Origin of the sequence: Polaromonas aquatica (genome assembly GCF_042659145.1) — a bacterium.
In the GTDB taxonomy this organism is placed as follows: Bacteria; Pseudomonadota; Gammaproteobacteria; order Burkholderiales; family Burkholderiaceae_C; genus Polaromonas; species Polaromonas aquatica.
Map to the genome: position 1 here is coordinate 169,102 of NZ_JBHSRS010000084.1, position 114,721 is coordinate 283,822.

Genomic DNA, 114,721 nt, shown 5'->3' on the forward strand with positions numbered 1-114,721 from the left:
GGCGCTCCAGGCTGAGCATGGCGCCGCTGGGGTTGCCGAAGGTGGGGATCAGGTAAACAAATTTTGGCTTGTGCTCGGCGATGAGTTTTTCAAGCTCGTCGGTCTTGACGCCGTTGCCGTCCACCGGGGCGCTGATGAGTTCTGCGCCGTAGAGGCGAAAGCACTGGATGGTGGCCAGAAAAGTCGGGCCTTCCACAATCACCTTGTCACCGGGCGAGATCAAACATTTGCCGAGCAGATCAAGCGCCTGCTGGCTGCCGGTGGTGACGATCAGGTTGTCGGGCGCAACGTCTTTGGCGCCCTTGGTCGCCATAAAGGCACTGAGCTGCTCGCGCAGCGGCTGGTAGCCCTCGGTGGCGCCGTACTGCAGCGCGCCGCCCGGCTCTTCTGCCAGGGCCTGGGCGCAGGCCTGCTTGATGCCCTCGACATCAAACATGGCCGGGTCGGGAAAGCCGCCGGCAAAGCTGATGATGCCGGGCTTGCCCAGCAGCTTGAAGAGTTCACGAATGGCGGAGGTTTCGACGTTGTTCAGGCGGTCGGCAAATTGCAATGGCATGGCTGGGGTTCTCTATTGCGTTTTAAGGGGTGACCCGTATTGTCGCCAATTGCAAGTGGCGGCGTCGGGTGTGGCACAGGTGTGTACCGGGCAATCATGGCTCTGCCATACAGATTTAATCACCTTTAAACGATTAATTGATTTTATTGCATATTTACGATAATATGAAAATATCACTTAAAGGTGGTAATACCCAATGAGCACATTCACGACCTATCCCGTTCAGTCGCCGGCACAACTTTCAGTGCACATCAAGTCGCTACGCAAAGCACGCGGGCTCACGCAGGCAGCCCTGGGTGAGCGCATCGGCGTAAAGCAGGTACGTATGGCCGATATTGAGAACAACCCGGCAGCTGTCAGCCTGGACCAGCTACTGCAGGTTTTGCATGCGCTGGACGCGCGCTTGCTGCTGGCCGACACCAGGCTCTACGCCAGCCACGCACCGGTGCCGCCGCCGTCAGCACAAAGCCCTTCGACCGACTGGTAACAGGCAGGCAATCGCATGGCATTCAAAGACCTTGACGTATGGATGAACGGCCAGCACGTGGGCCAGTGGTTCTGGACGCGCACGGGCACCCCGGGCCTGCATTACGAAACAAGCTGGGTGCGGTCGTCCAACGCACGGCCATTGTCGGTGTCGCTGCCCATCCCGGCCGGCGGTGGCGACGTGATGGGTACCGCTGTTGAAAATTATTTCGACAACCTCTTGCCCGACAGCAAGCGCATACGTGATCGGCTACGAAGGCGCTTCACGCTTCCTTCAACAAGGGCGGCAGACTTGCTGGCCGCAATTGGCCGCGATTGCGTTGGCGCCGTTCAGTTGATGCCGGTCGGCATGCAACCACCCAGGCACGACCAGATCGACAGCACACCGCTGACCGATATACAGGTCGAGAGCCTGATTGCAGATGTCGACAACGACTCACCGGACGAGCATTCGATAGCGCATGATTTTCGTATTTCCATCGCCGGGGCGCAGGAGAAAACAGCACTGCTGCGAATTGGTGATCGCTGGCACCTGCCCGAAGGCGCGACGCCTACAACACACATTTTCAAATTGCCGCTGGGCCTGATAGGCAACATGCGCGCGGACATGATGGACTCGGTTGAGAACGAGTGGCTATGCGCAAAGCTGCTGGGTGAACTTGGATTTGACGTGGCGCCTACAGAGATGGCCCTGTTCGGCCAGCAAAAAGTTCTGGTCGTCGAGCGTTTTGACCGGCAGTGGATGGACAACAAGCGCTGGATTGCGCGCCTGCCGCAGGAAGATTTTTGCCAGGCGAACGGCTGGCCGGGCGATCTGAAGTATGAAAGCGATGGCGGACCAGGCATGCGGGCCGGTTTTACGCTGTTATCAGGCAGCAGCAACGCCAGGGCAGACAGCCTGCAGTTTGCATTGGTGCAACTCGCCTTCTGGATCATGGCCGCCACAGACGGCCACGCCAAAAATTTCTCTATCTTTCTCGAACGCGGCGGCGGCTATCGCATGACGCCGCTGTATGACGTGCTGTCTGCATGGCCCATCATCGGCAACGGGCCCAACCAGGTCAGCCCGCAGCGCGCCAAACTGGCGATGGCCCTGCGCAGCAAAAACGCGCACTACCACCTGCAGGAAATCCACACACGTCACTGGCAAACACTGGCACAGCAAAGCGGCGTGCCCAACGCCTTCGACAGCATGGTGGCGCTGGTGCTGCAGGTGCCGGATGCGCTTGTGCGGGCAGAGGCCTTGTTGCCCAAGGGTTTTCCTGCCAAAGTATTCAAAGCCATACGCACGGGCATGCTTGCACAGGCCCGGCGTTTTACAGACGAATTGCCCTGAAAGGAGCACCCATGTCACCCGAAATAAAAACCTTCCCACCGGTGCGCCTGGCCTATATGCGCTACACAGGCCCCTACGGCCACCCGGACATTGCGATGCACTGGCAGCGCTTCGGGCAGTGGTGCGAGGCCCAAGGCCTGATGAAGCCGCGCCGCAAGATGTACGGCATCAGCCTGGACAACCCCATGGTGACACCGCCCAATGAATGCCGTTATGACCTGGGCGTTGAGGTGGATGCAAGCTTCAAGGTAACCGATGCGGCCACGTCTGGCGTGGCGATACAGCAGTTTGAGGGCGGACCTTATGCCTGCCAGCCCTTCAATGGCACTGCAGCACAGATCGGCATGGCGTGGATGGCGATGTTTGGCCAGGCCCTGCCCATGAGCGGGCTGCAGCGCGAAGACAAGCCTTCAATGGAGGTGTACCTGGAAGACTTCGAGATGGACCCGAACACCTTTGCCTTCGGTTGCCTGCTCTGCGTGCCGGTGAAGGCGCTGTAGTACCCCGGCGCAAAATAGAAGTTTCGTTCCATCAAAACTCCAGCCAATCTCCCGATGCAAAAGTTTCTTTTACCCCTGAAAAAGTTCCTTCTCGTCGGGCTGCTCCTGGCAGCGCCCCATGCCAGCCTGTGGGCGCAGCGCGGCAATCCCGACGTCGCCTATGCCGGGCAATCCATAGACCAGATGATTGCCGCGTTCATGGCCGAGGAAAAGATTTCCGGCATGGCCGTCGCCATCGTTCAGGCGCCCTACATCACGCGCGTGACCGGTTACGGCCTGGGCGATGTTGCGACCCGCCGCCTGTCGGCCTCGCATACGATGTTCGACATCGGCCAGATGGCGAATGCCTACCTTGCCGTCGCGATACTGCAACTGGTTGAGGGCAACAAGCTTCGCCTCGAAGATGCCGTCGCGAAATTTGTGCCGGCAGCCCCCACGGACCTCACCGTCGGGCAAGCCATTCGCCGCGGTGACGAAACCTCCCGGTGGCTGGCACCCCTGATAGAAAAAGCCGGCGGCCAGTCCGCCGAAGACCATATCCGCGCCAACCAGATCGAACGACTCGGACTCAGGCACACCACATTCGGCAGTGCCCTGCCGTCCCTGCTTTGGGAAAAGACCGCGAGCCCGCACTCCGGCTTCCTCAAAATTCCGGCGCTGATCAACCCGGCCGAGCCCGCCACCGGTTATGCCGGCGCAAGTCCTGTCGCCGTGCCTTCCGGCCTGCGCATCTACGCCTCCGCCGAGGATATTTCACTCTGGGATATCAGCCTCGCCGGCGAGATTCTCATCGCCTCCCCAGCCCTGCGCAAATGGCTTTATTCCGCGCCTGAAGGCGCGGTTTCCTCCGGGCCCTGGTACTTCCCCGGCCACAAAGGCCTGATGGTCACGACAGGGAGCAGCGCCGGGTTTACCTCGCTGCTCAGCCGTTTCACAGATGCCTCCGAGCTGCTTTGCGTGACGCTGCTCGCAAACAGGGAAGACGTGGACCTCACGCAACTGGCGCGCCGTATTGCCGGCGCTTACGACGCCCGCCTCGGCCCACCGCTGGCGACCTCCAGGCTACGCGCCCAGCAAAGCCCTTTCCCCGTGAAGGAAACCATGGGCCGGCTCGAAAAAATCCTGCGTGACCGCGGCACCAAAATCATCGCGCGCATCGACCACGCCCAGGCCGCGCAGGAAGCAAAACTCCAGCTCGCACCCACCGAAGAACTCATCTTCGGCAACCCCGCCGCCGGCACCCTGCTCATGCAGGCCAATCCCGCTGTCGTGATTGATCTCCCCCTGCGCGCGGCCGCCTGGGAAAAAGACGACGCCGTCTGGCTCACCGCGACGGACCCCATGGCCATCACCGCTGACCACGGCATCAAGGGCCGGGATGCATTGACCCTCAAAATGCGGGCCGCCATAGACTCGGCACTGCGCGAAGCCGTCGCGGCGCCCTGAAAATACCGTGATGGCACCGGCCGGGAGGCAGGCCATGCAACTGCCAGGTCAATGACAAGCCCTACACTTCAGGGCATGAAAACCGCCGACATTGCACCGTTTTTTGCCACGCTCAAAGCCGCCAACCCGATGCCGGTGACCGAGCTTGAATACACCAGCGTGTTTGAATTGCTGACGGCCGTGCTGCTGTCGGCCCAGGCCACCGACGTGGGCGTGAACAAGGCCACGCGCAAGCTGTTCCCGGTGGCAAATACACCGCAGGCCATCCTCGACCTGGGCCTGGACGGCCTCGAGGGTTACATCAAGACCATAGGCCTGTACCACAGCAAGGCCAAACACCTGATGCAGACCTGCCGCATGCTGGTGGACCTGCATGGCGGCCAGGTGCCGCGCAGCCGCGAGGCGCTGGAAGCACTGCCCGGCGTGGGCCGCAAGACGGCCAATGTGGTGCTGAATTCGGCTTTCGGCGAAGCCACCATGGCGGTGGACACGCACATCTTTCGCATGGGCAACCGTACAGGACTGGCACCGGGCAAGACGCCGCTGGAGGTGGAACTGAAACTGCTCAAGCGCATTCCCGCCGAATACCTGGTGGACGCACACCACTGGCTGATATTGCACGGGCGTTATGTCTGCGTGGCCCGCACACCGCGCTGCTGGGAATGCGCGGTGAGCGCGTATTGCGACTACACACCCAAGACGCCGCTACCGGCCTGAAGCGCCGGACCTGTTCAGGCCCCTTTCCAGGCCGGGCTTCTTTTGGCTACAAAGGCGTCCACCCCCTCGCGGAAATCAGCGCTGCCGTAGCAGCGGCGTACCAGGTCCTCGTCAGCCGGCAATCCCTGGGCCGTGATGCGGCGCAGGCCCTCGCGGGTCACGCTTTGGGTCACCGGCGCCAGGGCACCCAGCCGCTCGCACAGCCTCGCCAAATCGGCATCAACCTCGCCAGCCTCGCTGAGCTGCAGCAAAAAGCCGCAGGCCAGTGCCTCGTCCGCTGAAATAATCTCGGCCAGCAGCAGCATGCGTTTGACGCGCGGCATACCCCACACCGCGCTGAGCCGCGCCAGGTTTGCGACCGACAGGCAGTTGCCCAATGTTTTTGCAATCGGCACGCCAAAGCGCGACGCGGGTGTAGCGATGCGAAAGTCGCAGGCGGTGGCAATGGCCAGGCCGCCGCCTATGGCCCAGCCCTCAACCACGGCCACGCTGGGCATGGGCAACGATTCGAGTTTCTGGATGCACTGGTCAATCTGCCGCTCATAAGCCACGCCGTCTTCACCGCTGTCACGGCTGCTGCCAAAGGCCTTGAACTGCTCGATGTCCGTGCCCGCCACAAAGGCCTCGCCCCCGGCGCCGCGAAACGTCACCACGCGCACCGAGGCATCCGCCTGCAGCGTGTCGCATATCTGGCCGAGCTGGCCGTACATAGCCCAGGTCATGGCGTTGCGCGCTTGTGGGCGGTCGAACACCACGGAAGCGAGGCCACCCTGAACAAACAGACTCACCGTACCTTCACTCATATTGAAAATGCTCCCTGGGCCTGCAACCCGGCACGGCCGGCCGCGTCTATGCCCAGTTCAGCCAGCACCTCGTCGGTGTGCTCACCCAGCAAGGGCGGATGCCGGCGCACCTGCTGCGGTGTGCCGGACAGCTTGACCGCAAAACCGATGTTGGGCGCCTTGCCCTCAATCGGGTGGTCGATCTCCATGCGCATCTCGCGTGCCTTGGCATGCTCGCTGCCGAAGGCCTCGGGATAGGTCAGGATGGGACCGGCAGGAATGCCGGCTTCGAGGAAAAGGGACACCCAGTAATCCTTGGGCTTGAGACGGAATGATTTCTCCAGCTCCAGCTCCAGCGCGTGCCGGTTCGCCAGGCGCAGCGAGATGGTGGAGAAACGTTCGTCGGCCAGCAGCTCTTCGCGGCCCATCAGCTTGCACAGTTGCAGCCACAGCTTCTGGTTGTTGGCGCCCATGACAAAGTAACCATCGGAGCAGGCCATGGCCTGGTAAGGTGCGGTCATTTTGTTCGAGGTGCCCAGAGGCTCCGGCTCCTTGCCCGTGCCCCAGTAGTCGCAAATGTCCCAGACCGAGAAAGCCAGCGCCGAATCGAACAGGGATGCGTCCACATGCTGGCCCTGCCCGCTGGATTTGGCGCCTATGTAGGCGGACAAGGTGGCGTAAACGGCGAACAGGGCGCAGCCTATGTCGGCCACCGGCACACCGGCCTTCACCGGCGGGCCGTCGGGGTAGCCGGTCACGCTCATCACGCCCGACATGGCCTGCGCCATGAGGTCAAAACCCGGTCGGTCGGCCCAGGGACCGGTCTGGCCGAAGCCCGAGATGCTGGTGTAGACGAGACGCGGGTTGATTTCCTTCACGGCCTCATAACCCAGGCCCAGGCGCTTCATGGCGCCGGGGCGGTAGTTTTCAAGCAGGATATCGGCGTCCTTCACCAAACGCAGCAGCACCTCGCGCCCGGCCTTCGACTTCAGGTTGAGCGTGACGCTGCGCTTGTTGCGGTTCATGTTCAGGAAGCCCAGGCTGTCGGGGCCCTTCATCTTGAAACCCATGGCGCCGCGCGTCTGGTCACCGCCGCCGGGCGGCTCGATCTTGATCACGTCGGCGCCCAGGTCGGCCAGCAGCATGCAGGCGTAAGGCCCGGCCATGACCTGGCTGATGTCCAGCACGCGCACGCCTTCGAGAGGAAGTTTTTTCATGTGAGATTCCGTTCAAGTGTCACCGCGGAACCGGCTTCGCCGGGCCGCAGGTGGCGCCCCCTTGAGGGGGGAGCGCCGGAGGCGCTTCGGGGGTGGTTCATGCTTCTCCCTTGACGCCTCCGTCCTTGATGATCTTCGCCCACTTGATCTGCTCGGCGCGCATGAAGTCGCCGAACTTCTCGGTCGACCCCCCGCCATCCTGGGCGCCCGAGGCGGCCAGCTTTTCCATCACGTCGGGCATCAGCATGACCTTGTTGATGTCCTCGTTCATGCGTTTGGCCATGGCCAGAGGCATCTTCGCGGGACCGGCCAGCCCGTACCAGGTCGTCGCCTCAAAACCGGGGAAGCCCGATTCGGCCATGGTCGGCACGTTGGCATAGGCAGGCACGCGCTGCAGGCGCGTCTGCGCCAGGGCAAGGGCCTTGCCGCTCTTCACGTGGGGCGTGGCCGCCGTCATGGTGTCAAAGCTGTACTGGATGTTCCCGCCTATCAGGTCGGTGAGCATGGGGCCAGAGCCCTTGTACGGCACGTGGATGGCCTTGACCTTGGCGGCCAGCATGAACATCTCCAGCGCCAGATGCTGCGCGCTGCCGGTGCCGGCAGAGCCGAAGCTCACCGCACCGGGGTTGGCGCGGCACAGCTCGACCAGGTCCTTCACGGTCCTGGCCGGCTGGTTTTCGTTGCAGATCAGCAGGTTGGGCGTGACGCCGACCAGCACGACCGGCTGGAAGTCCTTTGCCGCGTCGTAGTTCACTTTTTGCAGGGCCGGTGTGATCGCCTGGCTGTTGATGTGCGCCATCAGCAGGGTGTTGCCGTCACCAGGCTGCTTGGCCACGTAGTCCGCGGCGATGGTGCCCGAGGCGCCCGCCTTGTTCTCGACGATGACCTGCGTCTTCCACATGTCGCCCAGCTTCTGGCCGATCACCCGCGCCAGGATATCGGTGCCGCCACCGGGCGCGAAGCCGACGATGATGCGCACCGGCCCGGCCGGCAAGCCCTGCGCGAGGATCAGTGACGGAAAGGCCAGTGCCGCGGCACCGGCGGTGACAAGGGTTCTGCGTTGCATGTTTGTCTCCAGTAGGTTGTTTTTGAAGTCATCAGAAAAGAAACGCGGGGAAAAAGCAAAGCGGGAAAGCGGGAAAGTGAAAACGGTTGTCAGGCGGCCTTGCGCTGCGGCACCACGGCGGCGTGGCTTGAAAAATGGTCCATCGCTGCCTGCACGCCCGAGCCGGCGAGCTTGACGCCGGAAAGCTTGAGGCCCATCTCGCAGCCACTCAAGGCCGCCATCAGGGTCAGGTCGTTGCAGTCGCCGAGGTGGCCTATGCGGAACATCCGGCCCTTGACCTTGCCCAGGCCGGTGCCCAGCGAGCAGTCAAAACGTTCGTAAATGATCTTGCGCACCGCGTCCGCATCCACGCCCTCGGGCATCATCACGCCGGTCAGCACGGGTGAGTACACGGCCGGATCGGCGCACTGGATCTGCAGGCCCCAGGCCTTGACGGCGGCGCGCACACCGACAGCCCAGCGCTGGTGGCGCGCAAACACTGTCTCAAGCCCGTGCTCCAACAGCATGTCGCAGGCCTCGCTCAAGGCGTAGAGCAGGTTGGTGTTGGGCGTGGACGGCCAGTAACCGGTCTTGTTCATTTCAATGATCTCGTCCCAGGCCCAGAAGGCCTTGGGCAAGGTGGCTTTTTTGCTGGCCTCGATGGCCTTGGCCGAGACCGCATTGAAGCTGATGCCGGGCGGCAGCATCAGGCCCTTTTGCGAGCCGCTGATGCTGACATCCACACCCCACTCGTCATGCCGGTAGTCGGCCGAGGCCAGGCCGGAGATGGTGTCCACCAGCAGCAGCGCCGGGTGTTTTGCGGCATCGATGGCCTTGCGCACGGCGGCGATGTTGCTGGTCACGCCGGTGGAAGTTTCGTTGTGCACCACGCAGACAGCCTTGATGGCATGTTGTGTGTCGGCTTTCAGGCGTTCCTCGATAAGGCTGGCCTGGACACCGTGACGCCACACGTCGGCGCCGGCATGGGAAAGGACTTCGGTTTTAAGGCCGAGCCGCGTTGCCAGCTTTTGCCACAGGGCGGCAAAGTGGCCGGTCTCGTACATCAGCACATGGTCACCCGCGCTCAGGGTGTTGGCCAGCGCAGCCTCCCAGGCGCCCGTGCCCGATGCCGGGTAAATCATCACCGGCTGTTTTGTCTGGAAGATTTTTTTGATGTCTGCCAGCACCTTGAGGCCCAGCGCCGCAAACTCGGGGCCGCGGTGGTCAATGGTGGGCAGGCTCATGGCCCGCAGGACGCGGTCCGGCACAGGCGATGGACCCGGGATCTGTAAAAAATGTCGCCCCGTGGGGTGAAAGTCGAGCGTCAGCATGACGAAGTTCTCCTTGAAATATTTTTCATTTTTTGCATACAAAATTCATTTGTCAACAACATCAAGGGTATTCACCTGTATTTGACACGCCTTGTTTTTGCATACAAAATTTGAAAATGACAGCAGAAATCATTTCCATACCGCGCGCCGCACTGCATGAACAGGTGGCGCAGCGGCTGCGCCAGATGCTGGTTGAAAACCGCATCCCGCCGGGCGCAAAACTCAATGAACGCGAACTCAGCGAGGTGCTCAATGTCTCGCGCACCCCGTTGCGTGAGGCCATCAAGATGCTGGCCGCCGAAGGCCTGGTGGAGCTGCTGCCCAACCGCGGTGCGATTGCCGTGGAACTGAGCGAAGCCGATGTGCTGAACACCTTTGAGGTCATGGCCGGGCTGGAAGCCCAGTCGGGCGAACTCGCGGCACAGCGCATTACCGACGCGGAGCTGGCCGAAATCAAGGCCATGCATTACGAGATGCTGGCCGCCTACACCCGGCGCGACCTGCCCGGCTATTACCGGCTCAACGCCGCCATACATCGCGCCATCAATGCGGCAGCCAAAAACCCCGTGCTGCTGGCCACCTACAACCAGGTCAACGCACGGCTGCAGGCCCTGCGCTTTCGCTCCAACCAGGACGAAGACAAGTGGCGCAGTGCCGTGAAGGAACACGAACAGATGGTGGCCGCGCTGACGGCCCGCGACCCGGTAGCCATGCGCGCCGTGATGGCAAGCCACCTGGCCAACAAGCTGAGCACGGTGATCCAGCAGTTGCGTGCGGCCGGCGCAGGCGGCAGCTCCCAATCGAAGGACTGGAAAGCCTGACATGAACGCCCCACTCCCGTTAAAGATCACCCGGGCAACGGCCGCCCATGCCTATGAAGATGTGGCGCGCCTCGGCAACGAGGTCGCAGGGCAACTGGCCGCACGGCTGGCGGCAGAGACCGAAGGCGAGGTGCTGTTCTCAAGTGCCGACAAGGGCCGTTATGCCACCGACGCTTCCATATACCAGATGATGCCGGCCGGCGTGTTTGTGCCGCGCAGCATGCCTGATGTGCAGACCGCGCTGGACATTTGCCGCGACATGAATGTACCCATCGTTGCGCGCGGCGGCGGCACCAGCCAGTGCGGCCAGACGGTGGGCGCAGGGCTGGTGATGGACCACTCCAAACACCTGCGCAACATCATTGACCTCAACGCGGAAAACCGCACAGTGGAAGTGGAGCCCGGCATCGTGCTGGACCACCTGAACGCCGCACTCAAAAAACACGGCCTGTGGTACCCGGTGGATGTGTCCACCAGCGCGCAGGCCACGCTGGGCGGCATGGCCGGCAACAACTCCTGCGGCAGCCGCAGCATTGCCTACGGCAACATGGTGCACAACGTGTTGGGCGTGCAGGCCTGGACCTCCGACAGCACGCTGCTGCAACTCGGCCCCTATGCCGGCAGCAGCGGCAAGGCCCGCGAACTGGGCGATTATGTGCGCGGACTCGCACAGCAGTTGCAGCCCGAGATTGCACAGCACTGGCCCAAAGTGATGCGGCGTGTGGGCGGCTACAACCTGGATATTTTTGATCCGCGCAGCGAGCGGCCCTACACCACGGACGGCTCCGTCAACCTCGCGCACCTGCTCATAGGCAGCGAAGGCACGCTGGCACTGACAAAGTCGCTCACGCTGCAACTGAGTGAGCTGCCGCAGGCCAAGGTGCTGGGCGTGGTGAACTTCCCGACCTTTTACCGCGCCATGGATGCAGCGCAACACATCGTCAAACTCGGAGGCGGCACGCTGACAGCGGTTGAACTGGTGGACCGCACCATGATTGACCTGTCGCTGCAAAACCCGGTGTTTGCGCCCGTGATCCGCAGCGCACTGATCGGCAACCCGGCGGCTGTCTTGCTGGTTGAATTTTCCGGCAACAGCAAAACCGAACTGCTGCCAAAACTCAGGCGCCTGAGCGAGTTGATGGGCGATTTGCTGCTGCCGGATTCGGTGGTCGAGCTGGTGGACGATGCCCCGCAAAAAGCCCTGTGGGAAGTGCGCAAGGCCGGCCTCAACATCATGATGAGCCTGAAGGGCGACGGCAAGCCTGTGAGTTTTATAGAAGACTGCGCCGTGCCGCTGGAGCACCTGGCCGAGTACACAGATGCGCTCACCGAAGTGTTCAAAAAATACGGCAGCAAGGGCACCTGGTATGCCCATGCCTCCGTCGGCACGCTGCATGTGCGGCCCATCCTGGACATGCGGCGCGAAGGCGCACCCAAGATGCGCGCGATTGCCGAAGAAGCCTCAGCGCTGGTGCGCAAGTTCAAGGGTGCCTACAGCGGCGAGCACGGTGACGGCCTGTGCCGCGGCGAGTGGATTTCATGGCAGTTCGGGCCCAGGATCACCGAGGCATTTGCCGGCATCAAGCAGATGATGGACCCCCTGAACCTGCTTTGCCCCAGCCGCATCGTCAACCCGCCAAAGATGGACGACACACGGCTGATGCGCTTTGCACCCAGCTACACGGTCATACCCATACGCACTGCCCTCGACTGGCGCGCCTGGGACGTGCAGAACGACCCGGCCACCGAATTGACCAGCGCACCGGGCAGCGGCGGCGACCCGGCCAATGGTTTTGCCAAGGCCGTGGAGATGTGCAACAACAACGGCCACTGCCGCAAGTTCGACGCCGGCACCATGTGCCCCAGCTACCGCGTCACACGTGATGAAAAACATTTGACACGCGGCCGCGCCAACACGCTGCGCCTGGCGCTGTCGGGGCAACTGGAAGGATTAAAAGCCGAAGACGCCTTCACCAGCGAAGCCGTATATGATGCGCTGGACCTGTGCGTGGGCTGCAAGGGCTGCAAACGCGACTGCCCTACAGGCGTGGACATGGCCAAAATGAAGGTGGAGTTTTTGCACCACTACAAGGCCAGGCATGGCTATACGCTGAAAGACAGGCTGGTTGCAAAACTCCCCGACTACGCACCCTGGGCCAGCCGCCTTGCACCGCTGCTGAACCTGCGCGACAGGATTCCCGGCCTGGCCGCCCTGAGCGAAAAGCTGACGGGTTTTTCTGCAAAACGCACATTACCGCAATGGAAGAGCAAAACCTTTTTCAGCGCCCCGCCCCGCACGGCCACACGCGAAGAGGTGCTGGCAGCCGACAAGCCCGTGGTGCTGTTTGTGGACACGTTTAACGGTTATTTCGAGTCTGAAAACGCATTTTCAGCATTAAAAGTGCTCGCGGCCGCCGGCTACAGCGCGCATGTAGCTACAAAAAAAATAGCAGACGGAAAGAGCCTGTGCTGCGGCCGCACTTACCTGGCAAGCGGCATGGTCAGCGAGGCCAAAGCCAAGGCGCGCGAACTGGTCGATGCCCTGCTGCCCTTTGCAGAAAAAGGCATTGCCATCGTCGGGCTGGAACCCTCATGCCTGCTGACCCTGCGCGACGAAATGCTGGTGATGGGTTTGGGCGAGGCCGCACAAACCATCAGTGACCACGCCCTGCTGCTGGAGGAATTCCTGGCGCGCGAGGCAACAGCCGGCAGGCTGGAGATGCTCAAGGCGGCCCTGCAGCCTGTCAGCCAACCCATACTGCTGCACAGCCATTGCCACCAGAAAGCCTTTGGCGCGGTAAGCCCCATCATGGAGGTGCTCAAGTTGATCCCCGGCGCAAAACCCGAACTGATCGAGTCAAGCTGCTGCGGCATGGCCGGCAGTTTTGGCTACGAGGCCAGCCACTACGAGGTGTCCATGCAGATGGCTGAACTCAGCCTGCTGCCGGCAGTGCGCAAGCAGCCCGATGCGATTGTGGTGGCCGACGGCACCAGTTGCCGCCACCAGATCAGGGACGGCGCGCAGCGCGAGGCGATTCATGTGGCGCAATTGCTGGCGCAGCAGTTGCCAGCCTGAGGTCATCTGCCTGGCTGCTATTTTTTTGATAGCTGGCTGCGCGCAATCCACGGCGGCCACAGCCATTTTTTATTTAAAATTTGGCCTCACCGGTCACACTGGGGACTGGAATCCTTCCAGTTCTCAGTCGACACCACGCTCACAGCGCCGGCGGCATTGCGCCGCAAATAAAGCGTCTTGCCTTCTATGTCCTGCGGACCCGGTGAGGTCTTTTCGGCATTGATTACCAGGCACATCAGCCATGCCTGCTCGATGTTGCCGGCAAAGGTATTGCCGGTGGCCAGCGTGGGGCCTGAAAGTATCCGGAAGGGTTTTCGCCGGTTGAGGGCTCGGCCCTTGCCCTGGAAGTATCTGGTGATGGCGGCATTCACCATGGCATCCGTCGGCACCGGGCCTGCCGAACGGAGCATCTTTTCGGCAGGTGCTGCCTGCGCCGTGGCCACCGCCAGCAGGCAGGCTGCCACAAGAGAAAAAGCGTTCAGGTGCGCTTTGATGCCCATGCCCACAGCCATGCCCCGCCAACAATCATCGGCACGCACAGCCACTGGCCCATGCTCATGCCCAGTGCAAGAATGCCCAGGAACTCGTCAGGCTCGCGGAAAAACTCGGCGATAAAACGGAACACGCCGTAGCCGAACAGGAATGCACCCGAGACCTGGCCCATCTTGCGCGGCTTGCGGGCATACAGCCAGAGCAGCACGAATAGCAACAGGCCTTCCATGAGGAACTGGTAAACCTGCGACGGGTGGCGCGGCAGCATGGAACCGCTGTCCTTGAACACCATGCCCCATGGCAGGTCCGGCGAAGAGAAACGGCCCCACAGCTCGCCGTTGATAAAGTTGCCGACACGCCCTGCCGCCAGCCCGGTGGGCACGCAGGGGGCAATAAAGTCCATCACCTGCAGCCACGGCCGGTTGCGGCTGCGGGCAAACCAGAGCTGCGAGGCCAGCACACCCAGCATGCCGCCATGAAAACTCATGCCGCCCTGCCACACCGCAAAAATCTCCAGCGGGTGCGAAAGGTAATAACCCGGTTTGTAGAAAAGGCAGTAACCGATACGCCCGCCAATCACCACGCCCATGACACCGAGGAAGAGGATGTCCTCGATGTCCCTGCGCGACCAGGCGCCGGGCCCGGTGATCGATGCATAGGGTTCATGGCGCAGCCGCAGCGTGGCCAGGAAAAAGAACAGGCCAAAGGCGGCCAGGTAGGTCAGGCCATACCAATGGATGGCCAGCGGGCCGATTTGCAGGGCGATGGGGTCGATTTGGGGGTGGATCAGCATGGACCTATTTTGCACGCAAGTAATGAAGGAGCCGCATTAACGCTCATGGCCGGTGTCCCCGGTGATAAAGCCCACAAAACGCTCCAGCACCGGATTCGTGTTGTTGCGCGTCCAGGCCAGGCTGGTTTCGCACCCAGGCACTTTGGCGGACGGTTTTCCAGCGGGCACTGTTCTGTAGACCACGCCCGGCCGCTGGAACTGGCGCACGCTCTCGGGCACCCAGGCCAAGCCCAGGCCGGCCGACACCAGGTTCACAATGGTCTGCATCTGTATGGCCTCCTGCGCCACCTCGGGCGAGCGGCCGGCCGCGTGGTACATCGCAAGAATGGCGTCATAAAGCGAAGGCACGATGCGCCGCGGAAAAATCACCAGCGGCTCCGCAAGCACCTTGGCAAGCGGCGGTGCCTGCAGCGACGCCAGCGGGTGGTATTCAGGCAGCGCCAGCAACAGCGGCTCGCTGGCGATCCGCACACGCTCCAGCCCGGGCGGCACAAAACTGGGGGCATGTAGCATGAAACCCGCGTCGATCTCGCCGCGCTCCAGCAATTGCAACTGCACGTCGCCGGTGGCTTCTATCAGCTCCAGTGCCAGCCGGGGGTAACGTTCGCGGAACGCACGCACCCACTGCGGCAGCAGGGCAAAACCCACCGTGGACACAAAAGCCAGCCGCAGGTGGCCGACCTCGCCGCCGGCGGCCGCACGGGCATGTGCGGGCAAGGCCTGCGCGCGGGTCAGCAGGTCCTGGACTTCGGGAACCAAAGCCGCACCAGCCGCGGTCAGCTTCACGCTGCGTTTGGTACGGTCAAACAGCTTGAGCCCGAGCACGACCTCCAGGTGGGCGATGGCTTGTGTCAGGGGCGGCTGGGTCATGTTCAGACGCTGGGCCGCCCGGCCGAAATGGAGCTCGTCCGCAAGCGTCACAAACTGGCGCCACAAACGCAGCTCGACCAGCGGTGATTTATCGGACGATCCAGGCAAGTCACTCATATGCCATGCATATTAATACACAACATAAAATGGATTGGAAAGTATCAATCAAAGCACGCATACTCGACATCACAACAAACCCCCACGAGGTATTTCATGGAAACCAAAACCATCACGCTCAACCCGCGCAGCAAAAACATCACCGAGGGCAAGTCGCGCGCGCCGAATCGCTCCATGTACTACGCCATGGGTTACGAAGAAGCCGACTTCAAAAAACCCATGATTGGTGTGGCCAACGGCCATAGCACCATCACGCCCTGCAACAGCGGCCTGCAAAAGCTGGCGGATGCGGCGATTGCTGCGATTGAAGAAGCCGGCGGCAATGCGCAGGTTTTCGGCACACCGACGATTTCCGACGGCATGGCCATGGGCACCGAAGGCATGAAATATTCGCTGGTCAGCCGCGAAGTGATTTCCGACTGCATCGAGACCTGCGTACAGGGCCAGTGGATGGACGGCGTGCTGGTGGTCGGTGGTTGCGACAAAAACATGCCGGGCGGACTGATGGGCATGTTGCGCGCCAACGTGCCCGCCATCTATGTCTACGGCGGCACCATCCTGCCGGGCAGCTACAAGGGCAAGGACCTCAACATCGTCAGCGTGTTTGAAGCCGTGGGCGAAAACGCCGCCGGCCGCATGAGCGATGAAGACCTGCTGCAAATCGAACGCCGCGCCATTCCCGGCACCGGCAGCTGCGGTGGCATGTACACGGCCAACACCATGTCCAGCGCGTTTGAGGCTTTGGGTATTTCGCTGCCCTATTCCAGCACCATGGCCAATCCGCATGACGAGAAAATGAACTCGGCCAAAGAGTCAGCAAAGGTTTTGGTCGAGGCCATCAAGAAGGACATCAAGCCGCGCGACATCGTCACCAAGAAGGCTATTGAAAACGCCGTGGCCGTGATCATGGCGACAGGTGGTTCCACCAATGCCGTGCTGCACTTTTTGGCGATTGCACATGCCGCCGGTGTGGACTGGACGATTGATGACTTCGAGCGTGTGCGCGTCAAGACGCCTGTGCTCTGCGACCTCAAGCCTTCGGGCCAGTACCTGGCCGTGGACCTGCACCGCGCGGGCGGCATTCCACAGGTCATGAAGACGTTGCTGGCCGCCGGCCTGCTGCATGGCGATTGCCTGACGATTTCCGGCCAGACGATTGCCGAAGTGCTGAAGGACGTGCCCGATGTGCCGCGCGCCGACCAGGACGTGATCCGCCCCATCAACAAGCCGATGTACGAGCAGGGCCACCTGGCCATCCTCAAGGGCAACCTGTCGCCTGAAGGCTGCGTCGCCAAGATTACCGGCCTGAAAAACCCGGTCATGACCGGTCCGGCCCGCGTGTTTGACGATGAGCAGTCAGGCCTCGCCGCCATCCTGGCAGGCAAGATCAAGCCCGGCGATGTGATGGTGCTGCGTTACCTCGGTCCCAAGGGCGGGCCCGGCATGCCGGAAATGCTGGCTCCCACAGGCGCGCTGATTGGCGCCGGCCTGGGCGAAAGTGTGGGCCTGATCACCGACGGCCGTTTCTCGGGCGGCACCTGGGGCATGGTGGTGGGCCACGTCGCACCGGAAGCGGCGGCCGGCGGCAACATCGCCTTCATCAACGAGGGCGATTCGATCACCATCGACGCCAAACAACTGCTGCTGCAACTCAACATCAGCGACGCTGAACTGGCCAAACGCAAGCAAGGCTGGAAAGCCCCGGCACCGCGTTACACACGCGGCGTGCAGGCCAAGTTTGCCTTCAATGCATCGAGCGCCAGCAAGGGTGCGGTGCTGGACGACTATTGATTCCAGCTGACATGTAAGACAAAAAGCCCGTGGGTCACAGACTTCACGGGCTTTTTAATTTTGATGCGGGAGCGACTTCAGCCCGTTTGAATTTGCGCTTATTTACGTTTTTTGGCAGACAACATGCCCATCGCGTCACGCTGCCTGTCTATGCGGTGCTGCTTGCGCTTTGCCATCTTGTCGATTTCCCTGCGCTTGGTGTAGCCGGACTTGTCGGCCCAGGCCCACCAGGCCACGGCAAGCGCGAACGGGGACAGGACTATCCACCAGCTCAAGGTGGCGACCGGGCCGATCTCCATGTACTTCAGGAGCAGCGCGGCAACACCGATAAGTAAAAAATACATCTGTAACTCCTGCTTTCTACGGCATATGAAGGGACGGTAAAGTGCTGCGGTTTTGCTGCGGCCGCCAGCCAGATAACGGAATAACCCTTGAAACCGAGGTCAACCCACATCACTACAATAACGTTGGAAGACTGTAACCGAACTAACTATTCCCTCACGAGGACAATCCATGAACCGCATTCTTGCCGCAATCGCCATCCTTGCCTCCTGTGTCTCCGTATCCGCGCATGCCCAAGCTGAACTGCAACTGGCTACCGCCAAGAACTGCATGGCCTGCCACGCCGTTGACAAAAAACTGGTGGGCCCTTCGTACAAGGACGTTGCAGCCAAGTACGCCGGCCAGAAAGATGCCGCCGACAAATTGGCAGCCAAGATCATCAAGGGTGGCTCCGGCGTCTGGGGCCCCGTACCCATGCCGGCCAACGCACAGGTCAATGCTGACGAGGCCAAAAAACTGGCGACCTGGATTCTGACCCAGAAGTAATTTTCAGAAGCGCGGTCTGCCCCCGGACCGCTCGTCCACAAAAAAGCCCGTCCATTGACGGGCTTTTTTCATGCGCAGCTGGTTTTACAGATTTTCAGACAGCTGGTCGAGGATGGCGGGGTTTTCCAGCGTTGAAGTGTCCTGCGTAATCGCCTCGCCCTTGGCAATGCCGCGCAGCAGGCGGCGCATGATCTTGCCGCTGCGTGTCTTGGGCAGGTTGTCGCCAAAACGGATGTCTTTCGGCTTGGCAATCGGGCCGATCTGTTTGCCCACCCAGTCGCGCAGTTCCTTGGCAATTGCCTTGGCTTCATCGCCGGTGGGGCGTGAGCGCTTGAGCACCACAAAAGCCACGATGGCCTCGCCGGTCAGGTCATCAGGCCGGCCAACCACAGCGGCCTCAGCCACCAGCGCGGAATGTGCCACCAGCGCCGATTCGATTTCCATCGTGCCCATGCGGTGGCCCGACACGTTCAGTACATCGTCAATGCGGCCCGTGATGCGGAAATAACCGTTGTCGGCATTGCGCACCGCGCCGTCACCGGCCAGGTAAATATTGCCGCCCATTTCCTCCGGGAAGTAGCTCTTTTTGAAACGCTCGGGGTCGTTCCAGATGGTGCGTATCATTGCCGGCCAGGGGCGCTTGACCACCAGCATGCCGCCTGCGCCGTTGGGCAAATCCTTGCCGGTCTCGTCAACAATCGCGGCCATGATGCCGGGCAGGGGCAAGGTACAGCTGCCGGGCACCAGCGGCGTGGCACCGGGCAGGGGCGTGATCATGTGGCCGCCGGTTTCGGTTTGCCAGAAAGTGTCAACGATGGGGCAGCGCTCGCCGCCCACGTTTTTGTAGTACCACATCCAGGCTTCGGGGTTGATGGGCTCACCCACCGAGCCAAGGATGCGCAGGCTGCTCAGGTCCGAACGCGCCGGGTGCACTTTCTCGTCGCCCTCCGCGGCCTTGATCAGCGAGCGGATGGCCGTAGGCGCCGTGTAGAAAATCGTGACCTTGTGTTTTTCAATCATCTGCCAGAAGCGGCCCGCATTCGGGTAGGTCGGGACACCCTCGAAGATGACCTGTGTTGCGCCCGCAGCCAGCGGGCCATAGGCGACATAGGTGTGGCCGGTCACCCAGCCGATGTCGGCGGTACACCAGAACACATCGGATTTCTGCAGGTCAAAAGTCCAGTCCATGGTGAGCTTGGCCCACAGCAGATAACCGCCGGTGCTGTGCTGCACGCCCTTGGGCTTGCCGGTGGAGCCGGAGGTGTAGAGGATGAACAGCGGGTGCTCCGCGCCCACAAACTCCGGCTCGCACGTGGCCGCGGCCTTGGCGGTGACCTCGTGCATCAGGCTGTCGCGCCCGGCCACCATGTTGCAGGCCGTGGCCGTGCGCTGGTAGACGATGACGTTCCTGATGGACTCGCAGCCGCCCAGGGCAATGCCTTCATCCACAACGGCCTTGAGCGGCAGTTCCTTGCCGCCGCGCAACTGGTAGTTGGCGGTGATGACGGCGACGGCACCGGCGTCCTGGATGCGCTCCTGCAGGCTTTTGGCCGAGAAACCGCCAAACACCACCGAGTGCGTGGCGCCTATGCGCGCGCAGGCCTGCATGGCGACAACCCCTTCGACCGTCATGGGCATGTAGATGATGACGCGGTCGCCTTTCTTGATACCCATGGCCTTGAGTGCGCTGGCGAACTGGCTGACCTTCGCATGCAGTTGCTTGTAAGTGACATTGGTCACCTGGCCATCGTCGGCCTCGAAAATAATGGCTTTCTTGTTTTCGGTCGGCGTGCCCAGGTGGCGGTCCAGGCAGTTGTACGAGGCATTGAGTTCACCGTCCGCAAACCACTTGTAGAACGGGGCGTTCGACTCGTCCAGCACCTCGGTGAAGGGCTTTTTCCAGCTCAGGTTGTCATGCGCCAGTTGGGCCCAGAAACCTTCAAAGTCCTTTTCCGCCGCTGCGCACATCGCGTTGTAGGTGCCCATGCCGGAGATGCGGGCCGCCTTGACGGTAGCTGCCGTGGGCGGGAACACGCGGTTCTCGATCAGCATGGATTCGATGTTGGACTGGGGCGTGGCGGTGCTCATTGAGGAGGTCTCCTGTTTGTCATGAAGGGCGGTGTGCTGGCGTGGTACTGTCATGCGTGGCACTTACAAGCCACTGACTGGCACGAACCTTACAATTCTCCTACTTTCTCACCCACCGTTCCCCCTATGTCCGACAACTCCGTCAAACCACCTCCCCCGCCACTCCGTCCGCTGCCCAACCTGATTTTTGCCAGCCGCTGGCTGCAACTGCCCTTGTACCTGGGACTGATTGCGGCGCAGGCCGTGTACGTGGTTCACTTTGTGGTGGAGCTCCTGCATTTGATCGAGGCGGCATTTGGCAGCCAGACGGCCTTGCAGTCATTGATCACCAGCATCGGCTACAAAACGGCGATACCCGTCGTGACCCTGAATGAAACCGTCATCATGCTGGTGGTGCTGGCGCTGATTGACGTGGTCATGATCTCCAACCTGCTGATCATGGTGATTGTGGGCGGCTATGAAACCTTTGTAAGCCGCATGGACCTGGAAGGCCACCGTGACCAGCCCGAGTGGTTAAGCCATGTGAATGCGTCGGTGCTCAAGGTCAAGCTTGCAACGGCCATCATCGGCATCAGCTCGATCCACCTGCTCAAGACTTTCATCAATGCCGACAACTACACCGACAAGGTGCTGATTGCGCAAACGGTGATCCACATCACCTTCCTGCTGTCTGCCATTGCGATTGCCTACACAGACAAGATCATGTCCGGCATCGCCGCTGCGGAAAAGCACTGAGCCCGGCCCGTCAGGACGCCCGGCGTACGGGCTTGACTTTTCATGCCAAAAAGTTATAATTAGCTTCATCAGACGATCAACTAGTCATGTTGATCGCTCTGCACTACTCGCGGACCTCAAGCTGTCCCGTCGCGGTGCAGATATTCTGCGTCGGGCTATAGCCCGGCAACCGGCCGGTTTTCCGGCCCCCCGATGCCGCGTCGCGTTCATCCGGACCAGCCCCCTAGACCAGGCCTGCTGATTCGCACACCGAACGCCGACAGGCTCTGGTTGCGTCACTTCGTCGTCTTCAGTGCCTGTCAGGCGGCCTTGCGCTTGCGACGGATACCCATGTGTCCGCGCCGGGCGCCAGGCTGTGGTCGTGGCTGCGGTTCGCAGCAGTCGTCATTTTTGGGCGGCGCTTTGTCCACTCTTCTCAACAAGGAGCCCCAAGCGCATGGCAAAAGAAATTCTCATCGACCACGTGTTCAAGGTCTTCGGCGACGCGCCGGAACAAGCCCTGGAACTGGTCCAGCAAGGCCTGAGCAAACAGGAAATCCTCGCCCGCACAGGCCATTCCATTGGCGTCTTTGACGCCACCTTCGACATCCAGGCCGGCGAAATTTTCGTCATCATGGGCCTTTCGGGGTCCGGCAAGTCCACCCTGGTGCGGCTGCTGAACCGGCTCATCGAACCCACCGCCGGCCGCATCGTGATCGACGGCCACGACATCAACGAACACTCGGATGCCAGGCTGCGTGCCCTGCGCCGCAAAGACATCAGCATGGTGTTTCAGTCCTTTGCGCTGATGCCGCACATGACGGTACGCGACAACACCGCCTTCGGCCTGGAACTGGCCGGCACCGGCAAAAAAGACCGCCTCGCACAAGCCGACAAGGCCCTGGCCCAGGTGGGCCTGGACGGCTGGGGCGACAGCTACCCCGACGAACTTTCAGGCGGCATGCAGCAGCGCGTTGGCCTGGCACGCGCGCTGGCCAGCGACCCTTCCATCCTCCTGATGGACGAGGCCTTTTCGGCGCTCGACCCCATCATCCGCACCGAAATGCAAAGCGAGTTGCTGAGGCTGCAGGAGGTTCAGCGCCGCACCATTGTTTTTATCTCGCACGACCTTGACGAAGCCATGCGTATCGGCGACCGGATTGCCATCATGAAGGACGGACAGGTCGTGCAGGTCGGCACGCCCGAGGACATTCTGCGCAACCCGGCCAACGACTATGTTCGCAGCTTTGTGCGCGGCGTCGATGCGGCGGCCGTGTTCAAGGCCGGCGACATTGCACGCAAAAGCCAGGTCGTTGTGGCCGAGCAGGCCCATCGCGGCTCGCGTGCCGCGCTGAAGATGCTGGAAGACCAGGACCGGGACTACGCCTACGTGGTCAGTCCCGACCAAAAGTACCTGGGCCTGGTGTCGGCCGACTCCCTGCGCGCTGCCCTCAAAGGCTGCATCGGGCCTCTGGGCCTCTCGCACGCCTTCCTGCCCGACGTCAAAACCATTGCCGCCAACCACCCGGTCAGCGAACTTTTCGGCGAGGTCGCCCATGCGCCCTATCCGGTTCCAGTGGTCGATGAACACGGCCGTTATGCCGGCGCCATCAGCAAGAACACCTTGCTGAAATTCCTGGACCGCGGCACCGACTGAGCGGCACCGCCGCCAGCCCTGCCACCACCGCCGAAAGGCCTGGAAGGTCTCTCACTTTCCGGGCTGCTTTTTCCGACTTCACGCCAAAGGACTCCTGCCGCATGAGCGAAGCTACCAACACGACGATTCAAACTATCCCGCCCCTGGACGCCTGGGGCCAGACCACCGACATCCCCAGCCCCTGGAGCAACGCCGACGCCCCCGCCGCACCGGCACCCGAGTTGCCCGCCGCTGACCCCAGCTCGGCCTGGGCCGATGTCAGCGATGCGTCCAACAGCGACTGGCTGGGCACGCCCGCTGACCTGACGAATGTGGACCCGCTGGCCGCGGCCGATGCGGGCGGCCTGCATCTCAACCAGCTCTGGGACGGCTCCCTGCCCATTGAAAACTGGATCAACCAGGGCCTGAACTGGGTGGTGCTGCATTTCCGCCCCTTCTTCCAGACCGTTCGTGCGCCCATAGATACGACACTCGCCAGCGTTGAAGGCCTGCTGCAAAGCGTGCCCTCGCTCGCCATGATCGCCCTGCTCGGCCTGCTGGCCTGGCAATTCGCCGGGCGTGCGCTGGCCATAGGCACTGTGGTCTCGCTGCTGCTGGTGGCCATGCTGGGCATCTGGCCCGAAGCCATGGTGACGCTCTCGCTGGTATTGACCTCGCTGGTGTTCTGCCTGGTGCTCGGCCTGCCGCTGGGCATCTTGCTGGCCAACAGCGATCGAGCCCAGCGCGTGATGCGTCCGGTGCTCGACGCCATGCAGACCACACCGGCCTTTGTCTACCTGGTGCCGGTGGTGATGTTGTTCGGCATCGGCAATGTGCCGGGTGTCATCGTCACCATCATCTTCGCCCTGCCGCCGCTGGTGCGCCTGACCAACCTGGGCATACGCCAGGTGCGGCCCGACCTGATCGAAGCAGCACGCGCTTACGGCGCCTCGCCCTGGCAGTTGCTGATGAAAGTGCAGTTGCCGCTGGCCATGCCGTCCATCATGGCGGGCATCAACCAGGCCTTGATGTTGTCGCTGTCCATGGTGGTCATCGCCTCCATGATTGCGGTAGGCGGCCTGGGCCAGATGGTGCTGCGCGGCATTGGCCGCCTGGACATGGGACTGGCCACGGTAGGCGGTCTGGGCATCGTGCTGCTGGCCGTCACGCTGGACCGCATCACCCAGTCCATGGGCCGCCCGCGCCGTGGTGTTCGCCACTGGTACCAGACCGGCCCGGCCGGCGTGCTGTGGCGTGCACTGCAGCGCCAGCCGGCAGCGGACCATGACAACACGGCGACAGATCATGCCGGGGCCGCGCTGTCGGCACGTATTCACTGATCACCGCCTGTTCACCCCTGAAAGGAAACCACATGACACGTCCACAACCCACGACCCTCTGGCGCGCACTGCTGGGCGCCGGCCTGCTCGCACTTGGCCTGGCCGGCGCTGCCCGTGCCAATGATCTGCCCGGCCAGGGTGTCACCGTGCAACCGCTCAAAAGTTCGCTGGCCGAAGAGGCCTTCCAGACCCTGCTGGTGTCCAAAGCCCTGGAAAAACTCGGCTACAAAGTCCTGCCCATGAAAGACCTGGAGCCGGCCACCGAACACCTGGCCATTGCCAACGGCGACGCCACCTTCATGGCCAACCACTGGAACCTGTTGCATGCCGATTTCTACAAGAACAGCGGCGGCGATGCAAAGCTGTATCGCCAGGGCACGTACGCGGGCAACGCGGCACAGGGCTACCTGATCGACAAGAAAACAGCCGATGAATACCATATCACCCACATCGACCAGTTGAAGGACCCGAAAATCGCCAGGCTGTTCGATACAGACGGAGACGGCAAGGCCGACCTGACCGGCTGCAACCCGGGCTGGGGCTGCGAGCTGGCCATTGAACACCACCTGAAAGCCTACAAGCTGGGCGACACCGTGACCCACAAACAAGGCAGCTACGCCGCCCTGATTGCCGACACACTTGCCCGCTTCAAGCAAGGCCAGCCCATCCTCTACTACACCTGGACCCCGTACTGGGTCAGCGCCGCGCTGCGCCCGGGCAGGGACGTGGTGTGGCTGCAAGTTCCGTTCTCATCGTCACAAGGCGAAGGCCAGGCCAGGGTCGACACCCAGTTGCCCAACGGCAAGAACTACGGCTTCCAGGTCAACCACCAGCAAATCGTGGCCAACAGGGCTTTTGTCGAGAAAAATCCGGCAGCCGGAAAACTCTTCGCCATCATGCAATTGCCGGTGACCGATATCAATGCCCAGAACCTGCGCATGAGCCAGGGCGAGAACAAGGCCAGCGACATCGAGCGCCACACCGAGGGCTGGATCAGGGCACACCAGCCCGTGTTTGACGGCTGGATCGCACAAGCCCGTGCGGCCGCCAAAAATCAGGAAAAACAGGCTGTAGCCCTTTAGTCCTGTGCGCAACCAGCTATCGTATTGATAGCTGCCTGCACTGATTTCAAGGCGGCACGACTCAATGCCTGAGCATCAACGCCCGGTCATCTGCGCGGGCACCACCCACTGGTCGAACTGCTCGGCCGTGACATGGCCGGAGGCGATGGCGGCATCACGCAGGCTGCTGCCTTCCTTGTGCGCCTTTTTGGCGATGTAGGCGGCCTTGTCGTAGCCGATGTGGGTGTTGAGCGCCGTCACCAGCATGAGCGAGCGGTCCACCAGTTCGGCGATGCGTTCCCGGTTCGGTTCTATGCCCACCGCGCAGTGGTCGTTAAAACTCACCATGCCGTCGGCCAGCAGGCGCACGCTCTGCAAGAAGTTGTAGGCAATCATGGGCCGGAACACATTGAGTTCAAAGTTGCCCGATGCGCCACCGAAGTTGATGGCCACGTCGTTGCCAAACACCTGCGCCGCGAGCATGGTGACCGCTTCGCTTTGCGTGGGGTTAACCTTGCCGGGCATGATGGACGAGCCCGGTTCGTTTTCGGGAATAGACAACTCACCGATGCCGCTGCGCGGGCCGCTGGCCAGCCAGCGCACGTCATTGGCGATTTTCATCATGCTGGCCGCCAGCGTTTTCAGCGCGCCATGCGCATGCACCAGCCCGTCGGCAGAGGCCAGCGCCTCAAACTTGTTGGGGGCGGTGACAAAAGGCAAGCCGGTCAGGCTGGCCAGCTCTGCCGCGACCTGTTCGGCATAACCCTTGGGCGCGTTCAGGCCCGTACCCACCGCCGTGCCGCCAAGGGCCAGTTCATACAGGTGCGGCAGGGCATCACGCACGTGTTTTTCGCCGTGTTCCAGCTGGGCCACGTAACCGGAAAACTCCTGGCCCAGCGTCAGCGGTGTCGCGTCCTGCAAGTGCGTGCGGCCTATCTTGACGATGCCGTCAAAGTCCTTTGATTTTTGCGCCAGCATGGCGCGCAACCTGGAAATCGCCGGCAGCAGCTTGTGCCGGATGGCGTCCACCGCCGCCACATGCATGGCCGTGGGGAACACGTCGTTGCTCGACTGGCTGCGGTTCACGTCGTCATTCGGGTGCACCAGCCGGCCTTCACCACGCTCGCCGCCCATGATTTCGCTGGCGCGGTTGGCCAGCACTTCATTGACATTCATATTGGTCTGTGTACCCGAGCCGGTTTGCCAGACCACCAGGGGGAACTCATCCGCATGCCGGCCGGCAATCACCTCATCGGCAGCTGCGACTATGGCCGCCGTTTTGGCCTCGTCCTGCAAACCCAGCGCCTGGTTGACGCGGGCGGACGAGCGTTTGATCTGCGCCAGCGCCCGGATGATTTCACGCGGCTGCTGCTCGCCGGAGATATCGAAGTTCTGCAGGGAGCGCTGGGTTTGCGCGCCCCACAGGCGGTTGGCGGGTACTTCGATGGGGCCAAAGGTATCGCGTTCCGTGCGCGTGGCGTGGCTGGCGAGGGGTGTGCTCATGGTGTAGGACCTGACTTTTCAAAACAGCGGGTTGTAGTTTCCAGCATCGCCGCTCATAAAGCAATTCGGATTGAAGGGCGCTTGCCTTGCAAAGCTTCGGAATTTCAGAGCTTGGGAATTTCAGCGCAGGAGCGGCACTATAGATTGTGATGTCGAACTGGCTCCAAGACCGTTCACTTGGCCGGCGCCGCTTCTGCCTGTATCGGGGTCTTGCGCCCCCCATGAATCAGCCCATGCACCGCCAGGCCCGCCAGGAGACCCCAGAACGCACCGCCCACGCCCAGCAGGGTGACGTTGGCCGACGTTGCCAGGAAAGTGATCAGCGCCGTCTCGCGCGTGCGGGCGTCGGCCATGGCCTGGGCCAGGCTGCCCCCAATGGCTCCCAGCAGGGCCAGGCCCGCCAGCGTGGCAATGAAGGTGCGTGGCAAGACCATGAACAATGCCGCCAGCGTGACGCCGAAAATGCCAACCGTGACGTACAGCAGCCCGCACACCAGTCCGGCGATGTAGCGCTTGGCGGCCTCTTCGTGGGCGTCCTTGCCGGTGCAGATGGCCGCGGTGATGGCCGCCACATTGAAGGCGTGCGCGCCGAACGGCGCCATGACGAGCGAACCCAGGCCCGTCACGGTGAGGATGGGATTGGCGCTGGTCTTGAAACCATCGTTGCGCAAGACCAGCATGCCGGGCATGTACTGCCCGGTCAGCGTGATGACGAACAGCGGCAGCGCCACGCCCAGCAGCGCAGCGACAGAGAACCGCGGGACTTGAAAAACCGGCGCGGCCAGGCTCAGGTGAAGGCTCTGCAAATCTATCCTGTCCTGGGCAAGGAGCAAGGCCATGCCGATGGCCAGAATCCCCACCACGGCGAAGCGCGAGGTGAAGCGCCGCAGCACGGCATAGGACACCACCATCACCCCCACCAGCAGCGGGTCGGCGCTGGCGCCGCCGAACGCATTCACGCCGAACTGCAAAAGAATGCCGGCGAGCAGCCCAGCGGCAATACCGCCAGGAATCAGCCTCACCAGGCGCTCGAATGCGCCCGACATGCCGAGCAGGATGAAGCCCAAGGCGGAGATCACGTAGGCGCCAATCACTTCGCCATAGGGCGTGAAGGGCATGACCGTCGCCAGGAAGGCCGCGCCTGGCGTTGACCAGGCCGTGATGATCGGCTCGCGGTAGCGCCAGCTCAGCCATGCGCCCGTCAAGCCGACGCCCACGCTGATCGACCAGACCCAGGACGCCGTCTGCGCCGCACTGAGCTGCGCCAGCTGCGCCGCCTGGAAGACCAGCACGAAGGTGCCGCCGTAGTTGACGATGACGGAAATCAGCGCCGCGATGGCTGGCGCGATGAAGTCGGTGGGTCGCAGTCCTGTCGTTGGTCGCTTCACGAGGGTCCTTCCTGGCGGGTTAAGGCATCAAGAGGAAAGTGCTTCATCCCCCTGACATCGAAGCCTGAAAGCTTAGGCCCCAATAGACCGTTCAATCAGTCCAATTACCCATCACAAGCCCGACCGCATGGTGTATACCGCCGCCCCTCATCGAACGGCCGCGTCAGGGCTACCCAAGGGCCTTGGCCAAACGCTGAATAGCGGTCTCTATCTCGTGAGGCGTGAGCGCCGCAAACCCGAGCAGCCATCCGCCCCGGGCGGGCGGCCTGGCGTAAAGGCGGCTGAGTCCGGGCAGCTGGATGCCCACGCGTGCGGCTTGCCTGATCGTGTCCGGCTCGGACCAGCCCTCCGCCAGCAAGCAAGGCATCTGCAGTCCGCCGGGCGGCAAATGGGCCGCCACGATGCCGCGCAGGTGCCGCTGAACGGCATGGGCCATCGCTTCGCGGCGCACGGCGTAGATTTTCCGCATGGCGCGGATATGGGAACCGAAGTGCCCTCCGTCCAGAAAGCGCGCCAGGGTCAGTTGAGATATCTGGGGCGTGTGGCCGTCCAGAATGCTGCGTGCATGGCTCATGGGCTTGACCAGCTCATGCGGCAGCACCATATAGCCCATCCGCAGACCCGGATACAGGGACTTGCTGAAGGTCCCCAGGTAAATCGTCCGCTGGTGCGTGTCCAGCCCCTGCACACAGGCGGTGGGCAGGCCTTCGTAGTGGAACTGGCTGTCGTAATCGTCCTCGATGATCCAGCCCTGGCGCTCAGCGGCCCAGGCCGTCAGCTCAAGCCGCCGCTCCAGCGCAAGCGTGGCGCCCGTGGGGTATTGGTGCGAGGGCGTGACGTAGATTGTGTTCGCGCCGCTGGGGTCCGCCCGGAGCATATCTGTGCGCAGGCCTTTGTGGTCCACCGGTATCGGCACGATCTTGAGCTGGGCCATCTCGAACGCCTTGCGCGCGCCGAAATAGCCCGGGTCTTCCATGAGGATGGGCTGGCCGGCATCGACCAGCACCTGAGCGCACAGGAAGAGCGCCTGGCGGGTGCTGGACAGCACCAGCACCTGGTCTGCCGCCACCCGGGCGCCACGCTCCAGGTTCAGGTAGTCGGCGATGGCCTGCCGCAGCGGCTCGGCGCCCTGCGGGTCGCCGTGCAAAAGAACGCTGGGCCGGTGGCTTTTCAAGGCCTGGCGCTGCAGGCGTTCCCAGATGTCCACGGGGAAGGTTCGCGTTTCAGGAAGCCCTGTCGCGAAGGCCTTGACGGCCTGCTGGTCGGCCACGCCGCCGCCAGCGAGAATGTTCGCGCCGCGGGTACTGAGCGCCACGGATGAGCCGGCCTGCGGGCGCAGCGGCATGAACGCCTTGCCATTTTTCTGGCGCGTGCCCTGCAGGTTCGGCCCGATCTTGTCAGAGACGAAACTGCCCGAGCCGGTCCGCCGGCAAAGGTAGCCGTCCAGCTGCAATTGGGCATAGGCCGTCTCCACGGTGTCTCGTGACAGGCCCAGGGACTGCGAGAGCGTGCGGGTCGCGGGCAGACGGCAACCCGGCGCCAGCACACCGTCCAGAATCAGCTGGCGCAGCGCGCGCTGCACGCGCACATGCAATTCCAATGCCGCCAGCCTGGGGTCGGCGATACGGATTTTGAGGGTATCGAGCTCGAAGTTGTTGGCCATACGGTCTGCCCAAAGTGCAGGAACAAGCGTTTCAAGCAGTCCATTCTGGCTTGGCCGCACCGTCATGTCCAGGTGCGATTCGCAGGCCTCATGGCCGGGCCGCATGACGACGGGTCTTGAATCTCCCGACGGGCCGGCGGCGCTACACAGTCATCCGGTATTCAATGAAGCCCGATTGCCGAGCCACCCAGTTGTAGAGCTTTTGCGCACGCTTGTTGGTTTTGTGGGTATGCCAATACAGTTTGGCGCATTGGCGCTGCCGCGCAAATCGCTGCACCCATTCGATCAGCAATTTCCCGGTCCCCGCGCCGCGCGTCGCCGGAGAAACATACAAATCCTCAAGGTAGCAGTAGTCCGTGACCGCCCATGTCGAGCGATGCACGACCGAGTTCACAAAGCCCAGCAACTGATCGCCCTGCACGGCAACGGCCGAAAATACAGGCTCATCCGGATCGAGAAACCGATGAAACGTGGAGCGTGTGACTTCCTCGCTCAATGTCACTTCATAGAAATCCTGATAGCCCAGCCAAAGCTGTCGCCACTGCGCCTCATCGCTGGGCTGAATTGCCCGTACCGCCACCGACTGTGGATTGCTGCTCATTGTGCTCACCTTCTAAAAAATCGAATAGAACCGGAAACGCCATGGAATGGTAAAGGCCCCAATCGACTCGAAACCGACCAATTCAAGCCGGGCAAGCAGGCCAGTTTCCTGAAAACGCCCTCTGCCACAAAGTTCCTGTGCGGGCTCGAGCCCGGCGGGAGCGTGCTCCACGGGCTTACGGGATAATCTCGGATAAACCCCCGACCTACTCTGATACTCCGAGAAAAAGCCATGACCACGATCAAGCAAGCCGACCTCATCGAATCCATCGCCGCTGCCCTGCAGTACATCAGCTACTACCACCCTGCCGACTACATTGCCCACCTGGCCCGCGCCTATGAGCGCGAGCAAAGCCCGGCCGCAAAAGACGCAATCGCGCAGATCCTGACCAACAGCAAGATGAGCGCCACCGGCCAGCGCCCTATCTGCCAGGACACCGGCATCGTCAACGTGTTCCTGAAAGTCGGCATGGACGTGCGCTGGGAGGGTTTTACCGGCAGCATCGACGACGCCATCAATGAAGGCGTGCGCCGCGGTTACAACCACCCCGACAACACCCTGCGCGCCTCGGTCGTGGCCGACCCGCACTTTGACCGCAAGAACACCAAGGACAACACCCCCGCCGTGATCTTCACCGAACTGGTGCCCGGCAACACGGTTGAAGTCACGGTTGCTGCCAAGGGCGGCGGCAGCGAAAACAAAAGCAAGATGGTCATGCTTAACCCCGGCGACTCCATCGTCGACTGGGTTCTGAAAACCGTGCCGACCATGGGCGCCGGCTGGTGCCCGCCCGGCATGCTGGGCATAGGCATTGGCGGCACCGCAGAAAAAGCCGTGCTGATGGCCAAGGAAAGCCTGATGGACGACCTGGACATGTACGAACTGCAGGCCAAGTCCTCCAGCGGCGCGGCACTGACCAAGGTCGAAGCCCTGCGTCTTGAGCTGTTTGAAAAGGTCAACGCCCTGGGCATAGGCGCACAGGGCCTGGGCGGCCTGACCACCGTGCTGGACGTCAAGATCAAGATGTACCCGACGCACGCGGCCAGCAAACCGGTGGCGATGATCCCCAATTGCGCCGCCACGCGCCACGCGCACTTTGTCATGGACGGCAGCGGCCCGGTCTATCTTGACCCGCCATCGCTGGACCTCTGGCCCAATGTCAACTGGACGCCTGATTACAAAAAGAGCAAGAAGGTCGACCTCAACACGCTGACACCCGCCGAAGTCGCAAGCTGGAAACCGGGCGACACGCTGCTGCTCAACGGCAAGATGCTGACGGGCCGCGACGCTGCGCACAAACGAATCTCGGACATGCTGCTCAAGGGCGAAAAACTGCCCGTTGACTTCACCAACCGCGTGATCTATTACGTCGGCCCGGTGGACCCGGTCAAGGGCGAGGCCGTCGGCCCCGCAGGCCCGACCACCGCCACGCGCATGGACGGTTTCACCGAAATGATGCTGGCGCAAACCGGCCTGATCGCCATGATAGGCAAGGCCGAACGTGGCCCGGTCGCCATCGACGCCATCAAGAAGCACCAGAGCGCCTACCTGATGGCCGTGGGCGGCGCCGCCTACCTGGTGTCCAAAGCCATCAAGCATGCCGAAGTGGTCGGTTTTGCCGACATGGGCATGGAAGCGATTTACGAATTCGACGTGGTCGACATGCCTGTGACCGTGGCGGTGGATTCAGGCGGCACCAGCGCGCACATCACCGGCCCGGCCGAGTGGCAGAAAAAAATCGCAACCGGCGAGTTCAAAAGCATTCCAGTCACCAGCGTTTGAAGCTTGGCAGGGAGCAACGCGTAATGAGCAACCATGAGGACTCTCCTCGCTTTACAAGCCGGGGCCGCGGATCTGGCTTCGCCAGTCCGCAGGCGCAGCGGCCCCCTCGGGGGGCAGGGAGCTACACGGAGTGAGCGACCGTGGGGGCCACATTGGAGTTTTTGACAGCGGCGTAGGCGGCCTCAGCGTTTTAAAAGCGCTGCGGGCCGAATTGCCGCACGAGGACTTCATCTACGCAGCAGACAGCGGCCACGCGCCCTACGGCGAGCGCGATGTGGCGCACGTGGTGGCCCGCACCCGCACCGTCTGCGGCTACCTGGCCGGCCGGAACGTCAAGGCGCTGGTGATTGCCTGCAACACCGCCACGGCGGCGGCCATCCACCTGCTGCGCGCCGAACACCCCGGATTGCCCATCATCGGTGTCGAGCCGGCGCTCAAACCCGCCGTGGCCCTGAGCAAAACCGGTCGCATCGGCATCATGGCCACGCGCAGCACGCTCTCCAGCGCCAAATTCCAGGCCCTGCTTGACGCACAAGCGGGACAGGCCGACTTTGTAGTGCAGCCCTGCGACGGCCTGGCGGATGCCATAGAGCGCAGCGCCGGCACCGGGGATGCTACAAAAACAATAGCTTACTGCGCGCAGTACACGGCGGCCATGGGCCTTTTTGGCAATAACACCGGTGAAATCGACACGCTGGTGCTCGGTTGCACGCACTATCCCTTCGCCGAAACGCAGCTGCGTGCCTTGCTGGGGCCGGATGTGCAGATCATGGAAACCGGCGCAGCAGTGGCGCGCCAGACGCGGCGGCAGCTGGCCGGCAAGCTGCGGGAAGATCCGGCGCCGGGCCAGGTGCAGCTGTTGAGCACCGGCCAGCCCCTGGCCCTGCAAACGGCGGCTAACCGCTGGCTGGGCCTGGCGGTCAGCGCCGAAGCGCTCTCTTTTTAATAGCTGGTTGCGCCCATCCATGGCGGGCTGCAGGCATGAATGATGCCTGAAAATGCGTATTTTCAGGCCCGTTTGGGACGTGATCAGCTGAGCCATGCGCCCGAACCAGGCGTTTTTCGCCTGAAAACAGGTGAAAAATGCCTGAACCCCTTATCCGACAGGCGCAGCAAGCTATCACATTGATAGCGAAAATCAGCTGACCGCAACCTTCAGGAGGTCGGCTTGGCAGCCTCTTCCTTCCAGCCTCCACCCAGGGTCTTGTACAGGATTACCTGGCTTTGCAGCTGCGCCAGGCGAGTTTGCACCACGGCCTGCCGCGCTGTAAACAGCGAACGCTGGGCGTCGAGCAGGTCCAGGTAACTCGCCACACCGTTCTGGTAACGCATGTCCGATAACTTGAAACGCGTGGCTTCGGCGCTGGCTTGCGCCTGGCTGGCGCGCAATTGCTCGCCCAGGGTAGCGCGGCCGGCCAATGCGTCGGCGACTTCACGGAAAGCCGTTTGTATGGATTTTTCATACTGGGCAACGGCAATGTCTCGCCCTGCCCGGGCTGAATCCAGGTTCGCCTGGTTGCGCCCGGCATCGAAGATAGGCAACACCAGCTGCGGCGCCCAGCTCCAGGCACTCACGCTCTTGCCACTGCTGAACAGGCCCTGCAACTCGGTGCTGGCCCGGCCCACGCTGGCAGTCAGGGTAATGCGCGGAAAAAAGGCCGCGCGCGCCGCGCCTATGTTTGCGTTGGCGGCGAGCAGTTGCTGCTCTGCCGCCCGGATATCCGGCCTGCGCTCCAGCAGGTCGCTGGGCAGCCCGGCCGGGACATCGATCAACAGCGGCTCACCGCTGAGCAGCGCCGGACCTGCCGGCAAGTCGGCCGGAATCGGCTGGCCCAGCAGCAGGACCAGCGCGTTCTCGTCCTGCGCAGCCTGGCGCTGTACTTGCGCCAGCGTGGCCCTGGCCGCTTCCAGCAGGGAACTGGCTTGCGCGTAGTCGAGTTCGGAGGCCACGCCGCTGTCAAAGCGCAGCTTGGTGAGTTTGAGCGACTCCTCACGCGTGACCAGGGTCTCGCGCGTCAGCGCCAGCAGTTCATTGTCGGCCAGCCAGTTCAGGTAGCCGTTGGCGACCGAAGCCACCAGGCTGATATGCACCGTCTTGCGCGCTTCCTCTGTCGCCAGAAAGCTGGCCTGGGCAGACTGGCTGAGCGCGCGCACCCGGCCGAAGAAGTCCAGTTCAAAGGCATTCACCGCCAGCCCGCCTATCGCCACGCTGGAAACGCCCGCAGCGCCGGTCGAGCTCGGGTTCTGGCGCGTCTGGGACAGCGAGGCACCCACATTGGGTAGCTGGTCTGCGCGCTTGATCTGGTACTGCGCCCTGGCCTGCTCGATGTTGAGCACGGCGATGCGCAGGTCGCGGTTGTTCTGCAGGGACAACTCGATCAGCTTTTTCAGCCGCGCGTCGCTGAAAAAATCGCGCCAGTCGATGTCGGCCGCTGCAGCAGCTGACGTTGTGGCCGCCGCCCCCTTCAGGGCTGCGGGCCAGTCGGTCGCCACGGGCGCGGCTGGCCGCTCGTAGGTGGGAATCAGCGAGCAGCCTGCCAGCAGCGCCGCGGCGCAAACGGCCGACAGCGCCGGGAGTCCTGAAAGTCGTTTCTTAACCATGAGTCTTTTCCCCATTCGTTGCATGGCCTTCATTGCCATCAATGCCCGCCGCTCTCGCATGCTCGGCATAGATCTGCTGCTGTCGCTTGCTGCCTTTAAAAACACCGCGCACCACCACAAAGAAGATGGGCACAAAGAATACTGCCAGTCCCGTACCGGTGATCATGCCGCCTATCACGCCGGTGCCGATGGCGCGCTGGCTAGCCGAGCCCGCACCGCTGGCCAGGGCCAGCGGCAGCACACCCAGCATGAATGCGAACGAGGTCATGATGATGGGACGGAAACGCAGATGGGCTGCGGCCAGCGCCGACTCGATCACGCCCTTGCCCTGCGCCTGCAGGTCTTTTGCAAACTCGATGATCAGAATCGCGTTTTTCGCCGACAGGCCGATGATGGTGATCAGGCCCACCTGGAAGTACACGTCATTCGAGTAACTTCGCAGCAAGGTTGCCAGCAGCACACCGACCACCCCCAGGGGCACCACCAGGATCACGGACAGCGGAATCGACCAGCTCTCATACAGCGCAGCCAGGCACAGGAACACCGCCAGGATTGCAAAGCCGTAAAGAATCATGGCCTGCGAGCCTGCCAGCTTTTCTTCACGCGACTGGCCAGTCCATTCGTAACCAAAGCCCTGCGGCAACTGGGCGGCGAGTTTTTCCATCTCCGCCATGGCCGCGCCCGTGCTGTAGCCCGGCGCAACACCGCCGCTGATGCGTGCGGCGGGATAGCCGTTGTAACGCACGGTCTGCATGGCCCCCTTGATCCAGCGTGTCGAGGCAAACGCCGAGAACGGCACCGGCTGGCCCTGTGCATTGCTCGCATTGAGCTGCAGCAAATCGCCTGGCTGCATGCGGGCCGGCGCATCGGCCTGCACCACCACACGCTGCAAACGCCCCTGGTTCGGGAAGTCGTTGATGTAGCTGGAGCCGAGAGAGGTCGACAAGGCAGTGTTGATGGCGGCAAAGCTCACGCCCAGCGCATTGGCCTTGTCGCGGTCGATATCGATCTGCAGCTGCGGCGCGTCTTCCAGGCCGTCAGGGCGCACCTGCGCCAGGATGGGGCTTTTTGCCGCCATGCCCAGCAACTGGTTGCGTGCGGCCAGCAAGGCTTCACCACCGGCGCCGGAACGGTCCTGCAGGCGGAAGGTAAAGCCGCTGGCAGTACCCAGCTCGGGAATCGGCGGCGGGCTCAGGGGGTAGATGAAGGCATCACGAATGCCCGAAAGGGCGCCAAAGGCGCGCCCGGCCAGCGCATCAGCAGATTGCCCCGGCCCCTTGCGCTCGGACCAGTCCTTGAGCGTGACGAAAGCCAGCGCGGCATTCTGGCCCTGGCCGGAAAAGCTGAAGCCCAGCACGCCGACCATGCTTTCAACCTCGGGTTGCTTGAGCATGAAACCTTCGACCTTTTCCATCACGGCGCTGGTGCGTTCCAGCGTTGCGCCTGGAGGCAACTGCACATTGACCAGCAACGTGCCCTGGTCTTCACCAGGCAGGAAGGAGGTCGGCAGGCGCGTGTACACCAGGGCCACGACACCAATGATCGCCACATAGATGATCAGGTAACGGCCGGCACGGCGCAGCAGGCGGGCGACCAGCCCCTCATAGCTCTTGGCCGTGCGCGAGAAGCCGCGGTTGAACCAGCCGAAAAAGCCTTTCTTTTCGTGGTGGTGCCCGGCTTCCACCGGTTTGAGCAACGTCGCGCACAGGGCCGGCGTCAGGGACAGTGCCAGGAATGCAGAGAAGCCGATAGAGGCCACCATGACCGCCGAGAACTGGCGGTAAATATTGCCGGTCGAACCGGCAAAAAAGGCCAGCGGCACGAACACCGAGATCAGCACCACGGTCACGCCGATGATGGCGCCCGAAATCTGTCCCATGGCCTTGCGCGTCGCTTCAAGCGGGGGCAGGCCCTCCTCGCTCATGATGCGTTCAACGTTCTCCACCACCACAATGGCATCGTCGACGACGATACCAATCACCAGCACCATGCCGAACATGGTCAGCACGTTGATGGAAAAACCCAGGGCAAGCAAGGTCGCGAAAGTACCCAGCAGCGCCACCGGCACAACGATGGTCGGGATGATGGTGTAACGGATGTTCTGCAGGAACAGGAACATCACCAGGAACACCAGCACCACAGCCTCAATCAGGGTCTCGGCCACCTGCCGGATGGAGATGTTCACAAAACGCGAGCTGTCATACGGGATGGAGTACTTCACGCCCTTGGGGAAGTATTTCTGGAGTTCGTCCATCCGGGCACGGACGGCCTTGGCGGACGCCAGTGCGTTGCCGCTTGGCGTGAGCTGCACGCCGATACCCACGGCATCCTTGCCGTTGAGGCGGGCCGAAGTCGAATAGGCTTGCGCACCCAGTTCAATCCGGGCGACGTCCTTCAGGCGCACCGACGAACCGTCCGTGTTGGCGCGCAGCACGATATTGCCGAACTGCGCCACGCTGGAAAGCTGGCCGTTGACCACCACCGTGGCGGCAATGCCCTGCCCTGCCACATTCGGCAGGTCGCCGATCGTGCCGGAGGCCACCTGCGCGTTTTGCGCCTGGATGGCGCTCGTCACATCGGCCGTAGACAGCGAAAAGCCTGCAAGCTTGGCCGGATCAATCCAGATGCGCATGGCGCGCTCCGTACCGAACAACTGGGCCTGGCCGATGCCGGGCAGGCGCTGCAGTTCGGGCACGATGTTGCGCGACGCATAGTCGCCCAGCGCCACCGGGTCGAAGGACGGATCGTCGGACGAGAGCATGGCGAACAGCAGGAAGTTGGCGTTGGACTTGTCCACGCGCACGCCCTGCTGCGTCACGGCCGCAGGCAGGCGCGGTGACGCGCGCGACAAGCGGTTCTGCACGTCCACCTGGGCCAGGTCCGGATTGGTGCCGGGCTGGAAGCTCAGGGTGATGTTGCCGGTGCCGTTGGCCTGGGCCACGGCTTCCATGTAGATCAGTCCGGGCGAACCGTTCATTTCCCTCTCGATCACGCTCAGCACGCTGTCTTCCAGCGTCTTTGCGGAGGCCCCGGGATAGGTTGCCGAGATCACGATGGCAGGCGGCGCCACCGGCGGATACTGCGCAATCGGCAACTGCGTGACTGCCACACCACCGACAACGATGATGAACAGGGCAATCACCCAGGCAAAGATCGGCCGATCAATAAAAAACTTGGCCATAAATCGGGCTCCTTACTTCGCTGCCGCTGAAGCAGCAGGTGCGGCGGGACTGGCCGCGGCCGGCGTTGACGCAGCTGCGGCGGGGGCTGATGCGCCTGCTGCCGGCGCTCCGGCTGCCGCGGAGGAAGGTGGTGTCCATGGCACGGGCTTCACTGGTGTGCCGGGCGGCATCATCTGCAGTTTCTGGAAGCCATCGACCATGACTTTTTCGCCGGGTTTCAGGCCGCTGAGCACCACCCACTGGGCACCCTTGGCCGAACCGATCTTCACACTGCGGGGGCCGACCTTGCCGTCTTCGCCCACCACCAGCACCGTATCGCCCTGGGCGGTTCGCGTCACGGCCTGCTGCGGCACGGTAAACGCATCGGTGGCCTGGGCCTGCTCCAGGCGCACGCGCACATACAGGCCCGGCAGCAATTCACCGGTCGGGTTGGGCACTTCGGCGCGAAGCGTAATCTGCCCTGTCGTGGCATCCACGGTCAGGTCGGAAAACAGCAGGCGTCCGGCCCTGGCGTATTCCGTGCCGTCTTCAAGAACAACGCGGATGCTTGCGGCTTCGGTACCATCGGCCCGCTTGAGCCGGCCGCTGGCCATGGCATTGCGCAGCTTCATGACCTCGGTCGCCGACTGCGTGAAGTTGACATACATCGGGTTGATCTGCTGGACCACGGCCAGCTGTGTTGCCTCGCCCTGGCCAACCAGTGCGCCTTCCGTCACCAGCGCCCGGCCGATACGGCCCGATATGGGCGACGTGACCGAGGCATAACCAAGGTTGATGCCTGCCGTCTGCACATTGGCCTTGCCCACCGCCACATCGGCTTCCGCCTGCTTTTGTGCGGCGACGGCATTGGCATAGTCCTGCTTGCTGACCGCGTTGGCCTCAACCAGGGGTTTATAACGTTCAGCCAGCGCGGTGGCCTGGGCCAGATTGGCCTCGGCGCGCGCCTGGCTGGCTTTCGCACTGGCCAGCGCGGCTGCATAAGGTCCCGGATCAATAGAGAAAAGAGGCTGGCCGGCCTTGACGTCACTGCCTTCCTTGAACAGCCTCTTTTGCAAAATGCCGGCAGCGCGTGCCCTGACCTGCGCCACGCGGGAAGCTTCCAGCCGGCCGGGCAGCTCAGTGACAAGTCCTACATCACCCAGCTTGACCGTGACCACGCCGACTTCGGCGGCAGGAGGGCCGCCGCCAGCACCTTTGGCGTTCCCTTCACCGCTTTTACCGCAGCTTGCAATAAAAACTGAAGCCAGGGCCACAAGCAGGATTTGCTGGCGGCGTGTGCGGTTGGATGATTGTTTGGCGGATAAAGAAGTCAGGTTCATACTGGGCGTAGGCATACTGCGTCCTTGGAAGTGGTGAGAGCGGCAGATAGAAGAGAAATACCGGAAAGAAGTGATTTGCAAGCAGCTTGCAAACAACAGGATCTCAAGCATAAAGGGTTTTTACCCGGTCGCCATTTTACATACATCGTTGAATGTATAGTTGGGCACTTGAAAAATTTACGTCAAATCAGGAGATTCATGTGGTCCGCCGGACAAAAGAAGACGCCCTTGCCACCCGCCACAGCCTGCTCGATGCTGCAGAACTGCTGTTTCAGGCACAAGGGGTTTCACATACATCGCTGAACGACATCGCCCGCCAGGCAGGCACCAGCCGGGGCGCCATCTACTGGCACTTCAAGGACAAGGCCGATCTTTTTAACGCCATGATGGAAAGGGCAACGCTGCCGCTGGAAGAGGCTTTCCAGATCCGGGAAAACGGCAAGGCGGGCACCTCTCTGGCCAAAATACGCGAAGGCATGCGCGACTGCATGCAGCGGATCGCGACCGACGACCGCATGCGCCGCGTCTTTGAGGTGGCAACACACAAGGTCGAGTATGTGGATGAACTCCAGGCAGTCCGCCTGCGTCACCTGACCGTGCGCAATGAATTCCTTGTGAAGATTGAGCAGGGATTTGCACTGGCAGCGAGCGAACAGGAACTGAAAATGCAGATTAGCACGGCTGCGGCGGCCCATGGCCTGCACGCAATCGTGGATGGCCTGATCCAGAACTGGCTGCTCGATGTGGATGCCCTTGACCTGGCTGAAACCAGCAGGCAGGTTATCGATGTTTACCTGACCGGACTGGGATTTCACCTTGATCCGGAGGCAAACTGAAGCCGGGCACTGCCCACCCGGCCCTGGACCCTAACGCCCTAGTGAAGGTGCCGCGGCTTGCGTCCGCCGCCACCGTGGCCCGTACCGCCTGAAGACCCGCCAAGCCCCCGCGGCGGCCGGCCCAATTGCATGGAAGTCACCAGCGCATCAAAGCGCCGTTCAAACAATTTATCGATGGCTGCGACAACTTCACCGAGTTCCGAGCCGTCAAAATGGCGCTCCATCAGGCCAATCGTGTCCTGCACAAGGAGGTCGCGCTGCACCCGCATGATGGCTGCAGGTGTGGGGCCTACAAAATACATGGCGAAATCGTCACGCGCCTCTTCGCCGCCGCCCTCTTCCTCGTCGTCAAAGTCGGCGTCGTAAAACGTCACCTCGATAGGCGCACCTTCACTGGAGAGTTCGTTCAGGCCCATGCACATCTCGTCAAGCGCCTGCCGGAAGTCTTCATCGCCAGGAACGGTCCAGCACATCTGCAGCACATGCTTGTGCACATCGAAGCGGATGCCCGGCTCTTCCTCGTAAGTACTCTCGGCAGCGTCGGCCAGCGATTTGGCGCCCGCGTACTTCCAGATGGGCTTCAGCGCCTCCTGCAACTGCTCAAACGTCGCATCCTCGCGCAAGGGCACTTCGCCATGCACATGGATTTCAAAAGGTGTGTTGTAACTCGCCATAAAACTATCTTAACCAGTTGAGCAAATTGACGCCAACAGCGGCGGCCGGCAGGCAAGCAGGGCCTTCGCAACAAGTTCCGTGGTGCCCGAGACCGGGATCGAACCGGTACGCCCGCTATTCACGAAGCGGCGGATTTTAAGTCCGCTGTGTCTACCTATTTCACCACTCGGGCCGAGGGCTCATTGTCAAACAAAAAAGCCCCTCTGCAGGGGCTTTGGCCGGGACATTTATGGAGGCGCGGCCCGGAGTCGAACCGGGCTAGCCGGATTTGCAATCCGGTACATAACCGCTTTGTTACCGCGCCGTATTTCATCCGCATCCACAAGACTCATTAGCCCTGCGGACCAGCCAATGAAAAAGGACAGCATTTTGAAGTGCTGCCCTTTAAATTGGAGCGGGAGAAGAGTCTCGAACTCTCGACCTCAACCTTGGCAAGGTTGCGCTCTACCAACTGAGCTACTCCCGCGTATCTTATACATATCGTATCGTTTACAGCTTCGAATTATAGCGCGATTTTCAGGCTTTGCGCAATATCGAAGAAAAAGTCTGTCAATGTTTTACGGTGCCCGTGATTTCTGCAGGCGCAACCACGGCTGGTGCAGCCGCCGCGGCCGCAATCGCCAGCTCTTCGTCCGTCAATGGAACAGGCTGGCGCTCAAGCGCAACCTGCAGCACCTGGTCAATCCATTTCACCGGAATGATCTCAAGCCCCTCTTTGACGTTGTCGGGAATCTCCTGCAGGTCCTTGGCATTTTCCTCGGGGATCAGCACGGTCTTGATACCGCCGCGCAAGGCCGCCAGCAGTTTTTCCTTGAGGCCGCCAATCGCCGTGACTTCACCGCGCAGCGTGATCTCGCCCGTCATGGCCACATCGCCTCGCACAGGGATACCGGTGAGCGCCGACACAAACGCCGTCGTCATGGCTGCACCGGCACTCGGGCCGTCCTTCGGGGTTGCACCGTCCGGCACATGAATGTGGATGTCGCGCTTCTCGAACATCTCGTCCTTGATGCCAAGCGTTTTGGCCCGGCTGCGCACCACCGTGCGGGCGGCCTCGACAGATTCCTTCATCACGTCACCAAGCGAGCCGGTGCGCGTGATAACGCCCTTGCCCGGCATGATGGCGGCCTCAATGGTCAGCAGGTCGCCGCCCACTTCAGTCCACGCCAGGCCAACCACCTGGCCCACCTGGTTTTGCTGCTCGGCACGGCCGTAATTGAATTTGCGCACGCCCAGGAATTCATTGAGGTTGTCGGGTGTCACCACAACCTGCGGCATCATCTTCTTGAGCTGTATGCCCTTGACGACCTTGCGGCAGATCTTGGACAGCTCGCGCTCCAGCGAGCGTACGCCGGCCTCACGCGTGTAGTAGCGCACGATGTCGCGCACAGCCTGCTCCTGCACTTCAAGTTCTTCGGGTTTTACGCCGTTGTTCTTGACCTGCTTAGGCAGCAGGTAGCGCATGGCAATGCTGGTTTTTTCGTCCTCGGTGTAACCCGACAGGCGGATCACTTCCATGCGGTCCAGCAGGGCCGGCGGAATGTTCATGGAATTGGAGGTCGCCACAAACATCACGTCGCTCAGGTCGAAATCGACCTCGACATAGTGGTCGCCAAAAGTGTGGTTCTGCTCAGGGTCCAGCACCTCCAGCAATGCGCTGGACGGGTCGCCCCTGAAGTCCGTGCCCAGCTTGTCGATCTCGTCGAGCAGGAACAGGGGATTTCGCGTACCGGCCTTTGAAAGGCTCTGCAGCACCTTGCCAGGCAAGGCACCGATGTAGGTGCGGCGATGCCCGCGGATTTCAGCTTCGTCACGCATGCCGCCCAGGGCCATGCGCACATACTTGCGGCCAGTGGCCTTGGCAATCGACTGGCCCAGCGAGGTCTTGCCGACACCGGGAGGGCCGACCAGGCACAGGATGGGCGCCTTGAGTTTGTCCACACGCTGCTGCACCGCAAGGTATTCAACGATGCGGTCCTTGACCTTTTCGAGGCCGTAGTGGTCTTCGTTGAGCACGTTTTCGGCATTGACCAGGTCGTGCTTGATCTTGGTCTTTTTGCTCCAGGGCAAACCTGTCAGCACATCGATGTAGGTCCGCACGACCGTGGCTTCGGCCGACATCGGCGACATGAGCTTGAGCTTTTTCAGCTCGCTCTCCGCCTTCTTGCGCGCTTCCTGCGGCATTTTGGCGGACTTGATCTTTTTCTCGATCTCTTCGACGTCCGCGCCCTCTTCGCCTTCACCCAGTTCCTTCTGGATAGCCTTGACCTGCTCGTTCAGGTAGAAGTCGCGCTGGTTCTTTTCCATTTGCCGCTTGACGCGGCCGCGGATTTTTTTATCCACATTGAGGATGTCGACCTCGCGTTCGAGCTGCTCGTAGAGGTTCTCAAGGCGCTCCTTGACCTGGGCCAGGTCAAGAATCACCTGTTTGGCATCAAGCTTGAGCGGCAGGTGCGCGGCAATGGTGTCGGCCAGGCGCCCGGCGTCGTCAATGCTGGAAATCGATGTGAGGATTTCCGGCGGAATCTTCTTGTTGAGTTTGACGTAATGGTCAAACTGCTGCATCACGGCGCGGCGCAGGGCTTCGATTTCGCTGGTCTTGTCTGCGGCAATGGCAGCGGCTTCAATCGGCGTCACATTGGCGCTGAAGTGCTGCTCGCCGTCCTCGATCTTGTTGACCCTGGCGCGCTGCTGGCCTTCGACCAGCACCTTGACCGTGCCGTCGGGCAACTTGAGCAGTTGCAGGATGGTGGCAACGCAACCCACCTCAAACATGTCCTCGACCGCGGGCTCATCCTTGGCAGCCGCTTTTTGCGCCACCAGCATGATGCGGCGCTCGGCCTCCATTGCCGATTCAAGGGCCTTGATGCTTTTTGGGCGACCGACAAACAGCGGGATCACCATGTGCGGGAACACCACCACATCGCGCAGGGGCAACAGGGGCAGGTCGATGGGGGTAGGAGGCAATGAGGTTTGTCCAGACATATAAGCCTTAAAAGAGCTTTAAACGTAAGCTTCCGGGACGAATCCCGAAAGCCAGGCCAGATACAGTAGCTTCGAACGTGGGGCGGGAATGGCTCTTTTCAAGCACGTCTTCCCGGACCCTCCAAAACGTTCAGGCCTTCTTTGCAGCCTCTCGGTACACCAGCAAGGGTGGCTTGTTCTCTTCAATGGTCGATTCGTCCACCACCACTTTGTCGACATTGCTGGTGTTGGGGAGATCAAACATGGTGTCTATCAGCGACTGCTCGAGGATGGAGCGCAGGCCACGGGCACCGGTCTTGCGAGCCAGCGCCTTGCGAGCAATGGCCTTGAGCGCCGAAGGGCGAATCTCCAGGTCCACACCTTCCATCGACAGCAGCTTGCTGAATTGCTTCACCACCGCGTTCTTGGGCTCGGTCAGGATCTGCACCAGCGCATCTTCGCTCAGCTCGGCCAGGGTGGCTACAACCGGCATGCGTCCGACCAGCTCGGGGATCAGGCCGAATTTGATCAGGTCTTCCGGCTCCACTTCCTTGAACGAGTCGGTCAGGCTGCGGGCTTTTTTACTCTTGACCGCAGCGCCAAAGCCAATGCCCGATGCTTCAGTGCGGTTTTCGATGACTTTTTCAAGCCCCGAAAATGCACCACCACAAATGAAAAGGATATTTGTGGTGTCGACCTGCAGGAAGTCCTGGTTCGGGTGCTTGCGCCCGCCCTGCGGCGGCACGGAAGCCATCGTGCCTTCAATCAGTTTAAGCAAGGCCTGCTGCACGCCCTCACCCGACACATCGCGGGTAATCGACGGGTTGTCTGACTTGCGCGAGATCTTGTCGATCTCGTCAATGTAGACAATGCCCTGCTGCGCGCGCTCGACTTCATAGTTGCAGCTCTGCAGCAGTTTCTGGATGATGTTTTCGACGTCCTCACCTACGTAACCGGCTTCGGTCAGCGTGGTGGCGTCTGCCATCACAAAAGGAACATTCAGCGTGCGCGCCAGGGTCTGGGCCAGCAAGGTCTTGCCCGAGCCGGTCGGGCCAATCAGCAGGATGTTGCTTTTGGTGAGCTCGACCTCGTCTTTTTTGGCCTTGTCCTTGTGGCGCAGGCGTTTGTAGTGGTTGTAGACCGCCACAGCCAGCGTGCGCTTGGCAGGTTCCTGGCCGATGACATAACCGTCCAGCGTGTTCTTGATCTCAAGAGGCGTTGGCAGCTCGCTGCGGGTTTCGCGTACATCTTCGCCGGCGGGCAACTCGTCACGGATGATTTCATTGCACAGGTCTATGCATTCATCGCAGATAAAAACCGACGGGCCCGCGATGAGCTTTTTGACTTCGTGCTGGCTCTTACCGCAAAAAGAGCAGTACAGGGTCTTTTCGCTGGAGGAGCCTTTTTTTTCGGCCATTTGGGGGGATGCCTTCTAAAGTGGCTAGGGGAAACGTTACCTAATGATAACCAAATAAAAACGGCGCCTTCTGTTACAGAAAGCGCCGTTTCACCAGAGCAATTGAATGCTTTTTGCCTGGCTCGACTCCCGGGTTTTACGGGCGCTTCGAGATCACCTCGTCAACCAGGCCATAGGTCTTGGCTTCGTCGGCAAACATGAAATAGTCGCGTTCGGTATCACGCTCGATTTTTTCGACCGTCTGGCCCGTATTGGCAGCGAGGATGCGGTTGAGCTGGTCACGGGTTTTCAGGATGTCGCGGGCATGGATCTCGATATCCGTGGCCTGGCCCTGTGCACCGCCCGAAGGCTGGTGAATCATGACGCGGGAGTTTGGCAGCGAGAAGCGCTTCCCCTTGGTCCCGGCGGACAGCAGAAAAGCACCCATGCTGGCGGCCATGCCGACACACAGCGTCGAAACATCGGGTTTGATGAACTGCATGGTGTCGTAAATCGCCATGCCGGCCGTCACCGATCCGCCTGGGGAGTTGATGTAGAAGGAAATGTCCTTGTCCGGGTTTTCGCTTTCCAGGAACAGCAGCTGCGCCACCACCAGGTTGGCGGTCTGGTCATTGACCGGGCCGACCAGGAAAATCACGCGCTCCTTGAGCAGCCGGGAATAAATGTCGTAAGACCGCTCACCGCGGCCGGATTGCTCAATCACCATAGGCACCATGCCCAGACCTTGGGTTTCAAGCGCGCCAGCCTGCGGGCCGGTATAGGCGCCGCCATAAATACTGTTTCTGACCATCATGTTTTCTCCAGAGATGTTTGTACTGTACCCAAAAGAAATGGGGCTTGTGCTCCGGACTTCAAGCCGGGCGCAAACCCCAATTCATTTGAAAAGCGGATGGCTGATCAGTTCTGGGCCATCAGGTCGTCAAACGACACGGTTTTCTCGGTCACTTTGGCCTTGGACAACACATAGTCGGTCACGTTGTTTTCGATCACAACCGCCTCGACTTCAGCCATGCGGCGGTTGTCGCTCAGGTACCAGCGCACCACGTCCTGCGGCTTTTCGTAGCTGGCAGCGAGTTCTTCGATGTGCGCCTTGAGCTGCTCGGGCTTGGCCTGCAGGTTGTTGGCACGCACCAGTTCGGCAACAACGAGGCCCAGGCGCACGCGCTTTTCAGCTTGTGGACGGAAAATATCGTCAGGAATCGGCGCCTTGTCGGCGTCCTTGATGCCGCGCTGCTTCAGGTCGGCACGGGCGTTCTCGATCATGCGATCGAGTTCGGCCTGCACGCTGGAATTGGGTAGGTCGAGCTCGGCATTGGCCACCAGCGCGTCCATCACCGCGTTCTTGTTGCGGGCCAGCAGGCGGAACTTGACTTCGCGCTCGAGGTTTTTCTTGATGTCGGCGCGCAGGCCTTCAACCGTTGCGTCGGCAATACCCAGGGACTTGGCCAGGGCCTCGTTCACTTCAGGCAGGTGGGCGGCTTCGAGCTTTTTCACCGTGACCAGGAAGTCGGCCTGTTTGCCGGCAACGTCCTTGCCATGGTAGTCAGCCGGGAAGTTCAGGGGGAAAGTCTTGCTTTCGCCGCTTTTCATGCCGCGCACGGCATCTTCGAACTCCTTGAGCATCTGGCCGTCACCGATCAGGAACTGGTAGTCCTCGGCCTTGCCGCCGGCAAAGGGTTCGCCGTCGATCTTGCCTTCAAAGTCGATGGTGGCGCGGTCGCCTTCCTGTGCAGGCGCATCGGCTGCGCGCTGTGCGAAGGTGCGGCGCTGCTTGCGCAGGATGTCAATGGTCTTGTCGATGGCGGCATCGCTGACTTCAGCGTTGACCTTTTCGACTTCCGCATTGGACAGGTCGTTGATCTTGACGTCCGGGTAAACCTCAAACACAGCGTCAAACACCAGGTCACCCTCGGGTGCGCCTTCTTTTTCGCTGATGCGCGGCTGGCCTGCCACGCGAAGCTTGGCTTCATTGGCGGCCACGGCAAAAGCCTCGCCAACCTTGTCGTTCATGACTTCGTAATGCACCGAATAGCCATAACGCTGGGCCACAACGTTCATGGGCACCTTGCCGGGACGGAAACCGTCCATCTTGACGGTGCGGGCCAGCTTTTTCAAACGCGTGTCAACTTCAGACTGGATGGTGCCCACGGGCAGCGTCAAGGTGATTTTGCGTTCCAGCTTTTCAAGGGTTTCAACAGTCACGGCCATGATGGTTTCCTAAACGTCTAGTAATGGTCAAACAGGGTTGGCCGGCGCCCGCCTTTGCGGTGCCCGGTCAATCTGCAATTTTCAAGGTGGTGCGCGGGGGGGGACTCGAACCCCCACACCATTGCTGGCGTCAGGACCTAAACCTGGTGCGTCTACCAATTTCGCCACCCGCGCGCCTGAAACAAAAAACGGGAATACGGCCTGCCAGAGGTTTCTCAAAGGCCTGGCCGAACTCCCGCCTGAAATCGGTCAACTTTCTATTTTAGCCTGTAATGGGGCCCTGTTCCCGGCTCCCCCGAACCAGCCGGGTCCCGGCGCTGTGCGCCGGCCCGCTGGCGGGGTTATTGAGACGCCGGTGTTTCGCGTTTTACGCGAAACCATGCGGCGTACATGGCGGGCAAAGCCAGCAAAGTCAATGCCGTTGCCACAATCAGGCCACCCATGATGGCCACGGCCATGGGGCCCCAGAACACGCTGCGCGACAGCGGAATCATGGCCAGAACCGCCGCAGCCGCCGTCAGGACGATGGGCCGCAAGCGGCGAACGGCGGACTCGACAATCGCATCCCAGGCCGGCACGCCCCTGGCGCGGTCATGCTCTATCTGGTCAATCAGGATGACCGAATTGCGCTGGATCATGCCCATCAGAGCAATCACGCCCAGCAAGGCCACAAAACCGAAGGGCCTGCCCAACACCAGCAACGCGCCCGCCACACCGGCAATGCCCAACGGCCCGGTCAGGAACACCAGCAGCGCGCGGCTAAAGCTTTGCAGTTGCAACATGAGCAATGTAAAGGTCAAAAACAGCATGACAGGAATGCCCGCAGCAATCGAGGCGGAGCCCTTGCTGCTTTCCTCCACCGCGCCGGCCACCTGTATACGGTAGCCGGCAAGTCCTGCGGCATGCCACTTTTTCTCCAGCGCCGCCAGTTTGGGACGCAGTTCATCTGTGACGGTCGCGCCCTGCAGGCCTTCCACGATGTCGCCCTGCACGGTGATGGCGTAATCGCGGTTCTCGCGCCACATCACGCCGGGCTCCCAGGTAAACACGGGTTTGGCGATCTGCGTCAGCGGGATGGACTTCCCGGATGCCGTCGGCAGGTAGGCGTTGGCAATATCGGTAATGGCCTTGCGTTCGTCCTGCGGCTGGCGCAGCACGATATCGATCAGCCTGTCGCCCTCGCGGTATTGCCCGACGGTGGTGCCCGACAGCATGGTGCGCGAAGCTTGCGCTATGGACTGGCTGGTCACGCCAAGGGCCCTGGCCTTGGACTGGTCGACTTCCAGCCTCAGCACCTTGACGGATTCGTTCCAGTTGTCGTTCACACCCCGGGTATTCGGGCTGTCGCGCATGACGGCCTTGACCTCGTCGGCGCGCTCGCGCAGCACCAGCGGGTCGGTCCCCACAACGCGAAACTGCACCGGGTAAGGCACGGGCGGTCCGTTGGGCAGCAGCTTGACACGGCCACGCACCTCGGGAAACTCCTGGGCCAGAAGCGTCGGCAGCTTGATGCGCAGGGATTCGCGTACCTTGAGGTCTTTCGGCAAGACAATCATTTGCGACACATTGGTCTGCGGAAAGACCTGGTCCAGCGGCAGGTAAAAACGTGGCACACCCGACCCGACCCAGGTGCTCACAGAGGTCACGCCCTCCTCTTTCAGCAAACGCGCCTCGACACGTTTTGCGGTCGCCTCATTGGCCTCAAACGAGGTGCCCTCGGGGAACCAGATGTCCAGCATGATTTCCGGGCGGCTCGAGTCCGGAAAAAACTGCTGCTGCACCTTGCCCATGCCGGCAATGCCCAAAGCAAAGGTCAGGACCGTTGCGCCTATGGTGATCCAGCGGTGCTGCACACACCAGTTCACCGCCCGGCGAAAGGTGTTGTAGAAGGGCGAGTCGAACATCTCGTGTTCGTCATGCCCGTGCGCGCCGGGTTTTCTTTCCAGCACATGGTCCGGCTTCCTGAGCAGCAGGGTGCCGAGGTAAGGCACAAAGTAGACCGAGACAATCCAGCTCAGCACCAGCGCAATCACCGTCACGGCAAAGATCGCATAGGTGTACTCGCCGGTGACTGACCTGGCCAGGCCTATCGGCAAAAAGCCCGCGGCGGTAATCAGCGTGCCGGTCAGCATGGGCATGGCGGTGATTTCATAGGCGAAGGTGGCTGCGCGCACCTTGTCGTAGCCCTCCTCCATCTTGCGCACCATCATCTCCACGGCAATGATGGCATCGTCCACCAGCAGGCCGAGCGCAATGATCAGCGAGCCCAGCGATATCTTGTGCAGGCCGATACCGAAATAAAGCATCGCCAGAAAGGTGAGGCCCAGCACCAGCGGAATCGTGATGCCGACGACCAGCCCGGGCCGCACATCGATGTAATAACGCTTCCACCATGGCAACGGGCCGTTGCCGGCACCACCATCGGGCCGCTTGTGGAAACCCAGGCTGATGAAGCTGACCGCCAGCACGATCACCACGGCTTCGATCAGCACGCGGACAAATTCATTGACCGAGCTGGCCACGGCAGTAGGCTGGTCCTGCACCTGAACCAGCGTGATGCCGGCAGGCAGTGTTTTTCCGATGCTGGCCGACAGCGCCTTTAATGACTTGCCCAAAGCAATGATGTCACCGCCCTTGGCCATCGACACACCCAGCGCAATGACTTCCTTGCCCTGGTGGCGCACCTTGACGCTGGGCGGATCAACATAAGCGCGCTTGATCTCGGCGATATCACCCAGGCGCAACTGGTTGCCCGAGCTGCCTCGAATCGGCATGGCCCGCAACTGCTCGACCGCCTCAAACTGTCCCGCCACACGCACCTGCACCACATCCAGCGGTGTCTGTACTGCCCCCGCGGACTCCACGGCGTTTTGCTGCCCGAGCTGGTTCAGTACCTGGTTGAAATCCAGCCCCAGTTGGGCCAGCCGCTTCTGCGAGATTTCAATAAACAGTTTTTCGTCCTGCACGCCGAACAGCTCGACCTTGGACACGTCCGGCACGCGCAGCAACTGCTGGCGCACATCGTCGGCAAAGGTCTTGACTTCTGCATAGCTGAAACCGTCGGACTCCAGCGCATAGATCACGCCATAGACGTCGCCAAATTCATCGTTAAAAAACGGGCCCTGGACACCACCCGGCAGGGTAGCGCGCATGTCGCCGATTTTTTTGCGCACGCTGTACCAGACACCGGGCACCTCCGACGCCTTGGAAGAGTCCTTGATCTGGAAAATGATTTGCGACTCGCCGGGTTTGGAATAACTGCGTATCTTGTCGGCGTATGGCACTTCCTGCAAGGTACGCTCCAGCTTGTCGGTGACCTGCTCGGCCACCTGCTGCGCCGTGGCGCCCGGCCAGTAGGTGCGCACCACCATGGCCCGGAAGGTAAAGGGCGGGTCTTCGTCCTGCCCTAGCTGGAAGTAAGAGGCAAAACCCAGCAACATCAGCACTACCATGAGGTAGCGTGTCAGCGCCGGATGGTCCAGCGCCCATTTGGAGAGGTTAAAACCCTTGGCAGGTGATTCGGAAGGCTGTGAAGGCGGGATAGAAGGTGGTGTCTGCGTCATGACGGCCTTACTTCCCGACGCTGGAAGCAGCGGTAGTTGCCGCACTGGCAGCAGGCGTCGCGGCAACAAGTTTTACAGCCGCGGCATCAACCGCTCCTGAATTGATAGCTGACTGCGCGCCATCCACGGGGGCCAGGCCCGCTTTTTCCTGATAAATACTGACTTTTTGCCCGGGCGACAACACATGGACACCGGCGCTCACCACCAGCATGCCCGGCTGCAGGCCTGCCGCGATGACGGCTTCGTTGCCATCGGCCGTGGCAATCTGGATTGTCTGCGACCTGACAGTCATGCTGGCCTTGTCCAGCACCCAGACGGCAGTGGCCTTGCCTTCCTGCCTCAGCGCGCTGGTCGGCAGCTTGATGACCTGCAGGCCCTCCGCCCCCGCAGCGCCCAAACCCTGAGGCACAACATAGACGGTCGCGCCCAGCGGCGGTGTCGTGTCCCTGGCCTCCAGCGACACCTTGACCATGTAGGTGCGCGTGACCGGGTCGGCACTGGCGCCCACCTCGCGCACCTTTGCCGCCAGTTGCGTGTCCTGGTTCCAGCCACGCACCTTCACGGGCATGCCTGGCCTGAACAAGGTGACCTTGTCTTCAGGAACGGAAAAAACCGCATCGCGCAAACCATCGGTGGCAATACGCACCACAGGCGTTCCGGCCGCAACAACCTGGCCAGGGTCGGCTTCCAGCGCGGTGACCACGCCCGCAACATCCGCGACCAGCGAGGCATAACTGGCCTGGTTGCCCTGCATCGCCAGCTGTGACTGGGCCTGCTCATACTGGGCCTGCGCGGCCTTGAGCGTTGTCTCGCGGCGCTCCAGTTCGGCGCTGCTGATGAAGTTCTGGTCTTTCAGCTCCTTGTAGCGCTTGAAATCCGCAGCCGCCAGGTCACGGTTGGTCTCGGCAGCGCGCAACTGGGCCTTGGCGGCATCGGCGGCCAGTTTGTAATCCTGCGGATCGAGCTGGGCCAGCACCTGGCCGGCCTGGACGCGCTGGCCCAGTTCAGCCTGCCGTTTGATGATCTTGCCGGCCACGCGGAATCCCAGCCTCGACTCCACCTGCGCCCTGACCTCACCCGCAAACTCATGGCTGGACGAAAAAGCAGCATTTCCAACCGTCAGCACCTTCACTGCACGAACAGGCTCCTCAGGCGGTGCGGCTGGAGAACAGGCGGCCAGCAAAAAAGCTGCGCCGGCCAGCGCAAAAATGGTTTTTTTCATGGTTTGGGTAAAGGCTGAATTTCTCAATTAATGACTGACTGGTTAGTAATCTAGGGTAAACCTGAATACTTGTCAAGCGACAATCCAGGCCATGAATCACGCCAGCAACCCCGTCCCTGACCGTGGCGCCGCTACAGCCCCGCATGGTCTCAGCCAGGGGGTAGACCACTACGAAAACTTTCCGGTAGCGTCCTTTCTTTGCCCGCCCGCCCTGCGCCCGGCCATAGCCGCCATTTACTGGTTTGCACGAACAGCCGACGACCTGGCCGACGAAGGTGATGCCACAGCCGCGACACGCCTGGCTGACCTGGCCGCCTACCGCGCCGACCTGGCTGCCTGTGCCGGCGGCCAGCCTGCTTCTGCCCGCTGGGCAGCGGTTTTTGCGCGCCTGCAACCCGTCATCAAACAATTTGGGCTGCCGGTAAATTTGCTGGCCGATTTGCTCAGCGCCTTTGAGCAGGATGTCGTCAAAACCCGCTACGCCAGCCAGGCCGAACTGCTGGATTACTGCCGCTGGTCCGCAAACCCGGTGGGCCGGCTGCTGCTGCACCTCTATGGCGTGCATGATGCAATTTCGCTCCGGCAAAGCGACTGCGTTTGCAGCGCCCTGCAACTCATCAATTTCTGGCAGGACCTGAGCCGGGACATCCCGAACGGCCGCATTTACCTGCCTGCGGACAGTTGGGCAACGCACTCGGTTGACGAGCTGCAGTTGCTGGCCTTGCAGGTCAACCCTGCCACGACCGGCCTGATAGCGGCCAATGTCGCCTGGGCACAAACACTGATGCGCGAAGGCGCACCGCTGGTAAAAACCGTACCCGGCCGGGCTGGCTGGGAGTTGCGGCTGGTGGTCCAGGGCGGCCTGCGCATCGCTGAAAAGATCGAACAGCTTGGTTTCGCAACGCTTCGTGAACGTCCAAAGCTCACCGCATGGGATGCCACAGTCATGGCTTGGCGCGCACTCTGGATGTAAAAATCGGAAGCGGAGCGAGGCCTTCGCAAGCCGGGGCCGCGGAACTGGCTTTGCCAGGCCGCAGGCGCAGCGGCCCCCTCGGGGGGCAGAGAGCTACACGCAGTGAGCGAGCGTGGGGGTCATGTAACAATTGAGACCATGACCCCCGAGCAGTATGTACAGGAAAAAGCCGCCGCGTCCGGCAGCAGTTTTTATTACGCGTTTTTGTTTTTGCCCAAGGAGCGGCGCGCCGCCATCACGGCGTTTTACGCCTTTTGCAGGGAGATTGACGACGTTGTCGATGAAGTCGTTGACCCCGGCGTAGCCAGGACCAAACTGGCCTGGTGGCAAAACGAAGTCAGCAAGTCCTTTGCCGGCCAGCCCAGCCACCCCGTGACAAAGGCGCTGATGCCGCTGGCGGGCAAGTACCAGATTGAAGCGCGCCATTTGCAGGCCGTGATTGAAGGCTGCCAGATGGACCTGGAGCAAAACCGTTACCTCGACTTTCCCGGCCTGCAGCGTTATTGCCACCTGGTGGCGGGCATCGTCGGTGAAGTCGCTGCGCGTATTTTTGGCCAGACCGAAGAAAGCACCACGGCCTATGCCCACAAGCTTGGCCTGGCGTTCCAGCTGACCAACATCATCCGCGACGTGGGCGAAGATGCCCTGCGCGGCCGCATCTACATCCCGGTCAACGAACTGCAGCAGTTTGACGTCAAGGCGCATGAAGTGCTGAAGCGCCAGTACTCAGACCGTTTCACCGCACTGATGCAGTTCCAGACCCAGCGTGCACTGGCGCTTTACGATGAGGCCCTCACCATGCTGCCCGCCGCCGACCGCAGGGCGCAAAAACCCGGCCTCATGATGGCCAGCATTTACCGCACCCTGCTGCGCGAGATTGCAGCCGACAACTACCAGGTGCTGCACCAGCGGGTCAGCCTGACGCCGCTGCGCAAGTTCTGGCTGGCGTGGAAAACCCAGGCCTTCGGCAAAATTCAATGAGCCCCCACGCTCCCCACTTCGTGTGGTTCGCTGCCCCCCTAGGGGGCTGGCCTTGCTTGGGGCGGCCCGGCGCTGCGGCCGATCGCCCCCACGCTCCCCACTTCGTGTGGTTCGCTGCCCCCCTAGGGGGCGCTGCGCCTGCGGCCTGGCAAAGCCAGTTCCGCGGCCCCGGCTGGCGAAAACCTCGCTTCGGCCAAGGTCTGCAGATCGCGGGTAGGGATACCATGGCGGTTTCGCTGTCTCAACCGTGAAGGTCGCCATCATCGGCGCGGGCTGGGCCGGCTGCGCGGCGGCTGTTGAAGCCACCCGGCGCGGTCATCACGTCACGATCTTTGAGGCTGGCCGCACTGCCGGCGGCCGTGCACGGCGTGTCGAGCTCATGCTGGCCGGCCAGGCGCAGGCACTGGACAACGGCCAGCACATCCTGATCGGCGCCTACAGCGAAAGCCTGAAACTCATGGCCGATGTCGGCGTGGACGTTTCGGCCGGCTTGCTGCGCCTGCCACTCACCATGCAGTTCCCCGACGGCAGCGGTCTCAGGCTGCCGCGACTGCCTGCGCCGCTGGATGCACTGGCCGGCATCCTGGGTACACGCGGCTGGTCCTGGCACGACAAATTTTCACTCCTCAAGGTGTGCTTTGGCTGGCAGTTGCGCCGTTTTGAATGTGCACCGCAACTGTCGGTCTCGGATTTATGCAGTGGGCTCCCGGCTACGGTGATGCACACCCTGATCGAGCCACTGTGCGTGTCGGCCCTCAACACCCCGCCGGAGCGGGCCAGCGGCCAGGTGTTTCTGCGTGTCATGCGTGATGCGCTGTTTGCAGGCAACGGCGCATCCAACCTGCTGCTGCCGCGCATTGACCTGAGTGCGCTGATGCCGGATGCCGCGCTGGCCTGGCTGCAGCGCCATGGCGGCGAGGTACGGCTGGGCGCACGCGTGCAGGCCATCACACGGGCCGATAAACACTGGATGCTGGCAGGCGAAGCCGATACCTTCGGTGCGTTTGACAGCGTCGTTCTGGCCTGCCCGTCCACAGATGCGGCGCGGCTGGTGCAGGCCAATGGCCTGCCCTGCGAACCCTGGCTCACACAAACACGCGGCCTGCAGCATGAACCCATCGCCACGGTGTATGCCCTGGCACCCGGCGCTCGTTTGAGCCAGCCCATGCTGGCGCTGCGCCCGGGCAAGGGCCATCCTGCGCAGTTTGTGTTTGACCGAGGGCAACTCGGCGGCGCGCCCGGGCTGCTGGCCTTTGTGGTGAGCATCAGCGAAGGCGACAGCGCCACCCTGGGGTCCCAGGTGCAGGCGCAAGCCGCAGCGCAACTCGGACTTAGCGGCCTGCAGCTCCTGCAAACCATTGTTGAAAAACGCGCCACCTTTGCCTGCTCGCCCGGCTTGCAGCGGCCCGGCCTGCACATCGCCCCCGGCCTGCTGGCCTGCGGTGACTACATCGACGGACCCTACCCTGCAACCCTGGAAGGGGCGGTGCGCTCGGGACTGGAGGCGGCCAGGGCCCTGCCGGACCCGGCGCCTAAATCGCTATCAATTCAATAGCTGGTTGCGCAGGCATATCGCCGGCCATGGGCACTTTTTATTAGAAAAACTGCGCCGGCGCGCCTCAGGCTGCGATGAAATCGCACAGCTCGGTCAAGCTGCCCACGGTGATATGCGGCTTCTCGGCGTGTTTCCATTCGCTGGCTGCCCGGTTAAGCCAGACCGTCTGCATACCGGCATTCAGCCCGCCCAGGACATCCAGCATGGCATCGTCACCGATATGCAGGACGTTTTCAGGAACGGTATCCACAGCCCCGGCCGCTGCATGAAAAATACGCGGGTCGGGCTTGCCCACGCCAAACGCCTGCGCGCTGACGTTGGCACTGAAATACCGCTGCAGGCCTATACGCTCAATGTCGGCATTGCCATTGGACAGCGCCACCACGGGAAAACGCGCAGACAGGAATTCCAGCGCCTGCAAGGCATCTTCAAACAGGGTCACCCGGTTGCGCTCCGCAAAAAATATCTCGTAGCCCTGCTCGGCAAGCAGCGGGTTTTCCCTGGAGCGGTACAGCGCCAGGCGTATCGCCTCACGCCTGATGGCGCCCATGTCGTGCTTCAACTCGGGCCGTGTGCGAACCACGTGCGCACGGATTTCATTGCGCACCACGGCGTTGGAAAACAGTGCCGCCGTCATGGGCGCATGCGTGCTCAACCAGTTTTCAAGTGCCTTTTCGGCGCGCTCAATGGCTGGCCACACGGGCCAGAGCGTGTCGTCAAGGTCCAGGGTGACGGCCTTGATTCTTTTCAGGTCGAGCATGTTTTATAAAAAGGTGCTGCGGAGCATGGAAGTCGCAGGCAGGTTCAGGAAAGTTAGGTAAGCGAGAATAACCCATGTCTTTTGCCACCGAACCCACCTTCCAGCACGGGCAGGCGCCCAAAGCAGCGTCCGGCACCGCCATCCTGTTTTGCAACCTCGGCACGCCCGATGCCCCCACCGCGCCAGCGCTGCGCCGCTACCTGGCTGAATTCCTGAGCGACCATCGTGTGGTGGAGATCCCCAGGTTGCTCTGGTGGCTGATCCTGCACGGCATCATCCTGCGCATCCGGCCCAAAAAATCGGCGGCCAAATACGCCAGCATCTGGATGAAAGAAGGCTCGCCGCTCAAGGTCTGGACCGAAAAGCAGGCCACGATGCTGCGCGGCTACCTGGCCGTGCGCGGCCATGCAGTAGAGGTGCGTTATGCCATGCGCTACGGCAACCCTTCGATTGCATCGCAGCTGGACCAGCTCAAGGCTGACGGCGTGACACGCGTGCTGATACTGCCCGCCTATCCGCAATACAGCGGTACCACCACCGCCAGCGTGTTTGATGCGGTCTACACCTGGGCAGCCAAAGTGCGCCGCCTGCCGGAGTTCCGCTTCGTCAACAACTACCACGATGTGCCCGGCTACATAGACGCGCTGGCCGACCGGGTCCGCGCGCACTGGCGGGTCAACGGCAAGGCCGAGCAACTGCTCATGAGCTTTCACGGCGTGCCAGAACGCACGCTAAAGCTCGGCGACCCCTACCACTGCGAGTGCCACAAAACCGCACGCCTGCTGGCGTCAAGCCTGGGCCTGGAAAAAGACAGCTACAAAGTCACCTTCCAGTCACGCTTCGGCAAGGCCAAATGGCTGGAGCCCTACACCGAACCCACGCTGATCGGTATGGCGCAGGCCGGTGTCAAAAGCGTTGATGTGGTGTGCCCGGGTTTTACCGGCGACTGCCTGGAGACGCTGGAAGAAATCAACATGGAAGCGCGCCACGCATTCCTTGAAGCGGGCGGCAAGGCATTCAACTACATCGAATGCCTGAACGACAGCCCGGTGTGGCTGGCCGCGCTGGCGGAGTTCAGCGTGCAACACCTGGCCGGCTGGCCGACACAGGCCGGTGCGAATACGCAGGAGCTGGCTGCCATGCGGGCTGCGGCGCAATCGCTGGGCGCAAGCCAGTAAAGGCATGCAGCACACATGCGCATGAAAAACAAGGAGAAACCACTTGCCTGAACTGACACTGAGCCAGACCAACGAAGGTGTCTTCCGCGTACTGGACGCACAGGGCAGCCACGTCGGCAACCTGAAACTGATCAGGGGCTTGTGGAAGTTCAAGGCGATTGGTTACGGCCCCGGCGGTGAGCTCATTCCCGGCGGCGGCCCGCTCACGGAACGGCACAACACATCCTTTGCAGCGCCCGACGCAGAAATTGTTTCAGCAACGCTGATGCAGCCGCGCCCCGCCACTCCGGCCACTTTCAGGCATTAAATATGCCCCTGGCCCTCATGTAATGCGCGCCACCAGCTATCAATTCAATAGCAAATAGAATTCAACCCGCAGCATCAATAAACGCCGTCACCCGCTCCAGCTGGTCCGGCACATTCAGCGCCGGCGCATGACCGCAGTCTTCAATCTCAACCACCTGCGTCAAGCCGCAGGCGCCCGGCCCGCGGCGCATCATGGCGCTGGTCGTCTCGCGCAGCACCAGGTCGGACTCGGCACCGCGCAAACACAGCACAGGTATTTTGATCTCGTCATAGTGGTCCCAGATCAGGTAGTCGTTGGGGTGGCTGATGAACTGCTGCACCATGGCCGGGTCGTAATGCGGCGTGACGCGCCCGTCGGGCAAGCGGCGTGTGGAGGTTTCGGTCAGGCGTCGCCACTGCTCGTCGCTCAGCCAGCCATAGGGTTTGTAGACCACACGGAAAAACGCTTCGAGTTCCACCACCGTGGCAAACGCCGGCGGGCTGCCGGCATAGGCACGGATGCGGCCTATGGCCTCGTCTGCCAGTTGCGGAGCGTTGTCGTTCAGGGTCAGGCTCAGGATGCGCTGCTTCATGCCTGGCTGGAACAGGCCTGAAGCGCACACCGTGCCGATCGCGCCGCCCATGGATGTTCCCACCCAGTGCGCTTTTTCAATTTTGAGTTGATCGAACAGCGCCGCCGCAATGCGCGCATAAAAGCGCAGGCAGTACTCATGCGTTGGCCGCGGGCTCCACTGGCTCAGGCCGCGGCCTATGGTGTCAGGGCAGATCACGCGGTAGCGGCTGCTCAGGTGTTCGGCCAGCTCGTCCATGTCGCGCCCGGTGCGCGCCAGCCCGTGCCATGCGATGACAACACGCTCGTGCTGCGCACCCCACTCCGTGTAGTGGATCTCGCGTCCTGCGCAAGTCAAATAGTGCGAGCTGAATGGCATGGGTTGACCGTCTTTATGAACAATGCTTTGGGGATGGCGGGATCCGGGCCTACTTCAGCAGCTTGCCGGTGCTGCCGATCACGGTCACCTCGACATAACGCGAGCCGACCCGGTTGCTGGGCGAGTAGCCGACGGTGATACCGCCGGTGTCGTAACTGCCCATGGACTCCAGCGCCTTGACCACTTTGGCCCGCGTCGGGTTGGGGCCAGCGCGGCGCAGGGCCTCGACCAGTACCTTGGCGCCTACAAACTCTTCAAAACTTGTGTAGTTGACGAGTTCCTTGGGTGCATATTTTTTCAGCAGGGCCTGGTACTCGCGCACCACCGGCAGGTTGGCCATATAGGGATACGGCACCACCTGGCTGATGCCCAGGCCGTGTGCGTTTTTCAGGCCGGCCAGCTTGACCAGTTCGGCCGGGTCCACCACGGAAATGTTGTACAGCTGCGCACCGCCGCCGCTTTCACGGTAGAGCTTCATGAAGGCCGCCGTGGACTTGTTGACCGACACCATGATGATGGCCTGCGCGTCGGAGGCCTTGATCTTTTTGACAGCCTCTTCAACCTTGTCGGTATTGCGCTCGTAACTCGCCGCCACGGCCAGCTTGAGCTGGCGTTTGTCCAGCGCGTTGGTCACGCCCAGCAAGCCGGCCTTGCCAAAGCCATCGTCCTGGTACATCACGGCAATACGTTTCATGCCCAGTGTCGTCAACTGCTGCACCATGTGTTCGGCCTCGTCGGCATAACCGGCGCGCACATGGAAAATCCACGGGTTAAAAGGCGTGCGCAAGGACTCGCCGCCGGTATAGGGCGCCACCAGCGCGGCGCCGCCCACATCCAGCACGCCATCGGTCAGGAGCTGCGTGACATTGGCCGTGCCGGCAAAGCCAAACAGCGCCACCACCTCGGGCCGGGCCAGCATCTCGCGCGTGAGGCGAACCGTCTCGGCCACCTTGTAGCCGTCATCGACCACCTCATGCCGGATTTTTGCGCCGTGTATGCCGCCCTGCGCATTGATGGCATCAAAATAGATCTGCCCGCCCACCACCATCTGGTGCCCGGTACTGGCCAGCACACCGGACAAGGGCGCCACCTGCCCGATCACCAGTTCCGCTGCCGGTGCAAGCCCGGCCAAACCATACAACGCCAGCGCTGTCACCGTCTGCCGGCCCCATGCTTTAAATGCCTTCATGATTTGTCTCCTGTGGTGCCTGTGTTCAGGCCCTGTTTGTGACTCCCTGCACCCCCGCGGCCCTGAGCCGCCCCACAACGCCGCTGGGAAAGTAATACACCGAAAGAACAAACAGCACGCCCAGCCAGAGCAGCCAGCGGTCGGGCGACAGCAAGGCAGCCAGCCAGGGCAAGGAAGACGCGGATTCGCTGCCCAGTCGCAGCAAATCCTGCAGGTAGCTTTGCGCCACCAGGAAAAGGGCCGAGCCGAGCGCGGCCCCGTAAATCGTGCCCATGCCGCCAATCACCACGATCAGCAGCACGTCCATCATGATTTCAAAGGACAGCGAGGTGTCCGGCCCGTTGTAGCGCAGCCAGAGCGCCAGCATGGCGCCGGCCAGGCAGGCAAACAGCGCGGACAAGATGCTGGACAGCGTGCGGTAAACCACCACGCGGTAGCCAATCGCCTCGGCCCTGAATTCGTTCTCGCGGATCGCCTGCAGCACGCGCCCGAAAGGCGAGTTCACGATGCGCAGCATGGCCAGCAGCAACACCACAGCCACCACAAACAAGAGGTAGTAACACAGCAGACGCCCGTCCAGCGTCACGCCAAGGAAGGGCTGCTCGGAAAACTCGAAGCTGGGCGACAGCAGCTCCGGCACCTTGAAGGTCAGGCCGTCTTCACCACCGGTAATGTCTGACAGCTGCGATGCCAGCGTCAGGAATGCCGAAGCCACGGCCAGCGTGATCATGGCAAAAAAGATGGCCCTGACTCGCAGCGAAAAAAGTCCCACCAGCAACGCCAGCACAAAAGAAATGGCCAGTGACGACACAAGCCCCACGGCCAGCGCCTGCCAGGTCGGCCCCATGCGTGTTGTGGCAATGGCAATGCCGTATGCGCCAATGCCGAAAAACATGGTATGCGCAAAACTGACGATGCCGGTGTAACCCAGCAGCAAATCGAAACTGGCCACCAGCACGATGAAGATCAGCACCTTGGCGGCAACATTCAGCGCCTTGATGCCAGGAAAGATAAACGGCGCTGCGGCCAGCGCCACAAGCAGCAGCACCAGCATCACGGCCAGCACGCGGCTGCGCGGGAAGTCGTCGGAGAGGAGTCTTTTCAGCATGATCAATTCCTACCGATTAGCCACAGGGTACACACCCTGTGGACGCCACAAAAGAATGGCCATCATCAGCGCGATGTTCGAAAAAAGTGCCACCTTGGGCAGCAGGAAACCGGTGTAGTTCGCCATCAGCCCGACCAGCAAGGCGCCTATCAGCGCACCGCCTGTGGAGCCAAGGCCGCCAATGATGATGACGATGAAGATCAGCACATTGACCTGCGCGCCCATTTGCGGCGTGACGCTCTGCTGGTACAGGCCCCACATCACACCGCCCAGGCCGGCCAGCGCGCTGCCGACCACAAACACCCCGACAAACAGGCGCTTGATGCGGTAGCCAAGCGACTCCACCATTTCGCGGTCCTGCACGCCCGCACGAATCAGCAGGCCGATCTTGGTGCGGCTCAAGGTCCACGCCAGCAGGGCAAACACAAACAGGCCGACCACCACGGCCAGCAGGCGGTATTTTTCAATCGCCGCATCGCCGAGCAGCATCGAACCACGCAAGGCTTCTGGCAGGGGCAGGGGAATCTGCTGCGGGCCCCAGATGACCTTGATGAGTTCTTCACCAATGATCATGCCGCCCATGGTGATCAGGATCTGCTTGAGGTGCTGGCCATACACGGGGCGCACGATGAAACGCTCAAACGCCAGGCCTAGGGCACCCGACACTGCCATGGCCACCAGCATGGCCGGGAACACCGCCACCAGGTTGCGCCACAACTCCTGCGAACCCGTCCAGTCGCTCATCAGGCCAAGGACTGTCGTGGCGACAAAGGCACCGAGCGCGATAAACACGCCGTGGCCAAAGTTGAGCACGTCCATCAGGCCAAACACCAGCGTGAGGCCGGAGGCAATGATAAAAATAATCATGCCCATCGCCAGCCCGGCCACCGTCAGCGTAACCCAGGTCGAAGTCGAACCGATGAAGGGCAATACCAGCAGTGCCAGCACAGGCACCAGCAGGAGGGGCTTCCAGTCAAAGTCAATCTGTTTCATATCGCGAGTCCCAGCAATGACTTCTGCAAGTCTTCGTCTTCAGCCAGCGCCTGCATGGAGCCGGCATGCACCACGCGTCCGTTGTCCATCACTGCAACACGGTCGCCCAGGCGTTTTGCGAAGTTGATGTTTTGTTCCACCAGAAGGATGGTGGTGCCGGTCGCCTTGAGCTGGGCAAAGGCATCGATCATGTTGTTGATGATGGCGGGTGCCAGGCCCTTGCTGGGCTCGTCCACGATGAGCAGCTCGCGCGGCTCGACAATGGCGCGCGCGACCGCAAGCATCTGTTTTTGACCGCCAGACAGTTTGCCGGCCGGGTGGTTCCAGAATTTCTCAACCGCAGGGAACAGCGAAAAAATCCACTTCAGCCGCGCCTCGTCCATCTGGCTCGCCCGGCTGGCCTTGCGCGCCGCAAGCAACATGTTTTCCTTGACCGTCAGATCGGAAAAGATGCCCATGTTTTCAGGCACGTAGGCAATATTGAGTTCAGCGATCTGCGGCGTGTCGGACGCCGTGATGTCCTTGTTGTCAAACGTGATGTGGCCTTTTGAAGCCTGCCACAGGCCCATGATGGTCCGCAGCGTGGTGGTTTTGCCCGCGCCATTTCGGCCCAGCAGCATGGTGAGCTGGCCGCGCGCCACGGCAAGGTCCACGCCGTGCAGGATGTGGTACGCACCTATGTGTGTGTGAACGCCTTCCAGCGTCAGCAAATTGGCGTTCATGCGCCCTCCCCCTGAGATACGGGTGCTACACCCAGATAGGCTTCCTGCACCACGGGTGAGGCAATCACTTCTGCTGGCTCACCATCGGCCACCAGCGTGCCGTTGTGCAGCACGATGATGCGGTCGGCCAGTTCACGCACCACATCCATCTTGTGCTCCACCAGCAGTATGGTCTTGCGTTTGTCGTTCTTGAGTTTGCGGATCAGGTTGAGGATGACCGGCGCTTCGTCGGCACTCATGCCGGCCGTGGGCTCGTCAAACATGAACACGTCCGGCTCCAGTGCCATCAGCAGTGCGACTTCAAGCTTGCGCTGGTCGCCGTGCGGCAGGCTGGCCACCGGCGTATGGCGTTTGTCGGCCATGCTGACGGCTTCCAGCACCTCTTCGGCAAGCTGCGTCAGCGCCTTATGGTCGCTCCAGATGCTCCACAGGTTAAGCCCGCGCAGATGTTTGCCTGAGCGCGCCGCCTGCACGGCAAGACGCACGTTCTCCAGCACCGACAGGTTGGGAAACAGGTTGGTCAGCTGGAATGCACGGCCCAGCCCGGCGCGCGTTCTGGCCGAAGGGCTCATGCCTGCCAGGCTGCTGCCGTTGAGCAGCACCTCGCCGCCCGTGGCCTTGATCTGGCCCGAGATGAGGTTGAAATACGTGGTTTTGCCGGCCCCATTGGGGCCAACAATGGCCGTCAGCGTGCCTGGCTGGAAAGTGCAGCTGACAGCATTCACCGCCACGTGCCCGCCGAAGCGGACCGTGAGTTCTTTTGTTTGAAGCATTTAGGATTCCCGTCGATGCGACAGGTGAGCGCCCGAGCTGGGCTTCGACAAGCTCAGCCCGAACGATGTGACTGTGAATTAACGCTTGTTCCTGATCGGAACATTCATCTCTTCGGCCTTGATTTCACGAACGAGTTCAGGCACACCCCAGGCAAAGGCCGGGTCCACCTTGATCTTGAAGTGGTACATGCTCTGCATCGCCTGATGGTCTTCCTTGCGGAAAGTCATCTTGCCCTTTGGTGTATCAAAGCTCATGCCTTCCATGGTCTTGATCAGCGTATTGGCGGAGGCGTCACCCTTGCTGTTTTTCAGCGCAGTGACTACCGCCATGGCAGCAGAGAAGCCACCTGCCGTAAAGAAGTCAGGCGGTGCCTTGAACTGCTTGTAATGCTGGGCCACCATGGCCTCATTGACCGGGTTCTTCGGGATGCCGAAGTAGTAGTAGGTTGCGCCTTCCATGCCCGGCAGGTTCTTGTAGCTGGCCATGGCCGGCAGGATGTTGCCGCCGGTGGCGATCTCAATGCCGTAGCGCTTGAGGTCCATGTCGGCAATCTTGAACGGGTTGCCGGCACCGGCCCAGACGATCCAGATGATCTTGCGGCCAGGCTGGTCTTTCAGCTTGTCGATCAGGCGTTGCGCACCGGCGGTGAAGTCGGTGGTCGCCGCGGGCAGGTATTCCTCATGCGCGAATTTTGCTTTCTTGATGGCTTCCTTGAAGGCTTTTACGCCATCGCGCCCGAAAGCGTTGTCCTGCGCCAGGGTGGCCACCGTCACGCCGGCCTTGTCCACCGCCACGGCGTTGGAGATCGCGTCCTGGCTGCTGTTGCGGCCCGTGCGGAAGATGTATTTATTCCATTTGTCGCCGGTGATGGAGTCCGCCACGGCAGGCTCGACCAGCAGGATCTTTTTGTATTCTTCGGCGACTGGCAGCATGGCCAGCGCCACACCAGAAGCCGTCGGGCCGACAGCCAGGTCGGCCTTGTCGTCCGAATAAGCGGCGGCCAGCAGCGACTTGCCGAGGTCGGGCTTGCCCTGGTCGTCTTTTTCAATCACCACGAGTTTTTTGCCGGCAACCATCATGGTGCCGCCCGTGGCGTAGTCCAGGCCCATCATGAAACCGACGGCTGTCTGTTTGCCATAGGCTTCGAGCGGGCCGGTCTTGCTGTAAATGTGGGCGATTTTGATTTCACCGGACTGGCTCAATGCCAGGGGCGAGGCAAGGGATGCGGAGATCGCTGCGAGCGCGATCAAGGTACGACGGTACATGGAAGTCTCCTGTTTTGGGTTACGCACCATGATTGCACAGTGCGTGCCAGCTTTAAACCATTGATTTATAAAGATATTTATCTGACAGTCGGATTATTGTCTGAAATAAATACAAATTAATTGTATTTATTTCAGGCAAATGTCTTATTTTCGATCAGGGTTATCCAGACGTTCATAGAGCTTTGCACGCGAAATCCCCAGCATGCGCGAGGCTGCCAGCTTGTTGCCACCGGTAGCCTCCATGGCGGCTGCAATGGCCCGGCGCTCAAGCTCAGCCACCTGCTCCGCCAGTGGCCGCAAGGGATCAGAAGCAGACGCAGCCCCATCCATCACAGCCAGCGCAGGTGCGATGCGCTCAATACCGGACTCCTTCAACACCTCTTCCACCTGCGCACGGCCAATGCTGGCCGAATCGCTGCGCATGGCCGACTGTTCAAGCACGTTGCGCAGCTCGCGGATATTGCCGCGCCAGGTTTGCGCGGACAGCAGCGCCAGCGCATCGGCAGACAGCTCGGGCTGGCGGTCGCCGCTGCGCAGGGCCATTTCTTCGCCCAGCACCTCAAGCAGGGCAGGAATGTCGGAGCGGCGCTCACGCAGCGGCGGCACGCGCACAGGCAGGACATTGAGGCGGTAAAAAAGGTCCTCGCGAAACCGTCCTTCACGCACCAGCACCGCGAGGTCGCGCGAAGTGGCAGCGATGACACGCGCATCAAACGGAACCAGCCTGTTCGAGCCCAGCGGCTCTATCTCGCCTTCCTGCAGCGCGCGCAGCAGCTTGGCCTGCAGCGCCTGCGGCATGTCGCCTATCTCGTCAAGAAACAGCGTGCCGCCATCGGCCAGGCTGAACTTGCCCTCACGCCCCTTGCGGTCTGCGCCCGTGTAGGCACCGGGAGCGACGCCAAAAAATTCAGCCTCCAGCAGGGTGTCGGGCACAGCCGCAATGTTGACGCTGATGAAGGGCCCACGTGCGCGTGCCGAGGCCGCATGAATCGCATGCGCCAGCAGTTCCTTGCCGGTGCCGGTTTCACCCAGCAGCAGCACCGGGCTGGAGGTTTGTGCCGCACGGCGTGCCTGCCGCTTGACCTCGACGGCGGCAGGACTGGTGCCTATAAAACTTGCAAAAGTGTGCTTGGACTGGCGCTGCCCGCCGGTGTGCCGCAGGCGCTGGCTGGCCAGTTCGCGGCGCGCATCGTCCAGGTCGCGGTGCAGCAACGCAAACTTGCTGATGAGCGGCTGCAAGGTGGTTTCGGGGTGGTCGAACAGTACGATGCCGATGGCGCCTATCACATGGCCGCCGCTTTCATCACGCAGCGGGATGCGGCTGACGACAAAGGTGCCGGCGCGGTTGGTCAGCAAATCAATCAGGAAGGCTTCGCCGGTTTCCAGTACCCGCCGCATCTGTGTGTTGGGGATGACCTCTTCCACCATGTGGCCGACAAACTCGTCGACCGATGAAAAGCCCAGGGCTGGCAAAAACCGTTTGTAGCCCTCATTGAGCCAGACGATGCGACCGGTGATGTCGACCAGGAACATGCCCTGGCTGATGCTGGAGAACAAATGAAACATGGACCGCGCTGCCAGCTCCAGAATGCTCTGGGCGTCGCGCGGGAGTGAATCAGTTTTTTCCATGGACGGATGTTACCGCCCACATTGACCGGCATGAACGCAGCAGGCATCAGCTATGCTTTTGATAGCTGACAGCGCTTAATTTACGCCGGCCATGGCCCTTACTTAATGAAATTCCAGGGTTTCAGGCCGTTTTGGAGCGCTGCGACCACATCTTTGCCGCGCGCGGCAACACCAGCACCGCAACCACAATCACCACCAGCGTGATCGACATGGGGCGCTGGAAGAACACCGCCGCACTGCCCTCGCCTATCGACATCGCATTGCGCAGTTGCGCTTCTGCAAGTGGGCCGAGGATCATGCCGACCACCACAGGCGCGGTCGGGAAATCAAAGCGCCGCATCGCCACACCGAGCAGGCCGATGGCATACAGCAGGAACAGGTCGAACGCGCTCTGGCGCATGCCGTACGCCCCCACCGTGGCAAAAATCAGGATGCCCGCATAGAGCTGCGGTTTGGGGATTTTCAGCAGCTTGACCCACAAACCGACCATGGGCAGGTTGAGCACCAGCAGCATCACGTTGCCGATGTAAAGCGAAGCAATCAGCGCCCAGACCAGCGTGGCCGAGGTCGTGAACAATTGCGGGCCGGGCTGTATGCCGTAGTTCTGGAATGCACCGAGCAGGATGGCGGTGGTGTTGGAGGTTGGAATGCCCAGCGTGAGCAAGGGAATCAAGGCCGCAGTCACAGTCGCGTTGTTGGCGGCTTCCGGGCCGGCCACACCCTCAATCGCACCGGTGGTGCCGAACTCGGCCCTGGCGTCCTTGTCCTTGGCGAGCTTTTTCTCCATCGCATAACTAAGGAAAGTCGGTATCTCGGTGCCGCCCGCGGGAATACAGCCAAACGGCGTGCCTATGGCCGTGCCGCGCAACCAGGCAGGGATGGAACGTTTCCAGTCGCGGGCGCTCATGTGCACACGGCTGAGCTTGTTCTGCTCTTCCACCGATCGGCCTTCATACAGCACGGCGTACAGCACTTCTGCCACGGCGAACAGGCCGACGGCGACCAGCACGATTTCAATGCCGTCCAGCAACTCGGGAACACCTGCGGTGTAACGGCCCTGGCCTGAGATCTGGTCAAGGCCGACGCAGCCTGCAGCCAGACCAACAAAAAGCGCAGTCATGCCGCGCAAGGTGCTTTTGCCAAGCACCGCGCTGACGGTGGTAAAGGCCAGCAGCATCAACAGGAAATACTCTGGCGGGCCGAGCTTGACGGCAAAGTCCGCAACAAACGGTGCGAACAGGGTGACGATGACCGTCGCAATCGTGCCCGCCACAAACGAGCCTATGGCGGCTGTCGCCAGTGCGGCGCCCGCTCGCCCGCTCTTGGCCATCTTGTTGCCCTCCATGGCCGTGACCATGCTGGCCGTCTCCCCCGGGGTGTTCAACAGGATGGAGGTGGTCGAGCCGCCATACATCGCGCCGTAATAAATGCCGGAGAAAAAAATCATCGAGGCCGTGACGTCAACCTTGGACGTGATGGGCAAGAGCATGGCCACCGCCACCGCGGGGCCGATGCCGGGCAGCACGCCCACGGCCGTGCCCAGGGCGCAGCCGACCAGGCACCAGATCAGGTTGGCCGGGGTAATCGCCGTGGCGAAACCCGACATTAATGCGTTAAAGATTTCCATTTAAGCCTCCTGACGGGCCGCCCCGAAGGGGGCTTGCGCCCCCTCGGGGGGCAGCGAATACACAAAGTGAAGAGCGTGGGGGCACATTTCTAGATCCATCCCGTTGCGGTGATGCCGGGCAAGTTGATCGCCAGGAATTTGGTGAAGGTCCAGAACACCGGCCCGGCAATCAGCAGACCGGTGATGAAGTCGATGAGCCAGGTGCGCGGAGCGCCCGAGGGCTGGCCGCTGGCGCGCCGCAGGCCTTGCACGGCGAGCAGGTAGCACAGGGCGCAGCTGAGGATAAAACCTATGGTGGTGATCAGGGCCGCATTGAGCAACAGCCCTGCCGAGACCCAGACAAAACCCGGCCAATAGGCGCGCGCCGCGCCCGAAGGGGTTTCCAGTTCACGAAAGCCGCCGGTGCGCGCTTCGCGAATGATCAATATGCCGCAAAGCGTGAGCACAATCGACACCAGCCAGGGCAGGAAGTTGGGGCCGACGCCGCCGTAGCCGGCCTCGGAAGAAATGCTGATGGCGCCAAAAGCCAGCGCCAGGCCGGTCAGCAGCACGCCTATGCCGACAAGGGTTTGCGGCCAGACCGATGCCGGGGCCGCCTGGGATTCTGGATGTGTCATGGGATGCTCCCGAAAACTGCGAATGGATATAAAAGCGGCGCGCTGGCCTTTCGACTGGCAGCGCGCCGGGGTACTGGGATGCCGTGCGTCAGACCATGCCGGACTTGACCATGGTGGCACGCAGGCTGGCGAAGTCGTCGTCCACAAACTTCGCAAAGGCGTCGCCGGTCAGCACCGCTGGTGTCCAGTCGTTTTTCTTCACCGCTTCGGCCCAGGCAGGTGTTTTGAGCGCGGCCAGCACCATCTCTGTCAGGGCCTTGCGTTGCTCGGCACTGATGCCGGGTGCGCCGTACACACCGCGCCAGTTGCCGATTTCAACGTCAATGCCCTGCTCTTTCAGCGTGGGCACATTCACACCGTCCAGGCGCTTGCCGGACGTGACGGCGATCGCCTTCATTTTGCCGGCCTTGATGTATTCGGCAAACTCGCTGTAGCCGCTGCCGCCGACGGTGACGTTGCCGCCCAGGATGGCGGCCGTGGCCTCACCGCCGCCGCGGAAAGCCACGTAGTTGATCTTGGAAGGATCAGCGCCAACCTTCTGCGCAATCATCGCTGCGGCAATGTGTTCGGTAGAGCCGCGCGAACCGCCTCCCCACTTCACGCTGCCGGGGTCCTTCTTGAGCTGGTCCACCACATCCTTCATGGTCTTGAAGGGTGAATTGGCCGGCAACACAAACACGTTGTATTCGCTGGACATGCGGGCTATCGGCGTGGCCTGCGACAGGCTGACCGGCGGCTTGCCGGTGATCAGACCGCCCAGCATCACGGCCCCCATCACCATCAGCGCGTTCGGGTCGCCCTTGGAGCCGTTGACGAACTGGGCCAGGCCCAGCGCGCCGGCGGCGCCGCCCTTGTTGTCATAAGTCACGGTGTCGGCCACCTTCGCCTCCGTCAGTGCCTTGCCGAGTGCACGGCCCGTGGTGTCCCAGCCGCCGCCCGGATTGGCCGGAATCATCATCTTGACATTGGCAGCCGCATGGGCGGAGAAAGGAAAGGCCCCGGCAGCGGCCAGCGCGGCCATGGATTTGAGGAAAGTATCACGACGCATTGCATGTCTCCTTGGTGTTCGGAAAGGCGGTAAACGGACTGAAAACGGCTGACAGCTTTCAATCATGCGCCTCCTGGCTGTCAAACTGCTGTCCGGAAACACTGGGGAAAGTGCTAATGTCCGGGGCTGGCATAACACGCATCCTCACCCCTTTCCGTCCACGCCCCATCCCGAACAGACCCATGAAACTGCTGCTGATTGAAGACGACGCATCCATGCAGGTTGCCCTGCAGCGCGCACTCAACCGTCGCGGCATCGAAGTTTCTGGCTGCACCGACGGCGCCCTGGCGCTGGCCGAGTGGGCGGCGACACAGCCCGATGTTGTGGTGCTGGACCTGAGCCTGCCGGGCATGGATGGGCTGCAGGTGCTGGAGCTGGCGCGCAAGCAGGGACTGGCCACGCCGGTGCTGATCCTGACGGCGCGCGGCACCGTCGGCGACCGCATCATGGGCCTGAACCTTGGGGCGGACGACTACCTGCCCAAACCCTTTGACCTCGATGAGCTTGAAGCCCGTTTGCGCGCCCTGGGCCGCAGGCGTTCCGACCCGGGCCGGGCACCCGTGGCCGAATCCGGCGCCGGCAGCCAGATAGTGGGCGCACTGCGCTATGAAAAGGAGAGCGGCGCCATCTACCACGAGGGCCAGGTGCTGGAGCTCACACCACGTGAGCTGGCCCTGCTGCAGGCCCTGATGGTCAAGCCGGGCCATGCCGTCTCGAAGGAAAAGCTGTTTGAGCTGGTCTTTCCCGGCGAGATGGACGTGCAATACGAAGCTGTTGAAGTGGTGGTCTACCGCCTGCGCAAAAAGCTCGCGCGCACCGGCGTCACGCTGATGACCCTGCGCGGCCTGGGGTACCTGTTGAAAGTGGAGCCATGAGGCAATGAAAGCAATCTCCCTGCGCCAGTACCTGCTTCTGGGCATTCTCGTTCCTGTTTGCCTGCTGGTCATCGTCAACACCTTCAGCCTCTACAGCCAGGCGCTCAGTGCCGTCAACACGGCCTACGACCGCACACTGCTGGCCTCGGCCAAGTCGATTGGTGAGCAACTGGATGTGACCGGTTACGACGAAAAATCCGAGCTGCGCGTCACGGTGCCGTATGCCGCGCTGGAAGCCTTCGAAGCCGACAACCAGAGCCGCCTTTTTTACCGCGTCTCCACCTTGAACGGCGAAACGATTTCAGGCTTTGCCCAACTGCCCTTCTGGCGCGGGCACATCCCGGCCAAGCCGCCCTATGCGGCGCTGGTGGATTTTTACGACGACGTATTCATGGAAGACGACGTGCGTGTGGCCGTGCTGCTGCAGCCTGTCGCCAGCGCACAGGGCCGCGGCATGGCCGTCATACAGGTGGCGGAAACACTGGAGTTGCGCCAGACGCTGGCGCGAAAAATCCTGTTCGACACGGTTTGGCACCAGGCCCTGCTGATAGCCGTGATTGCGCTGGTCGTGGTCGTGGTGGTGCAGCGCGCAACCCGGCCGGTGCGCGACCTCAGTGCCCAGTTGCAGGCCCGGCCCGAAGGCGACCTGACACCGATTGCCGCTGCCGGTGCACCGCGTGAACTGCTTCCCCTGGTGGATGCCACCAATGCTGTCATGGGGCGCCTGCAGCAACTACTGGACCACCAGAAACGTTTTGTACGCGACACCGCGCACCAGCTGCGCACACCGCTGGCTGTGCTCAAGGTGCAGGTTCAGTCGGCATTGCACGGCGACATCAACGCGCTGGATGCCCTGGGTGAAATCAACCAGACGGTAGACCGCGCCACCACACTCGCCAACCAGATGCTGTCGCTTGCCAAGGTCGAGCAGTTGCGCCAGCAAGCCGACCTGCAGGTCATGGACCTGGCGCAGGTGGTGCGTTCAGTTGCACTGGACCTCTCGGCACTGATTGCCGGGAAAAACATTGACTTCGATATAGAGACCGTGCCCGCACTGATCCGGTCGCACGAATGGATGCTGGGCGAACTCGCCCGCAACCTGCTGCACAACGCCATCAAGCACACACCCGAAGGCGGTACGCTGGCAGTGCGCATCGTCAGTGACTCAACCCACGCAGCCCTGACCATCAGCGACAGCGGCCCCGGCATCTCAGCCGAGCTGGCCACTCGCCTGTACCAGCCTTTTTCTGCCGGCAATGTGCGGCACGGCTCCGGCCTGGGGCTGGCCATCTGCCGTGAGATCACCCATGCATTGGGCGGCAGCATCTCGCTGGACAACCGGGTGATACACGGCAAGGTTGTCGGGCTGGATGCCATTGCCCGCCTGCCACTGGCAAGTTAAGGACCCCACCGGGGCCCACACTTGCCATCTTCGTGTGCTACGCTGATCCCCGAGGGGGCTGTCGTCCGGCTCGGGACGGCCCTTCGCTACGCGGTATTCTCAAGCCGTTGGCTCCAAACAGGTATTAATGGAAAAATTACGCATAGACAAATGGCTGTGGGCCGCGCGTTTTTACAAGACCCGCTCACTCGCCGTGGAAGAGATCGACAAGGGGCGCGTGCGCATCAATGAGCTCGAGGCCAAACCGGCCCGCGAGGTCAAGGTCGGCGACACCGTGAGCCTGCGGCAAGGCCCGGTCATCCGCACGCTGGTGGTGCGCGGCATCAGCAGCCAGCGCGGCGCCGCGCCGGTGGCGCAGCAGTTGTATGAGGAAACTGCGGAAAGCCTGGCGCTACGGGCGCAGGCCGCCGAGCAGCGCCGCCTGAACCAGGAGCCGGCCGGCAGCCTGGAGCATGGCCGTCCCACCAAACGTGACCGGCGCGACATCGACAAGGTCAAGGCCTGGGGCAGCCGCTGGAGCGCTTCGGCAGATTAGCCCGCTATATTTTTAGTAGCTTGCTGCGCTCGTCCTGATTGGAATCCAGCCACTTTCAGTGCATAAAATGCGTTGCACCCAGCGCTCCAGGCCTCACATCGCCGGTTTGTCGCTCAGCGCTTTCAGGTTGTCCTTGAGCTGCTGGCTCATGGGCAGGTTCAGGCTCACGCCCTTGGGAGGAATCGGCGACTCAAACCATTTGGTGTACAGCCGCGAGAACTCGCCGGACTTCATCATGCGGGAAATGGTGCCATCGACCAGCTTCTTGAACTCGGGGTCGTCCTTGCGCAACATGCAGCCGTAGGGCTCCACCTGCAAGGAGTCGCCCACTACGTCCAGCGAAGCCGGATTCTTGGAGTTGGCCATCAGCCCGAACAGCAGGATGTCGTCCATTGCAAATGCAACGGCGCGATCATTTTCAACCAGCAGCAGCGAGTCGTCATGGTCCTTGCCCAGGATGAGCTGCATGTCCAGGTTTTTATCGGCGCTGTATTTGCGGATGACCTGCGCATTGGTGGTGCCGGTGGTGCTGGCCACCGTCTTTTTGGCCAGGTCAGCGTAATTCTTGATGCCCGAGCTTTTCTTGACCAGCAAACGCGTGCCGGTAAAGAAATGGCTGATGGCAAAAGCGACGTCCTTGCCACGGGCCGTATTGTTGGTGGTGGAGCCGCATTCGAGGTCGTAAGTGCCGTTGACCAGCAGCGGGATGCGGTTCTGCGAAGTCACGGGCATGTAGGCTACTTCAAGGTTGGGCTTTTTGACCTTCTTGCGCACATCGTCAATGATGGCTTCTGTCAGCTCCACAGAAAAACCAACCGCCTTGGTCGAACCGATCAGGTAGCTGAAAGGCACGGACGACTCGCGATAAGAGACGGTGATCTTGTTGCTGTCGGCAACTTTTTTCAGGGTCTGCGCACTGGCGCCCGACGTGGCAGCCAACAGGCCTGCAGTCAGCAGCACGGCGGTCATGAGTGTCGAAAACTTCATATGAATCCTCTCCGGAAATGGATGGGCAGCAAGTTGCACAATGAACAGCGAATGAAGGTCCGCATCACCAGCGCAGGAACACCCCGGGATTGCGTGGGATTCATTTTCGCGACAAACCCATGGCGAAAACTCATGGATTACCCACAGTGCGCCCAGGTCCATCGCAAGTGCAAAAAACATGCGGAAACAAAAAAGCCGCCCGAAGGCGGCTTTTTGTATTGGCGGAAACGGAGGGATTCGAACCCTCGATGAGGCTCTACACCCCATACTCCCTTAGCAGGGGAGCACCTTCGGCCACTCGGTCACGTTTCCAATAATCTGATTATCTCACGACTTAAAGCCTGTTTTCAGCCTGCGGGCTGGTCCAGGTCAAAAGCCTTGTGCAATGCACGCACGGCGAGCTCCATATATTTCTCGTCAATCACCACAGAGGTCTTGATTTCGCTGGTGGAAATCATCTGGATGTTGATGCCCTCTTCGCTCAGCACGCGGAACATCTTGCTGGCAATACCCACATGGCTGCGCATGCCGATGCCGACGATGCTGACCTTGCAGATCTTGGCATCGCCGGTGATTTCGTCGGCGCCGAGCTTGGGCAGCACTTGCGCCTTGAGCAGCTCGACCGCCTTGGCGTAGTCGTTGCGGTGAACGGTGAAGCTGAAGTCGGTTTTGCCTTCCTTGCCGATGTTCTGGATGATCACATCGACTTCGATGTTGGCATCCGCAACGGCGCCCAGGATCTGGTACGCAATGCCCGGGGTGTCCGGCACGCCGAGTACGGAAATTTTGGCTTCATCGCGGTTGAATGCGATGCCCGATACGATGGCTTGTTCCATGTTTTCGTCTTCCTCAAAACTGATCAAAGTGCCTGATTTGGCTTCTACGTTGATGTCAATGTCCCAATCGGTGAAGCTGGACAGCACGCGCAGCGGCACCTTGTATTTGCCGGCAAATTCGACGGAACGGATCTGCAGCACCTTGGAGCCCAGCGATGCCATCTCCAGCATCTCCTCAAAACTCACGGTCAGCAGGCGGCGCGCCTCCGGCACCACACGCGGGTCGGTGGTGTAAACGCCGTCCACATCGGTGTAGATCAGGCATTCGTGTGCCTTGAGCGCCGCCGCAATGGCCACGGCCGAAGTATCGGAGCCGCCACGGCCCAGCGTGGTGACGTTGCCGCCTTCGTCCACGCCCTGGAAGCCGGTGATGATGACAACCTTGCCGGCATCCAGGTCGGCACGCACTTTTGCGTCGTCAATCGACTCGATGCGGGCCTTGGTGTGGGAGCTGTCGGTTTTGATGGCGACCTGCCAGCCGGCGTAACTCACCGAGGGCATGCCTTCGGCCTGCAGCGCAATGGCCAGCAGCGCGCTGGAGGCCTGCTCGCCGGTGGCGGCCAGTGCATCGAGTTCACGGCTGTAGGCATCGCCGGGTTTGGCCGGCGAGAGCTCTTTGGCCAGGCCCAGCAGGCGGTTGGTTTCGCCACTCATGGCGCTCGGAACAACGACCATCTGGTGGCCGGCCCGCGCCCACTTGGCGACGCGCCTGGCCACATTGCGGATGCGCTCGGTCGAGCCCATCGATGTACCACCGTATTTATGAACGATCAATGCCATTGCAGGATGTCAATCAGGAGTTGGTTGCAAACAATGCTTGCCGGTCTTTGGTGCCTGTCTTCTTCTGTAAAGTAGCCATGGCACCCCGGCAAAGCCCACGATTATACCTAGGAGAACTACCTAGATTGCAGGGCCGCTGAAGCCCAGAGCGGCACCGGCCCGCGTCACGTGGCCCAGCGCCACCTTGAGGTGGATCTGGTGGCCGCGCGTCGTGCACGCCGCGACCTGGTCGAGCAGCTGATCCAGCTGCGCCGTGCTGGGCGTGGCCTGGTGGGCTTCAAGCAGCCAGTGCCGCAGCACATTGGCCTGCCGCGCCCTGGACAGGGCCTGAAGGGCCTTGATCACCGGCGGCGCCCCGATGCGGGCCAGGTCCTCGCGTGCCACTTCCTGCAACACTGTCTGCGCCTGAGCCGCATGCTGGGCACTGCGCGCAAAGGTCTCGCGAAACTGCGGAAAAGCATCCTGCAAAGCCGGCAACAGGCGTGCGCGAATCCGGTTGCGGGTGTAACGCTCATCGGTGTTGGTCGGGTCATCGACAAAGGGAACCTGCTCTTGCAGCAGCCAGTTGCGCAGGCTGGCGGCGGGCGTTGTCAGCAGCGGGCGGTAAAACATGACGCCGCCGCGTTCGAACTGCGCCGCCATGGCCGACAAACCGGGCAAGCCTGCGCCCCGGCTCAGGGCCAGCAGCAGGGTCTCCACCTGGTCATCGGCGTGCTGGCCCAGAAGCACACAAGCCAAACCGAGTTGTGCCGCCGCACCAGCCAGCGCGGTATAACGCGCACGCCGCGCCGCATCCTCGGGGCTTTCGCCCGCAGCGTGGGATGCATCGACATGCACCACATGCAGCGGCACATGGAGGCCGGCGCAAGTGGTTTCGCATACGCGCACAAAATCATCTGCCGCCGTCTGCAGACCGTGATGGATATGGATGGCGCTGACCTGGCCCGGCCAGCGCTGCGCCGCTGCCAGCAGCAAGGCAGTGGAGTCGGCGCCGCCGCTGTAGGCAACACCGAGTGGAGAAAACGCAGGGGTTCGATCCAGCGCTGCCAGCGCCGGGTTGGGACGGTTCAGGCCGGCGGACGCGGCCGAAACACCCGGCAGCTTATTTGGCGTCAGCTTTGGTGTCGGTAAAGCGGCCATAACTTTGCAGGCGCTCGTAGCGACGGTCCAGCAGTTCCTTGACCTTCAGGTCGCTGACCTGGCGGAAGGCGTCGTTCAGGGCACGCTTCAGGAACGCAGACATCTGCTTGTGGTCGCGGTGTGCACCGCCCACCGGCTCATTGACGATCTTGTCGATCACACCCAGCGCCTTGAGGCGGTGCGCTGTGATGCCCAGGGCGTCGGCGGCCAGCTCTGCCTTCTCGGATGTTTTCCATAGGATGGAAGCGCAGCCTTCGGGGCTGATGACCGAATAGATGGCGTATTGCAGCATCACGACCTGATCGCCGACCGAGATCGCCAGCGCGCCGCCGGAGCCGCCCTCGCCGATGATGGTGGTGATGATGGGCACTTCAAGCTGCGCCATCTCAAAAATATTGCGGCCAATGGCTTCGGACTGGCCGCGTTCTTCGGCGTCTATGCCGGGGTAAGCGCCCGGCGTGTCGACAAAAGTGAACACCGGCAGCTTGAACTTCTCGGCGGTTTTCATGAGGCGCAGTGCCTTGCGGTAACCCTCGGGCTTGCTCATGCCGAAGTTGCGCAGGCCGCGCTCTTTCGTGTCGCGGCCCTTCTGGTGGCCCAGCACCATGCAGGCCGTGCCGTTGAAACGGGCCAGGCCGCCGACGATGCTCAGGTCATCGGCATAGTGCCGGTCACCGTGCAGTTCGACAAAATCGGTGAAGATGTCGCGCACGTAATCCAGCGTGTAGGGACGCTCGGGATGGCGGGCGATCTTGGTGATCTGCCACGAGGTCAGGTCACTGTAAATATCCTTGGTGAGCTGCTGGCTCTTTTTTGCGAGCTGGTCGATTTCTTCCGAAATATCAACCGCAGACTCGGTCTGCACATAACGCAGTTCTTCTATTTTTCCTTCAAGCTCCGCAATCGGCTGCTCGAAATCGAGGAAGGTTTTTTTGGCCATGTCGTACTCCTCAGGGATTCAAATCAATTCGGCCCGGTGCCCAGGACCGTTGAGGTCGGAAGTGGGTCCAGCGATCGCCAAATATACCAAGTTGCAACGCTGCAATACGGCGACCAGGCGGCGGCCACCTCGCGCGCGTCACTTCGGCTGACGGATTCACCAGAAAAATAATTCTGGCTGATACCGGTGATCAGGCCGACGTCATCCAGCGGCAGCACGTTGGGCCGCCGCAGGTAAAAAATCAAAAACATCTCGGCGGTCCAGCGGCCTATGCCGCGAATCGCCACCAGCTCGGCAATGATGGCTTCATCGTCCATCGCCGCCCAGTCCTTGACGTGGACGGTTCCCGTGTCGAAGTGAATCGACAGATCCACCAGGTACTCGACCTTGCGCGCGCTCAGGCCCGCAGCGCGCATGTCGTCAACCTTCAGCTTCAGCACATTGGCTGGCGCAATCAAGGCCCCGGCGTTGGTCGCTTCGTGTGCAACGCCTGCCGCCGAGGCGGCTTTCCGGCTGGCAGCCCTGGGTTTTTCGGCCAGCGCCACAAAGCGGTGCCAAACGGTTTGCGCCGCCTTGACGGATATCTGCTGCCCGACAATGCTGCGCGCCAGGGTACTGAAGGCGTCGCCGCGCGACTGCAGGCAGGCATCGCCAAACTGCGGGATCAGCCGTTTCATCACCCGGTCTTTTTTGACCAGGTGCTTGCAAGCCTCGGTCCAGTACTCTGGACTGCTTTCCACGACAAGTCCGTTGGACCCGGCTACCGCTTTTTCAACGTTTTCGGCCGGCGCTTTCACTATCTTTTTCATAGCTTGCTGCGCTCATGAAGAGGGGGCCGCGGACATAAAAGGCTTGAAAAAATCACGATTTCGCCTCCCAGGTCGTGCCGGCAGGCGAATCTTTCAGCACAATCCCCTGCGCGAGCAGGTCCTTGCGAATAAGGTCGGCCGCAGCAAAGTCCCTGGCGGCCTTGGCCGCGGCACGCTGCGCGATCAGCTTCTGGATGCTGGCGTCGTCCAGCCCGGCTCCCGCCTGCAGGTAAGCCCCCGGCTCGCCTTGCAGCAGTCCCAGGCAGGCGCCCAGGCTTTTGAGCAAACCGGCCTGCTCGGCCGAGCCGGTTTTATTCACTTCACCGGCCAGTTCAAACAGCACAGCCACGGCTTCAGGTGTGCCGAAATCCTCATCCATGGCGGTCTTGAAGCGTGCCGCGAACGGGTTGGCCCAGTCAATTCCCGTTCGGGCTGGGCCTGCCGCAGCCGACCCTTCGACAAGCTCAGGGCGAACGGAATGAAGTGCGGTGTACAAGCGCTTGAGGGAGTTGCGGGCGTCGTCCAGGTGGGCATCGCTGTAGTTCAGTGCGCTGCGGTAGTGCGCGCGGATGATAAAAAAGCGTACGGTTTCAGCGTCATACTTCGCCAGGATCTCGCGGATCGTGAAGAAGTTGCCCAGCGACTTGGACATCTTTTCGTTGTCCATGCGCACAAAACCGTTGTGCATCCAGGTGCCGGCCAGGGGCTTGCCAAAAGCGCCTTCCGACTGCGCGATTTCGTTTTCATGGTGCGGAAACTGCAGGTCGGCCCCGCCGCCATGGATGTCGAACGACTCGCCCAGCAGTTCGCAGGCCATGGCCGAACATTCAATATGCCAGCCAGGGCGGCCCTGGCCATAGGCGCTGTCCCATTTGGCATCTTCGGGTTCGGTGGGCTTGGCGCTCTTCCAGAGCACAAAATCCAGCGGGTCGTCCTTGCCGTCCAGCACATCGACCCGCTCACCGGCACGCAGCTCGTCCAGCGACTTGCCCGACAGCTTGCCGTAGCCCTCGAACTTGCGCACGGCGTAATTGACGTCGCCCTTGCCGGTCCCGGCCTGCGCCTGGTAGGCCAGGCCTTTCTTTTCAAGCGTGGCGATCAGGCCCAGCATCTGCGGCACAAATTCGGTGGCGCGCGGCTCGTGGGTAGGCCGCTCTATGCCCAGCGCATCGGCGTCCTGGTGCAGGGCCTCGACCATGCGGTCGGTCAGCGCGCGTATGGTTTCGCCGTTTTCGACGGCGCGTTTGATGATCTTGTCGTCAATGTCCGTGACATTGCGCACGTAGGTGACCTTCAGGCCACTTGCTTTCAGCCAGCGCTGGACCACGTCAAACGCCACCATGGCGCGCGCGTGACCCAGGTGGCACAGGTCGTAAACCGTCATGCCGCATACATACATGCGGACTTGGCCTGGAATCAGGGGCGAAAAATCTTTTACTTCACGCGACAGCGTGTTGTATATCCGGAGGCTCATGAATTGTCTGGGTGCGTGGTTTGCCTCAAGGCAGTCAAAAGGGGCTGGAAAAGCGCCGTCTCAATGGCCTGGGCATGCAGGAAGCAGGTATTAAAGGGGGTCGTACAGAAAAGGGCGGTGCAGCGAGGTGCTGGAAATCACGGGTGATACGGGTGCAGGAGAACTATACCCCTCAGCTACAATCCGCCAGTATATCCAGCCCGCTTCCCACGTCAAAAGCACCCAAATTGCAGAGGACTTATGTTCAATCCAGCATCCCATCCGCAGCGGCCCCCATTTGCCGGTTTTTCCGGTGCCCTGCGCGTGCTTTGTGTAGCCGCCACCCTGTCTGCGACGCTTGTTTATGCTGACGACTACACCGATGTGAATGCCCTGGTGCGGGCCGGGAAGCTCTCCGAAGCCATGACCAAGGCCGACCAGTACCTGGCCGGCAAGCCGCGCGACCCGCAAATGCGCTTTATCAAGGGCGTGATCCAGACAGAAGCCGCAAAGCCGGCTGATGCGATCACCACCTTCACCCAGATTACCCAGGACTATCCCGAGCTGCCCGAGCCCTACAACAACCTGGCCGTGCTCTACGCCGGCCAGAACCAGTTCGACAAGGCCAGGGCCGCGCTTGAAATGGCCATCCGCACCAACCCCAGCTATGCCACTGCGCATGAGAACCTGGGCGACGTGTATGCCAAACTCGCCAGCCAGGCCTACAGCAAGGCCCTGCAACTTGACGGCGGCAATACCGCGGTGCAACCCAAGCTGGCGTTGATCCGGACCCTGTTTGCACCGGAGCCCAAAGGCCAGAAACCGGCAGCCGGCGCGCAAGCCTCCGGCCCGGTGACTGCTGCCGCACCGCCGGCCAGGACAGTGGTAGCAGCCGCGCCGCCACCTCCTCCAGCCGCCGCACCGGCAGCAGCGCCCGCGCCTGTCGCGCCCAAACCAGCAGCCCCGGCAGCGAGCGCAGCCCCCAGCGGCGCAGAAAAAGACGTGGAAGCCGCTGTTCGCGCATGGGCCGCCGCCTGGGCCGCCAAGGACATGAACGGCTACCTGGGCAGCTACGGCAAGGATTTCGCCGCGCCCGGCGGCCAGGCCCGCAAGGCCTGGGAAGAAGACCGCCGCGCGCGCATCGTCGGCAAATCGCGCATCAGCGTCAAACTGGAAAACCTCACGGTCTCCGTCAATGGCGACAAGGCCACGGCCAAATTCAAGCAGGGCTACAGCGCCGACTCGCTGAATGTGTCCAGCCGCAAAACGCTGGACATGGTCAAGGCAGGCGACCGCTGGGTCATCGTCAGGGAATCCACAGGCAACTGATGGAGGGCTTTCGATTTGACAAGCGCAGCGTGTTGCGCTTTTCTTGCATCCTGACCGGTTTTTTCGTGTGCACTCCCGCCTGACGCCCATGAAGAGGGTATTTCCAGTCATTTTGCTGACGGCGTTTGCACTGACGCTGGCAGCGCCGCTTGCGCACGCTGAAAACGGCAAAAAACGCAAAAAATCCGCACAGACGGCTGCGCCGGAAAAACGCAAGGCCGCTTCCCGCCAGGCGCGCACGCCGGTCCCGGTCAAGGCCGTTGCCCGCGACGGCGAAGCGGAAGCCCGGCTGATAGACATCTACAAACTCATTGGCCAGGCCAGGACCCGCGACGCGCTGGCCAAAGCCGAAGGCCTGGTGAAGGACCACCCGAACTTCCAGCTGGCGCAACTGGTTTATGGCGACCTGCTGGCCGCGCAAATACGACCGGTGCGCATGGTTGGCGACGTGCCAGACACCACTGCCAGGGCGGCCGGCCCCGCGCTGGCCGAACTTCGCGATGAATCGCTGCTGCGCCTGAAGGCCCTGCGCGACCGCCCTGCCCCAGGCACGATCCCCTCGCAGTTCCTGGCGCTGTCCGCCGCCAACAAGCACGCGATTGCCGTGGACGCATCGAAGTCAAGGCTTTACCTGTTTGAGAACACCAGCACGGGCATGAAGCTGCTGGCCGACTATTACGTTTCCGTAGGCAAGCTGGGCATTGAAAAAAAGGTCGAAGGCGACCTGCGCACGCCGCTTGGCGTGTACTTCATCACCAGCAACCTGAACCCCAAGTCGCTGAAGGATTTTTACGGTTCGGGCGCGCTGCCGGTCAACTACCCAAACCAGTTGGACATCAAGCGCGGTAAAACCGGCGGCGGCATCTGGCTGCATGGCACGCCGCCGGCCCAGTACTCACGCGCGCCGCTGGCCACCGACGGCTGTGTGGTGATTGCCAACCCCGACCTCGAACGGATCATAGGCACGGTTGCGATACGCACCACACCGGTGGTGATTGCACAAAACCTCACATGGGTTGCGCCGCAAACCGTGAAGGCCGACAGCAAGCCGTTTGAAGACGCGCTGAAGGGCTGGCACGCGGCCAAATCCAGCGGCGACCTTGCGCGCACCACCAGCTGGTATGCGCCTGACTTCACCAGCAACGGCAAAACGCTGGCCCAGTGGACACCCATCCTGCGCAGTGAAATTGACAAGCTGGCCGGCCGGGCAGTCCAGTTGAAAGATGTGTCTTACCTGCGCTGGACCGACAGCGCCGACACGATGGTGGTAACCTTTGCCGAGCTGGCCCAGGGCGCAAAAACCGGCCGCATCAAGCGCCAGTACTGGAGCCGCCAGGGCAGCCAGTGGAAAATATTTTACGAAGGAATCATCGGATGAAATCCCCCGTCTCCGCCTCCAGGCGCGCCGGCCTGGCCGTCGCAGGCCTTGCGTTCGCAGCATGCAGCCTGCTGGGCGCACCGGCGTTTTCGCAAACCGCTCCCAAGGTCAAGTTCGTCACCAGCGAAGGTGATTTTGTCATTGAGGTCTATCCCGACAAGGCACCCAAGACCGTCGAGAACTTCCTGCAATACGTCAAGGACAAACACTATGACGGCACGATTTTTCACCGCGTGATCAGCAACTTCATGATCCAGGGCGGCGGCTTTGATGCGTCTTATGCGCAAAAGCCCACACGCCCGCCCGTCGCGCATGAAGGCCGCGAAGCCCTGGCCAAAGGCGGCCCCAAAAACGTGACCGGCACGGTGGCCATGGCGCGCACGGGTGATCCCAACTCGGCCTCGGCCCAGTTCTTCATCAACGTCAAGGACAACGATTTCCTGAACCCCACCATCATTCCGCCCGGCGACCCGGTGCCCAAATTTGAATTCCAGGGCCGCGTTTACGAAAACACGCCGCGTGCGCAGCTTGTCAATGCGCCGCAACTGTTTGGCTACACCGTTTTCGGCAAGGTCGTGAGCGGCATGGATGTGGTCAACAAGATCAAGGCCGTGCCCACGGGTGCAGGCGGCCCCTTCCCTACCGACGTGCCCAAAACGCCGGTCCTCATCAAATCTGCAACCCTCCTCAACTAAACCCGTCCATCCGGACGACCAGACCCCAAAGGACCATCATGAGCAATCCAAAAGTAGAACTCCACATCAAGGACCACGGCGTGATCACGCTTGAACTCGACGCGGCCAAGGCACCAAAAACCGTCGCTAATTTCCTGAGCTACGTCAACAAGGGCCACTACAGCAACACCGTGTTCCACCGCGTGATCCCCGGCTTCATGGTGCAGGGCGGCGGCTTTGAAGTCGGCATGAAACAAAAAGCCACCGATGCCGAGATCGAGAACGAAGCCACCAACGGCCTGAAGAACGACAAGTACACGATTGCCATGGCGCGCACCAACGCACCGCATTCGGCCAGCTCGCAGTTTTTCATCAACGCCTCCAACAACAACTTCCTCAACCACACGGCACCCAGCGGTTCCGGCTGGGGTTATGCCGTGTTCGGCAAGGTTGTGAGCGGCAGCGACGTCGTTGACAAGATCGAAGGCGTGAAGACCGGCAACAAGGGCGGCCACAGCGATGTGCCGCAAACCGATGTGATCATCGAAAAGGCTGTCGCGCTCTAAGCCGCTGCCCGTTCAATCCAGTCCGCCTTCCATGGCTGCGACCGTGCCCCACATAGCGGAGTTAACTGCCCCGCTTTCCTGGCGCACGGTCGATTTTATTTCGGACCTGCATTTGCACATCAGCGAGCCGGCTACCTTCACGGCATGGCAGCGCTATATGCAAAGCACGCCGGCGGATGCTGTGTTTATCCTGGGCGATTTGTTTGAAGTCTGGATAGGCGACGACGCGGTGGGCGACGACAAGCCTGGTTTTGAAAGCCGCTGCGCCCAGGTGCTGGGCCAGGCGGCCCACCGGCTGCCGGTGTTTTTCATGCATGGCAACCGTGATTTCCTGGTGGGGCAGCGGCTGATGGATCTGTGCGGCGCGACCCTGCTGGACGACCCCACCGTACTGGTGTTCGAAGGTGCGCGCTGGCTGCTCTCGCACGGTGACGCATTGTGCATTGACGACGTGGACTACATGCAGTTCCGCCGGCAGGTACGCAGCCCCCAGTGGCAACACGATTTCCTGTCAAAACCGCTCGCAGAACGCCAGGCTATCGCCAGCGCGCTGCGCCAGCAAAGCGAGGCCAAAAAGAAATCAGGCGCCGTGTACGCCGATGTGGACGCCCCCAGCGCCCGGCAGTGGCTGCTTGCCGCCAACGCCGGCACGCTGATCCACGGCCACACGCACAAGCCGGCGGAGCATGATTTGCTGGATGGCTTGAGGCGCGTGGTGCTCAGCGACTGGCATATAGCCCCCGACGAGGCCACAGCACCCCGCGCGGAAGTGATGCGCCTGTCTGCCAGCGGCCTGCAGCGTATTGACTTGTCGCGCGTCAGCCCCTAAGCCAGTTCGAAAAACCGCATCACCACCTTGTCGGGCTGGCGCACACCGGTCCCCACAAACATGCGCTCGGTGATCCATTGCAAGGCGGGCGATGCGGTTTCAAAACGCGGGCTGCAGCGAAAGTAAATTTGCGCCGGGTCTACCGGCTCGCCACGCACCAGGCGTGCAATAAGCTCGGGCGGCCCGCTGCGGATGGCGCGGTTCTCCACATAAATCAGGTCACCTCCATCGGTCTCCAGGCAATACCGTGCGTCCAGAATCGCCATGCGCCCGGTCACCACCAGTTGAAAGTCCGCACCGCCGGCCAGCACCTGCGCCGTCCAGCCGACACCTGCCGCGCTGCCGCCGGTGATGGGGATCAGGCGGCGCAAGCCCTGCGCCGTCGCGCCCACCTCCTGCGGCTTGCCGACCGTGACCGACAGGTCGGCAAAAAACTGCAGCGAAGGCGGCGCAAGCGGGTCTGTGGATGGCGTCACAATGGGCTCCGGTTGTTCGGGTTGAATGGCATTAGGGCTACGGGCCATAGCCTAGTCTACCCATGCCGCCTGAAACCAGTACGCCATCCGTTCAACACACCACTGCCACGCCCCTCATGCCGACCTGGCTGCAAAAGCTTCTTACCCGCACCGGCCTCGCCCCCAGGCCCATTCCCGAGGCCTTGTGGCAGCGCACGCTAGCGCACTACCCTTTTCTCGCCGCCCTGCCGGCTGCCGACAAGGCACAGTTGCGCAAGCTCACGGGCAGCTTCCTGGCGAAGAAGGAATTCACCGGCGCCCACGGCCTGGAAGTCACCGACGCCATGGCGGTCGCCATCGCCGCCCAGGCCTGCCTGCCGGTGATCCGCATCGGGCTGAAGTACTACAACGGCTTCACCGGCATCGTGGTTCATCCCGGCGCCATGGTGGCCCGGCGCGAAGTGACCGATGCCGCCGGTGTGGTGCACCATTACCGCGAAGTGCTGGCCGGCGAGGCCATGCAGCACGGCCCCGTCACGCTGAGCTGGGAGGACGCCAGCACGCCCGGCGACGAGCGGGGCCACAACGTGGTGATCCATGAGTTCGTCCACAAGCTGGACATGTACGACGGCGCGCCCAACGGCGCACCGCCGCTGCCCTCGCGCGCCGCTCGCGCGCAATGGCAGGCCGTGATGCAGGCGGCGTACGAGGGTTTCAGGCGACAGGTGACCATGGCCGAGCGCTTCGGCGCCGAATGGCCCTGGCTGGACGCCTACGGCGCGACCTCGCCGGTGGAATTCTTTGCGGTAGCCAGCGAGGCCTACTTCGTCAACCGTGAGCGGTTTTCCGTGGATTTTGCGCCCTTGACCGCCCTTTTTGACCAGTTTTACAGGCCGAAAATGGCTGCAACCCAGTAAGAATGCGCGTCACCAGCTATTGATTTAATAGCAGCCAGTAAACGACCATCGCGGGCCTGCTGCGGCCGGCGCTACTGCCCGGTCGCCGTCACGCCGCATGTGAGGCTGAAAGCCAGCGAAGACACCGCAGGAAAGGTCGCCAGGGTAATGCCGCTTCCCTGCAGGTTGGGCACGGTGACACTGCCGGCAAGGGGACAGCTTGCGGCGCCCGAAACCACGGAACAAGTCACAGCCGTGCAGCTCAGGCCGCTGACGGCCGGGTCGGTCAGCACGGTGCCCGAGCCATCGGAAGGCCCCTGGTTGGCGACCGTGACGGTATAGCTGGTGGTGCCTCCGGCCGTGGCGTTGGTCAGGCCATCGGTTTTGCTGATCTGCAGGTTGGCGCTGCGCTGCACCCGGATGTCGTCGCCCGTGTTGGCGGCGTTGTTGCCGTCGTAATTGCTGCCGCCCACCGTGCCGCCCGTGGTGAAACTGGTGTTGGCCGTCAGCCCCGACGCAGCCGGGGGCAAGGCGGTGGTGACGGTGCGCGAGCCGCTGCTGTCTGTCGGGTCCAGGAAAAACGCAAGGGCCGAATTGTTGTAGGTGCCGTTGGGCAGGCTGGTCGATGCATTGACGGTGAACGTGTAGGTCAGCGTGCAGCCGCCCGGCAAATTGAAGGTGCCGGCGGTGAAGGTGGACGTGGCGCCGTTGGCCGGGTCAACGCTGGCCGTGCGCGTGCCCAGGGCGCAGGCGCTAGGCACTGTACTGAAAACCACTGTCGGCAAGGGCGGGTTGGCGACAGTGGCGCTGCCGCCCGGAAGACTGGGGTCGTACAGCCTGATGCCGCGCGCATCGCCCTCGCCCGCCGGGTTGGCGACAACGATCGAGTAGGTGCTCGTCCCGGGCGGGGAGACGATGGTGGTGGCTGCCGGTGTGGACGTGCGCTTGGTGGTCGTCAGCGCCGGCAGGCAGTTGGCAGGCAGGCCGCCCGCATTGGCCGGCAGGCCCGCATTGCTGACGGCAGCCGACGCGCCATTGCCGCCGGCGCCGGCGCCGTAGGCCGAGGGGGTGGTGTTGACATTGGTCAGCCCTGCGATCCCGCCGGGGAAGTTGGTAGTCACCGTGATGCCGGTGGATGCGATGACAAAGCCGCCACCGCCGCCGCCGCCCGGGCCGTGGATGGTGCCGTTGATATTGCCGCCCTGGCCGCCGCGCACCTGCGCCAGTGCGACGGTACCTGAGCTGGCCAGTACCACGATGCCGCCACCGGCACCGCCGCCGCCCGCGCCGTCGCAACTGCTGGGCCCATTGTTCGGGCAGTTTCCGCTGTTGGCCAGGGGAATGGAGCGGCCAGCCTGGCCATTCGCCAGCAGTGAGCCGGTACCGCCCACCGTGCCGGCCTTGACGAAGACCAGTCCGCCGCCCGCGCCGCCCGAGGCATCGAGGTTGAAAGCGTTGTTGGTGCTGCCTGAGCCGCCACCGCCGCCCAGGGTCAGCTTGTTTGCCAGCAGCGGCGTGGTCGTGTTGCCGCCGAAACCACCGAGGGCGAAGTTGGTGTTCCAGGTATTGCCGCCGCGGCCGCCCGCGCCGCTGTTGCCGCCGCCTGCGCCGCCGGAATTCTCGTCGTTGGCAGCCGGGTCGGAGTCGTCGCCACCGCCGCCCGCATTGCCAGGCGCACCGGCCGCGCGGGAGCCGCCGTTATAGCTGCGGCTAGTGGCCGTCAGGTAGGCCGCGGTGGTTGAAATGCTCTGGGCCGTCGTGGTTGCGTTGGTGGCAGTGCCGTTGGCCGAGGTGGTGCCCGATGTCAGCAGCACGCCGGGCGCGCTGAACACATTCAGGATGCGGTCAGGCGTGCCCGCCGTGCCTTCGCCCTTGCCGCCATGCGCGCCATAGGCATCGGGCCGCGCATAGTCAATGTTGGTGAGGTCCAGCTGCGCCGCCCCGCTGGCCCCTGCCAGCGAGAGGCCCGCATTGCCGCGAAAGCCTGCATACGAGGCGTTGATGCTGCCGTTGTTGGTGAAGGCGCCGGCCACATCCACCACCACCACACCACCCGTGGTACCGTCCCACGGCGACGGCACGATGGAGCCGCCGGCGCTGATGGTCAGCGTCGAATACTGCGGCACACGAATGACCTGGTAGGTCTGGTTGTTTGCGGTTGCGGTGTTCTGCACATAGGCATTGAGCAGGCCCGCCGAGAGGTTGAGCACATTGGTGCCCAGGCTGACAACACGCGCAAATTCATAACGCCCCGCTGCGGCGGCCGCAAAGCTGTAGGCCGAACTGTTGGTGGTCGTGGCGCCGGTGCCGTCCTGCATCTGGATGATGAGCACCAGGTCGCCGGCCGCGATGGCAGCCGCCCCCCTCGAGGAGCCGCTGGTGTAGCCGATGGTGGTGCCACCCGCCGTCCCGCCCGCAACCGTGCCGGGGTAATAGGTGTTGACGACGGTGTTGGCCGCCGCAACGGCCAGGGTGCCAGCCACACCCGGCGCTGCACACACCTGTGCCAGGGCCGGAGAAACCAGACCCAGCAGCGCGCAGCACCAGGCGGCAGCGCACAGCCAGAGGCGGAAGGTCATTGCGGATTTGCGGAGGGATGCCATGCGACGTTCAACGGAAGGGGAACTTCATCTGCCCGCCAAGTGAAAGCCACCGATGATCGAAACGCCCATGGAGCCCCATGCTACATGTCGCACCAACCGGCGGCAATGCAGCATTTACCAGGCTATCGCGGCATAACAACAGGCACCGGACTTAATGCACAGGTGCATGCATGCACTCAGTCCGGTGGGCACCATCAAATGGCGTAGAACAGCACGGCGACGCAGTGGCATACCGTCCCGGCAGCGACAAAGATGTGCCACACGAAATGCCCATAACGCACACGCGAGTCGGTCGCAAAAAAGGCCACGCCCGTCGTATAGCAGAGCCCGCCCGCAACCAGCCAGAACAGTCCCCAGGCCGGGATCAGTTGCAGCATGGGTTTGATGGCGATCACGGCGATCCAGCCCATTGCCAGGTAGAGCACGGTTGAAAGGCGCGGCCAGCGTATGCCCGCGAACGCCTTCGCGGCAATGCCGGCCAGCGCCATCACCCAGACCAGGCCGAACAGGGACCAGCCCCAGGGGCCGCGCAAAACGCCCAGCGTGAACGGCGTGTAGGTGCCGGCAATCAGGAGGTAAATCGCGCTATGGTCCAGCACCTGGAACAGCTGCTTGGCCCGCGCGGCACGCATGGAAGGCAGCGCGTGGTACAGCATGGAGGTGCCGTACAGCACAACCATGGTCGCAGCAAAAACGCAGACACCAATGATGTCCAGCACATCGCCGTGGCGCACGGCACCCACCACGAGGAAGGGCGAAGCAATCAACGCCGCCAGCAGCGCCACACCGTGGCTGATGCTGTTGGCAATTTCCTCCCCAAGCGACTGCGGCCGTTCCTGCAGCAGAGCTGCAGGAACGGCCGCAGTCGCGGAGGCAGAACTCATCGTTTGAGAAGCGCCTTGAGCACGGTCTGCACGCGGCGGGCTTTGCCGGCATCAAAGTCACCGGCCAGCACGGTGGCGGCGTCTTCACCCCAGGTCTCTGCCGGTGCCGGTGCGTTGCGTTTGGTCAGCAATTGCAGTTGCAGCATGCGGCGTGCGCTGATGTGCTCGGCGGGTGTCGGCACTTCGGCCGCCATCTCCAGGCGCAGCAGCGACTCGGATGCATCCTTGCCCGATGGCGTGCTGACAGCCTTGACCCAACTGCTGCGCACCGCGGGGGAGACCAGCTTGCCGAGGTCCTGAGCGCTTGGCAGTTGCTCGGGATCGCGTTTTTCCCATGCGGTCAGCAGGTTGGTCAGCACTTCGCCATGGGCCTGCATGGCCAGCTTTTTGAGGGCCGTGTTGGCCGCCTCAAATGCCTCGCGCTGGGCGCGGAAGGCGGCGTCACCGAGGCGCGGGCCGCGGTCTTCAAAGGCCGGGCGATCATTGCGGCCGCGCTCATCACGGCCGCCTCGCGCACCACGATCTTCGCGGTCAGCACGGTAGGGTTCAAACTTGTTGTCGGTGCTCTGGCGCGGGCCGCCTGGCTTGCCGCCACGCGCATCCTTGCGGTCGCCGAACTTGCCGCCTCGGCCCGCAGGTGCCGCCTCGGCCTTGCGCATGCCGGGGCGGTCGTCGCCGCGCATCGCCACAATGGGTTTGGCTGCGGGTTTTGGTGCTGGCGCTGCTTCGGCCGGCGCGGCTGCAACAGCTTCTGCGGCAGGTTCAGCGGTTTCGGCTGCGGCCCCGGTCGCGCGTTCGGTGGCCGCGGCCTGCGCTTCTTCCGCTATGGTTTCTGTAGCTGGTTGCGCTTGTTCCTCGCCGGCTGCGGGCTGGTTTGGCTCTGAAACTGCAGGCTTTTCAGCGGCCACCGGGGCGCTTGCGGCCTGGGGTGCCGGCACGGGCACCTGCCCGCGCACGATGGCTTCCAGCGCTTTTGCGGCAGCGTGGATTTGCTGCGCATCGCCGCTGGCCGTCGCCGCTTCAACGGCTTTGGAGGCTTCCAGCACCATGCGGTCAAACTCGCCCAGTGCTGCTGCGGCTTTTTCGCGCTCGGCGGTCTTGCGCTGGAAGGCGTCGTCAATCGGCTTGCGGAAAGCGTCCCAGAGTTTTTGCTCCTGCTTGCGCTCGATCGGCACGCCCTGCGCTTCATGCTGCCAGCGCTGCTGCAGCGACTTGACGGCATCAATACGCAGTTGCGGCTCGGCGCCCAGCACCTGGGCCTCTTCAATCATGGCCTTGCGGCGTGCCAGGCTTTCGCCGCGCGCGGCGGTCAGCGGTGCATCGGCGATCTCCATCGCGGCTTTCCACTGCGGCTGGATTTCGGCAAAGGCCTTTTCGCTCAGGTGGCCGGCTTCGCGCCACTTTTCAACAAAACCATTGAGGCTGCGGATGTGCTGCTTCCAGTCGGTATTGCCCTTGTTGGCTTCACCCCAGGCCAGCACTTCATCAATCAAAACCTTGCGCTGGGCCTTGGTGGCTTCAGTCTGTTCCTTGACGGTCTCCAGCCAGGTTTCGACAACCTTGTGCGCTTCGTTGCAGGCGTCGTCAAAACGTTTCCACAAGGCGTGGTTGGGCGTGCCGCCCTGGTCGCTGGTTTTCCACTGCTCGCGCATGTTGCGCAGTGCGTCCTGCTGCTTGCGCCCGCCCATGGGTTTAGCCACCAGTGCTTCGGCCTTGACGACCAGCTCTTCGCGGATCTGGTCGGCACGCCAGCGCTGCCAGCCTTCAAGTTCACCGGCAGCCGTCAGCGCTGCATGGGCCGTGGCTTCAAGCTTGCTGTCGATGTTGCGTATGTTTTCCTTCAGTGCCTGGCGCAGGTCGGCGGCGACTTTTGGCGTGGCCTTGCCGTGGCCTTCGGTCACTTCATGTTCAAGTTTCTTGACGGCTTCCTGCACGATGGCGGCGGCCTTTTCGCGCATGTCCTTGAGTACAGCCGGGTCAATCTTGGTCTTGGGTGGGCGCGCGCCCTCCCCGGCCGACGCCGCAGCAGCCGGCAGGCCACGCGCAACGCGCAGCTCGTCGGCCCACACGGGCACGGCCGGCAAAGGCGCAGCTGCATCGTCGGCGGCCTTGACAGCCGTTGCAATCGCGCCCTGGAAGGCATCCCACACCGCCAGCAACTGGCCGCGCGAGGCGTCCAGCAAGGGCGGGAACTTGGCATCGACGCTGGCCCAGTTGGCGTCCTGCGTGATCTCGTCGGCCTGGCCCTGCCAGTGCGTCACGTCGGCGCGCAGGGTTTCCAGCGCAGCTTCTGCGTCGCGCCAGGGCTTGATCGACAGCACTTCAATGCGCTGGGCGATCAGCACGGCGGCCTCACGCTGCACCTGGGTGCGGTGCTGCAAGTCTTCAATCGTCTTGACGCGCTCGGACAGCTGCACCTTGAGGCCGGCCAGCGGCTCTTTGGAAAGCGGTGCGCCGGCTTTGGCGGCATCACGCTGCCAGGCCAGGGCATCGGCCAGGTTGAGTTTGGGCGCAGCCAGCAATGCCTGCGCTTTTTCGGCCCATTCGGCAGCCACGGCTTCCTGGCCCTTGCTGCGCTTGATCTCGTCGAGCTTTTCCTTCAGCGGCTTGGCAGCGCCCTTGTCGCGGTTGGCCAGGTCCTTGTAGACATCGGCCATCTGCTCGGCGCTCGGCTCCGTCGCCAGCCAGGTGCGGATGCGCGCGGTGCGTTCGCCCGAGGTGGGAGCCGAAAACGCGCCACCCGTGAGGCCGTCCAGCGGATGGGCGTCATGCGATTTGGCGGGGCTGGATTTTGCAACGGGCGCTGCAGTGGTGTCGGGTTTGGATGATTTGGACATGGGAAAGCGCAGCATAAAAAAGGGGTTCAATCGGTTCGGAAAACAGTCGCAGGCTACGGCCATGGGGCCGCCGCCAACTGCGACTGGGGTGAGACGGTGAATGGGCGCGACAGATCAACACTTCACGCCAATTGCGCTATTTTCGCCGATTTAAGGCGCGGCCAGATTTTGGCTACTTGCTGGCCAGCTCCAGTTCGGCCCTTGGCGTCCATTTGGCCTCGGGCGGCACTGCTTTTGCGGCGCCCAGGAACAGCCTTTCGGCCGGCAGGTCTTTGGTCGCCAGGTAGTCCTTGACGACCACGCCGCGCTGCACGGCCAGCTCACGCATGGCATCGTCATTGACCCTGATGTCGGCCAGCAGCAGCTTCTCCATGTCGGCGACCGGCAGGTCCTTGGCCATGCCTACCAGGTTGCGCGGCTTGGACATGTCGGCGTGTTTGTACACCTCTTTGAGCAGCACCGGGTACTCTGCCGGGCTGATGCTGACCACCGCAGTCGCGGTGCCGCCGTCCTTCACCACGCTGCGGCGTTTTTCGGCGCGCACCAGTTCGTCGAGCCGGGCACGCTTGAAGCCGTCGCGCTCCGCATCGACGCTGCTGGTGCCCACCACGGTGAGCTTGAGCGCCGGACGGTCCTGCAGGGCCTTGGCGACTTTGTCGAGCCCGGCCTTGGCCTCGGGCGAGAGCTGGGCGCTGCCGCTGGGGAAGCCGACAATGCTCAACTCGTCCCCACCGCCGCCGCCAAAGGCACTGGCCAGCAGGCTGAACGGTGCGGTGATGGCCTTGACGATCACATTGATGATGACCTTGACGATGATGGGCCCGAGGCTGAACTGCGGATCGTTGAGCGAGCCGCTGATGGGCAGGTCAATATCAATCACGCCGTTGCGGTCGGCCAGCAGGGCCACGGCAAGCTTGACCGGCAGGCTGGCGGTGGAGCCCTCGACCTTGTCGCCGAAACTGAGCTGGTTCAGGATGACCTTGTTGTTGGCGGTCAGCCGGCCGTCGGGCTGCACCAGGTATTTGACGTCAACGCTGAGCTTGCCGCGGTTGATGCCGTAACCCGAGTACTTGACGGAATAAGGCGAGAGCGGCGGCAGCTCCAGGTCGCGCACCTTGCCGGTGATGTCCAGCGCCAGCGGCTTGGCCAGCGGATTGAGTTTGCCCAGTATCTCCAGCGAGGCCGTGCCCTCGGCCCTGCCGCGCAACTCAAGGTCGGCCATGTCCGGCGTGCCCGTGGTGGACACCGAAGAAAAGGCGCTGAGCTTGCCGGTCAGGTCGCTGAGGTTGGCCGAGTAGTTGGGTTTTACAAAATGGTCGGAGAACAGTACCTTGCCGTTGACCAGGCTCACGGGGCCGAAGTTGATGATGGGTGCCGGCCCGGTTGCAGCCGAAGCCACAACATCAGAAACCGTGCCTGCAACCGCGCTTTTGGAGTCATTCAGGGCCTCGGCCGCCGTCCCGGCTGCGGGACCAGCTATTGTTTTTGTAGCATCCGGCGGCTTGAGTGCCGTAACCGATGCAGTGCCGGACGCCGTCGCCACGGAACTTGCGGGCTTGAGCAGGTCCTGCAGGTTGATGCGGCCTTCGGGCGTGACGATCACACGCGCAAAGAAGTCGGTAAGCACGGTTTCCCTGACATCCACCCGTGTGGCCTTGGCCGGGTCCAGTGCAACATTCAGGCCGCGCAGGTTCAGCGCTTTCCAGGCCAGCAGGTCTTCGCTGGGCGCCAGGGTGTTGGCCTTGAGTTCTTCAACCGCCAGGTTGCCCCTCACCTGTGCGTGCGGCCCGGCCGGCGTGTCGCGGTAAGCGACCTGGCCCCTGAAACTGGCATCGGCGCGCAGCAGTTCGATGTTGATCGCATCGGCAAAATAAGGCTCAAAGGCCTGCACCGGCAGGCGGTCCGCCGTCAGCTGGCCCTGCGCCTGTATCGGCGCCAGGCCCAGGTTGCCCTTGAAACTGAGCTTGCCGGGTTCGAAGCGGCCGGTTGCCAGGCGCAGCGAAGCCGTGAGCGGCATCAGCTTGGCGGCTTGTGCCTTGTTCGCCGGCCTTTCGTCCAGCACCAGGCCGCCGAGCTGGGCATTCACGGCGCTGACTTCAAAGGCCACGGGTTTGGCACCCGCCTTGTCCGAGAACGACAGGGCGCCGCCCTCCAGCAACACGTCGTTGACGGCCACAGCCCACGATGGCGCGCTGGCTTTGGTGGCGGCCGTGGTCGGCGGCGGGGTCTTCGCGCCGCCGTGGCCGACCATCCAGCGCTCGTACATCCAGCGTTTGTCGGCATCGCGGCCTACCAGCGCCTTGGGCTGGGTGAGCTGCATCCTGGCCGCCTTGAAGGACTGGCCCGGCACGTCAATATCAACGCCATCGACCTGGACGCGCTTGAGCGACACCAGCGAAACCTTGCCTTGGGCCAGCAACACGTCGCTGAGGGCGATTTGCGGCGCCGTGATTTGCAACGCCTGGGCTTTGTCTGCATCGCTTCCGCCTGCGGCCTTCCAGTTCACACCCAATTGGGCATCCAGCTGGCCGCCCAGGGCGGGCAATAAAAACTGGCCTATATATTTAGCGGCCATGTTCAGCGGCCATGCGGCCACCGTCGCGGTCACCTGGGCGGCCTGGTCGGTCGCCGTTCCGCCAAAGCTGAGCCGCGCAGGCGTGGCAGCGACGGGCTCCGGCCTGGCCTGGCCTTTTTTCCCCGCAGGTGCAGCGGCCGGCGCCGGGGCATCCAGCCCCAGCGAACCGCTGAACTGCAGCGGCGCGCTGGCGGCAAACGGCAGGGCAATCGCCGAAGCGTCCAGCGTGATGCCCGCCAGCCTGATCTGGGCGGGCGAAGCCAGGGTTTCATCCAGCCAGTTCACGCTGCCGGAGCGCACGGCCACACTGGCGACCTGCACTTTCCAGGGGCTGGCGGCTGCGGCCTGCACCTTGGGTGTTTTGGGCCCCGTGGATGCATCGGGCGTGACCGGGGCGCTGGACGCCGTGCCGCTCACAACTGCGGTTTTTTCTTCCTTTTTTGCATCATTCAGGCCTGCAGCCGGCTGTACATGAGCGCGACCAGCTACGCTTTTTGTAGCACCCTGCTCGCCCGGCGGCAGCAGGTTGAGTTGCCCTGCCCGGTCCCGCGTGACGCTGAGGGTGGGTGCAGTGAGTTCCACCTTTGATAGCTTGACGAATTGCTCCAGCGGTCGCACGTCGTCCATGGTCACGCGCAGTTGGTCAAACGCCAGCACCTCATGGCTTGCCAGCGTCGCCGTGGTTTTGCCGGGTTTGGCCGGACTTGGCGTGACGCCGTGCAGCTTGTCGAGCAGGCGGACCTTGTCGGCCGTCACCAGGCCGGAAACCCTGACCACAGTCGACGGCGTTTGTTCAAACGAGACCCTGGTGTCGGCATTGAGGACGGCGCTTTGCAGCCTGAAAGGCAGGCTGGCCGGCAGGTAGCCCAGATAGGGCGTGAGGTCGAAGCCGCTGAGCTTGAAGGTGGCGTCGGTCTTGTGGGTCTGGGCGAAAGGCGTGCCTTCGGCGGCGGTGTCAAAGCTGCTGCCGTTGAGCAGGAAAGCCAGGTGCGGCGCGGTTTTGACGTCGCGCTGGGATTTGAGGTTGCTCAAAAAAGGCACCGACAGGTTCAAGGCGCGCAGTTCATGCACCTTGTGCACAGACTGGTCGTTGAAGTCGAGCTGCCCGTTGCTGAGCACCAGGTTGTAGAGCGCAAACCGCGGCGGATCGCTGGCAGGCGCATCCGCCGCAGGCTGCAGGCGGGCCAGTATGTCGTCGATGTCGTAGCGGCCATCGCCGAAATGGGTGAGCGACACCACAGGATCATCGACCTGAATGGCATCGACCACAGGCGCCAGCCGCAGCAGGGACTCCAGTTCGCCATCTATATATATGCGCTTGATCCTGAGCTGTGGGGAATCCTGCGCAGAAACCGCTGCGCCGCCGGGGGCCGAGGATGCCCCTGCTGCATTTTTATCGCCCTTGGCGATGGCCAGCTCATTGACGGTCAGCTCCAGCGACCAGGGCTTGAAGTCCACAGACCCCACGGTGACCTGGCGGCCCAGCTTTTCGGAGGCGATTTTCTCGACCTGCGACTTCACGATCATGGGCACCAGCGCATACGCCAGCCCCCAGAGCACCAGCACAGTCCCCACGAACCAGACGGCACGCCGCCGCCACTTTGGCGAGCGGACCACCTCACCTGCCCTGGCGGGAAGCGTTTTACCCAGGGTCGACCATTTATTCTTGAATTCATTACTGGACATAGGCCTAGAGTTTTTAGCGCCAGCGCCCAAACGTCAATGATTTGTTTGAAGAAAAATGCGCAATGTTGGCTGGGCAGCAGCTGCGCCGTTAAAAATGCACGCGCACCTTGACCATTTGACTGGCTTTTGCGGCAGCGACCAGGAGCCAGCCGAGTGGACAGCTTCGGCAAGTGGCCAGTGCCTGGCCCCAAAATGAAAAACCCCGGGCAGCAAAGCTGACCGGGGTTGACGGCGAACCAAAAAGCTCATGCCGTCTCGTTTCGCAAAAGGGAGATGAATCGTCCCACAGTGCGGTGAGAGCAAGTGATTGCTCCCAGGTTTGCCGGGGTTGGTTACCCGGTAGATGCCTGAATGGTTCAGGCAATTGCAGGTTAAACGCATGCCGGCCTGGGGGCAAGCCAAACTTTTCTATCACAGACCAAGCTTTGATTGCCACACTCTTGAAGTGGTGGTCATCGCAGCCGCCATTTGGGTCCGGGATGGCCTGCCGGCATGCCGCGTTACAAATCTGTGTCCGGAGCCTGACTTAGAGCAGGCCATCAAAAAACAGGCCTAAGCGCTTGATTTTGGCTGTTTTAACCTGAATATACAGTTTTAAATGCTTTTTACATATAAAAAACAAATCCATTATTATTGACAGGTTATTTAACAAGCCCATAGAATCCGCCCAGTCCTAGAAATCTAGGGACAACCCGAATGCACTGCCGGTTCCAGGCTGAACCAGGCAGCGTCAAACCAGGGTCTCATGCCACCAGGGCCAACAAGGCAAAACCTGGTTTGATGGCGACCCAATCAAAGCCTGCGCGGCCCCAATGCAAAAAGGGGCCGGGCAGACGTAGAAAGGAGTGCTATGACAGCGCTAGTAAATTCCGGACTCAAGTCAAGCCTTGAGTCACGCCTGAAAAGTGTCCGCAGCAGTGTTGCCAACATTGCCGACGACATCACGCAGGGCTTTTTCGAAATCACCCATAACGGTTTTGCCCTGCTGGGCCTGGCCGTTGTGTTTGCAGTGATCACCCTCACCGCCCGCCCCGACCTGCGCCAGGCCGGTGAGTCCAGGCTCATGGCCTGGCTGCAGGAGCGCCAGGAAGCCACGATCGGCTTTACGGAGCCAGCCGCGATTGACCGTGCCACCGCGGCCAACCCCAAAGACCTGCCCAAACAGCAGGCCGCCGTTGCCTACTGGCTGAGCCGCAAATACGGCGTGGCGCCTGAACCGCTGAGCGTCCTGGTATCGGCCGCCTTCGAGATTGGCGAGAAGGCCAAGCTCGACCCGACGCTGATCCTGGCCATCATGGCCATAGAGTCCGGCTTTAACCCGTTTGCCCAAAGCCCGGTCGGTGCGCAGGGCCTGATGCAGGTCATGACCAAGGTGCATCACGACAAATACGACAACTTCGGCGGCAAACTGGCCGCATTCGACCCGGTGACCAACCTGCGCGTAGGCGTCAAGGTGCTGCAGGAATGCATCAGCCGGGCGGGCTCCATCGAAGGCGGCCTCAAATATTACGTAGGCGCGGCCAACCTCGAGGACGATGGCGGCTACGCAGGCAAAGTCATGGCGGAACACGCCCGCCTGCTGGCGGTCGTCGGCAGCGGCGCTACGCCCTACCACGCCGGCGCTGCATCAACGCGCGCCATTCCCGTCAAGGCCGCACCGGCCGAGTCCAGCGACAAAGCGGCCGAGCTGGCCAGTTCCTGATCCCCGCGGCCACCCGGCCATCGACCGCTCTGCGGTACACTTGGGGGGTGCGCAACTGGCGATAGGCCTCTTGCTCCCGGACCTGTTCCGGCGAGCCCGAAGGCTGACGTGGGACACCACTTGGAAGCGCACCGCTGAAGTCGGTTTTGAATCCACACAGCGTTCAGCCGTTCGCCTGGGCAGCCCTTGTTCCATCCACCCGATGACAGGGACCACGTCTTTAAAGGACTGCCATGTACGACCGCAACATTCTTGTTGAACAAACCGATCCCGAGCTTTTCGCTGCCATCCAGGCCGAAAACGCCCGCCAGGAACACCACATCGAGCTGATCGCCAGCGAAAACTACGCCTCGCCCGCCGTCATGGCCGCGCAAGGCTCGCAGCTCACCAACAAATACGCCGAAGGTTATCCCGGCCGCCGCTACTACGGCGGCTGCGAACACGTGGACGTGGCCGAGCAACTGGCCATTGACCGCGTCAAGCAAATCTTCGGCGCCGATGCCGCCAACGTGCAGCCGCATTGCGGAGCCTCGGCCAATGAGGCCGTGTTCCTGGCTTTCCTGAAGCCCGGCGACACCATCATGGGCATGAGCCTGGCTGAAGGCGGCCACCTGACCCACGGCATGGCGCTGAACATGAGCGGCAAGTGGTTCAACGTGGTCAGCTACGGCCTCGACGCCAACGAAGCCATCGACTACGACGCGATGGAACGCAAGGCGCACGAGCACATGCCCAAGCTGATCATCGCGGGCGCCTCGGCCTACTCGCTGCGCATCGACTTCGAACGCTTCGCCAAGGTGGCCAAGGACGTCGGCGCGATCTTCATGGTCGACATCGCCCACTACGCCGGCCTCGTGGCCGCGGGCGTGTACCCCAACCCGGTGCCGCATGCCGACGTGGTCACCTCCACCACCCACAAGAGCCTGCGCGGCCCGCGCGGCGGCATCATCCTGATGAAGTCGCAGCACGAGAAGGCCATCAACAGCGCGATCTTCCCCGGCCTGCAAGGCGGCCCGCTGATGCACGTGATTGCCGCCAAGGCCGTCGCTTTCAAGGAAGCCATGGCGCCCGAGTTCAAGGCCTACCAGCAACAGGTGGTCAAGAATGCCCAGATCGTGGCCGACACCCTCACCGAGCGCGGCCTGCGCATCGTGAGCGGACGCACCGAAAGCCACGTCATGCTGGTCGACCTGCGCGCCAAGGGCATCACCGGCAAGGAAGCCGAGGCCGTGCTGGGCAGCGCCCACATGACCATCAACAAGAACGCCATCCCGAACGACCCGGAAAAGCCAATGGTCACCAGCGGCGTGCGTATAGGCACCCCGGCCATGACCACGCGCGGCTTCAAGGACGAAGAAGCGCGCCTGACAGCCAACCTGATCGCGGACGTGCTCGACAACCCGCGTGATGCAGCCAACATCGAAGCCGTGCGCGCCAAGGTTCACGCCCTGACGAGCCGCTTCCCGGTTTACCGTTAAACGGACTGCGTCAAATGAAGTGCGCAGCCGCTATGTTTTTAATAGCTGGCGGCGCACAATCCACCGGGGCCAGCGGCACAAAATGCCCATAATTTCAGGAAAAGCCCATGAAATGCCCTTTTTGCAGCCATCTTGAGACCCAGGTTGTCGAAACCCGGATATCCGAAGACGCAGACTTCATACGCCGCCGCCGCCAGTGCGGCGCGTGTGAAAAACGCTTCACCACCTACGAACGGCCCGACGTCACCTTCCCGGCGATTGTCAAAAAGGACGGCCGCCGCATCGAATACAAACGCAGCAAGATCCTCGGCTCCATGAACCTGGCCTTGCGCAAGCGCCCGGTCAGCACCGAACAGATCGACTCGGCCATCGAGCGCATCGAGGAAAGATTACTGAGCCTGGGCATCCGCGAAGTCGCATCCAACCGCCTGGGCGAGCTGGTCATGCGCGAACTGAAAAAGCTCGACAAGGTAGCCTACATACGCTTTGCCAGCGTGTACCGGAGTTTTGAAGACATTGATGAGTTCAAGACGCTGGTGGATGAGGTGAGGCGGTAGTTCACCCGCCCATTCCTTTTCCCGACTATCTCCAGCACTCCTCAACTGTTACCGTGCCAGAGATGGTTCGACGGCCGGTGTTGTCCAGCAATAGAGAACCGCATTTGTCTGTTGCCATGGGCCCTCCCACAACAGGAACTGCCTGGACGGTAAATGTAGCTACCGTAGGCGTACCCGAGAAACTGATACTGTAAGTACCAGCACCTGCTGCTGCGGTCTTGGGCACTGTCGCCAGAGCAGTCGGTACTGCGACAGCATTTCCTGCACGATCCTGGCTAAAACTATCATTCTGCGAATAGAAGCGCTGCATGAACTGCGCGGTTTCAAGTAATTGCCCGCGCGCCTCTGCCCGCCGTGATTTGGCAATCGAGTTGTTGTAACTCGGCAATGCTACTGCTGAAATAATGGCAACGATTGCAACCACAATCATCAACTCAATGAGAGTAAAACCGCGATTTCTCATACCTGCTCCACATTTAGAACGCAATTTCGACCAGGCGGCTACGATGAAGGAGGGCTGAATATCTGCCTCCAGGTGCGCCGAATTGAGTTTCTGTCACCTTGAAATAACCTGCTGGTGTTGGGCGACACCGTTACGCCTTGCGACCTGCCTCCGGGTTTTATCAAGATACCATCACTGCCATCGGCCCCTGTCTGATAGCCTATAGCCGAAGTCAAGTCATTGTTGTCAATGAAGCCATCCCCGTTGGTATCAAACGTTGGGCCACCGGTGCCAGCGGCGCCACTAAACGGGTCCAGAACGAAATTGATGCCAATGCCATTGGTCGCCTGGCAGGTCTGCACGGCCGCACCAGGCACAATCGTTTCAAAAAACACCCGACCCAAGGCTACTTGAGGGTCGTAAATCATACGTTGCCCTGCCTGAACAGTCAGGGGGAAGCGCCAACCACGTTTCGTTGCGTAGTCCACCGTATTGTTTGTCGAGGTGTAGTAAGTGACAGACTGCGCGGGGGTACCAGCAGAAACCGTGACGGTGACGGAAAGCTGCTGCAAAACCAATGTCGCAGTCCCGGCAATTGCATAAGTCGCGACGCTGGAGTCATCCCCAACCTTGACCTGATCCCATAGACCGTAAAGTGTCCTCTCCTGGGTATTATTTGTATCAGCCGTCTCAAACAATTTGCCAGTTCCAGCCAATACCAACGTCCCACCCAAGGGATGTACAACATAGGTTGGTGCAGCAGTAAACGGCTCAACCTGAGCATTCCTGTTAACTGCGGAAAATAGCGGTTTGGGAACCAATGCGGTGCTACCGAAGGCAACAGCCCAGTTAGCGGACGAGGTACTGGAGAAATCAAACTTCCATAGATTACCCATAAGATCGCCAGCATATGCTGCAACGATGCGTTGCTGCAAATCACGCACCACCCGGACACCACTTAAACCATTGCCTCCTCCGGCAACAGGAATACCTGTATCTATCCGTTTAATAAGCGCCCCGCTCAATGCATCGATAACAAATAGCTGCGCTCTGCCACTGGCGCTTTCGTAGCCATTACCAACAATGACGGCCCACTGGCCATTTCGCATCAAACCGACTTCCGCCGTTTGCATTAAATACCCAAGCTCGGCGAAATTGCCCGTATTTGTATTTTCCCAAAGAATATCGCTCGCACCGGGGGGCATCAATGTCGTGGTCAACGTACCGCTTCCTGTTGGTGAACTCGGCACCGGCACATTGATGGCAAAAATGTTCTTGGCACCCGCACCACCAGTTGCAATCACAAGGTTTCGCCAGCCCCCTGTTGTGCCAAAGCTCGAATCAAATACATCCGATTCAATAGTTGGCCCATCCACGTAATACTGGTGATCATATGGGGTCTGACTTAGTGCATTGACCTTGCCAAGTACCGCTCTCGGCATGAATGCAAAAGTCTCCGTGCCATTCACATCACTGAAAGCATGCAACATTCCATCATTGGCCCCGACAAACACCTGTGCGACACGGAATGTTTTGTTCCGAAGGAACTCCCTGTAAGAGTACTTTGCGACCGATGTTCCTGTTGTGCCGGTAGTAGAGGGCAGAAAATCGTACTGCATGTCCACCGTATCTTTTACCAGCGAGGGGGAGGAGTTAATAATATCACCCAGTTTTTTTGCACGGGCCCTATAAGTCGTGCCCTCGCCCGTCGCATCACCACGCAGGTAATTGACCAATCCCGGACCTGCCGCAGCACTAACACCAAGAGTTGCAGTCATGCTTTGCGCCGTCAAGCTGGCCCAGGTGAAGCTGATCCCCTTGGTTGTCGCATCCTTAAAGGTAAAAATATTGCGCGCGGCAGCCGCAGGCAAATGCTCCGAAGCTCGCCACGCGACCGTCGCATCGTTGCCATTCGAATCCAGCGTAACGGCGGACAATTCGCCGGTCCAGACATTGGTCCTGTATTCCGGAACATATTTTCTTGAGTCTGACGACAGAAAACGCCCCGATACAGCCACCCCCGCATCGCTGCCATTACGCTCGTCAATATTACTGATAACAGCTTGCAAAGCATTGGCATATTGTTGCGGGTCAGCCGCGCTTAAAGATAGGCCACGACTGTTAACAGCGGCATGCCAAAGGTCATCCACTTTATTATTGTCATCATTACTAGGGTCGCCCCAAGATTTTGTATTTGCCGTCAAGGCTGGCAGATCATCTGGATTGACCAAGTTACCGTTGACGCCGAATCCAATGGTGTAGTTCACCATATGCTGCCAGAAGGCGGGGTCACCTGCGGTCGGTTTGACCTCGTTGGCCAAATCAGTGCGGAGATCCTTACTCCAGTAGTACATGGCAACATCCGCCAACGTTCCAGAGAAATTGTCCCGATAGGGATAGGCACGTGTGTATGTATAACTTTGACCGTTTGGACCAGTAATCGGCGTAGTCAAGCTGGTGTTGTCCACATTGCCCGTTGCGCCAGCGTTTGATGCAGCAGCCCCATTCCAGCTTCCATCAGTCATCAGTAAATGAAATGATCTTCTACACGTCAAATGCGCAGTCGTATCCTCGGTTCCAGGCACAGCACCCCAAGGCCCCTTATTGTCTGACCTGCTGTAATACTCTCCTACGGCGCCCATGGCACGACGTAATGGCGTACCGCCCGGATCAACCTGAAGAGAAAAAAGCCACGTGTAAAAAGAGTCACGGTCCGTCCCCGTGAACGACCGCAAGCCTCGTAGCAACGTATTTGAGTTGACCCCATCAATACTTATGCTGGCAGATTGGTTGATTCGCCCATACCCCAATCGATAAGACACCGGCAATGAATAAAAGGCAGTTGCCGTACCCCCAATGGCGGCAAGCAGTTTGCTCCGGTAATAAGTAAACCAATTGGAGAAATTCTGCTGCTCCTGCGCCAAAGTACAAACGGTCACCGCTGGCAGCCCGCAGTCGGTGCGGTTGGGATCTTTTGAAAAGGTCGTTGAAACCGTTCCGGTGATAAAGGTCTGTGTGAAGTTACCAACCGCAGTTCCGGTCCCGCTAATTAACTTCCAGTACTGCGCGGGATACAAACTTTGTGAAGAATTCGAACATGTGGATGCATCTGTGCAAAAAGAGGTCGTGAACGTCTGTGTCGCCACGAGGTTAACCACAGTAAGCGGCACTCTGGGATCAGCCGGCGCCGCCGTAGCGGGATAAGTCGGATACGAAGTCCCATCAGACTTTAGCCATGGAGAGTATGTAATCGCCGGGTTGTAATATTGACTGTTGGTCGCAGACGATCTCAGTTGCCTTACAAAGAGAGTCGTGGCGTTGTAAGTAGCAACTCCACTTTTAAAAGTTGAGGTAGCGCTTGGCATGCTGCCAACATATTTACCGCTAATGCACAATGCTTCAGGCAAGCATTCAAAAGCCATTGAACCCGAATCATCGAAAGTAAACACCAGATTGGGAGGGACCGCAGCCCCCCCAACGATGAGGGGCGTCTGAGCTACTTGCGCATGAGTAAGGCCCCCACTCAACAGTACAACGACTCCAAATAAAACCCGGAAAATAAACTGCTTCATGGAACCGTCCTCATTGCCGCAGAATTGACTGCAGCCAAACTTCACTACCTGATTTAACCTGTCCGCTTGAATTAGTGCTGTAGTCCTGGCTATAACCTCGCGCGGTAATCAGATAGGACTCGCGCGCTGGGCCGCCCTGCAGAGTAACAAGCGGGTATTTCTCAATCATGCAACCCGGCAATGTTGTGACCGTACGGCCAGCAGCATTCGAGGAATTCGAAATTGCTGCGGTCACCGTATTCGCCACGCCAGTAGTCCAGTTTGTCCGCGAAGCCCATAAATTAGGAACAGTCTGGGTGCTGTTAAGAGGCATGGTGTTAATAACAAGCGTAGATACCCTGCTAAGCACCTGATTCTCACAATAACGCAAAGCGGTTTCAGCGGCCTGAGTCGCGACCGCACTGACCCTCAAATTATTTGACACCTGCTCACCCGAGATCGAATTCCTGACAGCAAGGACCGCGACGGTAGAAATGACCACCAACAAAATCAGTGCAAGAATCAATACGATCCCACTCTCTTTTTGGTGTCTTCTTGCGCGCAATGCGCGCTCGCCCCTGGAAAGAGTTGTGCTCATGATGAAAGTGCCCCGCGATTTCGCAGCGTAACCACGGACCGAAAGGCTTTCCTCAAAAACCGGTCCGTTGATGCCACGGAGTTGCCCGCGCAGTTGATATACGAACCCGGTGTATTCTGATCCGGCATTTCGCTGCGCATGACCAGACAGACCTTCACACTGACTACGCGCGACCAACGCTGGTCCACACTTCCTGGCAATAAATCAACACCTGCGGCCGTTAAATAACTTGTCACGACCTGGGAGGACACGTCATCTGCCACGCCATAGGTGAACACCAAACTTTCAACATACTGCATGATCGGCTGGGCGACAAAATTGCTACCGCCGCCATTTCCACCACAATACAACTCCGGCGTACCACTATTGGCGCCCGTCTTGACGTAAAAGCGTGACTCAACCAACGAATACGTAGGGCCACCATTAAAGTCAGAACTGGTCGCCGCATTAACAGCCTGACTCAGGCAATCTGTAGGATTGACGCCAGATGGCCCGGTGTTGTACGCATCACCCTCAAAACGCACAGATATGGCCGCCGTACCGGTTCCCGAATTGCAAGTCAACGAAAGTGTCGTACTCACGGTCGGGTTGCTAAAACCCGCATCACAACCCCGCACGCCCGCCCCTGCAAAATTGCTGTCATTTACCTGTACCGTGCCCGTCCCGGATACCGCCGTGTTGACAGGTACATTGGCCTGCGGAAAACTGAAGCCAGCCATCCGTATATAGCCGGCCATGTAATTCATGGCTACCGCAGCATCCTCGCTCATGCGGGTTGCTGTTTCAGATTGCTTGCCGGTTGAACTTGTCGCGGAATAGACAGCCAGGATCGCGCCCAGAATCACCACGCCAATAGTGATCGAGATCATCAGCTCAATCAGGCTAACCCCACTCTGGTAAAGGAAGACTTTCTTTGGAGGCTTCATATTCCAGCCCGAAAATAAAGACAGTGAGGTACCGTTGAACCTGACAACGCGGCGGCCGGACAACTGCTGCTGCCAGCGGTAATGAGTGAGGTGTCAGTCCCTGCTTTAAGACTGGGATCCGCCCACATAACCCAGATATCTACCGCGGGAGGGTTGGTGGTGTCACGCAACACGTAGGCATCGCCACCGGGCAAGCTTGTGCGAAGGCTATTACGCCATTCCGCAACATCGATAGCGGCCAATTCCGCACTCGTGCACTTTGAAGCAACAGCACACGTCGGTACGGTAATGGCCGTGGTTACCGACGAGTAAACGGCGGTTTTGTCGTACGCGCTTGCCATGAACCCATCGGCATTGGCGCGCATTCGGTCCGCATAGTCCGATGCGAGCTGGACTCCCACGGTCTGAAACTGCGCCATCTTTCCATATTGAATCGACGCTGCGGTCAACCCCCCCATTGCCAGCAAGCCGAAAGACATGATCACAATCGCAATCAAGACTTCGAGCAAGGAGGCTCCCTTTTGAGCGGAGGGTGCAACGGTAATAAATCTGATACCCATGGACAAACCCTGTCTTTACGAATCAGAACCGGTGCAACTGGCATTAGAGTCACTCAGAATCCGGGCGCGCCCTTGCATCGAGATGCACACCAGTTTTTGCTGCGCGCCATTCAGCGATGCGGAATTAAAAGTAAAGCTCGCAGCGCCTGCACTCAGCAAACCGGTAGGACGAAACACAAATTTATTAACGGCAGCCCCCGATGTTTTAAGGATACCGCCACTATCAGAAAGCACGCCCTGCACCCTCAAAAGGCTATCGTTCCCTGAAGAGCTGTAGTTGTTGGATGCATCAAGATCGCGATTCACAAAAATGAGCCACCCCGTTTCCCAGCCCCCCGACGCAGTAGTACATGTCGGTGTTGCACTCTCGCTGTTGGCGCTACGGCACATTACGACCGGCACGCCAGTCCGAATCGCCTCCGAACGCGCATACCGCAGTGCACTGATGAAAGTTGTAACGTGCCTGTTTACGGCACTCCCCTCTATCGTTGATAGCATGGATGGCACTGCCAGCGTCAAAAGCAATGCAGCAATCGCTATGGTGATCAGGAGTTCAATGAGGGTGAACCCCCGGTTTGCCGGAATTCGGTACATGGCCGCATGGTAGTTTCTATTCAGAGAGTCACGGTAGCGCTAACCGACAGACGCGGGCAAGCAGGCGCCAAACGGTTAATACAATGACAGGAACATCCCTGATTGAATACGCCAACAATCTGACAACATTTGGAAATCAAGCTGCATGCAGATCGATCGGTACACATCAATGGCGCTCGAAAATGCGCGTCAGGCCCTTCGCATCAGTTCGCCCAACCCGCGAGTGGGCTGCGTTCTCACCGCACCCGATGGCGCACTTCTTGGACAAGGCCACACCCAACATCGCGGCGGTCCACACGCCGAAATCATGGCCCTGCACGACGCAGCCGCAAAAGGCAACTCGGTCGCAGGCGCAACCGCCTACGTCACCCTCGAACCCTGCTCGCACCACGGCCGCACAGGCCCATGCTGCGATGCCCTGATTGCCGCGGGCATCAAAAAGGTCGTCGTATCTATCCAGGACCCCAATCCGCTGGTTGCGGGCCAAGGCATTGCGCGTCTGCGTGCAGCCGGTATCGAGGTCGAAGTAGGCCCGGGTGCGACCGAATCACGTGAACTCAATATCGGTTTCTTCAGCCGGATGATCCGCAAAACGCCCTGGGTGCGCATGAAAATGGCAGCTTCGCTGGATGGTAAAACAGCGCTGATGAACGGCCAGAGCCAGTGGATCACAGGGGAAGCCGCGCGTACCGATGGCCATGCCTGGCGGGCGCGCAGCTGTGCGGTGCTCACCGGCATAGGCACCGTGCTTGAAGACAATCCCCGCCTTGACGTACGGCTTGTCGATACGCCGCGCCAGCCGCATCTGGTGGTCGTGGACAGCCGGCTTGAAACGCCGCTGGATGCTCATCTTTTTATAGCTGGTCGCGCGCTATACATCTACGCCGCAGAGCGAAATGATGTAAAAAAGGCAGCACTGGAAGCCCGCGGTGCCGTCGTAACCTACCTGCCTGGCCCCAACAACAAGGTTGACCTTGCCGCCATGCTGCGCGACCTGGCGCAGCGCGAAGTCAACGAGCTTCACGTCGAAGCCGGCCACAAGCTCAATGGTTCGCTACTGCGCGAAGGCCTGGTGGACGAAGTGCTGCTTTACATGGCGCCCAAGCTTCTGGGCACCGCGCAGGGCATGGCCTCGTTTGGCCCCCTGGAAAGCCTCGCCGACGCCATTGACCTGCAGTTTTTGTCCACTGAAATGCTGGGCAACGACCTGCGCGTGCTGGCCCGAATCGCCGGGCGGGACCAGTTTTAGGCACATTGCCCCCTCCAAGAGGTCGCCAAACCGGCTTTCGCCTCCCTTTAATGCCTGATTAGTGCCCGTCCCTGCCGTAATGGCTTGAATCCCTGCGAAAATGGGGGGATGTTTACCGGAATCATCACCGGCTTGGGACGCATCGTCGCCATCCAAAGCCTGGGCAGCTCTTCAGACCATGGCAAGCGACTCACCATTGAAACGCCTGCGGGTTACCTCGATGACGTAGGCTTGGGCGACAGCATTGCGCTCAACGGCGCCTGCATGACGGCCGTGTCACTCGATACCGCCAACAACCGGTTCGCCATCGACATTTCCGCCGAATCCCTGGATAAAACCACCGGATTGGCCGAAACCGGCATCATCAACCTTGAAAAAGCCCTGCGCGCCCATGACCGCCTGGGTGGCCACATCGTGGCCGGCCATGTGGACGGCATCGGCAGCATCACGCATTTTGCGGAAGTCGGTGAAAGCTGGGAACTGCGCATACAAGCCCCTCAAGAGCTGGCCAAATACATGGCTTACAAAGGCTCAATCACGGTCAACGGCATCAGCCTGACAGTCAACCAGGTCCTGGACCTGCCCGACCACTCGGGCTGCGAGATCAGCATCAACCTGATTCCCCATACCGTGCAAAACACCGCACTGGGCCAACTGGCGGCAGGCTCCAAAGTAAACCTCGAGATTGACCTGATCGCGCGTTATGTTGAACGCATGCTGCAAGACACTTCCAAAGACATACGGAAAGCCTGAACATGACTGTCGCAATTTCCCCTGTAGAAGACATCGTCGCTGACATGCGCGCCGGCAAAATCGTCATTTTGATTGACGAGGAAGACCGCGAAAACGAGGGCGACCTAGTCCTTGCTGCGGACCATGTGACGGCTGAAGCCGTCAACTTCATGGCGCGTTTTGGCCGCGGCCTGATTTGCCTGACGCTCACGCGCGAGCGCTGCGAGCGCCTGCAACTGCCGCCCATGGCCACACGCAACGGCACCAAACACGCCACCGCGTTTACCGTATCCATCGAAGCCGCGGAAGGCGTCACCACGGGTATTTCCGCCGGAGACCGCGCACGCACCGTACAAGCAGCTGTCGCCAAAGACGCCAAGGTCAGTGACCTGGTCCAGCCGGGTCATATTTTTCCGCTGCAAGCGGTGGATGGCGGCGTCCTGATGCGCGCCGGCCACACCGAGGCAGGTTGCGATCTGGCAGCCATGGCCGGATGCACGCCTGCTGCCGTGATCTGCGAGATCATGAAAGACGACGGCACCATGGCCCGCCTGCCGGACCTGCTGGTTTTTGCCGCCGAACACGGACTCAAGATCGGGACCATTGCCGACCTGATCGAACACCGCAGCCGCAACGAATCGCTGGTTGAAAAAATCGGCAGCCGCACACTGAACACCGCTTTCGGCGAATTCACCGCACATGCCTTTAAAGACAAACCCAGCCAGGGACTGCACCTGGCGCTAGTCAAGGGACAGTGGTCGCAGGACGATACGGTAGAGGTGCGCGTGCACGAGCCCCTGTCGGTGCTGGATGCACTTGAAACCGGGCGCGCCATGCACTCCTGGAACCTGGAACAAAGCCTGCGGCATATTGCCGACAAGGGCAAAGGTGTTGCCGTGCTGCTCAATTGCGGCGAAAGTGCCGCACAGCTGCTGGAGCAGTTTGAAGGCACGGCGCGCGCCAGCCAGGCGCCGGAGCGCGGCCGCATGGACTTGCGTACCTATGGCATAGGCGCGCAAATCCTGCGCGACTGCGGCGTGCACAAAATGAACCTGCTGGGCAACCCCAGGCGCATGCCCAGCATGGTCGGTTACGGCCTCGAGATCGTCGGCTACATCAACAAATAACAGTCTATAAATCAAAGGGAACTCATCGTGTTTGGTGCAGAAAAAGGATCCGCCGACAAGCTGGACGGCAGAAAACTCGCCATCGGTATCGTGCAGGCGCGCTTTAACGAAAGCATTACCAATGCATTGGCCGACGCCTGCAGGCAGGAGCTTGCCGCGCTGGGCGTGGATGCAAAAAGCATCACGCACGTCAAGGTGCCGGGTGCGCTGGAGGTCGCCTCTGCACTGCAGGCCATGGCCGAGAGCGACAAATACGATGCCCTGATTGCCCTGGGCTGCATCATCCGCGGCGAGACCTACCATTTCGAGCTGGTGGCCAATGAAAGCGGCGCGGCGGTAACGCGCCTGGCGCTGGACTACCAGTTGCCGATTGCGAACGCAATTTTGACGACTGAAAACCTGGTGCAGGCGCAGGCCCGCCAGGACGAAAAAGGCCGGGACGCCGCGCGCGTGGCCGTCGAAATGGCCAACCTGCTCAATGAACTTGCCTGAGCCGCATCAAGCCTGCTTGAACGCTATCTCCTGAAACAACTCTCCACATAACTGGCGCTCCATGGCTGAACCCAAACCCAAACGACCTCCGCAAACCCGTACCGGCCTGACCGACACGGGCGTCAAGAAAGCGGCCGACAAATCACCACGCACCCGCGCGCGTGAATTTGCCATGCAGGCTCTTTACCAGCACTTGGTGGGCCGCAACGAGGCTGACTCCATCGATGCATTTACCCGTGACTTAGTAGGTTTTCACAAAGCCGACTCGGCGCACTACGATGCATTGCTGCACGGCTCCATCAATGACGCCGCAGCACTGGATGCAAGCATCATCCCGCTGCTGGACCGTCCCATGGCAGAGATCTCACCGATTGAACATGCGGTGCTCTGGATAGGCGTTTACGAATTCAAGAACTGCCTTGATGTGCCCTACCGCGTGGTCATCAATGAATGCATTGAACTGGCCAAGGCCTTTGGCGGCACCGACGGGCACAAGTATGTCAACGGCGTGCTGCACAAAATGGCACCCTCGCTGCGTGCCGCAGAAGTCGCAGCCGACAACGCCAAATAATCTCTTGAGACCACGAAAGGCATGCCGTGAAAATTGCCCAGCGGGCCGAACGGATTGAGCCCTTTTATGTCATGGAGGTTGCCAAGGCAGCCGCCAGCCTGGCCGGCAAAGTGGCGCACACCAGCGACCCCATGATTTTCCTGAACATTGGCGAGCCGGACTTCACCGCACCACCGCTGGTGCAGGAAGCCGCCGCCAGGGCCATCCGGCAAGGCGCCACTCAGTACACCCAGGCCATGGGCATGGTCGAGTTGCGCGAAAAAATCAGCGGTTGGTATGCCTCACGCTTCAATGTCGATGTTGCCCCCAGCCGCATCGTCATCACCGCCGGCGCTTCGGCCGCATTGCAGCTGGCCTGCCTGGCGCTGATAGAGGCCGGTGACGAGATCCTGATGCCGGACCCAAGCTACCCCTGCAACCGGCATTTCGTCAGCGCGGCCGAAGGACGCTCAGTGCTGATCCCGACCACGGCCGAAGAACGCTTTCAGCTGACCCGCGCCAAGGTTGAAGCCGCATGGGGGGAACATACCCGCGGCGTCTTGCTGGCCTCACCTTCAAACCCTACGGGCACATCGATTGCCCCGGAAGAGTTGCAACGCATCCACGAGTTTGTGCATGGCCGCGGCGGCATTACCCTGATTGACGAAATTTACCTGGGCCTGAGTTACGAAGAGCATTTCGGCCACACAGCCCTGGCCATGCCCGGCGAGCTGGGCCAAAACATCATCAGCATCAACTCCTTCAGCAAGTACTTCAACATGACGGGCTGGCGGCTCGGCTGGCTGGTTGTGCCCGAGGTCCTGGTACCGGTCATAGAGCGCATCGCGCAAAACCTCTTTATCTGCGCCAGCACGGTTGCCCAGCATGCAGCCCTGGCCTGCTTTGAAGCTGAAAGCCTGGCCGAATACGAACGCCGCCGGGGAGAGTTCAGGGCCAGGCGCGACTACTTCATTCCCGAGCTCAACCGGCTGGGCCTGACCGTCCCCGTGATGCCCGACGGGGCGTTTTACGCCTACGCCGATTGCTCGCACATCGCAAGGCGCTGGGGTATTGCCGACGCCAGGCCAGACGGCACCGGCGGCAGCTGGGATTTCGCTTTCGAGCTGATGAAACGCGCACACCTGGCCGTCACACCAGGACGTGACTTCGGGCATGCAGCGCCGGAAAAGTACATACGCTTTTCCACGGCCAGTTCCATGGAGCATCTGCGTGAGGCAGTGAAACGGCTGGAGGCGGTCATTGGATAAACCGGATTTCAGTTGGCCCCTGCGCGTTTATTGGGAAGACACGGATGCCGGCGGCATTGTGTTTTATGCCAACTACCTGAAATTTTTTGAACGTTCACGCACCGAGTGGCTCAGATCATTGGGCATCGAGCAGCAGCGCCTCAAGGAAAGCACGGGCGGCATATTTGTTGTCAGTGAAACCAGCGTGCGTTATCTGCGCCCTGCCCGCCTGGATGATGAACTTGTTGTTACAGCGAGTCTGGTCGAGGCAGGTCGTGCGTCCATGATAATCCGGCAGCAGGCGCTATTAAAAGCAGAGCATGCAGAAAACCCGGGCTCCGGCACGTCTGCTACCCTGCTCTGTGAAGGCACCATACGCATCGGCTGGGTCAATGCCTCAAACCTGCAGCCCATGCGGATTCCGGCAAGCATCCTTGACAGCCTGAAAACCTGAATTTAAAACTTCAATATGAACCAAGATTTATCCATCGTCAGCCTTATTCTCCACGCGAGCTGGGTCGTTCAGGCTGTGGTCGCACTACTGGTTGGCGTATCCGTTGCCAGTTGGGCTGCGATTTTCAGGAAAGTCGTTGCACTCAAGCGGGTCCAGAAACTCAACGAGGACTTCGACCGCGAATTCTGGTCCGGCACCAGCCTGAACGACCTGTTTGCAGGTGCCGCCCAGAACGCAAAAATCTCAGGGCCCATGGAACGCATCTTTGCCAGTGGCATGCGCGAGTACCAGAAACTGCGCGAACGCCGCATAACCGATGCAGGCACGCTGCTGGACGGCGCGCGCCGCGCCATGCGCGCCAGCTACCAGCGCGAGCTCGACGCCATTGAGGCCAACCTGTCCTTTCTGGCAACGGTCGGTTCCGTGTCTCCGTATGTAGGTTTGTTCGGCACGGTCTGGGGCATCATGCATGCCTTTACGGGGCTGGCCGCGCTGGAACAGGTCACCCTGGCCACCGTGGCGCCCGGTATTGCGGAAGCGCTGGTCGCGACCGCCATAGGCCTGTTTGCTGCCATCCCGGCGGTGGTTGCCTACAACCGTTTTGCACACGACATAGACCGCATCGCCAACAAGCTGGAAACCTTTATCGAAGAGTTCTCCAACATCCTGCAACGCAACCTTGGGGCACAGTCGCCCTCGGGTCACTAAGTACGAAGGAAGATTGCCATGCCAGCAGTCTCTTCGCGTGGCCGGGGCCGCCGTACCATCAGTGAAATCAACATGGTGCCCTTCATTGACGTGATGCTGGTGCTGCTCATCATCTTCATGGTGACGGCGCCGCTCATCACACCAAGCATGATTGCGCTACCCAAGGTCGGCAAGGCGCCAAGCCAGCCGCAAAATCCCATCCAGATCATGATCAGCAAGGACGAGACCATCCAGATCAAGGTCAAGACCGATGCCATACCCAGCAACGTGGGCAATGTCGCAAGCGACATCGTGAAAATGGAACCGAAGGTCAAGGCGGGCGCTGACGCTGTGCCCGTGGTGATCAGCGCCGACAAGTCCATCAAGTACGAAACCGTGGTCAAGGTCATGGATGCCCTGCAAAAAGCGGGGGTGTCGCGCGTCGGCCTGTCCGTGCAGACCGGCAAATAAGGCCGTAAACCCTGCTTATGCCCAGCGCCACAGACAGACTGGATTTTGCGCCCCCGCGCGACGCAGGTTCGGTGCGCGCCTTTGGCCTGGCCCTGCTGGTCCACATCCTGCTGATCGCTGCGCTGACCTGGGGCGTGAACTGGAAACGTTCGGATCAATCCGTGTCCTTCGAGGCCGAGCTATGGTCCAGCGTTCCGCAGGCGGCCGCGCCAAAACTGGTTGAGGCGCCGCCACCGCCGCCGCCGGAACCGGCCCCAAAAGCACCGGAAGTGAAAACCACACCGCCTGCACCCGATGTAGACATTGCGCTGGAGCAGGAGAAAAAGCGCAAGCTGCTGCAACAACAAAAAGAGCTTGAAGCCCAAAAGGCGCTGGACAAACAAAAAGCAGAAGCTCTGGCCAAAAAAGAAAAGGAAAAGGAAAAGGAAAAAGAGTTAAAGGCCAAGGAAGAACAGGCCAAACGCCTGGCCGCGCAGCAGGAAGCCAAAAAGCTTGAAGCCCAGAAACAGGCCAGGCAACAGGATGCCGACAAACAATCCCAGGCGGCGGCGCAAAAGCAGCGCCAGGAAGCCCTGAATCGCATGATGGGTCTGGCTGGTGCAAGCGGTGCGCCAAATGCAAGCGGTACCGCACAAAAATCCAGCGGGCCTTCTGGCAGCTACGGCGGCAAGGTCAGGGCCAAGGTCAAACCCAATGTGGTGTTTACCGATGACGTCGCGGGCAATCCGACCGCCGAAGTGGAAGTGCGCACCACGCCTGACGGCACCATCATCAGCCAGCGCCTGGTCAAGTCCAGCGGCAATGCGGCCTGGGACGATGCAGTGATCAAGGCCATCATCCGCACCGGCAGCATGCCGCGCGACGTTGACGGCCGGGTTCCCACGCCCATGATTCTTGAGTTCCGGCCCAAGGACTGAGTGCTGAAAACCCGCTATTAATTCAATAGCTGGTTGCGCTCATTCCTCCTGGGCTACAGCCTCTTTTTACTCATAAACGATCTGAGCCATCCCCTTGTCGGCCTGTGCCATCCAGCTGGACAGTGCAGCATCGGTCGGGAAAAATTTCGCCCGCTCGTCAAGCACGATGTCGGCGCCTACCGAGCCGAAATCGGCATCGCGCCTGAGGCTCAGGCGCACCGGCAAACCACGCACCAGTTCGCCCTGTTCCGTCATTTCACGGCGCGGCGGAAAGTCGCGGACCATGCGTGAAATATC

The 114,721-nt window shown here is 61.3% G+C and carries 97 protein-coding genes, 5 tRNA genes and 1 riboswitch (2 of these 103 running past the window's edge); of the genes, 43 read left to right on the top strand and 59 right to left on the bottom strand.

Annotated elements, in window-relative coordinates:
• Positions 1-556, bottom strand: partial view of an aminotransferase-like domain-containing protein gene (locus ACFQND_RS22030; protein WP_371439685.1) — the 5' portion only. It extends 641 nt beyond the left edge of the window; the window shows 556 of its 1,197 coding nt (coding positions 1-556); the start codon lies at positions 554-556; its stop codon lies beyond the left edge, outside the window.
• 196 nt (positions 557-752) lie between these two features.
• Here ACFQND_RS22030 and ACFQND_RS22035 point away from each other — a divergent pair, with 196 nt between their 5' ends.
• From ACFQND_RS22035 to nth, 5 genes are all read left to right on the top strand, one after another.
• Positions 753-1,043: a helix-turn-helix domain-containing protein gene (locus ACFQND_RS22035; protein WP_371439686.1), complete on the top strand. Its 291-nt coding sequence runs from the start codon at positions 753-755 to the stop codon at positions 1,041-1,043.
• Positions 1,044-1,058: 15 nt separating this feature from the next.
• Positions 1,059-2,378, top strand: coding sequence for a type II toxin-antitoxin system HipA family toxin (locus ACFQND_RS22040; protein WP_371439687.1), 1,320 nt, complete (start codon positions 1,059-1,061; stop codon positions 2,376-2,378).
• A gap of 11 nt (positions 2,379-2,389) precedes the next feature.
• Positions 2,390-2,878, top strand: a complete 489-nt coding sequence (locus ACFQND_RS22045) for an AraC family transcriptional regulator (protein WP_377414593.1) — start codon at positions 2,390-2,392, stop codon at positions 2,876-2,878.
• A 54-nt stretch (positions 2,879-2,932) separates the two neighbouring features.
• Complete coding sequence (locus tag ACFQND_RS22050; RefSeq protein WP_371439689.1) at positions 2,933-4,324, top strand: serine hydrolase; 1,392 nt, start codon at positions 2,933-2,935, stop codon at positions 4,322-4,324.
• Positions 4,325-4,399: 75 nt separating this feature from the next.
• Entirely contained in the window at positions 4,400-5,041 is a 642-nt protein-coding gene (nth, locus tag ACFQND_RS22055; protein WP_371439690.1) for an endonuclease III, read from the top strand.
• A 14-nt stretch (positions 5,042-5,055) separates the two neighbouring features.
• Here nth and ACFQND_RS22060 read toward each other — a convergent pair whose 3' ends face one another.
• From ACFQND_RS22060 to ACFQND_RS22075, 4 genes are all read right to left on the bottom strand, one after another.
• Positions 5,056-5,844 carry an enoyl-CoA hydratase/isomerase family protein gene (locus tag ACFQND_RS22060; RefSeq protein ID WP_371439691.1) on the bottom strand — a complete coding sequence of 263 codons (789 nt, stop codon included), beginning with the start codon at positions 5,842-5,844 and terminating at the stop codon, positions 5,056-5,058.
• The gene (locus tag ACFQND_RS22065) at positions 5,841-7,040 is read right to left on the bottom strand and encodes a CaiB/BaiF CoA transferase family protein (RefSeq protein WP_371439692.1); all 1,200 of its coding nucleotides are present in this window, start codon (positions 7,038-7,040) and stop codon (positions 5,841-5,843) included. Before ACFQND_RS22065 ends, ACFQND_RS22060 begins: the two co-directional genes overlap by 4 nt.
• Before the next feature lie 97 nt (positions 7,041-7,137).
• On the bottom strand, positions 7,138-8,106 hold the full coding sequence (locus tag ACFQND_RS22070; protein WP_371439693.1) for a Bug family tripartite tricarboxylate transporter substrate binding protein: 969 nt from the start codon (positions 8,104-8,106) through the stop codon (positions 7,138-7,140).
• An 89-nt stretch (positions 8,107-8,195) separates the two neighbouring features.
• The gene (locus ACFQND_RS22075; RefSeq protein ID WP_371439694.1) at positions 8,196-9,416 is read right to left on the bottom strand and encodes a pyridoxal-phosphate-dependent aminotransferase family protein; all 1,221 of its coding nucleotides are present in this window, start codon (positions 9,414-9,416) and stop codon (positions 8,196-8,198) included.
• Positions 9,417-9,532: 116 nt separating this feature from the next.
• On the opposite strand from ACFQND_RS22075, the gene ACFQND_RS22080 reads away from it, so the two are divergent.
• Together ACFQND_RS22080 and ACFQND_RS22085 are read left to right on the top strand one after the other, a co-directional pair.
• Entirely contained in the window at positions 9,533-10,237 is a 705-nt protein-coding gene (locus ACFQND_RS22080) for a GntR family transcriptional regulator (protein ID WP_371439695.1), read from the top strand.
• Between the two features lies 1 nt (position 10,238).
• Positions 10,239-13,313, top strand: coding sequence for an FAD-binding and (Fe-S)-binding domain-containing protein (locus ACFQND_RS22085; protein ID WP_371439696.1), 3,075 nt, complete (start codon positions 10,239-10,241; stop codon positions 13,311-13,313).
• Positions 13,314-13,399: 86 nt separating this feature from the next.
• On the opposite strand, the gene ACFQND_RS22090 is transcribed toward ACFQND_RS22085, so the two are convergent.
• Genes ACFQND_RS22090 through ACFQND_RS22100 form a run of 3 tightly spaced genes read right to left on the bottom strand, consistent with a single transcriptional unit; the run spans position 13,400 to position 15,585 of the window.
• A complete protein-coding gene (locus ACFQND_RS22090) occupies positions 13,400-13,813 on the bottom strand; it encodes a hypothetical protein (protein WP_371439697.1) in 414 nt (137 codons plus the stop codon).
• The gene (gene lgt, locus ACFQND_RS22095) at positions 13,792-14,598 is read right to left on the bottom strand and encodes a prolipoprotein diacylglyceryl transferase (RefSeq protein WP_371439698.1); all 807 of its coding nucleotides are present in this window, start codon (positions 14,596-14,598) and stop codon (positions 13,792-13,794) included. Before lgt ends, ACFQND_RS22090 begins: the two co-directional genes overlap by 22 nt.
• A gap of 36 nt (positions 14,599-14,634) precedes the next feature.
• On the bottom strand, positions 14,635-15,585 hold the full coding sequence (locus tag ACFQND_RS22100) for a LysR substrate-binding domain-containing protein (protein WP_371439699.1): 951 nt from the start codon (positions 15,583-15,585) through the stop codon (positions 14,635-14,637).
• A gap of 96 nt (positions 15,586-15,681) precedes the next feature.
• On the opposite strand from ACFQND_RS22100, the gene ilvD reads away from it, so the two are divergent.
• Positions 15,682-17,376, top strand: coding sequence for a dihydroxy-acid dehydratase (gene ilvD / locus ACFQND_RS22105; protein WP_371439700.1), 1,695 nt, complete (start codon positions 15,682-15,684; stop codon positions 17,374-17,376).
• A gap of 98 nt (positions 17,377-17,474) precedes the next feature.
• Here the strand turns inward: ilvD and ACFQND_RS22110 are convergent, their stop codons facing one another.
• Complete coding sequence (locus ACFQND_RS22110; protein ID WP_371439701.1) at positions 17,475-17,720, bottom strand: TIGR04438 family Trp-rich protein; 246 nt, start codon at positions 17,718-17,720, stop codon at positions 17,475-17,477.
• A gap of 169 nt (positions 17,721-17,889) precedes the next feature.
• On the opposite strand from ACFQND_RS22110, the gene ACFQND_RS22115 reads away from it, so the two are divergent.
• Complete coding sequence (locus tag ACFQND_RS22115; RefSeq protein ID WP_371439702.1) at positions 17,890-18,204, top strand: c-type cytochrome; 315 nt, start codon at positions 17,890-17,892, stop codon at positions 18,202-18,204.
• 84 nt (positions 18,205-18,288) lie between these two features.
• Here the strand turns inward: ACFQND_RS22115 and acs are convergent, their stop codons facing one another.
• On the bottom strand, positions 18,289-20,292 hold the full coding sequence (acs, locus tag ACFQND_RS22120) for an acetate--CoA ligase (protein ID WP_371439703.1): 2,004 nt from the start codon (positions 20,290-20,292) through the stop codon (positions 18,289-18,291).
• A 126-nt stretch (positions 20,293-20,418) separates the two neighbouring features.
• On the opposite strand from acs, the gene ACFQND_RS22125 reads away from it, so the two are divergent.
• From ACFQND_RS22125 to proX, 4 genes are all read left to right on the top strand, one after another.
• Positions 20,419-21,027: a TIGR00645 family protein gene (locus ACFQND_RS22125; RefSeq protein WP_371439704.1), complete on the top strand. Its 609-nt coding sequence runs from the start codon at positions 20,419-20,421 to the stop codon at positions 21,025-21,027.
• Between the two features lie 436 nt (positions 21,028-21,463).
• Complete coding sequence (gene proV, locus ACFQND_RS22130) at positions 21,464-22,663, top strand: glycine betaine/L-proline ABC transporter ATP-binding protein ProV (RefSeq protein WP_371439705.1); 1,200 nt, start codon at positions 21,464-21,466, stop codon at positions 22,661-22,663.
• A gap of 101 nt (positions 22,664-22,764) precedes the next feature.
• On the top strand, positions 22,765-23,982 hold the full coding sequence (gene proW / locus ACFQND_RS22135; protein ID WP_371439706.1) for a glycine betaine/L-proline ABC transporter permease ProW: 1,218 nt from the start codon (positions 22,765-22,767) through the stop codon (positions 23,980-23,982).
• Positions 23,983-24,014: 32 nt separating this feature from the next.
• The gene (gene proX / locus ACFQND_RS22140) at positions 24,015-25,064 is read left to right on the top strand and encodes a glycine betaine/L-proline ABC transporter substrate-binding protein ProX (RefSeq protein ID WP_371439707.1); all 1,050 of its coding nucleotides are present in this window, start codon (positions 24,015-24,017) and stop codon (positions 25,062-25,064) included.
• Between the two features lie 75 nt (positions 25,065-25,139).
• Here proX and fumC read toward each other — a convergent pair whose 3' ends face one another.
• The 4 genes from fumC to ACFQND_RS22160 all read right to left on the bottom strand — a co-directional run bounded on the left by fumC (position 25,140) and on the right by ACFQND_RS22160 (position 30,198).
• Positions 25,140-26,546, bottom strand: a complete 1,407-nt coding sequence (gene fumC, locus ACFQND_RS22145; RefSeq protein WP_371439708.1) for a class II fumarate hydratase — start codon at positions 26,544-26,546, stop codon at positions 25,140-25,142.
• Positions 26,547-26,719: 173 nt separating this feature from the next.
• On the bottom strand, positions 26,720-27,934 hold the full coding sequence (locus tag ACFQND_RS22150) for a benzoate/H(+) symporter BenE family transporter (protein ID WP_371439709.1): 1,215 nt from the start codon (positions 27,932-27,934) through the stop codon (positions 26,720-26,722).
• A 169-nt stretch (positions 27,935-28,103) separates the two neighbouring features.
• On the bottom strand, positions 28,104-29,597 hold the full coding sequence (gene pdxR / locus ACFQND_RS22155) for a MocR-like pyridoxine biosynthesis transcription factor PdxR (protein WP_371440078.1): 1,494 nt from the start codon (positions 29,595-29,597) through the stop codon (positions 28,104-28,106).
• Positions 29,598-29,739: 142 nt separating this feature from the next.
• A complete protein-coding gene (locus tag ACFQND_RS22160) occupies positions 29,740-30,198 on the bottom strand; it encodes a GNAT family N-acetyltransferase (RefSeq protein WP_371439710.1) in 459 nt (152 codons plus the stop codon).
• Between the two features lie 231 nt (positions 30,199-30,429).
• Between ACFQND_RS22160 and ACFQND_RS22165 the strand changes: the two genes are divergently transcribed.
• Together ACFQND_RS22165 and murI are read left to right on the top strand one after the other, a co-directional pair.
• The gene (locus ACFQND_RS22165; RefSeq protein ID WP_371439711.1) at positions 30,430-31,980 is read left to right on the top strand and encodes a fumarate hydratase; all 1,551 of its coding nucleotides are present in this window, start codon (positions 30,430-30,432) and stop codon (positions 31,978-31,980) included.
• A gap of 130 nt (positions 31,981-32,110) precedes the next feature.
• Positions 32,111-32,926 carry a glutamate racemase gene (murI, locus tag ACFQND_RS22170; protein WP_371439712.1) on the top strand — a complete coding sequence of 272 codons (816 nt, stop codon included), beginning with the start codon at positions 32,111-32,113 and terminating at the stop codon, positions 32,924-32,926.
• 209 nt (positions 32,927-33,135) lie between these two features.
• On the opposite strand, the gene ACFQND_RS22175 is transcribed toward murI, so the two are convergent.
• The 3 genes from ACFQND_RS22175 to ACFQND_RS22185 are packed head-to-tail and all read right to left on the bottom strand — an operon-like array spanning position 33,136 to position 39,097.
• On the bottom strand, positions 33,136-34,581 hold the full coding sequence (locus ACFQND_RS22175; protein ID WP_371439713.1) for an efflux transporter outer membrane subunit: 1,446 nt from the start codon (positions 34,579-34,581) through the stop codon (positions 33,136-33,138).
• The gene (locus tag ACFQND_RS22180) at positions 34,574-37,762 is read right to left on the bottom strand and encodes an efflux RND transporter permease subunit (RefSeq protein WP_377414601.1); all 3,189 of its coding nucleotides are present in this window, start codon (positions 37,760-37,762) and stop codon (positions 34,574-34,576) included. Before ACFQND_RS22180 ends, ACFQND_RS22175 begins: the two co-directional genes overlap by 8 nt.
• Before the next feature lie 12 nt (positions 37,763-37,774).
• On the bottom strand, positions 37,775-39,097 hold the full coding sequence (locus ACFQND_RS22185) for an efflux RND transporter periplasmic adaptor subunit (RefSeq protein WP_371439715.1): 1,323 nt from the start codon (positions 39,095-39,097) through the stop codon (positions 37,775-37,777).
• Between the two features lie 185 nt (positions 39,098-39,282).
• Between ACFQND_RS22185 and ACFQND_RS22190 the strand changes: the two genes are divergently transcribed.
• Positions 39,283-39,918 (top strand): TetR family transcriptional regulator, encoded by a 636-nt coding sequence (locus ACFQND_RS22190; RefSeq protein ID WP_371439716.1) that lies wholly within the window; start codon positions 39,283-39,285, stop codon positions 39,916-39,918.
• A 38-nt stretch (positions 39,919-39,956) separates the two neighbouring features.
• Here the strand turns inward: ACFQND_RS22190 and ACFQND_RS22195 are convergent, their stop codons facing one another.
• The 11 genes from ACFQND_RS22195 to ACFQND_RS22245 form a co-directional block, all read right to left on the bottom strand.
• Positions 39,957-40,592 (bottom strand): DUF6806 family protein, encoded by a 636-nt coding sequence (locus tag ACFQND_RS22195; RefSeq protein ID WP_371439717.1) that lies wholly within the window; start codon positions 40,590-40,592, stop codon positions 39,957-39,959.
• An 80-nt stretch (positions 40,593-40,672) separates the two neighbouring features.
• Positions 40,673-40,765: transfer RNA gene (locus ACFQND_RS22200), tRNA-Leu, on the bottom strand.
• A 58-nt stretch (positions 40,766-40,823) separates the two neighbouring features.
• Positions 40,824-40,897: transfer RNA gene (locus ACFQND_RS22205), tRNA-Cys, on the bottom strand.
• A gap of 86 nt (positions 40,898-40,983) precedes the next feature.
• Positions 40,984-41,059: transfer RNA gene (locus ACFQND_RS22210), tRNA-Gly, on the bottom strand.
• Positions 41,060-41,142: 83 nt separating this feature from the next.
• The gene (lon, locus tag ACFQND_RS22215; protein ID WP_371439718.1) at positions 41,143-43,578 is read right to left on the bottom strand and encodes an endopeptidase La; all 2,436 of its coding nucleotides are present in this window, start codon (positions 43,576-43,578) and stop codon (positions 41,143-41,145) included.
• A gap of 130 nt (positions 43,579-43,708) precedes the next feature.
• Positions 43,709-44,974 (bottom strand): ATP-dependent Clp protease ATP-binding subunit ClpX, encoded by a 1,266-nt coding sequence (clpX, locus tag ACFQND_RS22220; RefSeq protein WP_371439719.1) that lies wholly within the window; start codon positions 44,972-44,974, stop codon positions 43,709-43,711.
• A gap of 136 nt (positions 44,975-45,110) precedes the next feature.
• Complete coding sequence (clpP, locus tag ACFQND_RS22225; protein WP_371439720.1) at positions 45,111-45,767, bottom strand: ATP-dependent Clp endopeptidase proteolytic subunit ClpP; 657 nt, start codon at positions 45,765-45,767, stop codon at positions 45,111-45,113.
• A gap of 104 nt (positions 45,768-45,871) precedes the next feature.
• On the bottom strand, positions 45,872-47,182 hold the full coding sequence (gene tig / locus ACFQND_RS22230; protein ID WP_371439721.1) for a trigger factor: 1,311 nt from the start codon (positions 47,180-47,182) through the stop codon (positions 45,872-45,874).
• Between the two features lie 87 nt (positions 47,183-47,269).
• A tRNA-Leu gene (locus tag ACFQND_RS22235) sits at positions 47,270-47,356 on the bottom strand.
• Positions 47,357-47,523: 167 nt separating this feature from the next.
• Positions 47,524-50,745 carry an efflux RND transporter permease subunit gene (locus ACFQND_RS22240; RefSeq protein WP_371439722.1) on the bottom strand — a complete coding sequence of 1,074 codons (3,222 nt, stop codon included), beginning with the start codon at positions 50,743-50,745 and terminating at the stop codon, positions 47,524-47,526.
• 7 nt (positions 50,746-50,752) lie between these two features.
• Complete coding sequence (locus ACFQND_RS22245; RefSeq protein WP_371439723.1) at positions 50,753-51,967, bottom strand: efflux RND transporter periplasmic adaptor subunit; 1,215 nt, start codon at positions 51,965-51,967, stop codon at positions 50,753-50,755.
• A gap of 91 nt (positions 51,968-52,058) precedes the next feature.
• On the opposite strand from ACFQND_RS22245, the gene hpnC reads away from it, so the two are divergent.
• From hpnC to hpnE, 3 genes are all read left to right on the top strand, one after another.
• Positions 52,059-52,940, top strand: coding sequence for a squalene synthase HpnC (gene hpnC, locus ACFQND_RS22250; protein WP_371439724.1), 882 nt, complete (start codon positions 52,059-52,061; stop codon positions 52,938-52,940).
• A gap of 138 nt (positions 52,941-53,078) precedes the next feature.
• On the top strand, positions 53,079-53,921 hold the full coding sequence (gene hpnD, locus ACFQND_RS22255; RefSeq protein WP_371439725.1) for a presqualene diphosphate synthase HpnD: 843 nt from the start codon (positions 53,079-53,081) through the stop codon (positions 53,919-53,921).
• A 247-nt stretch (positions 53,922-54,168) separates the two neighbouring features.
• Positions 54,169-55,476, top strand: coding sequence for a hydroxysqualene dehydroxylase HpnE (gene hpnE / locus ACFQND_RS22260; RefSeq protein ID WP_371439726.1), 1,308 nt, complete (start codon positions 54,169-54,171; stop codon positions 55,474-55,476).
• 64 nt (positions 55,477-55,540) lie between these two features.
• Here hpnE and ACFQND_RS22265 read toward each other — a convergent pair whose 3' ends face one another.
• Positions 55,541-56,236: an HAD family hydrolase gene (locus ACFQND_RS22265; protein WP_371439727.1), complete on the bottom strand. Its 696-nt coding sequence runs from the start codon at positions 56,234-56,236 to the stop codon at positions 55,541-55,543.
• A gap of 74 nt (positions 56,237-56,310) precedes the next feature.
• Here ACFQND_RS22265 and hemH point away from each other — a divergent pair, with 74 nt between their 5' ends.
• Both hemH and ACFQND_RS22275 read left to right on the top strand, forming a co-directional pair.
• Positions 56,311-57,414, top strand: coding sequence for a ferrochelatase (gene hemH, locus ACFQND_RS22270; RefSeq protein WP_371439728.1), 1,104 nt, complete (start codon positions 56,311-56,313; stop codon positions 57,412-57,414).
• Between the two features lie 43 nt (positions 57,415-57,457).
• Positions 57,458-57,721, top strand: coding sequence for a hypothetical protein (locus ACFQND_RS22275; protein WP_371439729.1), 264 nt, complete (start codon positions 57,458-57,460; stop codon positions 57,719-57,721).
• Positions 57,722-57,782: 61 nt separating this feature from the next.
• Here the strand turns inward: ACFQND_RS22275 and ACFQND_RS22280 are convergent, their stop codons facing one another.
• The 11 genes from ACFQND_RS22280 to ACFQND_RS22330 form a co-directional block, all read right to left on the bottom strand.
• A complete protein-coding gene (locus ACFQND_RS22280) occupies positions 57,783-58,649 on the bottom strand; it encodes an alpha/beta fold hydrolase (protein WP_371439730.1) in 867 nt (288 codons plus the stop codon).
• Positions 58,650-58,698: 49 nt separating this feature from the next.
• Positions 58,699-59,838 (bottom strand): ABC transporter substrate-binding protein, encoded by a 1,140-nt coding sequence (locus ACFQND_RS22285; RefSeq protein ID WP_371439731.1) that lies wholly within the window; start codon positions 59,836-59,838, stop codon positions 58,699-58,701.
• Between the two features lie 25 nt (positions 59,839-59,863).
• Positions 59,864-60,946: a branched-chain amino acid ABC transporter permease gene (locus ACFQND_RS22290; protein ID WP_371439732.1), complete on the bottom strand. Its 1,083-nt coding sequence runs from the start codon at positions 60,944-60,946 to the stop codon at positions 59,864-59,866.
• 9 nt (positions 60,947-60,955) lie between these two features.
• Positions 60,956-61,939: a branched-chain amino acid ABC transporter permease gene (locus ACFQND_RS22295; protein WP_371439733.1), complete on the bottom strand. Its 984-nt coding sequence runs from the start codon at positions 61,937-61,939 to the stop codon at positions 60,956-60,958.
• A complete protein-coding gene (locus tag ACFQND_RS22300; protein ID WP_371439734.1) occupies positions 61,936-62,661 on the bottom strand; it encodes an ABC transporter ATP-binding protein in 726 nt (241 codons plus the stop codon). Before ACFQND_RS22300 ends, ACFQND_RS22295 begins: the two co-directional genes overlap by 4 nt.
• Positions 62,658-63,434, bottom strand: a complete 777-nt coding sequence (locus ACFQND_RS22305) for an ABC transporter ATP-binding protein (RefSeq protein ID WP_371439735.1) — start codon at positions 63,432-63,434, stop codon at positions 62,658-62,660. The genes ACFQND_RS22300 and ACFQND_RS22305 overlap by 4 nt, the downstream gene beginning before the upstream one ends.
• Before the next feature lie 78 nt (positions 63,435-63,512).
• On the bottom strand, positions 63,513-64,700 hold the full coding sequence (locus tag ACFQND_RS22310) for a substrate-binding domain-containing protein (RefSeq protein WP_371439736.1): 1,188 nt from the start codon (positions 64,698-64,700) through the stop codon (positions 63,513-63,515).
• Between the two features lie 144 nt (positions 64,701-64,844).
• A complete protein-coding gene (locus tag ACFQND_RS22315) occupies positions 64,845-66,329 on the bottom strand; it encodes a sigma-54 interaction domain-containing protein (protein ID WP_371439737.1) in 1,485 nt (494 codons plus the stop codon).
• Positions 66,330-66,450: 121 nt separating this feature from the next.
• Positions 66,451-67,956: a tripartite tricarboxylate transporter permease gene (locus ACFQND_RS22320; RefSeq protein WP_371439738.1), complete on the bottom strand. Its 1,506-nt coding sequence runs from the start codon at positions 67,954-67,956 to the stop codon at positions 66,451-66,453.
• 89 nt (positions 67,957-68,045) lie between these two features.
• On the bottom strand, positions 68,046-68,573 hold the full coding sequence (locus ACFQND_RS22325) for a tripartite tricarboxylate transporter TctB family protein (protein ID WP_371439739.1): 528 nt from the start codon (positions 68,571-68,573) through the stop codon (positions 68,046-68,048).
• Positions 68,574-68,661: 88 nt separating this feature from the next.
• Complete coding sequence (locus ACFQND_RS22330; RefSeq protein WP_371439740.1) at positions 68,662-69,621, bottom strand: Bug family tripartite tricarboxylate transporter substrate binding protein; 960 nt, start codon at positions 69,619-69,621, stop codon at positions 68,662-68,664.
• A 182-nt stretch (positions 69,622-69,803) separates the two neighbouring features.
• On the opposite strand from ACFQND_RS22330, the gene ACFQND_RS22335 reads away from it, so the two are divergent.
• From ACFQND_RS22335 to ACFQND_RS22345, 3 genes are all read left to right on the top strand, one after another.
• A complete protein-coding gene (locus ACFQND_RS22335; RefSeq protein WP_371439741.1) occupies positions 69,804-70,496 on the top strand; it encodes a response regulator transcription factor in 693 nt (230 codons plus the stop codon).
• 4 nt (positions 70,497-70,500) lie between these two features.
• On the top strand, positions 70,501-71,898 hold the full coding sequence (locus tag ACFQND_RS22340; RefSeq protein ID WP_371439742.1) for a sensor histidine kinase: 1,398 nt from the start codon (positions 70,501-70,503) through the stop codon (positions 71,896-71,898).
• 127 nt (positions 71,899-72,025) lie between these two features.
• Positions 72,026-72,433, top strand: coding sequence for an RNA-binding S4 domain-containing protein (locus ACFQND_RS22345; RefSeq protein WP_371439743.1), 408 nt, complete (start codon positions 72,026-72,028; stop codon positions 72,431-72,433).
• 93 nt (positions 72,434-72,526) lie between these two features.
• Here ACFQND_RS22345 and ACFQND_RS22350 read toward each other — a convergent pair whose 3' ends face one another.
• The 7 genes from ACFQND_RS22350 to cysS all read right to left on the bottom strand — a co-directional run bounded on the left by ACFQND_RS22350 (position 72,527) and on the right by cysS (position 79,399).
• Positions 72,527-73,420 (bottom strand): transporter substrate-binding domain-containing protein, encoded by an 894-nt coding sequence (locus tag ACFQND_RS22350; protein WP_371439744.1) that lies wholly within the window; start codon positions 73,418-73,420, stop codon positions 72,527-72,529.
• A gap of 219 nt (positions 73,421-73,639) precedes the next feature.
• Positions 73,640-73,732, bottom strand: a tRNA-Ser gene (locus ACFQND_RS22355).
• A gap of 35 nt (positions 73,733-73,767) precedes the next feature.
• Positions 73,768-75,036 carry an aspartate kinase gene (locus ACFQND_RS22360; RefSeq protein ID WP_371439745.1) on the bottom strand — a complete coding sequence of 423 codons (1,269 nt, stop codon included), beginning with the start codon at positions 75,034-75,036 and terminating at the stop codon, positions 73,768-73,770.
• 120 nt (positions 75,037-75,156) lie between these two features.
• Entirely contained in the window at positions 75,157-76,176 is a 1,020-nt protein-coding gene (gene tilS / locus ACFQND_RS22365; protein ID WP_371439746.1) for a tRNA lysidine(34) synthetase TilS, read from the bottom strand.
• Positions 76,139-77,116 carry an acetyl-CoA carboxylase carboxyltransferase subunit alpha gene (locus ACFQND_RS22370; RefSeq protein WP_371439747.1) on the bottom strand — a complete coding sequence of 326 codons (978 nt, stop codon included), beginning with the start codon at positions 77,114-77,116 and terminating at the stop codon, positions 76,139-76,141. Before ACFQND_RS22370 ends, tilS begins: the two co-directional genes overlap by 38 nt.
• Positions 77,117-77,139: 23 nt before the next feature.
• Positions 77,140-77,925 (bottom strand): DNA-3-methyladenine glycosylase family protein, encoded by a 786-nt coding sequence (locus tag ACFQND_RS22375; RefSeq protein WP_371439748.1) that lies wholly within the window; start codon positions 77,923-77,925, stop codon positions 77,140-77,142.
• 52 nt (positions 77,926-77,977) lie between these two features.
• Complete coding sequence (gene cysS / locus ACFQND_RS22380) at positions 77,978-79,399, bottom strand: cysteine--tRNA ligase (protein WP_371439749.1); 1,422 nt, start codon at positions 79,397-79,399, stop codon at positions 77,978-77,980.
• Positions 79,400-79,639: 240 nt separating this feature from the next.
• On the opposite strand from cysS, the gene ACFQND_RS22385 reads away from it, so the two are divergent.
• The 5 genes from ACFQND_RS22385 (at position 79,640) to ACFQND_RS22405 (ending at position 84,154) form a co-directional block, all read left to right on the top strand.
• The gene (locus ACFQND_RS22385) at positions 79,640-80,707 is read left to right on the top strand and encodes a L,D-transpeptidase Cds6 family protein (RefSeq protein ID WP_371439750.1); all 1,068 of its coding nucleotides are present in this window, start codon (positions 79,640-79,642) and stop codon (positions 80,705-80,707) included.
• Between the two features lie 88 nt (positions 80,708-80,795).
• The gene (locus ACFQND_RS22390) at positions 80,796-82,085 is read left to right on the top strand and encodes a L,D-transpeptidase family protein (protein WP_371439751.1); all 1,290 of its coding nucleotides are present in this window, start codon (positions 80,796-80,798) and stop codon (positions 82,083-82,085) included.
• Positions 82,082-82,780, top strand: a complete 699-nt coding sequence (locus ACFQND_RS22395; RefSeq protein ID WP_371439752.1) for a peptidylprolyl isomerase — start codon at positions 82,082-82,084, stop codon at positions 82,778-82,780. Before ACFQND_RS22390 ends, ACFQND_RS22395 begins: the two co-directional genes overlap by 4 nt.
• Before the next feature lie 38 nt (positions 82,781-82,818).
• Positions 82,819-83,325: a peptidylprolyl isomerase gene (locus ACFQND_RS22400; protein WP_371439753.1), complete on the top strand. Its 507-nt coding sequence runs from the start codon at positions 82,819-82,821 to the stop codon at positions 83,323-83,325.
• 31 nt (positions 83,326-83,356) lie between these two features.
• Positions 83,357-84,154 (top strand): UDP-2,3-diacylglucosamine diphosphatase, encoded by a 798-nt coding sequence (locus ACFQND_RS22405; protein WP_371439754.1) that lies wholly within the window; start codon positions 83,357-83,359, stop codon positions 84,152-84,154.
• Here ACFQND_RS22405 and ACFQND_RS22410 read toward each other — a convergent pair.
• On the bottom strand, positions 84,151-84,630 hold the full coding sequence (locus ACFQND_RS22410; RefSeq protein ID WP_371439755.1) for a DUF3237 domain-containing protein: 480 nt from the start codon (positions 84,628-84,630) through the stop codon (positions 84,151-84,153). The two genes, ACFQND_RS22405 and ACFQND_RS22410, sit on opposite strands and share 4 nt — an antisense overlap.
• Positions 84,631-84,746: 116 nt before the next feature.
• Between ACFQND_RS22410 and ACFQND_RS22415 the strand changes: the two genes are divergently transcribed.
• Positions 84,747-85,526: a M90 family metallopeptidase gene (locus ACFQND_RS22415; RefSeq protein WP_371440079.1), complete on the top strand. Its 780-nt coding sequence runs from the start codon at positions 84,747-84,749 to the stop codon at positions 85,524-85,526.
• 71 nt (positions 85,527-85,597) lie between these two features.
• On the opposite strand, the gene ACFQND_RS22420 is transcribed toward ACFQND_RS22415, so the two are convergent.
• The 4 genes from ACFQND_RS22420 to ACFQND_RS22435 form a co-directional block, all read right to left on the bottom strand.
• A complete protein-coding gene (locus ACFQND_RS22420) occupies positions 85,598-88,108 on the bottom strand; it encodes a beta strand repeat-containing protein (RefSeq protein ID WP_371439756.1) in 2,511 nt (836 codons plus the stop codon).
• Between the two features lie 194 nt (positions 88,109-88,302).
• Positions 88,303-88,992, bottom strand: a complete 690-nt coding sequence (gene trhA, locus ACFQND_RS22425; RefSeq protein ID WP_371439757.1) for a PAQR family membrane homeostasis protein TrhA — start codon at positions 88,990-88,992, stop codon at positions 88,303-88,305.
• Positions 88,989-91,829, bottom strand: coding sequence for a DUF349 domain-containing protein (locus ACFQND_RS22430; protein ID WP_371439758.1), 2,841 nt, complete (start codon positions 91,827-91,829; stop codon positions 88,989-88,991). The genes trhA and ACFQND_RS22430 overlap by 4 nt, the downstream gene beginning before the upstream one ends.
• 172 nt (positions 91,830-92,001) lie before the next feature.
• Complete coding sequence (locus tag ACFQND_RS22435; RefSeq protein WP_371439759.1) at positions 92,002-96,090, bottom strand: DUF748 domain-containing protein; 4,089 nt, start codon at positions 96,088-96,090, stop codon at positions 92,002-92,004.
• A gap of 850 nt (positions 96,091-96,940) precedes the next feature.
• Between ACFQND_RS22435 and ACFQND_RS22440 the strand changes: the two genes are divergently transcribed.
• The 3 genes from ACFQND_RS22440 (at position 96,941) to nrdR (ending at position 99,827) form a co-directional block, all read left to right on the top strand.
• Complete coding sequence (locus ACFQND_RS22440; protein ID WP_371439760.1) at positions 96,941-97,792, top strand: lytic transglycosylase domain-containing protein; 852 nt, start codon at positions 96,941-96,943, stop codon at positions 97,790-97,792.
• 41 nt (positions 97,793-97,833) lie between these two features.
• A riboswitch (ZMP/ZTP riboswitch) is annotated at positions 97,834-97,980 on the top strand.
• Between the two features lie 45 nt (positions 97,981-98,025).
• Complete coding sequence (gene glyA / locus ACFQND_RS22445; RefSeq protein ID WP_371439761.1) at positions 98,026-99,270, top strand: serine hydroxymethyltransferase; 1,245 nt, start codon at positions 98,026-98,028, stop codon at positions 99,268-99,270.
• A gap of 107 nt (positions 99,271-99,377) precedes the next feature.
• On the top strand, positions 99,378-99,827 hold the full coding sequence (gene nrdR, locus ACFQND_RS22450; protein ID WP_371439762.1) for a transcriptional regulator NrdR: 450 nt from the start codon (positions 99,378-99,380) through the stop codon (positions 99,825-99,827).
• A gap of 25 nt (positions 99,828-99,852) precedes the next feature.
• On the opposite strand, the gene ACFQND_RS22455 is transcribed toward nrdR, so the two are convergent.
• The 6 genes from ACFQND_RS22455 to ACFQND_RS22480 are packed head-to-tail and all read right to left on the bottom strand — an operon-like array spanning position 99,853 to position 106,498.
• Positions 99,853-100,290 (bottom strand): type IV pilin protein, encoded by a 438-nt coding sequence (locus ACFQND_RS22455; RefSeq protein WP_371439763.1) that lies wholly within the window; start codon positions 100,288-100,290, stop codon positions 99,853-99,855.
• 38 nt (positions 100,291-100,328) lie between these two features.
• Positions 100,329-103,841 (bottom strand): pilus assembly protein, encoded by a 3,513-nt coding sequence (locus ACFQND_RS22460; protein ID WP_371439764.1) that lies wholly within the window; start codon positions 103,839-103,841, stop codon positions 100,329-100,331.
• 10 nt (positions 103,842-103,851) lie between these two features.
• Positions 103,852-104,418 (bottom strand): pilus assembly PilX family protein, encoded by a 567-nt coding sequence (locus ACFQND_RS22465; protein ID WP_371439765.1) that lies wholly within the window; start codon positions 104,416-104,418, stop codon positions 103,852-103,854.
• Entirely contained in the window at positions 104,415-105,344 is a 930-nt protein-coding gene (locus tag ACFQND_RS22470; protein WP_371439766.1) for a PilW family protein, read from the bottom strand. Before ACFQND_RS22470 ends, ACFQND_RS22465 begins: the two co-directional genes overlap by 4 nt.
• Positions 105,341-105,904, bottom strand: coding sequence for a type IV pilus modification protein PilV (gene pilV, locus ACFQND_RS22475; RefSeq protein WP_371439767.1), 564 nt, complete (start codon positions 105,902-105,904; stop codon positions 105,341-105,343). The genes ACFQND_RS22470 and pilV overlap by 4 nt, the downstream gene beginning before the upstream one ends.
• Before the next feature lie 15 nt (positions 105,905-105,919).
• A complete protein-coding gene (locus ACFQND_RS22480; protein ID WP_371439768.1) occupies positions 105,920-106,498 on the bottom strand; it encodes a GspH/FimT family pseudopilin in 579 nt (192 codons plus the stop codon).
• Positions 106,499-106,643: 145 nt separating this feature from the next.
• Here ACFQND_RS22480 and ribD point away from each other — a divergent pair, with 145 nt between their 5' ends.
• The 10 genes from ribD (at position 106,644) to tolA (ending at position 114,424) form a co-directional block, all read left to right on the top strand.
• On the top strand, positions 106,644-107,747 hold the full coding sequence (gene ribD / locus ACFQND_RS22485) for a bifunctional diaminohydroxyphosphoribosylaminopyrimidine deaminase/5-amino-6-(5-phosphoribosylamino)uracil reductase RibD (protein ID WP_371439769.1): 1,104 nt from the start codon (positions 106,644-106,646) through the stop codon (positions 107,745-107,747).
• 108 nt (positions 107,748-107,855) lie between these two features.
• Positions 107,856-108,500 carry a riboflavin synthase gene (locus ACFQND_RS22490; RefSeq protein WP_371439770.1) on the top strand — a complete coding sequence of 215 codons (645 nt, stop codon included), beginning with the start codon at positions 107,856-107,858 and terminating at the stop codon, positions 108,498-108,500.
• 2 nt (positions 108,501-108,502) lie between these two features.
• On the top strand, positions 108,503-109,606 hold the full coding sequence (gene ribBA / locus ACFQND_RS22495) for a bifunctional 3,4-dihydroxy-2-butanone-4-phosphate synthase/GTP cyclohydrolase II (RefSeq protein WP_371439771.1): 1,104 nt from the start codon (positions 108,503-108,505) through the stop codon (positions 109,604-109,606).
• Between the two features lie 27 nt (positions 109,607-109,633).
• Complete coding sequence (gene ribH / locus ACFQND_RS22500; RefSeq protein WP_371439772.1) at positions 109,634-110,098, top strand: 6,7-dimethyl-8-ribityllumazine synthase; 465 nt, start codon at positions 109,634-109,636, stop codon at positions 110,096-110,098.
• A 61-nt stretch (positions 110,099-110,159) separates the two neighbouring features.
• Positions 110,160-110,669, top strand: a complete 510-nt coding sequence (gene nusB, locus ACFQND_RS22505; protein WP_371439773.1) for a transcription antitermination factor NusB — start codon at positions 110,160-110,162, stop codon at positions 110,667-110,669.
• A 26-nt stretch (positions 110,670-110,695) separates the two neighbouring features.
• The gene (locus ACFQND_RS22510) at positions 110,696-111,916 is read left to right on the top strand and encodes a pyridoxal phosphate-dependent aminotransferase (protein ID WP_371439774.1); all 1,221 of its coding nucleotides are present in this window, start codon (positions 110,696-110,698) and stop codon (positions 111,914-111,916) included.
• Entirely contained in the window at positions 111,909-112,349 is a 441-nt protein-coding gene (locus ACFQND_RS22515) for a tol-pal system-associated acyl-CoA thioesterase (protein WP_371439775.1), read from the top strand. The genes ACFQND_RS22510 and ACFQND_RS22515 overlap by 8 nt, the downstream gene beginning before the upstream one ends.
• Before the next feature lie 15 nt (positions 112,350-112,364).
• Positions 112,365-113,057: a protein TolQ gene (tolQ, locus tag ACFQND_RS22520; protein WP_371439776.1), complete on the top strand. Its 693-nt coding sequence runs from the start codon at positions 112,365-112,367 to the stop codon at positions 113,055-113,057.
• 18 nt (positions 113,058-113,075) lie between these two features.
• On the top strand, positions 113,076-113,507 hold the full coding sequence (locus ACFQND_RS22525) for a biopolymer transporter ExbD (protein ID WP_371439777.1): 432 nt from the start codon (positions 113,076-113,078) through the stop codon (positions 113,505-113,507).
• A gap of 17 nt (positions 113,508-113,524) precedes the next feature.
• The gene (gene tolA, locus ACFQND_RS22530) at positions 113,525-114,424 is read left to right on the top strand and encodes a cell envelope integrity protein TolA (RefSeq protein WP_371439778.1); all 900 of its coding nucleotides are present in this window, start codon (positions 113,525-113,527) and stop codon (positions 114,422-114,424) included.
• A 66-nt stretch (positions 114,425-114,490) separates the two neighbouring features.
• Here tolA and dnaE read toward each other — a convergent pair whose 3' ends face one another.
• A protein-coding gene (gene dnaE / locus ACFQND_RS22535; protein ID WP_371439779.1) for a DNA polymerase III subunit alpha crosses the window boundary here: on the bottom strand, positions 114,491-114,721 show its 3' portion. 3,288 nt of this gene lie beyond the right edge of the window; the window shows 231 of its 3,519 coding nt (coding positions 3,289-3,519); the start codon falls outside the window, past its right edge; it ends in the stop codon at positions 114,491-114,493.

What these genes read in the sequence shown, in the direction of transcription:
- ACFQND_RS22035 (WP_371439686.1), top strand. Translation starts at nt 753, where the DNA reads ATGAGCACATTCACGACCTATCCCGTTCAGTCGCCGGCACAACTTTCA.
- ACFQND_RS22040 (WP_371439687.1), top strand. Translation starts at nt 1,059, where the DNA reads ATGGCATTCAAAGACCTTGACGTATGGATGAACGGCCAGCACGTGGGC.
- ACFQND_RS22045 (WP_377414593.1), top strand. Translation starts at nt 2,390, where the DNA reads ATGTCACCCGAAATAAAAACCTTCCCACCGGTGCGCCTGGCCTATATG.
- ACFQND_RS22050 (WP_371439689.1), top strand. Translation starts at nt 2,933, where the DNA reads ATGCAAAAGTTTCTTTTACCCCTGAAAAAGTTCCTTCTCGTCGGGCTG.
- nth (WP_371439690.1), top strand. Translation starts at nt 4,400, where the DNA reads ATGAAAACCGCCGACATTGCACCGTTTTTTGCCACGCTCAAAGCCGCC.
- ACFQND_RS22060 (WP_371439691.1), bottom strand. Translation starts at nt 5,844, where the DNA reads ATGAGTGAAGGTACGGTGAGTCTGTTTGTTCAGGGTGGCCTCGCTTCC.
- ACFQND_RS22065 (WP_371439692.1), bottom strand. Translation starts at nt 7,040, where the DNA reads ATGAAAAAACTTCCTCTCGAAGGCGTGCGCGTGCTGGACATCAGCCAG.
- ACFQND_RS22070 (WP_371439693.1), bottom strand. Translation starts at nt 8,106, where the DNA reads ATGCAACGCAGAACCCTTGTCACCGCCGGTGCCGCGGCACTGGCCTTT.
- ACFQND_RS22075 (WP_371439694.1), bottom strand. Translation starts at nt 9,416, where the DNA reads ATGCTGACGCTCGACTTTCACCCCACGGGGCGACATTTTTTACAGATC.
- ACFQND_RS22080 (WP_371439695.1), top strand. Translation starts at nt 9,533, where the DNA reads ATGACAGCAGAAATCATTTCCATACCGCGCGCCGCACTGCATGAACAG.
- ACFQND_RS22085 (WP_371439696.1), top strand. Translation starts at nt 10,239, where the DNA reads ATGAACGCCCCACTCCCGTTAAAGATCACCCGGGCAACGGCCGCCCAT.
- ACFQND_RS22090 (WP_371439697.1), bottom strand. Translation starts at nt 13,813, where the DNA reads ATGGGCATCAAAGCGCACCTGAACGCTTTTTCTCTTGTGGCAGCCTGC.
- lgt (WP_371439698.1), bottom strand. Translation starts at nt 14,598, where the DNA reads ATGCTGATCCACCCCCAAATCGACCCCATCGCCCTGCAAATCGGCCCG.
- ACFQND_RS22100 (WP_371439699.1), bottom strand. Translation starts at nt 15,585, where the DNA reads ATGAGTGACTTGCCTGGATCGTCCGATAAATCACCGCTGGTCGAGCTG.
- ilvD (WP_371439700.1), top strand. Translation starts at nt 15,682, where the DNA reads ATGGAAACCAAAACCATCACGCTCAACCCGCGCAGCAAAAACATCACC.
- ACFQND_RS22110 (WP_371439701.1), bottom strand. Translation starts at nt 17,720, where the DNA reads ATGTATTTTTTACTTATCGGTGTTGCCGCGCTGCTCCTGAAGTACATG.
- ACFQND_RS22115 (WP_371439702.1), top strand. Translation starts at nt 17,890, where the DNA reads ATGAACCGCATTCTTGCCGCAATCGCCATCCTTGCCTCCTGTGTCTCC.
- acs (WP_371439703.1), bottom strand. Translation starts at nt 20,292, where the DNA reads ATGAGCACCGCCACGCCCCAGTCCAACATCGAATCCATGCTGATCGAG.
- ACFQND_RS22125 (WP_371439704.1), top strand. Translation starts at nt 20,419, where the DNA reads ATGTCCGACAACTCCGTCAAACCACCTCCCCCGCCACTCCGTCCGCTG.
- proV (WP_371439705.1), top strand. Translation starts at nt 21,464, where the DNA reads ATGGCAAAAGAAATTCTCATCGACCACGTGTTCAAGGTCTTCGGCGAC.
- proW (WP_371439706.1), top strand. Translation starts at nt 22,765, where the DNA reads ATGAGCGAAGCTACCAACACGACGATTCAAACTATCCCGCCCCTGGAC.
- proX (WP_371439707.1), top strand. Translation starts at nt 24,015, where the DNA reads ATGACACGTCCACAACCCACGACCCTCTGGCGCGCACTGCTGGGCGCC.
- fumC (WP_371439708.1), bottom strand. Translation starts at nt 26,546, where the DNA reads ATGAGCACACCCCTCGCCAGCCACGCCACGCGCACGGAACGCGATACC.
- pdxR (WP_371440078.1), bottom strand. Translation starts at nt 29,597, where the DNA reads ATGGCCAACAACTTCGAGCTCGATACCCTCAAAATCCGTATCGCCGAC.
- ACFQND_RS22160 (WP_371439710.1), bottom strand. Translation starts at nt 30,198, where the DNA reads ATGAGCAGCAATCCACAGTCGGTGGCGGTACGGGCAATTCAGCCCAGC.
- ACFQND_RS22165 (WP_371439711.1), top strand. Translation starts at nt 30,430, where the DNA reads ATGACCACGATCAAGCAAGCCGACCTCATCGAATCCATCGCCGCTGCC.
- ACFQND_RS22175 (WP_371439713.1), bottom strand. Translation starts at nt 34,581, where the DNA reads ATGGTTAAGAAACGACTTTCAGGACTCCCGGCGCTGTCGGCCGTTTGC.
- ACFQND_RS22180 (WP_377414601.1), bottom strand. Translation starts at nt 37,762, where the DNA reads ATGGCCAAGTTTTTTATTGATCGGCCGATCTTTGCCTGGGTGATTGCC.
- ACFQND_RS22185 (WP_371439715.1), bottom strand. Translation starts at nt 39,097, where the DNA reads ATGCCTACGCCCAGTATGAACCTGACTTCTTTATCCGCCAAACAATCA.
- ACFQND_RS22195 (WP_371439717.1), bottom strand. Translation starts at nt 40,592, where the DNA reads ATGGCGAGTTACAACACACCTTTTGAAATCCATGTGCATGGCGAAGTG.
- lon (WP_371439718.1), bottom strand. Translation starts at nt 43,578, where the DNA reads ATGTCTGGACAAACCTCATTGCCTCCTACCCCCATCGACCTGCCCCTG.
- clpX (WP_371439719.1), bottom strand. Translation starts at nt 44,974, where the DNA reads ATGGCCGAAAAAAAAGGCTCCTCCAGCGAAAAGACCCTGTACTGCTCT.
- clpP (WP_371439720.1), bottom strand. Translation starts at nt 45,767, where the DNA reads ATGATGGTCAGAAACAGTATTTATGGCGGCGCCTATACCGGCCCGCAG.
- tig (WP_371439721.1), bottom strand. Translation starts at nt 47,182, where the DNA reads ATGGCCGTGACTGTTGAAACCCTTGAAAAGCTGGAACGCAAAATCACC.
- ACFQND_RS22240 (WP_371439722.1), bottom strand. Translation starts at nt 50,745, where the DNA reads ATGACGCAGACACCACCTTCTATCCCGCCTTCACAGCCTTCCGAATCA.
- ACFQND_RS22245 (WP_371439723.1), bottom strand. Translation starts at nt 51,967, where the DNA reads ATGAAAAAAACCATTTTTGCGCTGGCCGGCGCAGCTTTTTTGCTGGCC.
- hpnC (WP_371439724.1), top strand. Translation starts at nt 52,059, where the DNA reads ATGAATCACGCCAGCAACCCCGTCCCTGACCGTGGCGCCGCTACAGCC.
- hpnD (WP_371439725.1), top strand. Translation starts at nt 53,079, where the DNA reads ATGACCCCCGAGCAGTATGTACAGGAAAAAGCCGCCGCGTCCGGCAGC.
- ACFQND_RS22265 (WP_371439727.1), bottom strand. Translation starts at nt 56,236, where the DNA reads ATGCTCGACCTGAAAAGAATCAAGGCCGTCACCCTGGACCTTGACGAC.
- hemH (WP_371439728.1), top strand. Translation starts at nt 56,311, where the DNA reads ATGTCTTTTGCCACCGAACCCACCTTCCAGCACGGGCAGGCGCCCAAA.
- ACFQND_RS22280 (WP_371439730.1), bottom strand. Translation starts at nt 58,649, where the DNA reads ATGCCATTCAGCTCGCACTATTTGACTTGCGCAGGACGCGAGATCCAC.
- ACFQND_RS22285 (WP_371439731.1), bottom strand. Translation starts at nt 59,838, where the DNA reads ATGAAGGCATTTAAAGCATGGGGCCGGCAGACGGTGACAGCGCTGGCG.
- ACFQND_RS22290 (WP_371439732.1), bottom strand. Translation starts at nt 60,946, where the DNA reads ATGCTGAAAAGACTCCTCTCCGACGACTTCCCGCGCAGCCGCGTGCTG.
- ACFQND_RS22295 (WP_371439733.1), bottom strand. Translation starts at nt 61,939, where the DNA reads ATGAAACAGATTGACTTTGACTGGAAGCCCCTCCTGCTGGTGCCTGTG.
- ACFQND_RS22300 (WP_371439734.1), bottom strand. Translation starts at nt 62,661, where the DNA reads ATGAACGCCAATTTGCTGACGCTGGAAGGCGTTCACACACACATAGGT.
- ACFQND_RS22305 (WP_371439735.1), bottom strand. Translation starts at nt 63,434, where the DNA reads ATGCTTCAAACAAAAGAACTCACGGTCCGCTTCGGCGGGCACGTGGCG.
- ACFQND_RS22310 (WP_371439736.1), bottom strand. Translation starts at nt 64,700, where the DNA reads ATGTACCGTCGTACCTTGATCGCGCTCGCAGCGATCTCCGCATCCCTT.
- ACFQND_RS22315 (WP_371439737.1), bottom strand. Translation starts at nt 66,329, where the DNA reads ATGGAAAAAACTGATTCACTCCCGCGCGACGCCCAGAGCATTCTGGAG.
- ACFQND_RS22320 (WP_371439738.1), bottom strand. Translation starts at nt 67,956, where the DNA reads ATGGAAATCTTTAACGCATTAATGTCGGGTTTCGCCACGGCGATTACC.
- ACFQND_RS22325 (WP_371439739.1), bottom strand. Translation starts at nt 68,573, where the DNA reads ATGACACATCCAGAATCCCAGGCGGCCCCGGCATCGGTCTGGCCGCAA.
- ACFQND_RS22330 (WP_371439740.1), bottom strand. Translation starts at nt 69,621, where the DNA reads ATGCGTCGTGATACTTTCCTCAAATCCATGGCCGCGCTGGCCGCTGCC.
- ACFQND_RS22335 (WP_371439741.1), top strand. Translation starts at nt 69,804, where the DNA reads ATGAAACTGCTGCTGATTGAAGACGACGCATCCATGCAGGTTGCCCTG.
- ACFQND_RS22340 (WP_371439742.1), top strand. Translation starts at nt 70,501, where the DNA reads ATGAAAGCAATCTCCCTGCGCCAGTACCTGCTTCTGGGCATTCTCGTT.
- ACFQND_RS22345 (WP_371439743.1), top strand. Translation starts at nt 72,026, where the DNA reads ATGGAAAAATTACGCATAGACAAATGGCTGTGGGCCGCGCGTTTTTAC.
- ACFQND_RS22350 (WP_371439744.1), bottom strand. Translation starts at nt 73,420, where the DNA reads ATGAAGTTTTCGACACTCATGACCGCCGTGCTGCTGACTGCAGGCCTG.
- ACFQND_RS22360 (WP_371439745.1), bottom strand. Translation starts at nt 75,036, where the DNA reads ATGGCATTGATCGTTCATAAATACGGTGGTACATCGATGGGCTCGACC.
- tilS (WP_371439746.1), bottom strand. Translation starts at nt 76,176, where the DNA reads ATGGCCGCTTTACCGACACCAAAGCTGACGCCAAATAAGCTGCCGGGT.
- ACFQND_RS22370 (WP_371439747.1), bottom strand. Translation starts at nt 77,116, where the DNA reads ATGGCCAAAAAAACCTTCCTCGATTTCGAGCAGCCGATTGCGGAGCTT.
- ACFQND_RS22375 (WP_371439748.1), bottom strand. Translation starts at nt 77,925, where the DNA reads ATGAAAAAGATAGTGAAAGCGCCGGCCGAAAACGTTGAAAAAGCGGTA.
- cysS (WP_371439749.1), bottom strand. Translation starts at nt 79,399, where the DNA reads ATGAGCCTCCGGATATACAACACGCTGTCGCGTGAAGTAAAAGATTTT.
- ACFQND_RS22385 (WP_371439750.1), top strand. Translation starts at nt 79,640, where the DNA reads ATGTTCAATCCAGCATCCCATCCGCAGCGGCCCCCATTTGCCGGTTTT.
- ACFQND_RS22390 (WP_371439751.1), top strand. Translation starts at nt 80,796, where the DNA reads ATGAAGAGGGTATTTCCAGTCATTTTGCTGACGGCGTTTGCACTGACG.
- ACFQND_RS22395 (WP_371439752.1), top strand. Translation starts at nt 82,082, where the DNA reads ATGAAATCCCCCGTCTCCGCCTCCAGGCGCGCCGGCCTGGCCGTCGCA.
- ACFQND_RS22400 (WP_371439753.1), top strand. Translation starts at nt 82,819, where the DNA reads ATGAGCAATCCAAAAGTAGAACTCCACATCAAGGACCACGGCGTGATC.
- ACFQND_RS22405 (WP_371439754.1), top strand. Translation starts at nt 83,357, where the DNA reads ATGGCTGCGACCGTGCCCCACATAGCGGAGTTAACTGCCCCGCTTTCC.
- ACFQND_RS22415 (WP_371440079.1), top strand. Translation starts at nt 84,747, where the DNA reads ATGCCGACCTGGCTGCAAAAGCTTCTTACCCGCACCGGCCTCGCCCCC.
- ACFQND_RS22420 (WP_371439756.1), bottom strand. Translation starts at nt 88,108, where the DNA reads ATGGCATCCCTCCGCAAATCCGCAATGACCTTCCGCCTCTGGCTGTGC.
- trhA (WP_371439757.1), bottom strand. Translation starts at nt 88,992, where the DNA reads ATGAGTTCTGCCTCCGCGACTGCGGCCGTTCCTGCAGCTCTGCTGCAG.
- ACFQND_RS22430 (WP_371439758.1), bottom strand. Translation starts at nt 91,829, where the DNA reads ATGTCCAAATCATCCAAACCCGACACCACTGCAGCGCCCGTTGCAAAA.
- ACFQND_RS22435 (WP_371439759.1), bottom strand. Translation starts at nt 96,090, where the DNA reads ATGTCCAGTAATGAATTCAAGAATAAATGGTCGACCCTGGGTAAAACG.
- ACFQND_RS22440 (WP_371439760.1), top strand. Translation starts at nt 96,941, where the DNA reads ATGACAGCGCTAGTAAATTCCGGACTCAAGTCAAGCCTTGAGTCACGC.
- glyA (WP_371439761.1), top strand. Translation starts at nt 98,026, where the DNA reads ATGTACGACCGCAACATTCTTGTTGAACAAACCGATCCCGAGCTTTTC.
- nrdR (WP_371439762.1), top strand. Translation starts at nt 99,378, where the DNA reads ATGAAATGCCCTTTTTGCAGCCATCTTGAGACCCAGGTTGTCGAAACC.
- ACFQND_RS22455 (WP_371439763.1), bottom strand. Translation starts at nt 100,290, where the DNA reads ATGAGAAATCGCGGTTTTACTCTCATTGAGTTGATGATTGTGGTTGCA.
- ACFQND_RS22460 (WP_371439764.1), bottom strand. Translation starts at nt 103,841, where the DNA reads ATGAAGCAGTTTATTTTCCGGGTTTTATTTGGAGTCGTTGTACTGTTG.
- ACFQND_RS22465 (WP_371439765.1), bottom strand. Translation starts at nt 104,418, where the DNA reads ATGAGCACAACTCTTTCCAGGGGCGAGCGCGCATTGCGCGCAAGAAGA.
- ACFQND_RS22470 (WP_371439766.1), bottom strand. Translation starts at nt 105,344, where the DNA reads ATGAAGCCTCCAAAGAAAGTCTTCCTTTACCAGAGTGGGGTTAGCCTG.
- pilV (WP_371439767.1), bottom strand. Translation starts at nt 105,904, where the DNA reads ATGGGTATCAGATTTATTACCGTTGCACCCTCCGCTCAAAAGGGAGCC.
- ACFQND_RS22480 (WP_371439768.1), bottom strand. Translation starts at nt 106,498, where the DNA reads ATGTACCGAATTCCGGCAAACCGGGGGTTCACCCTCATTGAACTCCTG.
- ribD (WP_371439769.1), top strand. Translation starts at nt 106,644, where the DNA reads ATGCAGATCGATCGGTACACATCAATGGCGCTCGAAAATGCGCGTCAG.
- ACFQND_RS22490 (WP_371439770.1), top strand. Translation starts at nt 107,856, where the DNA reads ATGTTTACCGGAATCATCACCGGCTTGGGACGCATCGTCGCCATCCAA.
- ribBA (WP_371439771.1), top strand. Translation starts at nt 108,503, where the DNA reads ATGACTGTCGCAATTTCCCCTGTAGAAGACATCGTCGCTGACATGCGC.
- nusB (WP_371439773.1), top strand. Translation starts at nt 110,160, where the DNA reads ATGGCTGAACCCAAACCCAAACGACCTCCGCAAACCCGTACCGGCCTG.
- tolQ (WP_371439776.1), top strand. Translation starts at nt 112,365, where the DNA reads ATGAACCAAGATTTATCCATCGTCAGCCTTATTCTCCACGCGAGCTGG.
- ACFQND_RS22525 (WP_371439777.1), top strand. Translation starts at nt 113,076, where the DNA reads ATGCCAGCAGTCTCTTCGCGTGGCCGGGGCCGCCGTACCATCAGTGAA.
- tolA (WP_371439778.1), top strand. Translation starts at nt 113,525, where the DNA reads ATGCCCAGCGCCACAGACAGACTGGATTTTGCGCCCCCGCGCGACGCA.